The sequence below is a fragment of the Microbacterium sp. USTB-Y genome, assembly GCF_023703415.1.
In the GTDB taxonomy this organism is placed as follows: domain Bacteria; phylum Actinomycetota; class Actinomycetes; order Actinomycetales; family Microbacteriaceae; genus Microbacterium.
Genome location: NZ_JAGMTU010000001.1, coordinates 338,265 through 451,980, shown reverse-complemented (window position 1 = coordinate 451,980; position 113,716 = coordinate 338,265). Strand labels below are relative to the sequence as shown.

100 protein-coding genes and 3 tRNA genes (1 of these 103 running past the window's edge) are annotated in these 113,716 nt (G+C 71.8%); 68 read left to right on the top strand and 35 right to left on the bottom strand.

Going from position 1 to position 113,716, the window contains the following annotated elements; translation table 11 throughout:
- Positions 1–112, top strand: partial view of a DMT family transporter gene (locus tag J8G10_RS02015; RefSeq protein WP_251438811.1) — the 3' portion only. 821 nt of this gene lie to the left of the window's left edge; 112 of the gene's 933 nt are visible here — the last part of the coding sequence; its start codon lies off the left edge, out of view; it ends in the stop codon at positions 110–112.
- 61 nt (positions 113–173) lie between these two features.
- On the top strand, positions 174–1,217 hold the full coding sequence (locus J8G10_RS02010; RefSeq protein WP_251438810.1) for a nitronate monooxygenase family protein: 1,044 nt from the start codon (positions 174–176) through the stop codon (positions 1,215–1,217).
- A gap of 46 nt (positions 1,218–1,263) precedes the next feature.
- Here the strand turns inward: J8G10_RS02010 and purU are convergent, their stop codons facing one another.
- The 3 genes from purU to J8G10_RS01995 form a co-directional block, all read right to left on the bottom strand.
- On the bottom strand, positions 1,264–2,115 hold the full coding sequence (gene purU, locus J8G10_RS02005; RefSeq protein WP_251438809.1) for a formyltetrahydrofolate deformylase: 852 nt from the start codon (positions 2,113–2,115) through the stop codon (positions 1,264–1,266).
- Positions 2,116–2,241: 126 nt separating this feature from the next.
- Positions 2,242–4,863, bottom strand: coding sequence for a discoidin domain-containing protein (locus J8G10_RS02000; protein WP_251438804.1), 2,622 nt, complete (start codon positions 4,861–4,863; stop codon positions 2,242–2,244).
- A 338-nt stretch (positions 4,864–5,201) separates the two neighbouring features.
- Complete coding sequence (locus J8G10_RS01995; RefSeq protein ID WP_251438802.1) at positions 5,202–6,230, bottom strand: LacI family DNA-binding transcriptional regulator; 1,029 nt, start codon at positions 6,228–6,230, stop codon at positions 5,202–5,204.
- A 109-nt stretch (positions 6,231–6,339) separates the two neighbouring features.
- On the opposite strand from J8G10_RS01995, the gene J8G10_RS01990 reads away from it, so the two are divergent.
- A complete protein-coding gene (locus J8G10_RS01990) occupies positions 6,340–6,822 on the top strand; it encodes a glutaminase (RefSeq protein WP_251438801.1) in 483 nt (160 codons plus the stop codon).
- 208 nt (positions 6,823–7,030) lie between these two features.
- On the opposite strand, the gene J8G10_RS01985 is transcribed toward J8G10_RS01990, so the two are convergent.
- On the bottom strand, positions 7,031–7,771 hold the full coding sequence (locus J8G10_RS01985) for a GMP synthase (RefSeq protein ID WP_251438800.1): 741 nt from the start codon (positions 7,769–7,771) through the stop codon (positions 7,031–7,033).
- A 118-nt stretch (positions 7,772–7,889) separates the two neighbouring features.
- On the opposite strand from J8G10_RS01985, the gene J8G10_RS01980 reads away from it, so the two are divergent.
- Positions 7,890–10,436 carry an ATP-dependent Clp protease ATP-binding subunit gene (locus J8G10_RS01980; protein ID WP_251438799.1) on the top strand — a complete coding sequence of 849 codons (2,547 nt, stop codon included), beginning with the start codon at positions 7,890–7,892 and terminating at the stop codon, positions 10,434–10,436.
- A gap of 227 nt (positions 10,437–10,663) precedes the next feature.
- Here the strand turns inward: J8G10_RS01980 and J8G10_RS01975 are convergent, their stop codons facing one another.
- Complete coding sequence (locus J8G10_RS01975) at positions 10,664–11,440, bottom strand: LysR family substrate-binding domain-containing protein (RefSeq protein WP_251438798.1); 777 nt, start codon at positions 11,438–11,440, stop codon at positions 10,664–10,666.
- Between the two features lie 154 nt (positions 11,441–11,594).
- On the opposite strand from J8G10_RS01975, the gene J8G10_RS01970 reads away from it, so the two are divergent.
- Positions 11,595–12,002 carry a transferase gene (locus J8G10_RS01970; RefSeq protein WP_251438797.1) on the top strand — a complete coding sequence of 136 codons (408 nt, stop codon included), beginning with the start codon at positions 11,595–11,597 and terminating at the stop codon, positions 12,000–12,002.
- Between the two features lie 287 nt (positions 12,003–12,289).
- Here the strand turns inward: J8G10_RS01970 and J8G10_RS01965 are convergent, their stop codons facing one another.
- The 3 genes from J8G10_RS01965 to J8G10_RS01955 are packed head-to-tail and all read right to left on the bottom strand — an operon-like array spanning position 12,290 to position 18,652.
- Positions 12,290–13,063: a DNA-formamidopyrimidine glycosylase family protein gene (locus J8G10_RS01965; protein ID WP_251438796.1), complete on the bottom strand. Its 774-nt coding sequence runs from the start codon at positions 13,061–13,063 to the stop codon at positions 12,290–12,292.
- Positions 13,056–13,829, bottom strand: a complete 774-nt coding sequence (locus J8G10_RS01960; RefSeq protein ID WP_251438795.1) for an EI24 domain-containing protein — start codon at positions 13,827–13,829, stop codon at positions 13,056–13,058. The genes J8G10_RS01965 and J8G10_RS01960 overlap by 8 nt, the downstream gene beginning before the upstream one ends.
- 29 nt (positions 13,830–13,858) lie before the next feature.
- Positions 13,859–18,652 (bottom strand): ATP-dependent helicase, encoded by a 4,794-nt coding sequence (locus J8G10_RS01955; protein WP_251438794.1) that lies wholly within the window; start codon positions 18,650–18,652, stop codon positions 13,859–13,861.
- Positions 18,653–18,813: 161 nt separating this feature from the next.
- On the opposite strand from J8G10_RS01955, the gene J8G10_RS01950 reads away from it, so the two are divergent.
- Positions 18,814–19,242, top strand: a complete 429-nt coding sequence (locus J8G10_RS01950) for a DUF6157 family protein (protein WP_251438793.1) — start codon at positions 18,814–18,816, stop codon at positions 19,240–19,242.
- 13 nt (positions 19,243–19,255) lie between these two features.
- On the opposite strand, the gene J8G10_RS01945 is transcribed toward J8G10_RS01950, so the two are convergent.
- The 3 genes from J8G10_RS01945 to J8G10_RS01935 form a co-directional block, all read right to left on the bottom strand.
- Positions 19,256–19,438: a PspC domain-containing protein gene (locus tag J8G10_RS01945; protein WP_251438792.1), complete on the bottom strand. Its 183-nt coding sequence runs from the start codon at positions 19,436–19,438 to the stop codon at positions 19,256–19,258.
- A 38-nt stretch (positions 19,439–19,476) separates the two neighbouring features.
- Positions 19,477–20,118: an NADPH-dependent F420 reductase gene (locus tag J8G10_RS01940; RefSeq protein WP_251438791.1), complete on the bottom strand. Its 642-nt coding sequence runs from the start codon at positions 20,116–20,118 to the stop codon at positions 19,477–19,479.
- Between the two features lie 122 nt (positions 20,119–20,240).
- A complete protein-coding gene (locus J8G10_RS01935; RefSeq protein ID WP_251438790.1) occupies positions 20,241–22,004 on the bottom strand; it encodes an ABC-F family ATP-binding cassette domain-containing protein in 1,764 nt (587 codons plus the stop codon).
- 369 nt (positions 22,005–22,373) lie between these two features.
- Between J8G10_RS01935 and J8G10_RS01930 the strand changes: the two genes are divergently transcribed.
- Positions 22,374–22,664, top strand: coding sequence for a hypothetical protein (locus tag J8G10_RS01930; RefSeq protein ID WP_251438789.1), 291 nt, complete (start codon positions 22,374–22,376; stop codon positions 22,662–22,664).
- On the opposite strand, the gene J8G10_RS01925 is transcribed toward J8G10_RS01930, so the two are convergent.
- Positions 22,628–23,305 (bottom strand): alpha/beta hydrolase, encoded by a 678-nt coding sequence (locus J8G10_RS01925; RefSeq protein WP_251438788.1) that lies wholly within the window; start codon positions 23,303–23,305, stop codon positions 22,628–22,630. The two genes, J8G10_RS01930 and J8G10_RS01925, sit on opposite strands and share 37 nt — an antisense overlap.
- A 158-nt stretch (positions 23,306–23,463) precedes the next feature.
- Between J8G10_RS01925 and J8G10_RS01920 the strand changes: the two genes are divergently transcribed.
- A complete protein-coding gene (locus tag J8G10_RS01920; RefSeq protein ID WP_251438787.1) occupies positions 23,464–24,090 on the top strand; it encodes an NUDIX hydrolase family protein in 627 nt (208 codons plus the stop codon).
- Positions 24,091–24,192: 102 nt separating this feature from the next.
- Here the strand turns inward: J8G10_RS01920 and J8G10_RS01915 are convergent, their stop codons facing one another.
- Complete coding sequence (locus tag J8G10_RS01915) at positions 24,193–25,260, bottom strand: low specificity L-threonine aldolase (RefSeq protein WP_251438786.1); 1,068 nt, start codon at positions 25,258–25,260, stop codon at positions 24,193–24,195.
- A 114-nt stretch (positions 25,261–25,374) separates the two neighbouring features.
- On the opposite strand from J8G10_RS01915, the gene J8G10_RS01910 reads away from it, so the two are divergent.
- Together J8G10_RS01910 and J8G10_RS01905 are read left to right on the top strand one after the other, a co-directional pair.
- A complete protein-coding gene (locus J8G10_RS01910; protein WP_251438785.1) occupies positions 25,375–26,823 on the top strand; it encodes an MFS transporter in 1,449 nt (482 codons plus the stop codon).
- Positions 26,824–26,906: 83 nt separating this feature from the next.
- Positions 26,907–27,554, top strand: coding sequence for a TMEM175 family protein (locus tag J8G10_RS01905; RefSeq protein ID WP_251438784.1), 648 nt, complete (start codon positions 26,907–26,909; stop codon positions 27,552–27,554).
- A gap of 37 nt (positions 27,555–27,591) precedes the next feature.
- On the opposite strand, the gene J8G10_RS01900 is transcribed toward J8G10_RS01905, so the two are convergent.
- Positions 27,592–28,281 (bottom strand): SDR family oxidoreductase, encoded by a 690-nt coding sequence (locus J8G10_RS01900; protein ID WP_251438783.1) that lies wholly within the window; start codon positions 28,279–28,281, stop codon positions 27,592–27,594.
- Positions 28,282–28,391: 110 nt separating this feature from the next.
- A complete protein-coding gene (locus J8G10_RS01895; RefSeq protein WP_251438782.1) occupies positions 28,392–29,822 on the bottom strand; it encodes a DUF6421 family protein in 1,431 nt (476 codons plus the stop codon).
- A gap of 72 nt (positions 29,823–29,894) precedes the next feature.
- On the opposite strand from J8G10_RS01895, the gene J8G10_RS01890 reads away from it, so the two are divergent.
- The 11 genes from J8G10_RS01890 (at position 29,895) to J8G10_RS01840 (ending at position 42,457) form a co-directional block, all read left to right on the top strand.
- Positions 29,895–30,347 carry an Lrp/AsnC family transcriptional regulator gene (locus J8G10_RS01890; protein ID WP_285813935.1) on the top strand — a complete coding sequence of 151 codons (453 nt, stop codon included), beginning with the start codon at positions 29,895–29,897 and terminating at the stop codon, positions 30,345–30,347.
- Between the two features lie 241 nt (positions 30,348–30,588).
- On the top strand, positions 30,589–31,905 hold the full coding sequence (locus tag J8G10_RS01885; protein ID WP_251438781.1) for an aminotransferase class I/II-fold pyridoxal phosphate-dependent enzyme: 1,317 nt from the start codon (positions 30,589–30,591) through the stop codon (positions 31,903–31,905).
- A 770-nt stretch (positions 31,906–32,675) separates the two neighbouring features.
- Positions 32,676–33,659 carry a 1,4-dihydroxy-2-naphthoate polyprenyltransferase gene (locus J8G10_RS01880; protein ID WP_374208743.1) on the top strand — a complete coding sequence of 328 codons (984 nt, stop codon included), beginning with the start codon at positions 32,676–32,678 and terminating at the stop codon, positions 33,657–33,659.
- Between the two features lie 114 nt (positions 33,660–33,773).
- Positions 33,774–34,448 carry a TlpA disulfide reductase family protein gene (locus J8G10_RS01875; RefSeq protein WP_251438780.1) on the top strand — a complete coding sequence of 225 codons (675 nt, stop codon included), beginning with the start codon at positions 33,774–33,776 and terminating at the stop codon, positions 34,446–34,448.
- 24 nt (positions 34,449–34,472) lie between these two features.
- Positions 34,473–35,234, top strand: coding sequence for a cytochrome c biogenesis protein CcdA (locus J8G10_RS01870; protein ID WP_251438779.1), 762 nt, complete (start codon positions 34,473–34,475; stop codon positions 35,232–35,234).
- Between the two features lie 76 nt (positions 35,235–35,310).
- On the top strand, positions 35,311–37,119 hold the full coding sequence (locus tag J8G10_RS01865) for a cytochrome c biogenesis protein ResB (RefSeq protein WP_251438778.1): 1,809 nt from the start codon (positions 35,311–35,313) through the stop codon (positions 37,117–37,119).
- A gap of 19 nt (positions 37,120–37,138) precedes the next feature.
- On the top strand, positions 37,139–38,146 hold the full coding sequence (gene ccsB, locus J8G10_RS01860; RefSeq protein WP_251438777.1) for a c-type cytochrome biogenesis protein CcsB: 1,008 nt from the start codon (positions 37,139–37,141) through the stop codon (positions 38,144–38,146).
- Positions 38,147–38,258: 112 nt separating this feature from the next.
- Positions 38,259–39,452, top strand: a complete 1,194-nt coding sequence (locus J8G10_RS01855) for an SLC13 family permease (RefSeq protein WP_251438776.1) — start codon at positions 38,259–38,261, stop codon at positions 39,450–39,452.
- Positions 39,453–39,543: 91 nt separating this feature from the next.
- On the top strand, positions 39,544–40,176 hold the full coding sequence (locus J8G10_RS19520; RefSeq protein WP_251438775.1) for a response regulator transcription factor: 633 nt from the start codon (positions 39,544–39,546) through the stop codon (positions 40,174–40,176).
- Positions 40,173–41,441, top strand: coding sequence for a sensor histidine kinase (locus J8G10_RS01845; RefSeq protein ID WP_251438774.1), 1,269 nt, complete (start codon positions 40,173–40,175; stop codon positions 41,439–41,441). Before J8G10_RS19520 ends, J8G10_RS01845 begins: the two co-directional genes overlap by 4 nt.
- Positions 41,429–42,457 (top strand): hypothetical protein, encoded by a 1,029-nt coding sequence (locus J8G10_RS01840; RefSeq protein ID WP_251438773.1) that lies wholly within the window; start codon positions 41,429–41,431, stop codon positions 42,455–42,457. Before J8G10_RS01845 ends, J8G10_RS01840 begins: the two co-directional genes overlap by 13 nt.
- Here J8G10_RS01840 and J8G10_RS01835 read toward each other — a convergent pair.
- Entirely contained in the window at positions 42,424–43,992 is a 1,569-nt protein-coding gene (locus J8G10_RS01835; protein ID WP_251438772.1) for an SLC13 family permease, read from the bottom strand. The two genes, J8G10_RS01840 and J8G10_RS01835, sit on opposite strands and share 34 nt — an antisense overlap.
- 260 nt (positions 43,993–44,252) lie before the next feature.
- Between J8G10_RS01835 and J8G10_RS01830 the strand changes: the two genes are divergently transcribed.
- From J8G10_RS01830 to J8G10_RS01815, 4 genes are all read left to right on the top strand, one after another.
- Positions 44,253–45,911 carry an AbgT family transporter gene (locus J8G10_RS01830; RefSeq protein ID WP_251438771.1) on the top strand — a complete coding sequence of 553 codons (1,659 nt, stop codon included), beginning with the start codon at positions 44,253–44,255 and terminating at the stop codon, positions 45,909–45,911.
- A gap of 51 nt (positions 45,912–45,962) precedes the next feature.
- Positions 45,963–47,468 carry a leucyl aminopeptidase gene (locus J8G10_RS01825; RefSeq protein ID WP_251438770.1) on the top strand — a complete coding sequence of 502 codons (1,506 nt, stop codon included), beginning with the start codon at positions 45,963–45,965 and terminating at the stop codon, positions 47,466–47,468.
- A gap of 197 nt (positions 47,469–47,665) precedes the next feature.
- Positions 47,666–47,962 (top strand): DUF2277 domain-containing protein, encoded by a 297-nt coding sequence (locus J8G10_RS01820; RefSeq protein ID WP_251438769.1) that lies wholly within the window; start codon positions 47,666–47,668, stop codon positions 47,960–47,962.
- A 127-nt stretch (positions 47,963–48,089) separates the two neighbouring features.
- Positions 48,090–49,211, top strand: a complete 1,122-nt coding sequence (locus J8G10_RS01815) for an AI-2E family transporter (protein WP_251438768.1) — start codon at positions 48,090–48,092, stop codon at positions 49,209–49,211.
- Positions 49,212–49,321: 110 nt separating this feature from the next.
- Here the strand turns inward: J8G10_RS01815 and J8G10_RS01810 are convergent, their stop codons facing one another.
- Together J8G10_RS01810 and J8G10_RS01805 are read right to left on the bottom strand one after the other, a co-directional pair.
- Entirely contained in the window at positions 49,322–51,310 is a 1,989-nt protein-coding gene (locus tag J8G10_RS01810; RefSeq protein WP_251438767.1) for a YhgE/Pip domain-containing protein, read from the bottom strand.
- Positions 51,307–54,309: an efflux RND transporter permease subunit gene (locus tag J8G10_RS01805; RefSeq protein ID WP_251438766.1), complete on the bottom strand. Its 3,003-nt coding sequence runs from the start codon at positions 54,307–54,309 to the stop codon at positions 51,307–51,309. Before J8G10_RS01805 ends, J8G10_RS01810 begins: the two co-directional genes overlap by 4 nt.
- 137 nt (positions 54,310–54,446) lie before the next feature.
- Between J8G10_RS01805 and J8G10_RS01800 the strand changes: the two genes are divergently transcribed.
- On the top strand, positions 54,447–55,067 hold the full coding sequence (locus J8G10_RS01800) for a TetR/AcrR family transcriptional regulator (protein ID WP_251438765.1): 621 nt from the start codon (positions 54,447–54,449) through the stop codon (positions 55,065–55,067).
- A 19-nt stretch (positions 55,068–55,086) separates the two neighbouring features.
- On the opposite strand, the gene J8G10_RS01795 is transcribed toward J8G10_RS01800, so the two are convergent.
- A complete protein-coding gene (locus J8G10_RS01795) occupies positions 55,087–56,076 on the bottom strand; it encodes an o-succinylbenzoate synthase (protein ID WP_251438764.1) in 990 nt (329 codons plus the stop codon).
- Positions 56,077–56,308: 232 nt separating this feature from the next.
- The gene (locus tag J8G10_RS01790) at positions 56,309–57,322 is read right to left on the bottom strand and encodes a GNAT family N-acetyltransferase (protein ID WP_251438763.1); all 1,014 of its coding nucleotides are present in this window, start codon (positions 57,320–57,322) and stop codon (positions 56,309–56,311) included.
- A gap of 77 nt (positions 57,323–57,399) precedes the next feature.
- On the opposite strand from J8G10_RS01790, the gene J8G10_RS01785 reads away from it, so the two are divergent.
- The 6 genes from J8G10_RS01785 to J8G10_RS01760 all read left to right on the top strand — a co-directional run bounded on the left by J8G10_RS01785 (position 57,400) and on the right by J8G10_RS01760 (position 62,922).
- Entirely contained in the window at positions 57,400–57,723 is a 324-nt protein-coding gene (locus tag J8G10_RS01785) for a PadR family transcriptional regulator (RefSeq protein ID WP_251438762.1), read from the top strand.
- 19 nt (positions 57,724–57,742) lie between these two features.
- The gene (locus J8G10_RS01780; RefSeq protein ID WP_251438761.1) at positions 57,743–58,699 is read left to right on the top strand and encodes a permease prefix domain 1-containing protein; all 957 of its coding nucleotides are present in this window, start codon (positions 57,743–57,745) and stop codon (positions 58,697–58,699) included.
- Positions 58,700–58,738: 39 nt separating this feature from the next.
- Entirely contained in the window at positions 58,739–59,656 is a 918-nt protein-coding gene (locus J8G10_RS01775) for a 1,4-dihydroxy-2-naphthoyl-CoA synthase (RefSeq protein ID WP_251438760.1), read from the top strand.
- A gap of 120 nt (positions 59,657–59,776) precedes the next feature.
- Positions 59,777–60,952: an AMP-binding protein gene (locus J8G10_RS01770; protein WP_251438759.1), complete on the top strand. Its 1,176-nt coding sequence runs from the start codon at positions 59,777–59,779 to the stop codon at positions 60,950–60,952.
- A 32-nt stretch (positions 60,953–60,984) separates the two neighbouring features.
- Positions 60,985–62,181 carry a histidine kinase gene (locus tag J8G10_RS01765; RefSeq protein WP_251438758.1) on the top strand — a complete coding sequence of 399 codons (1,197 nt, stop codon included), beginning with the start codon at positions 60,985–60,987 and terminating at the stop codon, positions 62,179–62,181.
- A 102-nt stretch (positions 62,182–62,283) separates the two neighbouring features.
- Entirely contained in the window at positions 62,284–62,922 is a 639-nt protein-coding gene (locus tag J8G10_RS01760; protein ID WP_251438757.1) for a response regulator transcription factor, read from the top strand.
- Positions 62,923–62,940: 18 nt separating this feature from the next.
- Here J8G10_RS01760 and J8G10_RS01755 read toward each other — a convergent pair whose 3' ends face one another.
- Positions 62,941–63,810, bottom strand: a complete 870-nt coding sequence (locus J8G10_RS01755) for a LysR family transcriptional regulator (RefSeq protein WP_251438756.1) — start codon at positions 63,808–63,810, stop codon at positions 62,941–62,943.
- An 85-nt stretch (positions 63,811–63,895) separates the two neighbouring features.
- On the opposite strand from J8G10_RS01755, the gene J8G10_RS01750 reads away from it, so the two are divergent.
- The 3 genes from J8G10_RS01750 (at position 63,896) to J8G10_RS01740 (ending at position 66,767) form a co-directional block, all read left to right on the top strand.
- Complete coding sequence (locus J8G10_RS01750; protein ID WP_251438755.1) at positions 63,896–64,396, top strand: carboxymuconolactone decarboxylase family protein; 501 nt, start codon at positions 63,896–63,898, stop codon at positions 64,394–64,396.
- A gap of 125 nt (positions 64,397–64,521) precedes the next feature.
- Positions 64,522–65,310, top strand: a complete 789-nt coding sequence (locus J8G10_RS01745; RefSeq protein ID WP_251438754.1) for an ABC transporter ATP-binding protein — start codon at positions 64,522–64,524, stop codon at positions 65,308–65,310.
- Positions 65,307–66,767 (top strand): ABC transporter permease, encoded by a 1,461-nt coding sequence (locus tag J8G10_RS01740; RefSeq protein ID WP_251438753.1) that lies wholly within the window; start codon positions 65,307–65,309, stop codon positions 66,765–66,767. Before J8G10_RS01745 ends, J8G10_RS01740 begins: the two co-directional genes overlap by 4 nt.
- A 13-nt stretch (positions 66,768–66,780) precedes the next feature.
- Here J8G10_RS01740 and J8G10_RS01735 read toward each other — a convergent pair whose 3' ends face one another.
- The 4 genes from J8G10_RS01735 to J8G10_RS01720 form a co-directional block, all read right to left on the bottom strand.
- Complete coding sequence (locus J8G10_RS01735; protein WP_251438752.1) at positions 66,781–67,299, bottom strand: hypothetical protein; 519 nt, start codon at positions 67,297–67,299, stop codon at positions 66,781–66,783.
- Positions 67,296–67,784 (bottom strand): SprT-like domain-containing protein, encoded by a 489-nt coding sequence (locus J8G10_RS01730; protein WP_251438751.1) that lies wholly within the window; start codon positions 67,782–67,784, stop codon positions 67,296–67,298. The genes J8G10_RS01735 and J8G10_RS01730 overlap by 4 nt, the downstream gene beginning before the upstream one ends.
- Before the next feature lie 453 nt (positions 67,785–68,237).
- Positions 68,238–68,765, bottom strand: coding sequence for a hypothetical protein (locus J8G10_RS01725; protein ID WP_251438750.1), 528 nt, complete (start codon positions 68,763–68,765; stop codon positions 68,238–68,240).
- A gap of 137 nt (positions 68,766–68,902) precedes the next feature.
- Entirely contained in the window at positions 68,903–69,769 is an 867-nt protein-coding gene (locus J8G10_RS01720) for a spermidine synthase (protein WP_251438749.1), read from the bottom strand.
- Positions 69,770–69,873: 104 nt separating this feature from the next.
- Between J8G10_RS01720 and J8G10_RS01715 the strand changes: the two genes are divergently transcribed.
- The 3 genes from J8G10_RS01715 to rpoC all read left to right on the top strand — a co-directional run bounded on the left by J8G10_RS01715 (position 69,874) and on the right by rpoC (position 79,141).
- Entirely contained in the window at positions 69,874–71,388 is a 1,515-nt protein-coding gene (locus J8G10_RS01715; RefSeq protein ID WP_251438748.1) for a glycoside hydrolase family 3 N-terminal domain-containing protein, read from the top strand.
- Between the two features lie 270 nt (positions 71,389–71,658).
- Positions 71,659–75,159 (top strand): DNA-directed RNA polymerase subunit beta, encoded by a 3,501-nt coding sequence (locus tag J8G10_RS01710; protein WP_251438747.1) that lies wholly within the window; start codon positions 71,659–71,661, stop codon positions 75,157–75,159.
- Positions 75,160–75,274: 115 nt separating this feature from the next.
- Complete coding sequence (gene rpoC, locus J8G10_RS01705; protein ID WP_251438746.1) at positions 75,275–79,141, top strand: DNA-directed RNA polymerase subunit beta'; 3,867 nt, start codon at positions 75,275–75,277, stop codon at positions 79,139–79,141.
- A gap of 167 nt (positions 79,142–79,308) precedes the next feature.
- Here the strand turns inward: rpoC and J8G10_RS01700 are convergent, their stop codons facing one another.
- Positions 79,309–79,911, bottom strand: a complete 603-nt coding sequence (locus J8G10_RS01700; RefSeq protein WP_251438745.1) for a hypothetical protein — start codon at positions 79,909–79,911, stop codon at positions 79,309–79,311.
- 111 nt (positions 79,912–80,022) lie between these two features.
- On the opposite strand from J8G10_RS01700, the gene J8G10_RS01695 reads away from it, so the two are divergent.
- Positions 80,023–80,814, top strand: coding sequence for a hypothetical protein (locus tag J8G10_RS01695; protein WP_251438744.1), 792 nt, complete (start codon positions 80,023–80,025; stop codon positions 80,812–80,814).
- Positions 80,815–81,113: 299 nt separating this feature from the next.
- Positions 81,114–81,195 (top strand) — tRNA-Tyr (locus J8G10_RS01690).
- Between the two features lie 62 nt (positions 81,196–81,257).
- Here J8G10_RS01690 and J8G10_RS01685 read toward each other — a convergent pair.
- A complete protein-coding gene (locus tag J8G10_RS01685; RefSeq protein WP_251438743.1) occupies positions 81,258–81,638 on the bottom strand; it encodes a VOC family protein in 381 nt (126 codons plus the stop codon).
- A 99-nt stretch (positions 81,639–81,737) separates the two neighbouring features.
- Here J8G10_RS01685 and J8G10_RS01680 point away from each other — a divergent pair, with 99 nt between their 5' ends.
- From J8G10_RS01680 to J8G10_RS01655, 6 genes are all read left to right on the top strand, one after another.
- On the top strand, positions 81,738–82,229 hold the full coding sequence (locus J8G10_RS01680) for an FBP domain-containing protein (RefSeq protein ID WP_251438742.1): 492 nt from the start codon (positions 81,738–81,740) through the stop codon (positions 82,227–82,229).
- 108 nt (positions 82,230–82,337) lie between these two features.
- A complete protein-coding gene (locus J8G10_RS01675; RefSeq protein ID WP_251438741.1) occupies positions 82,338–83,129 on the top strand; it encodes an enoyl-CoA hydratase/isomerase family protein in 792 nt (263 codons plus the stop codon).
- Positions 83,130–83,241: 112 nt separating this feature from the next.
- Complete coding sequence (locus J8G10_RS01670) at positions 83,242–84,270, top strand: hypothetical protein (RefSeq protein ID WP_251438740.1); 1,029 nt, start codon at positions 83,242–83,244, stop codon at positions 84,268–84,270.
- Positions 84,264–85,061 carry an inositol monophosphatase family protein gene (locus J8G10_RS01665; RefSeq protein ID WP_251439365.1) on the top strand — a complete coding sequence of 266 codons (798 nt, stop codon included), beginning with the start codon at positions 84,264–84,266 and terminating at the stop codon, positions 85,059–85,061. The genes J8G10_RS01670 and J8G10_RS01665 overlap by 7 nt, the downstream gene beginning before the upstream one ends.
- A gap of 109 nt (positions 85,062–85,170) precedes the next feature.
- Positions 85,171–85,242: transfer RNA gene (locus J8G10_RS01660), tRNA-Thr, on the top strand.
- Positions 85,243–85,266: 24 nt separating this feature from the next.
- A tRNA-Met gene (locus J8G10_RS01655) sits at positions 85,267–85,340 on the top strand.
- A 104-nt stretch (positions 85,341–85,444) separates the two neighbouring features.
- On the opposite strand, the gene J8G10_RS01650 is transcribed toward J8G10_RS01655, so the two are convergent.
- On the bottom strand, positions 85,445–86,353 hold the full coding sequence (locus J8G10_RS01650; RefSeq protein ID WP_251438739.1) for a methyltransferase domain-containing protein: 909 nt from the start codon (positions 86,351–86,353) through the stop codon (positions 85,445–85,447).
- Positions 86,354–86,437: 84 nt separating this feature from the next.
- Here J8G10_RS01650 and J8G10_RS01645 point away from each other — a divergent pair, with 84 nt between their 5' ends.
- Complete coding sequence (locus J8G10_RS01645; protein ID WP_251438738.1) at positions 86,438–87,217, top strand: hypothetical protein; 780 nt, start codon at positions 86,438–86,440, stop codon at positions 87,215–87,217.
- A gap of 102 nt (positions 87,218–87,319) precedes the next feature.
- Here J8G10_RS01645 and J8G10_RS01640 read toward each other — a convergent pair whose 3' ends face one another.
- Positions 87,320–88,543 carry a DNA polymerase domain-containing protein gene (locus J8G10_RS01640; RefSeq protein ID WP_251438737.1) on the bottom strand — a complete coding sequence of 408 codons (1,224 nt, stop codon included), beginning with the start codon at positions 88,541–88,543 and terminating at the stop codon, positions 87,320–87,322.
- A 118-nt stretch (positions 88,544–88,661) separates the two neighbouring features.
- Between J8G10_RS01640 and J8G10_RS01635 the strand changes: the two genes are divergently transcribed.
- Positions 88,662–89,549: an alpha/beta fold hydrolase gene (locus tag J8G10_RS01635; protein ID WP_251438736.1), complete on the top strand. Its 888-nt coding sequence runs from the start codon at positions 88,662–88,664 to the stop codon at positions 89,547–89,549.
- Between the two features lie 55 nt (positions 89,550–89,604).
- Here J8G10_RS01635 and J8G10_RS01630 read toward each other — a convergent pair whose 3' ends face one another.
- Entirely contained in the window at positions 89,605–89,784 is a 180-nt protein-coding gene (locus J8G10_RS01630; RefSeq protein ID WP_251438735.1) for a hypothetical protein, read from the bottom strand.
- Between the two features lie 234 nt (positions 89,785–90,018).
- Here J8G10_RS01630 and J8G10_RS01625 point away from each other — a divergent pair, with 234 nt between their 5' ends.
- A complete protein-coding gene (locus J8G10_RS01625) occupies positions 90,019–90,660 on the top strand; it encodes an MIP/aquaporin family protein (protein WP_251438734.1) in 642 nt (213 codons plus the stop codon).
- Positions 90,661–90,875: 215 nt separating this feature from the next.
- Here the strand turns inward: J8G10_RS01625 and J8G10_RS01620 are convergent, their stop codons facing one another.
- A complete protein-coding gene (locus J8G10_RS01620) occupies positions 90,876–91,514 on the bottom strand; it encodes a TetR/AcrR family transcriptional regulator (protein WP_251438733.1) in 639 nt (212 codons plus the stop codon).
- Positions 91,515–91,655: 141 nt separating this feature from the next.
- On the opposite strand from J8G10_RS01620, the gene J8G10_RS01615 reads away from it, so the two are divergent.
- Genes J8G10_RS01615 through paaZ form a run of 4 tightly spaced genes read left to right on the top strand, consistent with a single transcriptional unit; the run spans position 91,656 to position 96,533 of the window.
- Positions 91,656–92,843: an acetyl-CoA C-acyltransferase gene (locus tag J8G10_RS01615; RefSeq protein ID WP_251438732.1), complete on the top strand. Its 1,188-nt coding sequence runs from the start codon at positions 91,656–91,658 to the stop codon at positions 92,841–92,843.
- The gene (locus J8G10_RS01610; protein ID WP_251438731.1) at positions 92,843–93,598 is read left to right on the top strand and encodes an enoyl-CoA hydratase/isomerase family protein; all 756 of its coding nucleotides are present in this window, start codon (positions 92,843–92,845) and stop codon (positions 93,596–93,598) included. The genes J8G10_RS01615 and J8G10_RS01610 overlap by 1 nt, the downstream gene beginning before the upstream one ends.
- A complete protein-coding gene (locus tag J8G10_RS01605) occupies positions 93,595–94,479 on the top strand; it encodes a 3-hydroxyacyl-CoA dehydrogenase family protein (protein WP_251438730.1) in 885 nt (294 codons plus the stop codon). The genes J8G10_RS01610 and J8G10_RS01605 overlap by 4 nt, the downstream gene beginning before the upstream one ends.
- Positions 94,479–96,533 (top strand): phenylacetic acid degradation bifunctional protein PaaZ, encoded by a 2,055-nt coding sequence (gene paaZ, locus J8G10_RS01600; RefSeq protein ID WP_251438729.1) that lies wholly within the window; start codon positions 94,479–94,481, stop codon positions 96,531–96,533. The genes J8G10_RS01605 and paaZ overlap by 1 nt, the downstream gene beginning before the upstream one ends.
- Before the next feature lie 287 nt (positions 96,534–96,820).
- On the opposite strand, the gene J8G10_RS01595 is transcribed toward paaZ, so the two are convergent.
- The 3 genes from J8G10_RS01595 to paaI are packed head-to-tail and all read right to left on the bottom strand — an operon-like array spanning position 96,821 to position 99,722.
- Positions 96,821–97,942: a S1C family serine protease gene (locus tag J8G10_RS01595; RefSeq protein WP_251438728.1), complete on the bottom strand. Its 1,122-nt coding sequence runs from the start codon at positions 97,940–97,942 to the stop codon at positions 96,821–96,823.
- Between the two features lie 41 nt (positions 97,943–97,983).
- Entirely contained in the window at positions 97,984–99,276 is a 1,293-nt protein-coding gene (gene paaK, locus J8G10_RS01590) for a phenylacetate--CoA ligase PaaK (protein WP_374208751.1), read from the bottom strand.
- Positions 99,277–99,281: 5 nt separating this feature from the next.
- Complete coding sequence (paaI, locus tag J8G10_RS01585) at positions 99,282–99,722, bottom strand: hydroxyphenylacetyl-CoA thioesterase PaaI (RefSeq protein WP_251438726.1); 441 nt, start codon at positions 99,720–99,722, stop codon at positions 99,282–99,284.
- A gap of 131 nt (positions 99,723–99,853) precedes the next feature.
- Here paaI and paaA point away from each other — a divergent pair, with 131 nt between their 5' ends.
- The 10 genes from paaA to J8G10_RS01535 all read left to right on the top strand — a co-directional run bounded on the left by paaA (position 99,854) and on the right by J8G10_RS01535 (position 107,802).
- Positions 99,854–100,843: a 1,2-phenylacetyl-CoA epoxidase subunit PaaA gene (paaA, locus tag J8G10_RS01580; protein WP_251438725.1), complete on the top strand. Its 990-nt coding sequence runs from the start codon at positions 99,854–99,856 to the stop codon at positions 100,841–100,843.
- Positions 100,840–101,145, top strand: coding sequence for a 1,2-phenylacetyl-CoA epoxidase subunit PaaB (paaB, locus tag J8G10_RS01575; RefSeq protein ID WP_251438724.1), 306 nt, complete (start codon positions 100,840–100,842; stop codon positions 101,143–101,145). The genes paaA and paaB overlap by 4 nt, the downstream gene beginning before the upstream one ends.
- Positions 101,142–101,993: a 1,2-phenylacetyl-CoA epoxidase subunit PaaC gene (gene paaC, locus J8G10_RS01570; RefSeq protein WP_251438723.1), complete on the top strand. Its 852-nt coding sequence runs from the start codon at positions 101,142–101,144 to the stop codon at positions 101,991–101,993. The genes paaB and paaC overlap by 4 nt, the downstream gene beginning before the upstream one ends.
- The gene (paaD, locus tag J8G10_RS01565; protein ID WP_251438722.1) at positions 101,990–102,502 is read left to right on the top strand and encodes a 1,2-phenylacetyl-CoA epoxidase subunit PaaD; all 513 of its coding nucleotides are present in this window, start codon (positions 101,990–101,992) and stop codon (positions 102,500–102,502) included. The genes paaC and paaD overlap by 4 nt, the downstream gene beginning before the upstream one ends.
- Positions 102,502–103,743, top strand: coding sequence for a 1,2-phenylacetyl-CoA epoxidase subunit PaaE (gene paaE / locus J8G10_RS01560; RefSeq protein ID WP_251438721.1), 1,242 nt, complete (start codon positions 102,502–102,504; stop codon positions 103,741–103,743). The genes paaD and paaE overlap by 1 nt, the downstream gene beginning before the upstream one ends.
- Positions 103,744–103,772: 29 nt before the next feature.
- Positions 103,773–104,558, top strand: coding sequence for an enoyl-CoA hydratase/isomerase family protein (locus tag J8G10_RS01555; RefSeq protein WP_251438720.1), 786 nt, complete (start codon positions 103,773–103,775; stop codon positions 104,556–104,558).
- 327 nt (positions 104,559–104,885) lie between these two features.
- Positions 104,886–105,668 (top strand): sulfite exporter TauE/SafE family protein, encoded by a 783-nt coding sequence (locus tag J8G10_RS01550; protein ID WP_251439363.1) that lies wholly within the window; start codon positions 104,886–104,888, stop codon positions 105,666–105,668.
- 127 nt (positions 105,669–105,795) lie between these two features.
- Positions 105,796–106,266: a MaoC family dehydratase N-terminal domain-containing protein gene (locus J8G10_RS01545; protein WP_251438719.1), complete on the top strand. Its 471-nt coding sequence runs from the start codon at positions 105,796–105,798 to the stop codon at positions 106,264–106,266.
- On the top strand, positions 106,263–106,664 hold the full coding sequence (locus tag J8G10_RS01540) for a MaoC/PaaZ C-terminal domain-containing protein (protein WP_251438718.1): 402 nt from the start codon (positions 106,263–106,265) through the stop codon (positions 106,662–106,664). The genes J8G10_RS01545 and J8G10_RS01540 overlap by 4 nt, the downstream gene beginning before the upstream one ends.
- Position 106,665: 1 nt before the next feature.
- Positions 106,666–107,802, top strand: a complete 1,137-nt coding sequence (locus J8G10_RS01535; RefSeq protein ID WP_251438717.1) for a UDP-N-acetylmuramate dehydrogenase — start codon at positions 106,666–106,668, stop codon at positions 107,800–107,802.
- 55 nt (positions 107,803–107,857) lie between these two features.
- Here J8G10_RS01535 and J8G10_RS01530 read toward each other — a convergent pair whose 3' ends face one another.
- Positions 107,858–108,535 carry a FadR/GntR family transcriptional regulator gene (locus J8G10_RS01530; RefSeq protein ID WP_285813934.1) on the bottom strand — a complete coding sequence of 226 codons (678 nt, stop codon included), beginning with the start codon at positions 108,533–108,535 and terminating at the stop codon, positions 107,858–107,860.
- Positions 108,536–108,712: 177 nt separating this feature from the next.
- Between J8G10_RS01530 and J8G10_RS01520 the strand changes: the two genes are divergently transcribed.
- The 5 genes from J8G10_RS01520 to J8G10_RS01500 are packed head-to-tail and all read left to right on the top strand — an operon-like array spanning position 108,713 to position 113,629.
- Positions 108,713–109,930 carry an aminotransferase class V-fold PLP-dependent enzyme gene (locus J8G10_RS01520; protein ID WP_251438716.1) on the top strand — a complete coding sequence of 406 codons (1,218 nt, stop codon included), beginning with the start codon at positions 108,713–108,715 and terminating at the stop codon, positions 109,928–109,930.
- 46 nt (positions 109,931–109,976) lie between these two features.
- On the top strand, positions 109,977–111,293 hold the full coding sequence (locus J8G10_RS01515) for a sugar ABC transporter substrate-binding protein (RefSeq protein WP_251438715.1): 1,317 nt from the start codon (positions 109,977–109,979) through the stop codon (positions 111,291–111,293).
- 4 nt (positions 111,294–111,297) lie between these two features.
- Positions 111,298–112,284 (top strand): carbohydrate ABC transporter permease, encoded by a 987-nt coding sequence (locus J8G10_RS01510; protein ID WP_251438714.1) that lies wholly within the window; start codon positions 111,298–111,300, stop codon positions 112,282–112,284.
- Positions 112,281–113,174, top strand: a complete 894-nt coding sequence (locus tag J8G10_RS01505; protein ID WP_251438713.1) for a carbohydrate ABC transporter permease — start codon at positions 112,281–112,283, stop codon at positions 113,172–113,174. Before J8G10_RS01510 ends, J8G10_RS01505 begins: the two co-directional genes overlap by 4 nt.
- A 56-nt stretch (positions 113,175–113,230) precedes the next feature.
- Positions 113,231–113,629 carry a VOC family protein gene (locus tag J8G10_RS01500; protein ID WP_251438712.1) on the top strand — a complete coding sequence of 133 codons (399 nt, stop codon included), beginning with the start codon at positions 113,231–113,233 and terminating at the stop codon, positions 113,627–113,629.
- The last annotated feature ends 87 nt before the right edge of the window (positions 113,630–113,716 follow it).

Here is a 113,716-nt window from a genome sequence, read left to right as displayed (position 1 = left end):
CGTGATCGCGAGCATCGGCGTCACCGCGGGAGCGCGGCGGCGGCGCGGCGCGGGCCCCGACGAGGAACCGCCCTCCCCGCTCACCGGATCCATCCCCGTGGTGCCGGACTGACCCCGGAGGCTCCTTCGTCACACGCGACGGGCGCGGGCGGGCCCGGCGTAGCCTCGGGAGCATGAGCGCGCTCACCGACCTCCTCGGCATCCGCATCCCCGTCGTCCTCGGCCCGTTCGGCGGACTCAGCTCGATCCCGCTCACCGCCGCGGTCAGCGCGGCCGGCGGGCTCGGCTCGTACGGGCTCTACGGGTACGACGGAGACCGGATCCGCTCCACGATCGCCGGGATCCGCGCGGCGACCTCGGCGCCGTTCGCGGTGAACATCTGGCTGCCCACCGGCGACGAGGTGGAACCGGGGGCGCAGCACGACGCCGACGCGGCCGCGCTCGCCCCCTTCTTCGCCGAGGTCGGGGTCGAGCCGCCCGCGCGTCCGGAGCGCTATCTGCCGCCGGTCGACGAGCAGGTGGAGGCGATTCTGGAGGCGGCTCCCGCCGTGCTCAGCGTCGTCTTCGGGGCGCCGTCGGCCGCGCTGGTCGCCGAGGCGCACCGCCGTGGAATCCGGGTGGTGGGCACGGCCACGACGGTCGCGGAGGCGGTCGCGCTCGCGGACGCCGGGGCGGACGCCGTCGTCGCGACGGGCGCCGAGGCCGCGGGGCATCGCGTGTCGTTCCTGCGTCCCGCGGAGGAGTCGCTCGTCGGGCTGTTCTCCCTGCTGCCCCAGGTCGTCGACGCCGTCGACGTGCCGGTGATCGCGGCCGGGGGGATCGCCGACCGGCGCGGGGTCGCCGCCGCGTTCGCCCTCGGCGCGCAGGGCGTGCAGGTCGGCACCGCCTTCCTCGCCGTCGCGGAGTCGGCCGCGAACGCGGCGCACCGGGCGGCGATCCGCTCGACGTCGGCGGAGGGGACCGTGCTCACCCGGGCGATGAGCGGGCGGCTCGCCCGCGGGGCGCGCAACCGCGCGGTCGCCGAGATCGAGGCGGCCGGATCCATCGCCCCGTTCCCGGCGCAGAACTGGATCACGGGACGCTTCCGCGCTCCGGCCGGGGAGCAGGGGAGGGGCGAGCTGCAGTCGCTCTGGATGGGCCAGTCGGCGCCGCTGGCCCGGTACGGCACGGCGGCGGAGGCGTTCGCCGAGCTCGCCGCGGGCGTGCCGAGCGCCTGACCTGCGCCGGGCGGCCGCGCGCAGAGGGCCCTGAGGCGACCGTGCCTCAGAGGATGACGGTCGAGCGGCCGTGCACGATCACCCGGTCGTCGGCGTGCCACTGCACCGCGCGCGCCAGCACCAGACGCTCCACGTCGGCGCCGCGGCTCTGCAGCTCGGCGGCGGACTCCGCGTGCGTGACGCGCGTGACGTCCTGCTCGATGATCGGGCCCTCGTCGAGGTCGGCCGTGGCGTAGTGCGCCGTGGCGCCGATGAGCTTCACGCCGCGCTCCTTGGCCCGGGCGTACGGGTTCGCGCCGATGAACGCCGGCAGGAAGGAGTGGTGGATGTTGATCACCGGAGCGCCGAGGGAACCGATGAACTCGTCGGTGAGGATCTGCATGTAGCGCGCGAGCACGACCAGATCCACGTTGCCCTGCAGCAGCTCGAGCTGGCGCCGCTCCATCTCCGCCTTGTCGCCCGAGGGGATGTGCACGAACGGCACGCCGAACGAGCGCACCGATTCCGCGAGATCCGGATGGTTCGAGACGACCATGGTGATGTCGATGTCGAGCTGTCCGCGCTGGGTGCGCCAGAGCAGCTCCATCAGGCAGTGGTCGTACTTGGAGACGAAGATCGCCACCCGCTTGCGCTTGGACGCGTCGTGCAGTGACCAGTCCATGCCGAAGCGCTCGGCCACGGCGCCCAGGTCGGCCTCGAGGGCCGGACGGGCGGCGGCGAGCCCGTCGCGGTGGATCACGGTGCGCTGGAAGAAGCGCCCGCCCTCGGCGTCGGTCGAGTGCTGATCGAGGGAGATGATGTTCACCTCGTGCGCGGCGAGGACGCCCGCGACGGCGGCGACGATGCCGGGCTGATCGGCGCACGCGATGAGCAGTCGTGCGGTGTCGGGCTGCGCCATGACGGGTCTCCTTGCAAGGGGGTGTGCGTCGATTCTGCCGTGCGGACGGACCCGAGGCGAATCGCCGGGCGGACGCGACGGCGGGGACCCGGGCACGAGGCCCGGATCCCCGCCGAGACTGATCCGTCAGGAGCGCGTGGTGCGGGCGCGTCGCCGGATCAGGGCGAGCGCGGCGCCGGCGAGGATCAGCAGTCCGGCCGCGATCGCCGGGACGACCGCGAGCGCGCCGCCCGTGCTGGCGAGGGATCCTGCTGCCGTTCCGGTGCCGTGCGACCCGCTGTCGGATCCGGTCGAGCCCGGGCCGGCCGACGGCGTCGGCGTGGGCGTCGGCGTGGGCGTGGTGCCGGGGTCGGGCGTCGAGTCGTCGAACACCGAAAGCGCGATGACCTGGTTCGAGGCCGCGCCGAACGGGGCCGACGACGCGGCCGCAGCCCGTGCCGTGGGGCTCGTCGCGTCCCAGGTGCGGCCCGGTGTCGTCGCCGCGGCTGTGTCGTCCAGGCCCAGCACGAGTCCGGAGTAGCGGTTCACGAGCCGGATCGATCCGGTGGCCTCACCGCTGGCGGGGTCGGTGTTCGGGACGACGAACCACTGCTGCCCGACACCGGCCGATGCCTGATCGGTGAGCGTGAGACCCGCGCCCCAGGCGCGCCCGGCGGTCGTGGACGCGTCGACGCCCAGCAGCGCGCCGCCCTGGGTCGCGACGGTGTACGCGCCGTCCCCCGTCGCCGCGAACGTCCACGCGCCGTGCCCGCGGTCCACGGTGTCCGCGGACGTCAGCGCCGTGCCGTCGCCGGAGACCGCGAGCTTGCGCCCGTCGGCGTTGGCGATCGTGTAGGCCTTCGTCGTGTCGACGGCGGCGGCCGGCGAGACCGAGGGCCCCGCGTCGATCGTGATGTTCGCGAGCTGCGCAGAGGCGTCGCCCATGCAGCCGAACGAGCAGTACGAGCGGAACGACTTGCCCACGATCGCCGAGCTCGTCTTGTTGGCCGGGTCGACGAACCAGCGGTACCAGGAGGCCGTCGTGTACGCGGATCCGCTGTCGCCCAGGCGGAACCACTTCTGCGTCGCGAGGTTCTTCGTGGCGTAGAACTCCTGCGGCGCGTTGCCCGACTGGTCGGGGTTCTGCGGCTGGCCGATGTACAGCCCGAGGTACGCGTCGTAGGTGACGTCCATCACGAACAGCGGCGACGTCGCGGGCATCTGCCCCTTCTTGATCTGCTGCTGCGCGGTGCCGGGGGTGTTCGGGTCGTACTCCTCGTCGGTGGGGGTGTAACCCGTCTCGCTGTCGTCGGCGACGGGGACCATGTTGCTCTCCTTGCCGGAGATGCCGGGCTGGGTCCAGGTGCCGTCGTACCACTTCTGCCAGGTGCCGGTCGCCATCTTCCCGGAGATCGGGGCGCGGGCGACGTGCTCGTAGAACGCGACCCAGCCGCCGGTCTTGTTCACGATGCGGGAGCCGTAGAACGCGTAGAAGTAGCCGGAGGCGTAGTCGACGTAGAGGCGGGGATCGCCGTCGCCGTAGGAGTAGGTCTGCTGCGGGAACGCCGTGGTGTCGCCGCGGGTGGTGCTGTACGGCGAGGTGATCGCGTGGCCGGGGATCGTCCAGGTCCTGCCCTGATCGGTCGAGACCGCGTAGTCGATGGCGTCGTAGTGCAGCCCGTCGCCGAAGGGCTGGGGGGTGAACTCGTTGTGCACGAGGCCGTACCAGTCGCCCGAGTCGGGGTCGACCCACATCTGCGTGATGTCGCAGTAGTTCGGCTGGGTGTAGCTGGATCCGGCGGGCGCCTTGGTCGAGTCCACGCCGGTGGGGCTCGCGTTGCAGAAGTCGGTGGTGTCGGGGTTGGTGCCGGCGGCGTTGAGCGCGTCGTCGGGCTTCGCGGTGTCGAAGTCCGTTCCGGTGTACCAGTTCCACTGCCGGATGTCGCCGTTGCTGCCGTCCGGCTCGTTGTAGTAGTTCGCGTGCGACTCGCCGAAGTGGAACGTGCCGTCCTTGTCGATGAACGGGCTCGCGGGGGTGTCGTCCGGATACTGCCAGGTGCTGTCGTCGACCGAGTCGGTGGTCACGGTCGCGGCGGCGGGCTTGGGCGTCGGTGTCGGCGTGGGAGTGGGGGTGGGCGTGGTGATCGGGTCGGTCGTGTAGACGACGATCTCCGAGGCCGAGGCGTTGTTCGACCCGTTCACCGCATCCAGGACCTTGAACTCGACGTAGCGCGCCGACACGGGCTGGGCGAACGCCACGTACTGGATCTGCGTGCCGCTGGTGGGCTGCGAGAAGGTCGCGGTGCCGGCGAGCGACCATCCGCTGTTCTTGCCGTCCTTCGCGACGTCGGCGTCGTTCGTGGTCAGCACCTGCACGTTCTTGACCGGGCCGTTGCCCTGCACCTTGACGGAGTAGCCGAGCCCGGTGAGCGCGTGCTGCGCGCCGATGTCGAACGTGAGGTAGTGCGGCATCGGGTCCGGCGTGCCGCCGTTGTAGTCCGAGGCCCACTGGGTCGAGTAGTCGCCGTCGAACGCCCCCTTCGCGGTGCCGTCGAGCGAGGGCGGGGCGGGGTAGGGCGCCGATTCGGAGTCGACGTCGAGGAGGGTGTACCCCGTGTCGGGGATCGCGGCGCCGGCGGGTGGGGCGGGGTCGGCGTGCGCCGGGGAGAGGGAGCCGAGGCCCAGCGCGGTCGCGGCGATCGCGAGGGCGACGCCGCCGGCGACGGCACCGCCTGATCGGCGCGGGAGGGACAGGATCTGTGGAGGCATCGGTCTTCCTTGCTGCATCGTCGAGGCGGGGAGAACAGGGGACACGGTACGCCCAAGTTATCGCTAACATCAAGTCCTTTCCGCTTATTTACCGGGCCTGTCTCATGCAATGGATATCGCAAACATGCGGATGAGGGATGTCAGGACGCCGGGTCCTCGCGGGGAGTGCTGGCGACGGGACCCCGGGCGCTCCAGCGCCCTGGCCGGACGCGACGCAGGCGGGGAGCTCCGCGAGGCGGGGCTCAGCGGCGCGGCGCGGCGGTCAGCGGCGCGGGGCGGCGGTCGACGGCGCGGGGCGACGGGCGGACGGTGCGGGGCTCAGTCGCGTGGGGCGACGGTCAACGGCGCGGGGCGGCGGTCGAGCGGCGCACCACGAGCTGCGGCGTGATCGACTCCGCCGGGGGCACCGCTCCCGGGTGGGCGATCGCGTGCAGCAGATGCTCGACGGCGATGCGCCCCACGTCGCCGAAGGGCTGGGCGACGGTCGTGAGCGCGGGGGAGCAGAACTCCGCGAGCGGGATGTCGTCCACCCCGACGATCGACACGTCGTCCGGGATCCGGCGGCCGAGCTCGGCGAACGCCCGCGCGAGGCCGAACGCCATCTCGTCGCTCGCCACGAACACCGCGGTGACCTCCGGGATGCGCGCCAGGATCTGCCCGGAACGGTGCCCAGAGGCGGGGGACCAGTCCCCGAGGATCTCGGGCGGGGCCTCCCGGCCGGCGTCTGCGAGGGCCTCCCGCCAGCCCTGGGTGCGGCTGGATGCATCGAGCCACTGCTGCGGCCCCGCGACGTGCCAGACGGTCTCGTGGCCGAGATCCAGCAGATGGCGGGTCGCGATCCGGCCGACTTCGCGCTGGTCGACCGCGACCACCTGGGTCGATGCGGTGCGCGACCCGTCGATGGTGATCGTCGGAACCGCGCGGGTGAGCTCGTCGATCGCCCGCGACGTCGCGATCAGGGGGAGCGCGAGCACGATCCCCTCCACGCCCTGGTCGGCGAGGCGCGACATGGCCAGCTCGATCTCGCCGGCATCGAGCGACGGCGTCGTGACCGAGTTCACGATGTACCCCGCCTCGGACGCGGTCGTCTCGATGCCGACCGTGACCGCGGTGCGCGAGTAGAAGCCGGTCCGCAGCGAGACGACGCCGATCGCCCTGCTCCGCCCGGAAGACAGCGCGCGGGCGGCGTTGTTGCGCCGATAGCCGAGCTGGTCCACGGCCGCGAGCACCTTGGCGCGGGTCTCGGGCTGCACGCTCGGATTGCCGCTCAGAGTGCGCGACACGGTCTGCGCCGACACCCCGGCCAGGCGCGCTACGTCGGCCATCCCGGGGGCGCGGCGGGGATCCGGCGTCGCTGGGGTCGTCATGAGATCCGATCGTGGGGCGGAGGCGCGGGCGTCGTCCCGGCACACGTGCATGATAGCGATCACTCGGACGGTCTCGGAGTGCCGCCATCGGCGGGCTTAGCCTGGTGGGGTGACCTCACCTGACTCCGGCTCCGGGCTCGGCGCGCTGCTCGGACGGGCGCGCGCTGCGCTCGCCGAGGTGCCGCGGGAATCTCTCGGACGCGAGAGGACGTCGCGCTGGCGGGCGCCGCGGATCGTCCGCGCCGGATCCGCCTGGCACATCGGCGTGCTGCTCCTCGGCGACGATGCGGTGTTCGCGACGGCGGAGGTGCTGCGCGCCGCCGCCCCGGTGCGCCGGGGGTATGCGGCGGAATCGGCCCGGGCCCGGGCGGAGCGCCGCGCGGAGGCCTCCCGCGGCGGATTCCGCGACGGCGAGACCGTGCACGTGGGCTGGACGGCGATCGATCTGGACGCGGTCGAAGCCGGGGGATCCTCCGGTCCGCTCGCCCTGCGGGACGGCGTGCCGTCGGTGCGCTGGTCGGCCGCCGGAGGCTACATGCCGCTGGAGGCATATCTGGACGAACGGATCGCCCTGCTGCGCGACGGCGCCTGACGCGGACCCCGCCGCGCTCTCGCGAGACGGCATCTCCGCGTCGAGACTGCGCGAATCAACTGCGGTCTCGCCACGGAGATTCGGTCTCGTCGCCCCGTTGCCGTCTCGTGGCCCGTCGGCGCGGCCGGTCGGACCCTCCGGTGGCACCGCCCATCGGGCCGGACCGTGGGGGTGGCCGGGGGATCGCTCGGGCGGCGCGGACAACGCGTCAGTGGCCTCGGCGGCGGTTCAGGGCTCGGGCGCCGAAGCGATGCAGGATCCGGGCGGGTTCGGTGACGACGGATTCGAGCACCGCCTCCTGGACGGTGTGGAACGCGTCGGGGTCGAAATAGCCCGTGGTGCGGTAGAAAACCATCCGGTCGGCGAAGTCCCGCGGCGAGGGCTCGGGGTGGAACTGCGTCGCGTACAGGTCGGCGCCCACGCGGTACGCCTGCACCGGGCAGGTGTCGTTGCCGGCGAGCAGCACGGCGCCGGGCGGCGGGGCGACGGAGCCCTCCTTGTGCGCGGTGAAGGCGTGGAACACGGGGCCGGCCGGCCCGAACAGCGGATCCGCCGCACCCTCGGACGTCGTGCGGATCTCCGCTGCGGCGGCCTCCTCCGGGGTGCCGTTGCCGACGGTCCCGCCGAGCAGCCGCGTCACCACGCCGATCCCGAAGCAGGTGAAGAACGCGGTCGTCCTCCCCTCGATCGCGCGCTCGGCGATCCGCTCGAGATCCGCCTCCACGCGCCGCTGCGTCGCCGACTTGCGGGCATCGGTGACGTTGAACGGGGATCCGCCGATCACGAAACCCGCGTAGCGGTCGAAGACGTCGTCGGGCAGCGCCGTCGTGGTGAGGTCGACGCGATCCAGTGTCTCGGCGTCGACGCCGAGGGCGACGCGGAAGGAGGCGCGCTCCGCCGTGGCCGCATCCAGCTCAGGGCGCACGCCGACGTACAGAAGCGAGGCCATCCCTGGATTCTAAGGGAGGGGGACGGGGCGTCGAAGTCCGGATGCAATGGTCGGGAATAGGATCCGCCACCGTGCGTTGAAGTTGACAGCACAACGCTCAAGTTTGAGAGGAAGCGAAATGCCCAACGACTTCACCGACGCGGGTTCGGGTTCGTTCGACGACTTCCTCGCCCGCTACCTGGCGGGCGAGCAGGCTCGTGAGACGCGCTCGATCGACCTCAGCCGGTTCCTCACCGTCCGCACCCAGCGCATCCTGCAGCGCGCCGGCCGATTCGCCCTCGGGCGCGGTCAGACCGAGCTCGACGCGCTGCACGTGCTGCGCACCGTCGTCGAGGACGACGCCGTGGCCGAGGCGATCCGCAACATCGGCGTGACCGCGCAGACGATCGTCGACGCCGTCGAGGCGCGACTGCCCGCGCCGGCCGGCGCCTCCGACGTGGACGCGGCGACCATCACCCCCAGTGCCAGCCGGGCGCTCTTCCACGCCTACCAGGTGGCGCGCTCGTCCGGCGCGACCTACATCGAGCCGGAGCACGTCTTCTTCGCCCTCGTGCTCGGACAGGACGCCCCCGCCGGGCAGATCCTGGCGCGCGCCGGGGTCACGGCGGAGGCGCTCACCCAGGGGATGCGCGAGACCGTCACCGCGGGAGCGGCCCCGGAGGCCGACGCCGCGGCGGACGCCTCCGAGACGCCGATGCTCGACCGCTTCGGCCTGGACCTCACGGCACGAGCCCGTGCCGGCGAGCTGGATCCCGTGATCGGGCGCGCCGCCGAGATCGAGCAGACCATCGAGATCCTCAGCCGCCGCACCAAGAACAACCCGGTGCTGATCGGCGAGGCGGGCGTCGGCAAGACCGCGATCGTCGAGGGGCTGGCGCGCGCGATCGTCGACGACGCCGTGCCGGCGCAGCTCAAGGACCGCCGCGTCGTGTCGCTCGACCTGCCCGCGATGCTCGCCGGCACCCGCTACCGGGGCGACTTCGAAGAGCGTCTCACCCAGACCATGGACGAGATCGCCGCGCACAAGGGCGAGATCATCGTCTTCATCGACGAGGTGCACACGGTCGTGGGCGCGGGCGGATCGGGGGAGGGCGGCGGCATGGACGCCGGCAACATCCTCAAGCCGCGCCTCGCCCGGGGCGACCTGCACCTGGTCGGCGCGACGACCCTCGCCGAGTACCGGCGCATCGAGAAGGATCCGGCTCTCGAGCGCCGCTTCCAGCCGGTGAAAGTCGCCGAGCCTTCGATCGAGGACGCCGTGCGGATCCTGGAGGGCCTCAAGCCCGCCTACGAGCAGCACCACGCCGTGACCTACACCGACGACGCGATCCGCGCCGCGGTCGAGCTCGGAGCCCGCTACCTGCCCGACCGCGTGCTGCCGGACAAGGCCATCGACCTGATCGACCAGGCCGGAGCGCGACTGCGACTGCGGCTCGGCCTCGTCACCGACGTCGCCGCGCTGTTCGCCGAGCTCGCCGACCTGGAGGCGCGCAAGAACGCGGCCGTCGGTGCCGAGCATTACGAGGAGGCCTCGCGCATCCGCGACGAGATCGCCGCGGTGCAGGCGCGGATCGACGACGCCGGTGCACCGGTGGCCGACGCTGCGGACGCGGTCGTCGACGAGGCGGAGATCGCCGCGGTGATCGCCCGCGCGACGGGGATCCCGGTGAGCCGGGTCTCGGAGAGCGAGCGCGAGCGGCTGGGCGACCTCGAGGCCGACCTGCACGCCCGCGTGATCGGGCAGGACGACGCGGTCACCGCCGTGGCGCGGGCCGTGCGCCGCAGCCGCACCGGCATGGGCGATGCCCGCCGGCCGGTCGGATCCTTCCTGTTCCTGGGCCCCACCGGTGTCGGCAAGACCGAGCTGGCCAAGGCGCTCGCCGATCGCCTCTTCGACGACGAGACCGCCGTGATCCGCTTCGACATGAGCGAGTTCGGCGAGCGGCACACCGTGTCGCGGCTCGTCGGTGCCCCTCCGGGATACGTCGGCTACGACGAGGCGGGACAGCTCACCGAGCGCGTGCGGCGCAACCCGTACTCGATCGTGCTGTTCGACGAGATCGAGAAGGCGCACCCCGACGTGTTCAACCTGCTGCTGCAGGTGCTCGACGACGGCCGTCTCACCGACGGCCAGGGACGCACGGTCGACTTCCGCAACACGGTGATCGTGATGACGTCGAACATCGGCTCGGAGTTCCTGGCTTCGCGCTCCGGCGCGCTCGGGTTCGTCGCATCGCAGGACGCGTCCGCCAACGGGTTCGCCTCGCAGGACGACCTGCGTGCGCGGGTCATGGGCAAGCTGCGCGAAGCCATGCGGCCGGAGTTCCTGAACCGCATCGACGAGATCGTGCTGTTCTCCAAGCTCGGACGCGAAGAGCTGGGGCGCATCGTCCGGCTGCTGCTGGAGGCGACCGCCCGCCGCCTCGGCGGCCGCGAGGTGGCGCTCGACGTCACCGACGCCGCGGTGGCCTGGCTCGGCGAGCACGGCTACGAGCCGGAGTACGGGGCGCGACCGCTGCGTCGCCTGATCCAGCGCGAGGTCGACGACCGCATCGCGGACCTGTTCGTCTCGGGCGAGCTGAGCGACGGCGGACGCGTGCAGGTGGACGCGGCCGGCGGCGATCTCCGGGTGACGTCCGAGACCGGGCTCGCGCGGGCGGCCTGATCCGCGTGACGAGGGCGCATAACGGCCGGGCTCCCGCGGATCCCGGCCGTTGTGCAGGGAGCACCCGCATTATGCAGGGAGGACACGACGGCGGGCGGGTAGCCTGCCCGGAAGACCGCGGAACGACGGGTCGCCGATGGCGAACCACGGCTGCCGGCCCTGCACAATGCGCGGGCTCCCTGCACAACGGCGCGGCGGACGGGCGGAGGCCGACGTCCGAGCGGGCGTCAGCGGGAGGAGTTCGCCGTCCGCCCGCGCACGACCCCGACGAACGCCTCGATGTCGGGAGTCGTCGCCCCCTTCGGCCAGGCGAGCAGCACCGGCGAGACGGGCGCGCCGCGCAGGATCCGGAAGTCCACGTCCTTGCGGTGGTGCAGCCGGGCCAGCGACATCGGGGCGACGAGGATCCCGACGCCGGCGGCGATGGTCTCGACCGCGTCCTGGATCGTCTCGAGCGGGGGGATCCGGGACGGGGACGTCGGGAGATCCAGATCCCCCAGCACGTCCTCGTGCGTGGTGAGCAGCGTCTCGCCCTCCAGGTCGGCGGGCGCGAGCTCGTCGGCGGCGAGCAGGTGCGATTCCGAGGAGGCGATCACGACCGGCAACTCCTCGTACAGCGGGATCGCGTGCATGTCCTCGTCGTCGAAGGGGGCGCGCACGAGGGCGAGGTCGACGATCCCGTCGGTGAGGGCCGCCCGCTGCGTCGGGAACGCGATCGGCACGAGCTCGAGCGCGACGTGCGGCATCCGGTCGTTCCAGGTGTCGATCCACCGTCCGGGCGTCGCCCCGGGCACGGCGCCGAGGCGCAGCGTGCGCGGTTCCTCGGGGGTCGGGGCGGGCGCGTCGAAGACGACCTTCTCGGCCTTCTTCGCCGGCCGCTGCGGGGCGCCCTTCGCGGTGCCGTTGCCGGCCTTCGCGGCGTTCCGGCCGCCGGCGGTACTGCGGGCGCCGCCCTTGGCGGAGCGCACCGCGGGTTTGCGTCCGGAAGCGCCTCGCCTGCTCATGCGTTCAGCGTACCGGCGACCGCGTCGCGCCGCCGCTGCGGGGCACGTCGGGGAATCGCGGCGCGACACGCGCGAAATGCGTGCACGGGAATAGATCCGGCACGCACGAGGTTGCAGATGTATCCGGGGAAAGTCCCGGGCACGGGAGGTTTTCGTGGGTAAGAACTACGTCGACATCGAGGACGGCCGTGGAGGCACGCTGCGCTACCGCAAGCACGCCAACGGCCGTGGTCTGATCGCGCACGGTGCCAAGGTGCACCCGCAGGCGATCGTGGAGGCCGGCGCCTATGTCGAACCGGGTGCGAAGGTCGGGGCCGGTGCGCACGTCGCACGCGGCGCCTGGATCGAGCCCGAGGCGATCGTGGGCGTCAACGCCCGGATCGAGGCCCACGCCCACATCGGGCAGGGGGCCGTGATTGGAGACGGCGCCACGATCGGCGTGCGCACCGAGGTCGGCACCGGCGCGCACATCGCGCGCGGTGCGAAGATCGGCGACGACGAGACGGTCGCCGCCGGCATGAATCTGAACACCGACCGCAAGGGCCTCTGGCTCGCGGCCTGATCATCACGGTCGGCCGCCGGGTCGGCCGCTGCGGACCTGTACGCGAAGACGCGCATCCCCGAGGGGTGCGCGTCTTCGCGTAGCGGCCTGTGACGATCAGCACACGCTGCGACGATCAGCACACGCTGCGACGATCAGCACACGCAGTGACGATCAGCACACGGATCCAGCCGGATCCTGTGCCGATCGTGACACTGCGTGCCGATCGTGACACTGCGTGCCGATCGTGACGGCACCGGCCCGAGCAGCAGCACCAGCGCCAGCGCCAGCACCAGGCCGGTGCGCGGTCAGCGCTGGCAGTTCGGGCACCAGAACGTGCGGCGCTCCTCCGTCGGATCGGCGCCCAGCTCGCCCGTGCGGATCGGCGTGCCGCAGCGCCGGCAGGGGCGGCGGGCGCGTCCGTACACCCATGTGGTGCGCCCGGGCAGCGCGACGCCCGTGAAGGTGCGGTCGGGGCGGTCGCGGTTGGCGCGGATCGTGCGCGCTCCCAGATCGAGCAGCGCTGCGGCGTCCACCTCCGTCGCGGGTCGCGTGGGCAGGACGCCCCGCAGGAACAGCAGCTCGGCGGCGTACTCGTTGCCGAACCCCGCGACGTTGCGCTGATCCAGCAGGGCGACGTGGACCGGCCTCGGATCCGCCCCCAGACGGCGCGCGGCCTCGGCCGGATCCCAGTCGTCGGCCAGCGGGTCGGGTCCCAGGTGCCCGACGAGCTCCTCCTCGCGGGCGGTGGGGACGAGCGCGAGCATCGACACCTCGAACCCCACGGCCTCGGCATCCGCCGTGCCGACGATCGCCCGCGCCGTGTGCGCCGGCGCCCGCCAGCGCTCGCCGGGCCGGTACAGGTGCCAGGCGCCGTCCATGCGCAGGTGCGAGCGGAGCGTCCGGTCGCCGATGCGCATGAGGATGTGCTTGCCGCGGGGCACCACGGCGTGCACCACCGATCCGGTGAGATCGGCGTCGGCGAGCTGCGGCACCCGCAGGTCGAACCGCGTGATCGTGCCGCCCCGCAGCGCGTGGTCGAGGCGCGCAGCCGCGCGGTAGACGGTGTCGCCCTCAGGCACCCTGCGCCGCCTCGATCGCGTCGGGATCCGCGGCCGCGGCGCGGTCGGTGAGCGCTCGGGCGAGCATGGTGGATCCGGCGACGGCCGCGGGCATCGTGACGACGGCGCCCAGCGGGACCATGAAGCAGAGCTGCGTGGCGACGCCGAAGCCGAGTACCCGCGCCCTGCCCGTCGCGAGGAGGCGTGCGCGATCGCCACGACTCAGGCCGCGGGCGTCGAAGGCGCGCGCGGTGAGCTCCCGGGCGAGCAGGCGCCCGGACAGCAGCACGCCGACGACCGTGGCGAGCACCCCGCCCACGACCGGGACGAACCCGAGGGCCAGGGTCAGCAGGGCGATCAGGACGCCGAGCACGACGAGGCGCAGCCCTTCGCCGACGGTCGACCAGAAACCCGTCTCGCCGGTCGGCTCGGCACCGCCGAGGCTGCGCTCCACCTCGCGCCAGATGCGCTGGTAGAACGGGTCGCCGATCGTCAGCGTGAGGGCGGTGAAGAGGAGCCCGGACAGCACGGCGCCGGCGACGAACAGCACGACGCCGAGGGCGATGCGCAGCGCATCCCGCCAGCCGGCGATCCAGCCTTCGGCGAACGGCGTCAGCCAGGCGGTGATCGGGCCGAGCGAGAAGCCGAGGGGGATCAGCAGGGCCGCGAGCAGGAGGGCGCTGATCGCCGCAGGGATGAGTCCGAGGGCGAGCAGTCGCGGCCGGGTGCGCCAGAGGGCGAATCCGCGCAGCAGGGTTCCGACGCCGGCGGCGAACTCGTGGATCATGCCCCCAGGGTAGGCGCGACCGGGCTCGGTCACAGCGCCTTGCGCAGGGTGACACCGCGCGGGGTGGCGACGAAGCCGGCCTCCTGCAGCAGCCGGCTGAGCCGTGCGCCGGTCCCCGGTCCGTCGGCCCCGCGCTCGTACAGCCCGACGCCGTTCGCCTTCTCGACCGTGAGGGTCTCCAGCCGTCTGGCACGGGCGGTCGCCGCGAGGTCGGCCGCCGCCGCGCGCAGGTCGTCCTCGTCGTCGGTGAAGACGAGGACCGTCTTCCCGCCGCGCTCGAGGTAGAGCACCAGGGCTCCGTCGACGAGGACCACGAGAGCCCCGGCCTTGCGTCCGGGACGGTGCGAGACGTCGTCCAGCCGCGGCCAGCCCAGGGCGGCGCCGTAGGGGCTCGCCGGATCCGTGGCCGCGAGCGTCCGCGCGGTGCGCGGCGGGGGATCGGCGAGGCCCGCGAAGGTGCGCAGCCGGTCGATCGTGGCGGAGGCGGCGAACTGCGCCGCGCCGAGCTTCTCGATCACGTAGCCGCGGCGGCAGTGCCCCGCCTCCTCGAACCCTGCGAGCACCCGGTACGCCTGCGCGAACCCTCCGGGCATCCCCTCCGCCTGCACCGACCCGCGGGTGACCACGCCGTAGCGGTCCAGCAGGAGTCCCGCCGAGACCGTGGCGCGCCGAGCCGGATCCGTCTCCGCCTCCGGCAGCAGCGACCAGCGTCCGCCCACCGACAGCGGACGCGGGGCGGCGGAAGGGCGGGCCAGCGACATCCCGCGGAACGTGCGCGTGCGCGGGGCGCGGCGGGCGACCTTGTGCGCCTGGCTCCCGCCGCTCACCAGCGTGCGGATCGGCGCGAAGGTGTCGTTCGTGACGTGGCCCGCCCACGCGAGGTTCCACAGCGCCTCCACGACGGAGGCCTCGTTCTCGGCCCCCGTGGACTCCCGCAGCTGTGCGGCGAAGTAGGCCCCGCCGGAGGAGAGCGAGGCCAGCAGCTGCGCCTCGAGGGATCCGGGCTCCGGCGTCTCCTCGGGGAACGGCACGGTGAAGGGGGCGAGGTCGGCGGGGTGCAGCGACACCCAGCCGTCGCGGCCGGGCAGGGCGCCGTGGCCCGCCCAGACGACCTCGCCGGCGCTGGTCAGCTCGTCGAGCATCGCCGGCGCGTAGTCGCGCACGCGCTGCGGCAGGATCAGCGACTCCCAGGCGCTCGCCGGGATCGACATGCCCGCGAGCTGCTCGATCACCGTCGCCACCCCGTCGATGCCCTCGAGCGGACGGGCCACGTGCTGCCACTCGGGCAGGAACCGCGCGAACGCGGTCGGCGGCACGGGCTCGACGCTGCCGCGGATCGCGGCGAGGGAGCGCATCCGCAGCCGGCGCAGCACCTCGGTGTCGCACCATTCGGTCTCGTCGGGGCCGGCGGACTCCTGCGGGCCGGAGGATCCGGGCGGCTCGGAGTCCCGGCCTGCGGCGGAAGGGTCGGGCAGGAAGTACCCGCTCGTGACGCGCCCGTCGGCCTCGAGCCGCTGCAGCGTCTGGCGCACGATCGCGGTGCCGAGGCCGAACCGCCGGGCGACGGCCGAGCCGAGGAACGGGCCGTGCGTGCGCGCGTGCCGGGCGACGAGGTCGCCCAGCGGATCGGCGACCGGCTCCAGGAACGCCACGGGGATCCCGACGGGCAGCGGCACGCCCAGCGCGTCGCGCAGACGCCCCGCATCCTCGATGGCGGCGACGCGCCGGATCCCGCCGACGGTCACCTCGATGGCGCGGCGGGCCTCGATCAGCGTCGCGAGGTGCGCCGCAGCCGCGGCATTCGTCGAAGCGCCCGGCGCGTCCGGGTCGGGTTCGAGCCGGTCTGCGACCTCCTCCGCGTCCAGCGGGCCGAGGAGGCGCAGCAGATCGGCCACGCCCTCGACCCCGCGTGCGCGACGGGACGGATCCAGGCGCTGCGCCTCGCGCTCGAACTGCGCGATCACGTCCGGATCCAGCAGCTCGCGCAGTTCGACGGTGCCGAGCAGCTCGCCCAGCAGCGCCGGATCCACCGACAGCGCCGCAGCCCGGCGCTCCGCCAGCGGAGAGTCGCCCTCGTACATGAACGCGCCGACGTAGCCGAAGAGCAGATCGCGGGCGAACGGCGACGGCTGCGCGGTCTGCACCTCGACGAGCCGGATGCGCCGCTCGGCGATGCCGGACGCGAGGCGCCGCAGCGAGGGGAGGTCGTAGACGTCCTGCAGCACCTCGCGCAGGGTCTCCAGGATGATCGGGAACGTCGGGTGCCTGCGGGCCACCTCGAGCAGCTGCGCGGCGCGCTGCCGCTGCTGCCAGAGCGGGCTGCGCCGGTTCGGGTTCATCCGGGGCATGAGCAGCGCCCGCGCGGCCGACTCGCGGAACCGGGAGGCGAAGAGGGCGGATCCGCCCACCTCGTCGGTCACGATCCGCTCGAGCTCGTCGGGCTCGAAGACGAACAATTCGGCTCCGGGCGGCTCGGCGTCGGCGTCGGGCACGCGCACGATGATGCCGTCGTCGCTCGCCACCGCAGAGCCCTCGACGCCCCGGCGCTCGCGGATCCGCGCGTTCACCGCGAGGGCCCACGGCGCGTGCACGGTCTGCCCGTAGGGGGAGTGCAGGATCACGCGCCAGTCGCCGATCTCATCGCGGCTGCGCTCGACGGTGAGCGCCCGGTCGGTGGGCAGCGTGCCCGTCGCCTCCTTCTGCTCATTGAGGTGCGCGAGCAGGTTGTCCTGCGCGTGCACGTCGAGCCCCGCGGCGGCGAGCCGCTCCCTGGCCTTCGCCTCCGGGGCGCCGTGCACCTCGCGGTTGAAGACGCCGAGGGCCTCGCCGAGCTCGAACGGGCGGCCGAGGCCGTCGCCGTGCCAGAACGGCACCTTGCCGGGCTGACCGTAGGCGGGGATGACGTTGACCCGGTCGTGCGTGATCTCGGCGATCCGCCAGCTCGTGGTGCCGAGCGTGAAGACGTCGCCCACGCGGGACTCGTAGACCATCTCCTCGTCGAGCTCGCCCACGCGCGCCCCCGTGGTCTCGCCGGCGACGAACACGCCGAAGAGTCCGCGGTCGGGGATCGTGCCGCCGCTCGTGACCGCGATCCGCTGCGCGCCGGGACGCCCGGTCAGGGTGCCCGCATCGCGGTCCCACACCAGGCGCGGACGCAGCTCGGCGAACTCGTCGGAGGGGAAGCGGCCGGCCAGCAGGTCGAGGGTCGCCTCGTACGCTGAACGGGGGAGCGCGGCGAACGGCGCGCTCCGGCGCACCGTGTCGAACCACTGCTCGACGTCCAGCGGTTCCAGCGCGCACGCGGCGACGGTCTGCTGGGCGAGGATGTCGAGGGGGTTCCGCGGCACGCTGATCGCCTCGATCTGCCCGGCGAGCATGCGCTCGGTGACGATCGCGGTGTGCAGCACGTCGCCCCGGTGCTTGGGGAACAGCGACGCCCGGCTGATCTCGCCGACCTGGTGCCCGGCGCGGCCCACACGCTGCAGGCCGGATGCGGCGGATGGGGGCGCCTCCACCTGGATCACGAGGTCGACGGCACCCATGTCGATCCCGAGCTCGAGGCTGCTCGTCGCCACGACGCAGCGCAGCACGCCCGCCTTGAGCTCCTCCTCGACGAGCGCACGCTGCTCCTTCGAGACGGATCCGTGGTGCGCCTTGGCGAGCACCGGGTCGGCTCCCGCCGTCGAGCCCGCCTGCGCCATCATCGCGGCGGGGACCATGGCCGCCGGCAGGTCGAGCCCGATCCGCTCGCTGTAGATCTCGTTCAGGCGTCCCGTGAGCCGTTCGGCGAGGCGCCTCGAGTTGGCGAACACGATCGTCGACCGGTTCTGCAGGATCCTGTCGACGATCGCCTCTTCGACGTGCGGCCAGACGGATCCCGTCATCTCCGTGTTCTCGCCGAACGCGTCGGCGCCGCCGGCCGACTGGTCGATCCGCTCCGCGCCGGACGGTCGCGGGGTCTCGTCGGCGCCCGGGGGCGGGGGCGGGTTGAGCATGTCCTCGATCGGCACGACGACCTGCAGGTCGAAGGTCTTGGACGCCGGGGGCGCCACGATCTCGACGGGCTGCGCTCCGCCGAGGAACCGGGCGACCTCGTCGATCGGGCGCACCGTCGCCGACAGGCCGATCCGCTGCACCGGGCGGTAGGGCACGCCGGCCTCGGCGTCGGCCGTCCGCCGCAGCTGGTCGAGCCGCTCCAGGCTCACCGCGAGGTGGGCGCCGCGCTTGGTCGCCGCGACCGCGTGCACCTCGTCGATGATGACCGTGTGCACGTCGCGCAGGGTGTCGCCGGCGCGGCTCGTGAGCATGAGGTAGAGAGATTCGGGCGTGGTGATGAGGATGTCCGGCGGATCCACGACGAGCCGACGCCGGTCCGACGAGGTCGTGTCGCCCGAGCGCACGCCCACCGTCACCGCGGGCGCGGGGACCCCGAGCCGACGCGCGGACTGCCCGATGCCGATGAGGGGCGAGCGCAGGTTGCGCTCCACGTCGACACCCAGGGCCTTGAGCGGCGAGATGTAGAGGATCCGGGTGCGGCCGGGCCTGTCGGCGTCGGCCTTCCGGCGCCCCTTGCCGGTCCTCGCCGCGGCGGGGGCGACGGACTCGGCCGCCGCGGCTTCGGCCGTGCGCTCGCGGAACACCCGGTCGATCGCCCAGAGGAACGCCGACAGCGTCTTACCGGATCCGGTCGGGGCGACCACGAGCGCGTTACGGCCGCTCGAGATCGCCTCCCATGCCCCGGCCTGCGCGGCGGTGGGCGCGGTGAACGCCCCGCGGAACCAGTCCTGGGTCGCGGGGGTGAAGCGGTCGAGCACATCGCTCATCCGTCCATCTTCGCCGGTGCCGCCGACATCGGGCGCGGAGAGGGGTGTCCGGGCAGCGAACTCCGCTCCGTCGCAGCGCCGTCCACGGCCGGCATCGCTCCGCGATCGGACTGTCGCGGATCGCCAAGCCCGAGGTCGGCGCACGGTGCGAGCATGGTTCCATGGCGGTGCACACAACGAACTACACGAGGACGTTCATCGAGGTGGCCGAGGACTGCCCGACCGATCACGCCCAGGAGCCGCCCGCGGGCCCTGCGACGACCGCGGCGAGCGTCCCCACGATCGCCGCGCTGCACTACCGCATGATCGCGGAGCACCCCTTCGAGCACACCTCGGACGACGTCGTCTTCTCCACCTGGGCGCTGCGCCGCGGGCTGGATCCGGCCGACGCCGAGGCCCGGGCGGCGTTCTTCGCGAAGGGTCAGGCATGCCTGCGCGCCTCTCCGCTGGGCAAGCGGTACGGCTGGGGCGTGCTCAGCGACGCCGAGGGGCGGGTCGCCCTGGTGCCGCGCGAGTCCGAGGAGTACGCCCTGCTCGCGGCGGATCCGGAGCTCGGGCACACCCGCGCGATGCGGTCCAAGCGCGCCTGATCGGCGGCCGCGCTCAGCGCTCGTTCGGGATGACGATCCACAGCACGAGGTAGACCCACAGCGGGAGCCCGGCGAAGATCATCGCGATGACCGCGATGATGCGCACGAGCGCGACGGGCATGCCGAAGCGGCGGGCGAGGCCGGCGCACACGCCGGCGATGAAACGGCCCTTGCGGGGGCGGACGAGGTCGCTCATGGCCCCATCCTGCCCCCGCCGCCTGGGCGGCTGCTGGATCAGGGCAGGCGGTTGGCGATGGCGAGGTTGGCGCGCAGCTCCTCGGCGTTCTGCCGCGTGACGTAGGCCGGGCGGTCTCGTTCGAGGCGCCACGACTCGCTCAGCGGGCCGGCGCTCACGGTGTCGAAGCCGAGGCGGTCGTAGAGATCGGTCACGAAGGCGACCGCGGCGTCGTCGTCGCCCGCGGTGCCGAGGGCGCGCCGGTCGGGCGTGCCCGCCGGGGATCCGGTGGTCAGGATCTCCTCGGCCCGGATCTGGTTGAACGCCTTCACGACGGTCGATTCGCGCAGGTGGGCCTGCACCAGCTGGGAGGTGGTGGTCTCGCCGCGGTCGAGGGCCTCGATGCGACCGTCCCGCTCGAAGTAGTAGTTGTTCGTGTCGAGCACGAGCTTCCCGGCGAGCGGAGCCGCGGGGACGTCCTTCAGGGCCTTGAGCGGAACCGTGACGACGGCGACGTCCGCGGCCTCGGCGGCCCCGGTCGCGGTGGACGCCGTCACGTGCGGGCCGAGCCGTGCGACGAGCCCGGCGAGCGTCTCCGGGCCGCGCGAGTTCGCGATCACGACGTCGTAGCCGAGGCCGGCGAAGGCCTCCGCGAGCGCGCTGCCGATGTGTCCTGCACCGATGATTCCGATCGTTGTCATGACGTCCGCAACAGCGCGCTCCCGCGGTCGCATTCCCGACGCGCCGGAACCGCGAGGCCGTGCGCCCGGCCGGACCAGGGAGAGGGCCGGGCCGGGCGCGCGCGGGGACCGCGGGGGCCGGGTCAGGTGCCGAGCGCCACCTCGGAGAGCACGCCCTCCGCATCGAGCTCGAGCGTCAGATCCAGGTCCAGCCGCCGCAGGAAGGCGTCGTCGTGGCTGACGATCAGCACGGCCCCGCGGTAGGCGCGCAGCGCCTGCACGACCTGGTCGACCGTGTCGAGGTCGAGGTTGTTGGTCGGCTCGTCCAGCACCACGAGGTGCGGGGCGGGATCCCCGAGCAGCAGCGCCGCGAGGGCGACCCGGAAGCGCTCGCCGCCGGAGAGCGCCCCGACCGGCCGGTCCATCGCCGCACCCCGGATGAGGAACCGCGCGAGCCGGTTCCGCAGCTCCTTGTCCGGGATCTCCGGGGCGCGGGCGGCGACGTTCTCGACGACCGTGGCCCGGTCGTCGAGGCCGTCGATCCGCTGCGGCAGGTATCCGATGCGGTCGGTGTGGCGTGCGCAATTCAGGCCAGAAGCCGCGGGAGTCCCGGAATCGGCCGTTTCGGCCGTCGTGTCGGAGAGCGAGCCTGAATTCGGTACGGCTCCGAGCGGTACTTTCGGCACGGCGCCAGGTTTCGGCGCGGGATTGTCGCCCGGTTCCGGCTCTGCTGAGAGCGGAGCCGGGGTCGTGGTGCCGGCGCCGTCGACCAGCCGGCGCAGCAGCGTCGTCTTGCCGACGCCGTTGCGGCCGATCAGTGCGACCCGCTCGGGGCCCTGGATCGTCCAGGACCGCTCGCCGTCGCCGATCGTGGCGATGCGCCGGGCCCGGGAGACCCCCGGATCCGGCAGCTCGATCTTCATCGCGGCGTCGTCGCGGATCCGCCGGCCGGCCTCGTCGAGCGCGGCGCGCGCCGCTCCCTCCTTCTCGGCGACCTCGGTGCGCAGGCGTCCCGCCGACACCTCGGCGGCCATCCTCCGGCCGTGCGCGACGATCTTCGGCACGCGCTTCTCATGCTCGGCCTTGTTCGCCATGCGGGCGCGCGTGGCGAGCTTGGTCTCGGCCTCGATGCGCTGCCTCTTCTCCTTCTTGAACGCCTGCTTGGCGTCCTTCTCGGCCTGCCGTGCCGCATCCTGCTCGGCGTCCAGCCAGGCGCGCCAGGCGGAGTAGGGGCCGCCGAAGACGCTGAGCTCGTGCCCGTACAGCTCGGCGGTGTCGTCCATGAGCTCGAGCAGCGCGACGTCGTGGCTGACGACGACGAGCGTGCCCCGCCACGATCGCACCATCTCGCCGAGCCGGGCCCGCGCGTCCCGGTCGAGGTTGTTCGTCGGCTCGTCGAGCAGCGTGATCGGCGCGCGGCGCGCCCGTATCCCGGCGATCGCGACCAGTACGGCCTCGCCACCGGAGAGCTCGCCCACGGTGCGGTCGAGGAACGACGGATCGAGCCCCGCCTCGGCCAGGGCGGCCGCGGCGCGGGCCTCGACGTCCCAGTCGTCGCCGACCTCGTCGAAGCGGGCGGGGTCGACGTCGCCCGCCGCGATGGCGCGGACCGCGTCGAGCGCCGCGGCCACGCCGAGCAGCTCGGCGACCCGGGCGTGCGTGTCGAGCGTGAGGCGCTGCGGCAGGTACGCCACGTCGCCGGTCGCGGCGATCCGCCCCGACGACGGGGCGAGCTCCCCGGCGATCAGCCGGAGCAGCGTGGACTTGCCGGATCCGTTGCGGCCGACGAGGCCGGTGCGGCCGGCTCCGAACGCGCCGGAGACGGCGTCGAGCGCGGTGGATCCGTCGGGCCAGCGGAACATGACGCGGTCGAGCACGACCGCGGAGGAAGGGGTGGGTGATGACATGGGGCGGCTCCCGGAAGATGTTCGGGTGCGCTGATGCCGGAGGATTCTGAGCCGGTCGCGGAGGGGACGTCGCGGAGAGCGGTCCCGGCTCTCGGGGGCAGGTCGCCGGAAGACCGGAGACGCCTGTGCCGAAGCGGCGTGGGCAGGAAGGAGTGTCGGATCAGCGCGTGGATGGAACGCGGAGGCGACGACTCAGATCAAGGGACTTCCTTACACGGCGGACAGGACCCGGACGACGATACCGGGCCCCCGAGGATCGTGCAACCCGGGCGTGTCGCGGCTCGGCGGCGCTACGTGCCGGCACGTTCCCGGATACGGATCCTCCGAGAGACGGATGCCGGGCGGCCCGGCCGGACCTAGCCTGGGGGGATGGTGGAGCAGAGGCCGGCCTCGGGCGAGACGTTGCGGCGGATGGGACTCGGCGTCGGGCTCGCGATCGGCATGGGCGTCGGGGTGGCGCTCGGATCCGCGCTGCACAACATGGGCACCGGCATCGCGCTCGGCCTCGTGGTCGGCGCCGCCGTCATGGTGCTGTTCACCTGGGCGGGCACGCGCATGCAGCGGGACGAGCAGCGCCGGCGCAGCGAGGCGGACGCCGCGGCCGGGGCGGACGAGGATCCGGATCAGCCGTCCGCGGGAGCGGGCTCGGCCGAAGACTGAAGGCTCTCCAGCCAGCCGTCGAGGAACCGGCGGACGTCGGCCAGCTCCTCCTCGGACACGCTGTGCGTGAGTCCCGGGTACACGCGTCCGGTCAGCTCGGCGTGATCCGGCAGCCACTGCGCGGTGTGCACGATGAGCGCGGGCGGGATGACGTCGTCGCGCGAGCCGCGTCCCCAGAACACCGGGATGCGCCTCTCGCGCAGCGCGGAGTCGCCGGGCAGCTCCCCAGGGGCCGCGTAGCCGCTGAGGTTCACGACCGCGGCGATGCGATCCGGATCCCGGCGGGCCGCCTGCAGCGCGACGGAGGCGCCCTGGGAGAACCCGAGCAGCGCGACGGACGGCGCGTCGGCGGCCTCGGCGTCGAGCCAGCGCAGCACGGCGTCGGCGGCGGCGGTCACGGAGGCCGGATCGCGGCGCTCCAGCTCGTCGATCGGATACCAGGAGCGCCCGGGCATCGGCCACGGCGCGGGGTGCGGGGCGGGGACCGAGGCCACGGCCGCGCCCTCGGGGAGGAACGGCACGAGCGAGAACAGGTCGCGCTCATCGGATCCGTAGCCGTGCAGCAGCACCAGCAGCGGGAGCGCCTCGCCCTGGCGGGCCCAGCGCATCGCGGTGCGATCGATCTCGACGGTTTCGGCCATGCGTCCATCCTGCCTCAGGGATCCGACCTCGCCCCGCGGGATCCGTGAGAGACCGGATTCTGTGTGACACACCATCCCCGCCGTGGTGTCTCACACAGAATCCGGTGTTTCGTCCATCGCGCTCACGGGTCCTCGTGACGCGCTGGTAGAAAGGGACCATGGCGGTACGCACACCCGACCCCGATCCGGCCGACGACGACGGCCTCCCCGACGCGCTCGCGGGAGGGCTCCCGTCGGGGCTCGACGGTCTGGGCGCCTCCGGCGGGGCGAACCCCGGCTGGCTGACCGACTTCGAGCTCGCCCAGGCCCGGCGCCGGCTGCCGATGCTCTACGTCGAGGCGGTGCCGGTGCGCACCGACGGATCCGGCATGGTGACCGACATCGGGATCCTCCTGCGTGCGACGCCGCTCGGCGAGATCACGCGCACGATCGTCTCCGGCCGCGTGCGCTACGGCGAGACCGTGCGGGACGCGCTGTTCCGGCACCTGGAGAACGACCTGGGCCCGATGGCGTTCCCGATGCTGCCGCCCTCGCCCGCGCCGTTCACGGTCGCCGAGTACTTCCCGCTCCCGGGTGTGAGCGCCTATCACGACGACCGCCAGCACGCCGTGTCACTGGCGTTCGTCGTGCCCGTGACGGGCACGTGCGAGCCGCGTCAGGATGCGCTCGAGGTGACCTGGTTCAGCCCCGAGGAGGCGGCGAGCGATGCGCTCGCCGCCGAGATGGAGGGCGGCCGGGGCACGCTCATCCGCCAGGCGCTCGCGCACCTCGGCCTGCTGCGCTGACCCGGGCCCGCTGTGCTGACCCGGGCCCGCTGTGCTGACCCGGGCCCGCTGCGCTGACCCGGGCCCGCTGTGCTGACCCGGGCCTGCGGCTGACCCCGGGCCTCAGCGGCTGGTCTCCTCGGCGACGAGGGCGACGAGGGCGTCGATGTCGGCCTCGGTCGTGTCGAAGCCGCACATCCAGCGCACCTCGTTGCGCGCCGCGTCCCAGTCGTAGAACCGGAAGGTCTCGCGCAACCGGTCGGCGACGCCGTCGGGCAGGGTCGCGAAGACCCCGTTCGACTGGGTCCGCTGCGTGAAGCCGACGCCCTGGATGGATCCGTCGGCGATCCCGGCCTCGAGCGCGGAGCGCAGCCGCTGCGCCATGGCGTTCGCGTGGCGGGCGTTGCGCAGGTACAGGTCGCCTTCGAGCAGCGCGATGAGCTGCGCCGACACGAAGCGCATCTTCGAGGCGAGCTGCATGTTGAACTTGCGGGAGTAGACGAGGCCGTCGGCGGCGCCCGGGGTGAGCACCACGATCGCCTCGCCGAGCATCGCGCCGTTCTTGGTGCCGCCGAAGCTCAGCACGTCCACGCCGGCATCGCGCGTGAAGGCGCGCAGCGGCAGGTCGAGCGCCGCGGCGGCGTTGGAGAGCCGGGCGCCGTCGAGGTGCAGCTTCATGCCGCGCTCGTGCGCGTGATCGGCGAGGGCGCGGATCTCCTCGGCGGTGTAGAGCGTGCCGACCTCGGTCGACTGGGTGATGGAGACGACCAGCGGCTGGGCGCGGTGCTCGTCGCCCCAGCCCCACGCCTCGCGGTCGACGAGCTCGGGGGTGAGCTTGCCGTCGTCGGTCGGCACGGCCAGGATCTTGAACCCGCCGATGCGCTCGGGGGCGCCGCCCTCGTCGACGTTGATGTGCGCGGTCGTGGCCGAGATCACGGCGCCCCAGCGCGGCAGCATGGCCTGCAGACCGGTGACGTTCGCGCCGGTGCCGTTGAAGACCGGGAAGGCCTCGACGCCCTCGCCGAAGTGGTGCCGGAAGACCTCCTGCAACCGCTCGGTGTACAGATCCTCGCCGTACGCGATCTGGTGGCCGCCGTTGGCCGCCGTGATCGCCGCGAGCACCTCGGGGTGGATGCCGGAGTAGTTGTCGGATGCGAAGCCCCGGATCGCGGGGTCGTGCTCGATGTTCACCGCACAAGTCTATTCGGCGGGGCCGCGCGCGATGGTCCGCCGGACCCGCGCCGGAGCCGCCCAGCGGCCGGGCTCGGGTTCCGCATGTCGGCGGTCCGTCCTACGCTCTGATCCATGAGGAGCACGGTCGCCTCCCGGGCGTTCGCCGGAGTGCTCGTCAACACGCTGATCGCCAACGTGACGACGAGCTTCCTCTGGTTCGCGCTCACGTTCTGGGTCTACATCGAGACGCGGTCCGTGCTCGCCACGGGCATCATCGGCGGCGCCTACATGCTCTTCATCGCGTTCTTCGCGATGGTCTTCGGCACGATCGTCGACCGGCACCGCAAGCACACCGTCATGCTGCTGTCGAGCGTGGTCTCGGCCGCGGCGTTCCTCGTCGCCGGGGGGATCTACCTCGCGCGGCCGGAGTCGTCGCTGCTGGATCTGGGCGGACCGTGGTTCTGGCTGTTCTCCGGGGTGATCCTGTTCGGCGGTGTGATCGAGCAGCTCCGCAACATCGCCCTGTCGACGACCGTGACCCTGCTCGTACCCGAGGAGAGGCACGCCAACGCCAACGGTCTCGTCGGCACGGTGCAGGGGGTCGCCTTCCTGGTGACCAGCGTGTTCTCCGGACTGTCGGTCGGATTCCTGGGCATGGGGTGGACCCTGGTGATCGCGATCGCCGCCATGGCGCTCACCCTCCTGCACCTGCTCTTCCTGCGGATCCCGGAGGAGCGCCCGCAGCCCGATCCCGGCGGCGCCGGGGCCCTCGATCTCCGCGGCAGCGCGCGGGCGATCCGGCAGGCGCCGGGGCTGTTCGCCCTCATCGTCTTCTCGACGTTCAACAACCTCATCGGCGGCGTCTACTTGGCGCTCATGGATCCGTACGGCCTCACCCTGTTCGACGCGCAGACGTGGGGCTTCGCCCTGGCGTTCTCCTCGACGGGATTCCTCATCGGCGGCGCCCTCGTGGCGAAGTTCGGGCTCGGGGCGAAGCCGATGCGCACTCTGCTGCTGCTGGTCATGGCGATGGGCCTGCTCGGCGCGGTCTTCATGCTGCGGGAGTGGTGGCCGCTGTACGTGGTCGGCATGTGGATCTACATGGCGCTGGTGCCGCCGGTGGAAGCGGCGGAGCAGACGGTGATCCAGAAGGTCGTGCCCTTCGAACGGCAGGGCAGGGTGTTCGGCGTCGCGGCGGCCATGGAGGCGGCTGCCGCGCCGATCACCGCCTTCCTCATCGCCCCGCTCGCGGAGTTCCTCGTCATCCCCTACATGGACGGGGATGCGGGCCGAGAGCAGTGGGGGTGGCTGCTCGGCGAGGGTCACGCGCGCGGCATCGCCCTCATCTGCCTCTGGGCCGGCCTGATCATGGTGGTGGTCGCCGGGCTCGCGTTCCTCACGCGGTCGTATCGCCGCCTCACCGCCCTCTATGCGCAGGCGCCCGCGCAGGTGCTCCCCGTTGCGGGCCCGGCCGACGAGGGCGAGGCGCCCGCACAGGCGCTCCCGGTTGCGGGCCCGGCTGAGGGTGCCGAGGCGCCCGGGTCCGTGGAGGCCGAGGAGCGCGGCCGGCACGGACCCTGAGCAGCGCGGCGCGGAAGCACGGGATCCGCAGACCCGGGCGCGGTGCCTTGACCGGATCCGCTCCGATACGGGAGCATGCCGGAGTGAGCCAGCCCGCCGACCCCATCCCCGAGGACTCGTCGCAACCGATCCTCTCGGCCGAGCGGCTCAAGGCGTTCGTGGACGCGGTCGTCGCGATCGCCATGACCCTGCTCATCCTGCCGCTCATGGAGAACGTCACGGAGCTGGGGCGGGAGGGGAAGACGACGCTGGAGTATCTGCAGGAGGAGCAGGCACCCCTGTGGAGCTTCGCCCTGAGCTTCCTCATCATCGCCCTGCTGTGGATCAACCATCATCGCGTCTTCGACCGGGTCGAACGGGTCCGGATCCCGCTCGTCTGGCTGCAGGTCGGGTGGATGTTCACCATCGTCTGCCTGCCGGTGAGCACGGCGATGCTCGGGGCGATGCCCACGGACAGCACGCAGAAGATCGTCTACATCGGCTCTCTGCTCATGTCGTCCCTGTTCATGGTCGCGACGCGCGTGTACCTCTGGAGGCATCCGGCGCTGCATCGGATCGCGCCCGGGTCGCTGCGACGAGGCATCGTCGCCGAGATCGTCACGGCGACGATGTTCGCGATCTCGTTGATCGTCTCCATCTGCGTCCCCGCGATCGGGTACTCGGCGCTGTTCCTGCTCGTGCTGTCGGGTCCGATCCAGGCGCTCGTCGCCCGGCGTCAGCGCTCGTCCTGAACCGTCCTCCGCGGGGCGCAGGACGAGCCGGCAGGCGTCAGGCCACGTCGATGATGCGGTCGTTCAGCGCGGCCGCATCCTCGTCCCAGAGGGCGACGATCCGTTGCGCGACGGCGTCGATCGCGTCGTCCAGGCCGCGCACGCGCAGCACCACCGCGGCCGCGTGCAGCGGCTGCTCGTCGTCTCTGGCGGCCTTCGCGAAGCCCTGGGCGACGGCGCGGGTCCACGACTCGCTCGCCGCCTTCACCGCGGCGTAGTTGGCGCCCCCGGCGAGCGGCCGGGCGACGGCGGTGGAGGAGATGATCGCGAACCGTCCGGCATCGGAGGCGCGGAGGTCGGCGTCGAACGCGCGGCTCGTGACCCGCACGGCGGTGAACGCCTGCTCGAGAGCGCGATAGTCCTCCTCGGTCTGCCCGGCGAGGCCGCCGCCGCCGCGCCAGCCGCCGACCAGCGGGACGAGCCCGTCGACGTGCTCGCCGTCGGCCGCCAGGCGCTCGGCGAGGGAGGCGACCTCCGCCTCGTTCGTCAGCGAGCAGCGCTCGATGCGGATCGAGCCGGGGCCGGCGGGGTCGCCCGAGTGCAGCGCCGCCGCGAGCGCGTCGAGCTTGACCTGATCCCGCCCGACGGCGACGACGCGCGCCCCGGCGCTCCGCAGGGCGCGGGCGATCGCGAGGCCGGACGGGCTCGTGGCGCCGGCGAGAAGTACGGTGCGTCCTGCAGCGGTCATGCGGTGCTCCTGGTGATCGGCTCGGCGTGCGGGAGGAAGACGGATGGCGGGGGCTCCCGGGTCGATTCTGCATCCCCGGGAGATCCCCCGCCATCCCTGCGGGACTCCGGTCAGTCGTCGGTGCCGCGGATCCCCACGGTCGACTCGATGACCGGCTTCATCTTCTTGTCGAGCGTCTCGAAGAACATCGACAGTGGGAACTCGTCGTCCAGCACCGCGTCGGTGTAGCCCTTGGGGGCGCCGGCGAGGATCTCGTCCGACAGGCCGCGGGCCCACTGCGAGGCCGGGTGCGGGGTGAGCGTGCCGCGGACCAGCTCGTAGGCGGCGAGCCAGTGCGCCGTCTTCGGGCGGTCGATCGAGTGCCAGTAGAGGTCGTCGATCGCGTCGCCCAGGGCCACGACCGCGTCCGGGACGTTCTCCCAGTCGAAGGCGAGGGCCGTGTCGGTCCAGTGCAGCACGCCGCGCTGGTGCAGCCACGCGAACAGCAGCTGACCGCCGACGGCGTCGTAGTTGCGCGTCCGGGTGCCCGTAATGGCGAACCGGAAGATGCGGTCGAAGATCACCGCGTACTGCACGAGGTGCGCGTAGTCGTGCATCTCCTGCTCGGTGGCGGTGAGCTGCTCACCGGCGGCGATGCGGGCGTCGAACGCGCGCTCGATCTTGACCGACTCGCGGAACGCGGTCATGTCGCAGCGCATCTCCTCGAGCGAGTAGAGGAAGAACGGCATCCGCTGCTTGATCATGAACGGGTCGAACGGCAGGTCGCCGCGCATGTGGGTGCGGTCGTGGATGATGTCCCACATCACGAACGTCTTCTCGGCGAGCTCCTGGTCGTCGAGCATCGCCGCGGCCCGCTCGGGCAGCTCCAGGTTCGTGATCTCGCTCGCGGCGCGCACGACGCGGCGGTAGCGGGCGGCTTCGCGGTCCTGGAAGATCGCGCCCCACGTGAAGGAGGGGATCTCGCGCATCGCGACGGTCTCGGGGAAGAGCACGGCCGAGTTCGTGTCGTAGCCGGGCGTGAAGTCGACCAGGCGCAGCGAGACGAAGAGCTTGTTGCCGTAATCGCCGGCCTCGAGGTCGGCGATGAACTCCGGCCAGATCGTCTCGACGATGAGTGCCTCGACGAGGCGGTCGCTGGAGCCGTTCTGCGTGTACATGGGGAACACGACGAGGTGGCGGATGCCGTCGACGCGGTGCTGCTGGGGCTGGAACGCCATGAGCGAGTCGAGGAAGTCCGGCACGCCGAAGCCCTCGGCGGCCCAGCGCTCGAAGTCCACGACGGACGCGCCGAGGTACTCGGCGTCGTGCGGGAACGCGGGGGCGAGGGCGCGGATGCCGGCGACGATCGCGGCGACGTGCGTGCGGGCGGCCTCGTGGTCGTCCGCGTTCGGGACGGAGCCGTCCTTGATCTGCAGCGGGCGGATCGCGATCGCCGCGTCCTTGAGGAGCTTCCAGGCGGCGGACCGCTCCGCGACCGAGGCGTCCTCGACGACCTCGGGCTCGCCGATGAGAGCGTTGCGGGACGTGGTGGTGAGGGACATCGGGACCTCCGATCGAGGACTCGCAGGAAATATTCCTGCAGAATTGACTGAACTCAGGATATTATTCCAGATATGGACGATCCTGTCGACCTCGCGATCCTCGCCGCCCTCTCCCGGGACGGGCGGGCCACGCTCGCCCAGCTCTCGGATGCCGCGGGACTCTCGGTGTCCGCCGTGCAGTCCCGGCTGAAGCGGCTGGAATCGCGGGGGGCGATCGCCGGCTACCGCCCCGTGATCGACGCGGAGTCCGTCGGCAAGCCGCTGTCGGCGTTCATCGAGATCACGCCCCTCGACCCCGCCCAGCCCGACAACGCGCCGGAGCTGCTCGAGCACCTCGACGCGATCGAGGCGTGCCACTCGATCGCCGGCGATGCGGCGTACATGCTGTTCGTCCGGGTCGCATCGCCGCGCGCTCTGGAGCAGCTCGTGCGCGACATCCGCCTTGCGGCGAACGTCAGCACGCGGACGACCGTCGTGCTGCAGACGTTTTACGAGCACCGTCCGATCGTGCCGGCCGCGGGCTGAGTCCGGCCCGGTCTCGCGTCGCCCGGTCACCTAATTCAGGCTGCACCCGCGCTGCGAAGCGGATCCGGGCCGATCTGACCCCTTCCGCAGAGGCCCGGCCTGATTTGTGCACGCCCGATCGCTGAGCGAGGACGCGGTGCCTCCTCGCGCCGGATCCGCGCCGGGCCGGATCCGGACCGCAGACGCCCACGGCCTGCCGAGGATCCGCGCCGGGCCGGATCCTCCCCATAGGCTGGGAGACGTGGGCGAAGCGAGGATCCAGGGCAGCACGGCGCATGAGATCGCCGACTCGATCCGCGCCCTGATCGGCGCCGGCCGACTCGCACCGGGGGAGGGCCTGCCGACGGTGCGCGCGCTGGCCGATGCGCTCGGCGTGAACCGGAACACGGTCGCCGCCGCCTATCGGGCGCTCGCGCGTGCGGGAGCCGTGGAGAGCCGCGGGCGCGGGGGCACCGTGGTGACCGAACTGCTGCGCACCGAGGAGGAGGGCTTCGCGGCCGAGACCGTGTTGCGCGACCTCGGCAGCGGCAACCCGGATCCCGATCTGCTGCCGCTGCCGGTGCTCGCCGAGGTCGACCTGCGCACCCCCGCGCTCTACGGCGACGCGCTCATCGACGAGGGGCTGCGCACCTGGGCGACGGCCTGGCTGGCCGAGGCGCGGCCCGGTCCGTTCGAGCTGTCCGTCACCTCGGGCGCCGTCGACGCGCTGGAGCGGCTGCTCGTCGCCTCCCTCGCGCACGGCGACGTGGTCGGCCTCGAGGATCCGTGCTTCCTCTCCAGCATCAACGTCGTCAAGCTCGGCGGCTACCGTCCGTTCGGGATCCCCCTCGACGAGGAGGGGATGACCGTCGCGGGTCTCCGCGCCGCGATCGACGCCGGAGCCCGCACCGTGGTGTGCACCCCCCGCGCGCACAACCCCACCGGGATCAGCCTCAGTGCGGCGCGCGCCGCGGAGCTGCGGGCCGTGTTCGCGGAGGCGCCGCACGTGCTCATCATCGAGGACGACCACTACTCGCTGCTCTCGCGACGGCCCTACCACTCCGTGATCCCCGAGGGGCATCCGCGCTGGGCGCTCGTGCGCTCGATGTCGAAGTTCCTCGGCCCTGACCTGCGCCTCGCGCTGCTGGCCAGCGACGCCGACACCGCGGCGCAGCTGCGCACGCGGCTCTCACCCGGAAAGACCTGGGTGAGCCGGATCCTGCAGCGCGTCGCCGTCGGCATGCTCGACCACCCGGAGACCCCGGCGGCGCTGGAGCGTGCCGGGGCCCACTACGCCGAGCGCGGCGACGCCCTGCGCGCCCTGCTGCGCGAGCGCGGCATCACGGTGCGCGGCGACGACGGGCTCAACGTCTGGGTCGAGTGCGGGGTGGACGCGCGCGCCGTGTCGGAGGCGATGATGCGCCGCGGCTGGCTGGTGCGCACGGGCGGCGGTTTCCTGCTCGAGCCGGACGAGGCCTCGCCGCAGATCCGGCTCACGGCGCACACGCTCGACGACGCCGAGCTGCGCGTGCTCGCCGACGACCTCCGCGCCGCGATCGCCGACGCCCGCCGGCGCTGACCGGATCCGGCTTCGCCTGCGAGGTTGCCCCCCCCCCCCCCCGCTGGCGTGACCGGACCCCCGCTGGCGAGCCCGGACCCATCCGCGAGGCGCCCCCCGCCGGCGAGGCCGGCCCCACCCGCGAGACCGAACGCGGGTCCCGAGACCGACGAGGGGAACTTCGGTCTCGAGACGAGGGTTCGGTCTCATGGTTTCGCGGGCCCGCCGTCTCGGGCGCGCGCGTGTGGGCGGACGGGCGGACGGGCGGGCGAGACCGAACGCGCGTGCCGAGACCGACGATGGGAACGTCGGTCTCGGCACGAGGGTTCGGTCTCGTGGTTTCACGGGCGCGCGGTCTCGGGTGGGCGGACGGGCAGGCGGCTGTGCGGACGGGCGGGCGAGACCGAACGCGGGTCTCGAGACCGACGATGGAAACGTCGGTCTCGAAACGAGGGTTCGGTCTCACGGTTTCGCGGGCGCGGACGAGCGTGCGCGCGCGTGCGGACGGTCGGGCGGACGGGCGCGCGTGCGGACGGGCGCGCGGTCACGTGCGGACGGTCGGGCGCGCGGTCTCGGGTGGGCGGACGGGCCGGCGGCTGTGCGGACGCGCCGGCGAGACCGAACGCGCGTGCCGAGACCGACGATGGGAACGTCGGTCTCGAGACGAGGGTTCGGTCTCACGGTTTCGCGGACGCGGAGGCGCGCGCGTGCGGACGGACGCGCGGTCGGGCGCGGGCGGACGGAGGTGCGGCCGGTGGGGGCGCCACAACCGCCGCCGCTAGGATTCCGGGGTGGCGAACCGCAAGACCAAGAAGACCGTGCCCGCCTCTGCGCGCCCGGCGACGCACTCCCGCTCCGGCAATCCGGCCAAGCGCCCGGTCGAGCAGCTGCGGCCGGTCACCCTCGGCGACTGGATCGGGGCGGCGCGTCCGCGCACCCTGCCGCTCGCGATCGCGCCCGTGCTCGTCGGCACGGGGGCCGCGCGGCTGGGCGATCCGCAGTTCCACTGGGTGATCGCGCTCGCCTGCCTCGCGGTGTCCGTGTGCCTGCAGATCGGCGTGAACTTCACGAACGACTACAGCGACGGGGTGCGCGGCACCGATGCGCACCGGGTCGGCCCGGCCCGGCTCACCGCCTCGGGTCGGGTGAGCGCGAAGAGCGTGCTGTACACCGGTCTCGCCTTCTTCGGGCTCGCGGCGATCGCGGGGCTCGGGATCGTGGTCCGCACGCAGCAGTGGTGGATGATCGCCGTCGGCGTCGTGTGCATCGTCGCCGCCTGGTTCTACACCGGCGGCAAGCGCCCCTACGGCTACAACGCGCTCGGCGAAGTGTTCGTCTTCGTCTTCTTCGGGCTCGTCGCGACGCTCGGCACCACCTGGGTGCAGTCGCTCAGGCTCCCCCAGGAGGCATGGATCGGAGCGGTGGCGGTCGGCCTGTTCGCCTGCGCGGTGCTGCTGGCCAACAACCTCCGCGACATCGACCAGGACCGCGTGGTCGGCAAGCGCACGTTGACCGTCGTGATCGGTCGACGCGCCACCCAGATCCTCTACACGCTGTTCGTGATCCTGCCATTCCTGGCGCTCGTGCTGCTCGCGCTGTTCTACCCCGTGGCGTGGATCGGCCTGCTCGCGCTGCTCGCGGTCCTGCCCGCGGTCGTGATCGTCTGGGCGTACCGGCAGCCCGCCGAGCTGGTGATCGCGCTCGCCCTCACCTCGCTCGGCACGCTGATCTACGCCGGTGCGCTGTTCTGGGCGTTCATCGCGACGGCGGTCTGAGCGCGGGGCGGAGCCCGGGAGGCGGCCTGCGCGCACCGGCGACCGCGCCGCGACGGGCGGCGCCCCCAGCCCGCGCCCACCAGGCGCATAGAGTCCTTTCGTAAGATTCCGAGCATGCCTCTGAGTTCGTCGCGCCCGTCCGCGCCCCTCGAGACTGCCGCCGATCGCCCCTGCGTCCGTCGCATCCGGCGCCCGCGGGTCCTGACGGCGGGCGCCCTGGTGCTCGGCGCCGCCCTCGTCGCCGGTCTCGCCGGCTGCGCGAGCGATCCCGTCGCCGACCAGTACCGCAACGGCGACAACAAGGGCTACATCGGATCCGACGGCATGCGCGTCGAGGAGATCAAGCCGGCCGACCGCAGCAAGCCGGTCGCGTTCGCGGGCACCCTCGAGAACGGCAAGAAGTTCCGCAGCGCGGACATCGCGGGCGACGTCGCGGTCGTCAACTTCTGGTACGCCGCGTGCGGACCGTGCCGGGTCGAGGCCAAGGACCTCGAGTCCGTCTGGCAGAAGTTCGACGGGAAGGGCGTCTCGTTCGTCGGCGTCAACACATACGACCAGCCCGGCACGGCGCAGTCCTTCAACGAGAAGTACGGCGTCACCTACCCGAGCATCATCGACGTCAACACCGGCGACGCGAAGTACGCCTTCGCCGAGGTCACGTCGATCCAGGCCACGCCCACGACCCTCGTCCTCGACAAGCAGGGCCGCGTCGCGGCACGCGTGATCGGCCCGATCGGATCCGCGTCGATCCTGGAGACCCTCGTGCAGGACGCCCTGAATGAGAAGTGACGCCCGGGAAGCGACCCCCCAGTCGTGAACATCGACGCCATCGTCGGGACCGGTGCGCTCTGGGCGGCGCTGCCCGTCGCCATGCTCGCGGGGCTCCTGTCGTTCCTCTCGCCCTGCGTGCTGCCGCTCGTGCCCGGCTACCTCGGCTTCGTCGGGGGAGCGGTGGGCGGTTCCGCCCCGCGGCAGGACGGCACGACGGCGGCGCCCACCCGGCGCCAGATGGTCCTCGGGGTGCTGCTGTTCATCCTCGGCTTCACGCTCGTCTTCGTGCTGTTCGCGGTCGTCGGCGGTGCGGCGAGCATGTTCTTCCTGCGCTGGGGCGACCTCATCACGCGGATCCTCGGCGCGGTCATCATCGCGATGGGCCTCGTCTTCATCGGCCTCTTCGGGTTCGCCCAGCGCACCATGCGGATGAACGTCTCCGGCCGCGCCGGGCTCATCGGCGCCCCGCTGCTCGGCATCGCGCTCGGCCTGGGCTGGAGCCCGTGCATGGGCCCGACCCTCTCGGCGATCGTGGCGCTCTCCTGGAGCGTGGGAGGCACGGGCCGGGCCGCCCTGCTCGGAGTCGCCTACTCGCTCGGCCTCGGGATCCCGTTCCTGCTCGTCGCCCTCGGATTCGGATGGGCGACGCGGTCGCTGTCGTTCCTGCGCCGGCACGTGCGCGCGGTCAACGTCGTCGGCGGCGCGCTGCTGATCGTGCTGGGCCTGCTCATGGTGACCGGCGTCTGGAAGGCGATCATGTCGAGCATCGGGGCGGTGATCGGCAGTGTCGAACTCCCGCTCTGACCTGACCGCCTCCGATGCCCCCGCAACGGCGGAGGAATCCGAGACCGTGCCCCTCCGCGAGCCTCAGGGACCGAGAGTGAAGAACCCGAAGAAGAAGCAGTCCGGCGCCGGCGGATCGACCGATCCGCTGCGCCCCAGCGACCACATCGACGGATCCGGAGACGCCGGCGGGGACGGCGTCGAGTCGCCGCGACTGAGCGTCGTGGGCTGGCTGCGCTGGGGCTGGCGGCAGCTGACGAGCATGCGCACCGCGCTCGTGCTGCTGCTCATCCTCGCCATCGCCGCGATCCCGGGCTCGATCTTCCCGCAGCGGATGGCGGATCCGAACGGCGTCACGCAGTACAAGGTCGACCATCCGGATCTGTTCCCGATCATGGACTCGATGCAGCTGTTCGACGTCTATCTGTCGGCGTGGTTCTCGGCGATCTACCTGCTGCTGTTCCTCTCCCTGGTCGGGTGCGTGATCCCGCGGATCAATCACCACCTGAAGGCGCTCCGCTCCCGCCCTCCCCGCACGCCCGCACGCCTGTCGCGACTGGACGACCACCGCGAGGCGACCCGCACCGTCGGCGGGACCGACGCGAAGGCCGCCGCGGCCGAGGCGATCACGATCGCGGAGAAGCAGCTGCGCGCACTGCGCTACCGCGTGCAGCGGTACGACGACGCACGCGGGTTCTCGGTGTCGGCCGAGCGCGGCTACGCCCGTGAGACCGGCAACCTGCTCTTCCACCTCGCCCTCGTCGGCGTGCTGGTCTCGGTCGGCGTGGGCGGCAGCTTCGCCTACACCGGTCAGCGCGTGGTCGTGCAGGGCACGAGCTTCGTGAACACGCTGCTCGACTACTCGTCCATGAACCGCGGCCGGTTCGTCTCCGACGACGCGCTCGCGCCCTACCGGATGCGGCTCGACTCGTTCGACGTCACCTACCAGCCCTTCGAGCAGGGCAAGCCCTCCTCGGGGCAGGCCGGCGACTTCTCCGCGAACGTCACCGTGTCGGAGCCGGGGCAGTCCTCGCACAAGGCCGCGGTGCAGGTGAACCATCCGCTCGGCATCGCGGGAGACCGCGTCTACCTGCTCGGCAACGGCTACGCCCCCACGATCACCGTCAAGAACGCGAAGGGCGAGGTCGTCTACCACGACTCGGTCCCCTTCCTGCCGCAGAACAACAGCACGATGATGTCGATCGGGATCGTCAAGGTCACCGACGGCCTGCCGGAGCAGCTCGGACTGCAGGGCTTCTTCTACCCGACCTCCGCGCAGCTGGCCAGCGGCGCGCTCACCTCGGTGTACCCGGCGCTCGTGAACCCCACCCTGACCCTCAACGTGTTCGCGGGGGACCTCGGCATCGACGACGGCACCCCGCGCTCGGTCTACGTGCTCGACACCGCGGGGATGACCCAGCTCACCGGCGGCAAGACCGGCGTGAAGTCGATCGAGCTGGGCCCGGGGGAGACCACCGACCTGCCGAACGGCATGGGCACGATCACCTTCGAGAACGAGGCGCCGCAGGGGGCGAAGGACTACGCGCAGTCGGTCAAGCGCTACGTCTCGCTGCAGATCCATCACGACCCGTCCGAGCAGTGGGTGCTCGGCTTCGCGGCGCTCGCCGTGCTCGGCCTGGTGCTGGCGCTGTTCGTGCCGCGCCGCCGGATGTGGGTCAAGGCCGTGGTCGTCGACGGCGCCGTGCGCCTGGAGTACGCCGGCCTCGCCCGGGGGGAGGATCCGACCCTGGCTGCCGCCGTGGAAGACCTCCGCGACGGGCACGCGCGCCTGCTCGACGCCGCGGGGACGACCGCGGCGAGCCCGGCGGTCGACGACGGGACGGACTCGGCGACCGCTTCCGAGCCCGATGACAGCGGACGCTCCGACCAGCTCGGCGACCGGTAGTGGAAAGTAGGCTGACACCATGAACTTCGACTCGATGTCGATCCTGACGATCTGGACCGCCGTCGCGATCTACGCCGCCGCCTTCATCGCGTACGCGTTCGACCTGGCCCGGCGCTCGCAGGTCGCGGCCGACGCGAAGGCCGTGGCGCCGGAGCGCGAGCTCGTCGGGGCGTCTGTGGGGGGACCCGCCGGCGGCGCGGGGAAGGCAGGCGCCGCGGCGTCTCCGACGGGGTCCGCCGGCGACGGCGGCACCGCCCCGACGCGTTTCGTGATGGCGCGCATCGGCACCGCCCTCACCACGCTGGGCTTCCTCTTCCACCTCGCCGGCGTCGTGCTGCGCGGCATCGCCGCCGGCCGGGTGCCGTGGTCGAACATGTACGAGTTCGCGATGACGGGCACGCTCCTGATCATCGCGGTCTACATCGCCGTGAACATCTGGTTCGACCTGAAGTACCTGGGCACGTTCATCGTCGGCCTCGTCGTGGTGCTGCTGGGCGGCGCCGCGACGGGCTTCTACACGCAGGTCGTGCCGCTGGCGGATCCGCTGAAGAGCGTCTGGCTCGTCATCCACGTCTTCGTCGCCTCGCTCGGCACGGCGTTCTTCGCGCTGGCCTTCGCGCTCAGCGTGTTCCAGCTCATGCAGGCGCGTCGCGAGTCGCGCATCCTCGCCGAGGTCGCGAAGCCAGGCCCGCGCTTCCTGGCGACGCTGCCGACGGCCGATCGGCTGGAGAGCCTCGCCTACCGCTTCGCGACCGTCGGCTTCATCCTGTGGACCTTCACGCTGATCGCCGGATCGATCTGGGCCAACGACGCCTGGGGCCGCTACTGGGGCTTCGACACCAAGGAGACCTGGACCTTCATCATCTGGGTGCTGTACGCCGGATACATTCACGCGCGCGCGACGCGCGGCTGGCGCGGCTCCCGTTCGGCGTGGCTCTCGATCGTCGGCTTCGCGGCGGTGCTGTTCAACTTCACCATCGTGAACCTGTTCTTCAAGGGGCTGCACGTCTACTCGGGCCTGAGCTGAGCCGCCCGGTCGGGCCCGCGAACCCCGTGATGGTCGTCCTCGTCCTTCGCCCGGCCCCCGCCGCGGATCCGCACCGCGGTCGGCGGGCGTGCCCGCCGGGGCGGAGACGACGGTGACCGCGCGACGGGCCCGCCTGCGACCCGGCGCCGTGGCGGTCGTCGCCCTGGTGATCCTCGCCGCGGCCATCGTGGCGACCGGGGTCCTGCCCGTCGCGGACGCCGAGGCGCTGGGCGCCCGCACGGCACCGGTGCTCGGCTTCGTGATCGCGATCACGATCGTCGCAGAGCTCGCGCGCCACGCCGCGGTGTTCGACGTCGTCGCGCAGCACCTCGCCCGATGGGGACGCGGCCGGGTGATCGCGCTCTGGGCCGCGGTGATCCTCCTCGCGGTGGTCAGCACGATCTTCCTGTCGCTGGACACGACCGCCGTGATCGTCACACCGGTCGTGGTGCTGCTCGCGCAGGGCGTCGGCGTCTCGCCCCTGCCCTTCGCGCTGGCCACCGTGTGGCTCGCGAACACGGCGTCGCTGCTGCTGCCCGTCTCGAACCTGACGAACCTGCTCGCGGCGCCGACGATCGGATCGGATCCGGCCGCCTTCCTGGCGCTGAGCTGGGCGCCGGCGCTCGCGGGGGTGCTCGTGCCCGTCGTGATCCTCACCGTCGCGAACCGGCGCGCGCTGTTCGGCACGTACCCGGCTCCGCCGCAGGCGCAGCCGGCGGACCGCGTGCTGCTCCTGGCATCGGCCGCCGTGCTCGTCGCGCTGCTGCCGCTGCTCGCGCTCGTGCGCGACGTCTGGATCCCCGCGACGGCGGCGGCGCTCATCCTCGTCGTCCTGTTCGCGTTCCGCCGGCGCAGGGCGCTGCGTCTCTCGCTGGTGCCGTGGCAGGCGCTCGGCCTCGCCGCCGCGCTCTTCGTGATCGTCGAGGCCGCGCACGTCCGCGGCCTGGCGGCGCTGCTCTCGCCGCTCGCCGCGACCGGGCACGGACCGCTCGAGCTGCTGCGCATGGCGGGCCTCGGCGCCCTCGCCGCGAACGGCATCGACAACCTTCCCGCCTATCTCGTGCTGGAGCCGATCGCCTCGCACGACCCCGTCGCGCTCATGGCGCTGCTCATCGGCGTCAACCTCGGCCCGCTGGTGACCCCCTGGGCCTCGCTCGCCATCCTGCTCTGGCACCATCGGATCACCGCGCTCGGACTGTCGGTGCCCTGGGGCCGCTTCGCCCTGTGGGGCCTCGGCGGCGCGACGGCCACGGTGATCGCGGCGACGCTCGCGCTCGCGGCCGTGTCGGGGACCGCCGGGTCGTGAACCGCCGGCCGGTCGGGCCCAGGATCCCCGCGCGCCGGCGTTCTCGCCGTCGATATGCTGTGACACAACCTCGGAGGACGGCGGCGCAGCGGTGACCATACGGATCGGGATCGTCGAGGACCACCCGGCGATGATGCTGGGCACGGTCGCGATCGTGAACGCCCAGTCCGGGATGAGGGTCGTCGCCGCAGCCGGGTCGGCGCGGGAGGTGCTCGCGCAGTCGCAGAACCTGCAGGTGGTGCTGCTCGATCTCGCGCTCGGCGACGGCTCCACGCCGGCCGCCAACACCCGCCGGCTCACGGAGGCGGGCGCGAGGGTCCTCGCCTACACGTCCGGCGATCGGCCGCAGCTGGTGCGCGAGGCCGCGCAGGCCGGCGCGGTGGGGATGATCCGCAAGACGGAGCCGGTGAAGGCGATCGTCGACGGCATCAGGGCGGCCTTCCGCGGCGAGGTGGTCGTCGGTGCGGACTGGGCGGCCGCGCTCGAAGGCGACCGGCTCCTGGTGGATGCGCGGCTCACCGCCCGCGAGGCGGAGGTCCTGGCGCTGTACGCGTCGGGCGCGACCGCCGATCAGGTCGCCGAGATGCTGTTCCTGTCGCGCGAGACCGTGACGGAGCACATCAGCAACATCCGCAAGAAATACCTCGCGGTCGACCGGCAGGCGCCCACCAAGGTCGACCTGTTCCGCCGCGCCGTCGAGGACGGACTGGTCGAGGCGCGGTGACCGTCCCGCCGTCTGCCGTCGGCATGGGGAGCAGATCCGCCGATCGGCGTCTCGGAGGAACCCGCTCCGCCGGTTCCGGCTCTCCGGGGAGCAGCACCGATCCCGACACCGCCGTCTCAGACGGGCGCGTCGCGCACATCGACCGGCTGCTGGGGTGGGTCCTCGCGCTCTGCGGGGTGGTGATCGTGCTCGCCGCGGGATCCCGGGTGCGGCTGACGCCGGCCCAGTTCGCGCCCTGGTGGGCGGCGCTGGCCTTCGGGACCGTCGGGATCCTGCTGGTGCTCGTGGTGACGGGCCGGATCCTGCCGAACCCGTGGCTGCGCGTGCTGTGGATCTCGGCCGTCGTGGCGACCGTGGCCGCCCAGGCGACGGTGTTCGCGGGGTACACGGGCGGCGATCCCGACACCCTTCGCCCCTGGGTGTGGGCGCTCGAGCCGATCATGATGTGCTTCGTCGCGCTGCTCGCTCGATGGCCGGTCGTGCTCGGCTACATCGTGCTGAGCCCCCTGCTGCCGGTGCTGTCCGGCGCGGTGTTCCTCGGGCGGATCCCGCACGAGGCGATGCTGCAGGCGCCGGTGCACCTCGGCAACGGCGCGTTCGTCGCGATCATCTACGGCATCCGCGCCGGACTCCTCGAGCGGGAGCGCGTGGCCGAGCGCAACCGGCGCATCTCCGAACGGCGGGCGCAGGCGCGGTCCGTGGCGGAACGGCAGCAGGTGCTGGCGCGGATCGTGCACGACGAGGTGCTGTCCACGCTGATCGCGGCGACCCGGCTGCCGGGCGAGCCCGTGCCGGAGCTGCGCGTCGCCGCACGCACGGCGCTGCAGGCGCTGGAGCGGGCCGCCGCGGGACCCGGAGCATCGGCCGAGATCGCGGTGCACGAGGCGGTCGAGCGCCTCGCGGCGGCGGCCCGGCGCTGCGCTCCGGGGGCCGAGGTGCGGATCGGCGCCGTGCGCGGCGCGGAGGCCGAGGCGGTGCCGGGTGCGATGCTCGACGCGGCCGCCTCCGCGATGTCGGAGGCTCTGCGCAACAGCGTGGTGCACGCCCCGGGGTCGCGGCTGCGCGTGCGCGGCCGGCTCGACGCCGCGAGGCTGCGCCTGACGATCGCCGACGACGGGCCCGGGTTCGACGAGGGCGCGATCCCCGAGGAGCGGCTCGGGGTGCGCGAGAGCATCCTCGGCCGGATGCGGGCGCTTCCCGGGGGGAGCGCCTCGGTGCGCGCCGACGCCGCAGGAACCGTCGTGGAGCTGGGGTGGCGGAGGTGAGCCCGGGGTCGGCGGCTCTGGGGCTCTCCACGCGGACGGCGCGGGTCGCCCTGGTCCTGGTCTGGGCGACAGGACTCGTCCAGGCGCTGCTGGCGGGACGGTTCTCGGTGCTCGGCGGGGCGATCGGCGTGCTCAGCTATGCGCTCCCGCTGCTGGGCGCGATCCTGGTGACCTCGCGCCGACCCGGGCCGCTGTCGCGGGGCGCGGCGCTGATGGTGCTGGGCGGCGTGCTGTTCGTCGCGCTGTCCGTGCTCGCCTTCCTCGGCGTCACGGACCGGGGGGCGAGCGAGATCTGGCTGTTCAGCGCCAACTCCTACCTGGCGGCGCTGCTCATCATCCGCCGCAACACGTTCGCCGGCGTGGCGGGCGCCGTCGGCGTCCTCGCCTTCGTCGTCGTCTGGGGCACCGCCACCGGCCAGCGTCCGGAGGACCTCGTCGAACTGGTCGCCCCCGGGATGAGCGCGGCGCTCATCGGCGCGCTGTGGGCGGGCGTGCTCGCTGTCGCGGTGCGCCGGGAGCGCGCGGCGGCGGTGCGGGCGGAACGGGAGCAGCGCGAGGCGCGGGCGGCCGAGGCGGTCGCGTCCGCGTCGCGCAGCGAGGTCGCGGGCATCCTGCGGCTCGCGGGGCCGCCACTCTCCGATCTCATCGCCGGCCGGACGATCGAGGCTGAGTTCCTGCGCGAGCTCACGGTCGTGGAGGGCGCGATCAGGGATCGCATCCGGGCCGCCGACCTGGCCCACCCGCGGCTGGAGCGCGCCATCGCCGGCGCGCGGGCGCGGGGCGCGCACGTCGTGCTGCTGGGCGCCGAGGGGGCGGGCGGTCGCCCCATGCCGGATGCACTGGCCGATGCCATCATCGATGTCGTCGAGGCGTCCGCCGGGATCACGATCCAGGCGCGCGGAGAGCGTCCGGGCGGGATCGTCTCGATCCTCGCGCGTCTCGGCGACGGCCCGAGCGTGCGGATCCTGCTCGACGAGCAGGGTCAGCGGGTGAACGGCCAGATCATCGGCACGTAGAAGACGGCGACGGCGAAGTACAGCAGCATCAGCGGCAGGCCGAAGCGGGCGTAGTCCCCGAAGCGGTATCCGCCGGGCTCCATGACCATGAGGTTCGCCGGTGTCGCGACCGGGGTCAGCAGCGCGGCGGCGCCGGCGACCGTGAGTCCCATCAGGAAGGGCAGGGGCGAGAGGTGCATGGTCGAGGCGAGCGCGACCGCGACCGGAGCAACGATCAGCACCGTGGCCGTGTTGCTGATGAGCTGGCCGAGCACGAGCGTGATGAGCACGATCACCGTGAGCGCCGCTGTCGGCCCTGCGCCGCTCAGCCAGGTCCCGAGACCGTCGGCGATGAGCGCGGCCGCTCCCGTGGTCTGGAACGCCGTGGACATCGGGATCATGCCGGCGACGAGCACCACCGTGGTCCAGGAGATGGAGCGGTAGGCGCGGGTGACGCTGACCACGCGGGTGAGCACGAGGGCGAGCGCGGCGAGCAGCCCCGCGACCGCGGCCGGCACGATCCCCGTCGCCAGCAGGACGATCATCGCCCCGAGGATCACCGCCGCCCGCTTGGCGCCCGCCCCGAGGGGCACGGCCCGACGCAGGGTCGCCGGGTCGTCCACGACGAGCACCTCGTCGCTGCCGGAGGTGTGCCGGTGCAGATCGTCCCAGGTGCCGTCGAGCAGCAGCGCGTCGCCCGCCTGCACGTCGGCCCCGTGGTCGGACAGCGTGTCCTCGCCGCGCTTGACGCCGAGGATCACGAGATCGCCGCTCGGCGTGCACATGCCGGGGAACACGTGCAGGCCGATCAGCGGTGAGCGCGGGGGGACGACGACCTCGGTGACGCCCCGGCCGGAGGTCATCAGCGCACGGTCGGCGTCGATCGCGTACTCGGCGCGCAGCGTGGCGGCCAGTTGCTCGAGATCCACCGGAACGGACTTCGGGGTGCGGTGCGGCAGCAGCCGTTTCCCCAGGAGCAGGATGATCGCCAGCGTTCCGATGACGAGGGGCAGCCCCGCCAGGGCGAACTCGAAGAACCCGAACCCGCGCCCGCCGGACTCCTCGGCCAGCTCGGAGACGATGATGTTCACCGGAGTCCCGGTGAGGGCCAGCATGGATCCGGCGTGCGCCGAGAACGCCAGCGGGATGAGCAGCTGCGACGGGCTGAGCCGTGCGCGGGCGGCCACCACCACGACGAGCGGGAGCAGGGCGGCGACCGCGCCGTTGACGCTGATCACCGCGGTCACGACGGCGACGAGCAGCCCGATCGTGAGCAGCAGGGACCTCTGCCGGGTGCCCGCCCGGCTGATCACCTGCTGCCCCGCCCAGGCGACGATGCCGGTCGATTCCAGCGACTCGCTGACCACGAACAGGGAGGCGATGAAGAGCACCGTCGGATCGCCGAAGCCGGCCAGCGCCTGCGGGAGGCTCAGCACGCCGGTGAGGTACAGCGCGAGGGACACCGCGATCGCGATGGCGCCGAGCGGGATCCGGTTGGAGACGAAGGCCACGACGGCCACGACCAGGATGATCAGGGTGACGATGATCGGATCCATTCGCCTCACCCTAGGTGCCCCGCCGAGCCGGACCAACCCCCAGGTCTGGGGGGCGGGGTTGCACCCGGCCCGGCGCCTCGGAATCATCGGTTCTGTGCCGAATGCCCGCCCCTCCTGCGGGGGACGCGGCACCGCAGGGTCGTCGCCGCGACCGGGCGGATCCGTCGGCCTCGAGAGCAGCTGAGAGAGGTGCGCGACGTGACTCTGCGCCGAGATCCCCGACCGCTCGTCCGTCACGGCCGGCCCCTGGACCGCCGATCATGAGCGCCGCCGACGCCGCGGCGCTGAAGAAGGCGAACTCGTCCAGCGGCTTCCTGAACTGGATCGAGAAGGTCGGCAACAAGGTGCCCGACCCGACGATCATGTTCCTGTACCTGATCGCCTTCATCGCGGTCCTCAGCTGGATCCTCAGCTGGGTCGGGGTCTCGGTGACGGATCAGGTGGCCACGCCGGTGTCGACCGGCGAGTTCGAGCAGCTGAACGATCAGTTCGGCAGCCACTGGATGATCTACGACACGTCCACCGGCGAGCCGGCGGTGATCCCGAAGTACATCGTCGAGACCCGCACCTTCGCGGTGCAGAACCTCCTCTCCATCGAGGGCCTGCGCTTCTTCTTCACCTCCTTCGTCGACAACTTCGCCGGCTTCAGCGTCGTCGCGACCGTGCTGATCGCGATGGCGGGCGTCGGCGTCGCCGAGCACGCCGGCCTCATGGGCGCTCTCATCCGCCGCGTCGTGAAAGTCGCCCCGCGCCGCTGGCTCGCGGTCATCCTGCTGTTCGTGGGCGTGCTCTCCTCGGTCGCCACCGATGCCGGCTACCTGATCCTCGTGCCCCTGGCCGCCGCGGCGTTCCTCACCGTCGGGCGCCATCCGCTCGCGGGTCTCGCGGGTGCGTTCGCCGCGGTCGGGGCCGCGTTCGGCGCGAACATCCTCATCACGCCGAGCGACAGCATGCTCACCGAGGTCACGAACGGCGTGCTGACGGCCGCCGGGATGAAGCCGATCGCGGTCACGCACAACCTGTACTTCGGCATCGTCTCCACCTTCCTGCTCACGATCGTCGCCCTGCTGGTGACGATGTTCGTGACCGAGAAGCGGCTGGGGACTTACGACCGGACCGAGATGACGATCGTCGACGACGCGGACGGCATCGACCACGACGCCGAGGCGCGCGGGCTGAAGTTCTCCGGTCTGGCACTGCTGGGGTTCGTGCTGGTGATCCTCGCCCTCACGCTCCCGCCGGGCGCGCCGCTGCGGGCACCGCAGACGGGCGACGTCGCCGGCACCAGTCCGTTCATGGCCAGTCTCGTGTTCATCATCTCCCTGGCGTTCCTCGTCTGCGGTGTCGCTTACGGTTACGGGGCGAAGACGCTGCGGGGCGGATCCGCCGCCGTCGGCGCGATCGCCAAGACGTTCGGCTCGCTCGGCGGGCTGCTCGTGATGTTCCTGATGATCGCCCAGTTCATCGCCCTGTTCAACTGGACGAACCTGCCCACCGTCGCGGCCATCGCCGCCGCGGAGGCGCTGCAGACCGCGCAGGTGCCGGCGATCGTGCTGCTGATCGCGTTCATCCTGGTGATCCTGATCCTGGACTTCATCCTCCCGGGCCTGGTGCCCAAGTGGGTGATCTTCGCGCCGGTGTTCATACCGATCTTCGCGTCCCTGAACGTCGCGCCGCAGACGCTGCTCGCGGCCTATCGCGTCGGCGACTCCCCGGTCAACGTGCTCACCCCGCTCATGGTCTATCTGCCGTTCATGGTGACGGTGGCGCAGCGCTACAAGAAGGACGCGGGCATCGGCACGATCATCGCGCTGATGATCCCGTACGCGCTGTGGATGCTCGTCTCGTGGGCGGCACTGTACATCGTCTGGTTCCTCCTCGGCATCCCGTGGGGACCGGGCTCACCCGTCCAGATGTGACCGCGTCGACCGCATGACCCCGATGGCCCGAAGGATGAAGGAGCAGAACCCATGACCCGAAGCCCGAACAAGCTCATCCCCGCCGGCTTCCGCACCGTCCCCGGGCTCGACGCGCTCGACGCGGCCGTGGTGACCGCGGGTCCGCCCGCCGCGGACGCGCAGGCGCTCGGCGTGGGCGTCACGAGCGACGGCGCCGTGCCGCCCGAGCTCGGCTTCGACCGTGCGGCGCTCGCCGATGCCGGCTTCGAGGCGAAGGCCGGATCCGTCCTCGTGCTGCCGCAGGCGGCCGGCCCCGACCTCATCGCCGTGGGACTCGGCCCGAGCGCGGAGCTGAGTGCGGCCGTGCTGCGCGATGCGGCGGCGGCTTTCGTGCGGGCCGCGGCGACCCGCGCCCGGCTCGCGCTGCGTCTCGCCGCGATCGGCCCCGTGGCCGCGGCCGACGCGGTGCGGGCCCTCGCCGAGGGCGCGCTGCTGGGCCGCTACCGCTACACGGAGCTGAGCGCGACGTCGAAGCACGTCGCGCTCGAGGCGCTGTCGCTCGAGGTGCCGGGGGCGGATGCCGCGGATCAGGCGCTCGCGGCCGCCGTGACCTCGGCGCGTGCGGCGATCGTCGCGCGCGATCTGGCGAACACCCCGCCCGGGCACCTGACCGCCACCGATCTGGGCGACATCGCGGTCGCCCTGGGCGAGCGCTTCGGGTTCGCCGTCGAGCTCTTCGACAAGCAGGCGCTCATCGAGCTCGGCTGCGGCGGGCTGCTCGGCGTCAACCAGGGCTCGGTGGAGGAGCCCCGGATGATCCGGCTGGAGTACGCGCCGGAAGGGGCGACGCGACACCTGGGCCTGGTCGGCAAAGGCATCATGTACGACTCCGGCGGTATCAGCCTCAAGCCGAGCGACCCGATGCACCTGCTCATGAAGATGGACATGGGCGGGGCCGCCGCCGTGCTGGGCGCGTTCACGGGCCTGCGCGACGCCGGGGTCGATGTGCGCGTGACGGGCTGGCTCATGTGCACCGACAACATGCCCTCGGGCACCGCGTACAAGCTGGGCGACGTGCTCACGGCGCGCGGCGGCACCACGGTCGAGGTGAAGAACACCGACGCCGAGGGGCGCCTGGTGATGATGGACGCGCTGGTGCTCGCGAACGAGGCCGAGGTCGACGCGATCGTCGACATCGCGACCCTCACGGGGGCGGCACTCGTCTCGCTCGGACCGGCGACCGCCCCGGTGTTCGGCAACGACCAGCGCATGATCGATGCGGTGCGCGACGCGGCCGCGGCGGTCGATGAGCCGGTGTGGCAGCTCCCGCTCGAGAAGAAGTACCGACCGCAGCTCGACTCGGCGATCGCCGACATCGCCAACCTGGGCGGCCCCTTCGCCGGCGCCACCACCGCCGCGCTGTTCCTCGCGCACTTCGCCGGCGACACCCCCTGGGCGCACCTGGACATCGCCGGGACCATGCAGACCGAGAAGGACGACTCCTGGCGCACCGCCGGCGCCACCGGCTTCGGTGCGCGGATCCTGCTCGAGACCGCCCGCGCGTTCGGCACGGAGTAGGGCGCATGACCCCTCCCGCAGCGCCGAGGCCGCCCGGATCCTGACTGGAGCGGGTCTGCTTCCCTCCCCAGGGCAGGCCCGCTCCGCCGATCCCGGATCCTGCAGCTGCAGGATCCGGCCCACGTGCCGCAGGGCGACCGTCGCGTGCCGCGGGGTGACCGTCGCGCGCAGCGGGGTGACGGGGTTATCGTCGCTGCATGTGCCGGAACATCCGCTGTCTCCACAACTTCGAGCCTCCGACCAGCGATGACGAGGTGCGGGAAGCCGCCCTCCAGTTCGTCCGGAAGGTGAGCGGCTCCACGCATCCGTCCCGGGCGAACACGCCGGCGTTCGAGCAGGCGATCGATGAGATCGCGCAGGCCACCCGGCGCATGCTGGATCAGCTCGTGACCACCGCGCCGCCCAAGAACCGCGAGGCCGAGGCGGTCAAGGGCAGGCAGCGTCACGAGAAGCGCATGGAGCGCGAGGTCAGGATCCGCACGGCGACGCCCTGAGGTCGCCGCTCAGGCCGTGCGTCCGCATGGCGAGACGCCGAGTCGGCCGGCAGCGATGCGCGCGCTCCTCGTGATCCGGGCCCTCCGTGACATACGCTCGACGCGGAGCACGACACGAGGGGGCACCATGCGCAGACGTCAGGTCACGATCATCACGGGGGAGCCGGGCGCGTCGGCCGGAGGGTGGAAGATCGAGCCGTTCACCTTCGGTCTCGTCGGCGCCCTGGGCGTCCTCGTCGCCCTGCTGATCGGCGCGATCGTCGGGCAGCTCTCGACCGTTCTGGTCTACATCGGGATCGCGCTGTTCCTCGCCCTCGGACTCGACCCGATCGTGCGGCTGATCGAGCGGAAGCTCCCGCGCGGTGCCGCGGTGGCGATCGTGGTGGTCGTGGTGGTGCTCCTGTTCGCGGGCGTCCTGCTGGCGATCGTGCCGATCGTGGTGCAGCAGATCGCGCACCTCATCGAGACCGGTCCGAAGATGATCGACGACCTGCTGAACAGCGCCTGGTACACGCAGCTCGCCGCCCAGTACGGCGACTCGTTCAGCCAGGCCGTGGACGGGATCGCCAACTTCTTCAAGGATCCGGGCAACCTCACCAAGATCGGCGGCGGCGTGCTCGCGGTCGGCGCGGGCATCGCCGGCGGGTTCACCGGCTTCACGATCGTGCTGATCCTGACCCTGTACTTCATGGCCTCGCTGCGCGGGATGAAGCGCACCGCGGCCCGGTTCGTCCCGGCCTACCGTCGTGCCCGGTTCACCGAGATCGTCGAGGACGTGTCCGGCGCGGTCGGCCGCTACGTGATCGGTCAGGCGAGCCTGGCGCTCATCAACGGCGTGCTGAGCCTGATCTTCCTCACGATCATCGGGGCGCCGCTGCCGGCGCTGCTCGCCCTGATCGCGTTCATCGGCTCGCTCATCCCGCTCGTGGGGACGCTGTCCGGATCCATCATCAACTCGCTCATCTGCCTGTTCGTCTCGCCCCTGACCGCGCTGATCGCGTTCGCGTACTACCTCGTCTACATGCAGATCGAGGCCTACGTCATCAGCCCGCGCATCATGAGCAGGGCGGTGGCGGTGCCGGGCGCGCTCGTCGTGATCGCGGCCGTCGGCGGCGGCGCGCTCGGCGGGATCCTCGGGGCGCTCGTCGCGATCCCGGTCGCCGCGAGCGCGATCATCATCATCCAGAAGGTGGTGTTCCCCGCGCAGGATGCGAAGGTCGTCCCGCCGGATGAGGCGCGCACGGCCTGAGCCGGAGTCACCGACCGCGAGACCGATCCTCCGTCCCGAGACCGCACGATTCTTGCGCGGTCTCGGGACGGAGGATCGGTCTCGCGGCTCAAGGCGGGGGCAGGCGACGGTCAGGCCGCGAGGGCGAGGACCGCCTTCGCGCTCGTGGTGCGCCGGGCCGTCACGGCCAGGGTCGTCGCGACCAGCGCCAGCACGGTCCAGACCAGGAGTGCTGCGATCGCCGAGCCCGTGCCGTCGCCGCCGAGCAGGCCCGTCGCCGCGGGCGATGTGGGCAGGAACCCGGCGATCGCGGCGAGCCAGCCGGGCAGCGTCGAGATGATCCCCGCGCCGAGCGCGGCCACGCCGATGATCGCCGCGAGCCATCGCCCGATCCCGCCGAGCACGGCGACGAGCGCCTGGTTCACCGCGGCGAAGGCCACGCCCGCCAGCACGGCGACGCCGGCGAAGCCCCACCAGCGCGACGGGTCGTACTTCGCCACGACCTCGACCACGAGCGCCACCAGCAGACCCTGGCCCGCACCGAGGGCGGCGGCCGGGGCGAACGCGCGCAGCGCGAGCAGGGCCGAAGGGCGGCGCGAGGTGAGCGCCCGCGCGGTGAAGGCGCGCATCACTAGGAACGACACGAGACCGCCGAACCACAGCACCACGGCCGCCAGCAGCGGGATCGCGGTGGGGCCGAACATGCCGCCCGAGGTGTCGGCCTTGACCGGATCCGCGACGACCTCGGCGAGCGAGGACGCCTGGCTGTCGGTGCGCTTCGGCAGCGAATCCGCCGCCTGGTGCAGACCCGAGGCGAGGCTCGATGTGCCGGTCGCGAGGGATCCGATGCCGGTGCTGAGCTGGGATGCGCCGTCGGCGAGCTGCGTCGCCCCGGACTGCAGCCCCGTGGCGCCGGTGGCGAGGTTCCCCGCACCGGTCGCGCTCTGAGAGGTGCCGTCGGCGAGCTGGCCGAGCCCTGCGGAGAGCTGGTTGATGCCGTCGGCTGCGGTGCGGAGCTGGCCGGCGACCTTCGAGGTGGCGGCGGTGTTGAACTGGGAGAGCGCGGTGACCGAGGCAGCGGCGTAGCCGCTGGCGGTGCCGGCGGACGTGGCCGCTGTGATCGCATCCTGCGCGGCGCCGCCCACCGACTTGCAGAAGTCTGCGGAGGCGAGCGAAGGAGTCTTGGCGCAGTCCTGTGCCAGCTGGCCGAGTTTCTCGGCAAGTGCCGCAGTCTGGTCCGCCGACGTCTTCGCGTTGCTCGCGGTCGCCGCCGCGACTCCGCTGACGTCGGCCGGCACGAGCCCCTGCGCCTGCAGTGCATCCGCCCCCTGCGCGAGCCCGGCGCCGACCTGGTTCGCACCGGTCTGCGCGGATGTGATGCCGTTCGCGATCGTGCCGAGGCCGTTCGAGAGCTGGGACGCGCCGTCGGCGAGCTGGCCCGCCCCGTCGGCGAGCTTGGTCGCGCCGTCGGGTAGTGCGGCGGCTCCGGTAGCGGCCGACTTCGCGCCGTTCGCGAGCTGGTCGGCGCCGTCGGCGGCCTGACCGATCTTGTCGCCCAGGGTGCTGAACCCGACGAGCACGTTCTGCAGGGTGCTCTTCGAGATCGTCGTGCCCATGGTCGCGGCGGCCGTGGCGGCGATCTGGTTCGCGATGAGGCCGTCTGCGGCGCGAGCCTGCGGCGCCGTCGTGACCGAGATGGTCGCCTGCTCCGCCGAGGCCCCCGGATCCTGGATCGCGCTGCCGCCCGAGACCGCGGCGGCGGAGAAGTCCTTGGGGATCCGCACGACGGCCTGGTAGGTGCCGTCCTTGAGCCCCGCGGCCGCGTCCTTCTCGTTGGAGACGACCCAGGTGAGGTTCTCGTCCTTCGCGCCGGTGCCCTTCACGAGACCCGCGGAGAGCTGACGGCCGAGCGGCGCGAGCTGCCCGTCGACCTTCACGGGCTCGTCGTCGTTCACGATCGCCGCCGTCATGGTGTCGAGATGCTGCGTCGGATCCTGGAGGGCGGCGACGAGCACTCCGCCCAGCACGGCGGGCAGCAGCAGCACGCCGATGAGGGTGAGCGCCGTGATCGGCTTGTGCGTGCGGGCGCGTTCGATCAGCGCGGACAGACGGGAGGTCATGCGGTCACCTCGTCGAGGTCGGTGGCGGGCGCGTCGGAGTCGGCGCGAGACGAGACGCGGTGCCTCGTCAGGGACGGCGTTTCGTCTCGGTCGCCTGCGGCGTCCTCGCTCAACGACCCCGGGTGAGGGGCGCCTGCGGCGTCCTCGCTCAACGTCCCCGGGTGAGGGTCGCCGGCGGCGTCCTCGCTCAACGACCCCGGGTGAGGGGCGCCTGCGGCATCCTCGCTCAACGACCCCGGGTGAGGGGCGCCTGCGGCATCCTCGCTCAACGACCGGCGGGCGATGTCCGTCCACCCGGCGTCGGTCAGCAGCCGGGTGGCCGCGGAGGCATCGGCGGCGGTCGCGACGACGGCGAGAGCCCCGCGTCCCGCCGCGTCCCGCAGCATGGCCGCGGCCTGCTCGCCCTGCGCGAGGGTGAGGCGATCGGCGCCGTCGATCACGACGAGCGAGGTGCGCCCGCGCAGCGCCTCGCGCAGCTCGTGCAGCGGATCCGGCGCATCGGCCGCGGCGTGCGTCGTGTCGTCGACGAGCACCAGGCCGACGTGTGCGCGCACCCAGGCGGCGCGTCCCGGCAGCAGGTGCCCGGCCACGCGCAGAAGGCCCTCGGAGGGGAGGCGTCCGGCGAGCGCCAGCGCCACGGTCCGGCGCACCGCGTCGTCCCGTCCGGTGAGCACGAGTGCCGAGCCCGCCGGCACGCGCAGGTCGAGCTTCTCGACCGCACCCGGGACGGTCACGCCGTCGGCGGCGATCACCGAGTCGTCCCCCGGCCAGTCGGCCAGGTGCCGTTCGCGCTCGACCGCCTCGCCCTCGATGTCGACGCTCGGCAGGATCCGCTCGAGCCATGCGGGGATCTCCCACGCGCGCTCGCCGAGGATCGCCATGAGCGCCGGGATCAGGGTCATCCGCACGAGGAAGGCGTCGATCGCGATGCCCGCGGCGAGGCCCAGCGCGATCGGCTTGAGCGAGGAGTCGCCCTCGGGCACGAAGGCCACGAACACGGCGAACATGATGAGCCCGGCGGCGGTGACGACCTTCGCGGAGCCGGTGAAGCCCCCGCGCACGGCGCGCAGCGCGGCGGCCCGGCGCTCGGCGCGGTCGGGGCTGCGGGATCCCGCGTCGTGCACATAGTCCTCCCGCATCCGCGAGACCAGGAACACCTGGTAGTCCATGGCCAGGCCGAACAGCACGCCCATGAGGATGATCGGCATGAAGCTGATGATCGGACCGACCCGGGCGACGTGCAGGGCGTCGGCGAACCAGCCCCACTCGAAGACCGCGGAGACCACGCCGAACGCGGCCACGATCGAGAGCAGGTAGCCGAGCGCCGCGGTGACGGGCACCCAGATCGAGCGGAACACGATCGTCAGCAGCACGAGCGACAGGCCGATCACGAAGATGCCGAACGGCAGGAGCGCCGCGCCGAGCTGGTCGGAGATGTCGATCGCGACCGCGGTGAACCCGGTCACCTTCACGTCGATGCCGAACTTCTTGAGCCATTCGTCGTGGTGCGAGCGCAGCTCGCGCACGAGGTCGGCGGTCGCGGGGGCGTCCGGCGCGGTGGTGGGGATCACCTGGACGATGCCGGTGTCGGCGGTCTCGTTCGGGGTCGCGAGGGCGATCTCGGCGACGCCCGGGAGCTTGCCGACCGCGTCGCCGAGATCGTTCATCAGCCCGACCGGATCGTTCGAGGTGACGATCGTGCCGGTGAGGATGAGCGGGCCGTTGAAGCCGGGGCCGAAGTGCTCGGCGGTGAGGTCGTAGTTCTCGCGGGCCTCGGATCCCTTCGGCTGCACGCCGGAGTTCGGCAGGGCCAGGGCGAGACTCGCGGCGGGCACGGCGACGACGCCGAGTCCGAGCACGATCGCGATCGCGACGAGCACGGGGTGCTTCGTGACGCCGCCCACCCAGCGCTCCGAGAAGCGGCGGCGCGGGGTCGCGTCCTGCTGGCCCTTGCGCGGGCGACGCGGCCGGACGGGGCGGCCCACGACGCGCCCCTTCAGGAAGCCGAGGATGGCCGGGGTGAGGGTCACCGCGATCAGCACCGCGATCAGCACCGCCACGGCGGCGGCGATCCCCATCGTGGTGAGGAACGGGATGCCGGCGAAGCCGAGCCCGATCAGCGCGATGAGCACGGTGATCCCGGCGAACACCACCGCGGATCCGGCCGTGCCCGTGGCCCGCGAGGCCGACTCCTCCGGATCCACGCCGGCGCGCACCTGATCCTGATGTCGCGCCATGATGAACAGGGCGTAGTCGATCCCGACGGCGAGTCCGAGCATGAGGGCGAGCAGCGGCGTCGTCGAGGACACCGGGGCGAAGGCGGTGGCGGCGAAGATCGCGGCCATCGAGACGCCGACGCCGAGCATCGCGGTGAGCAGCGGCATGCCCGCGACCACGAAGGAGCGGAACGCGACGATCAGCACGAGGAGGGCGACGACCAGCCCGACGCCCTCGGTGATCGAGATCGCCGGGATCGACATCGAGAACAGGTCGCCGCCGATGACCGCCCTGGATCCCTTCGGCAGCTCCTTCTCGAGGTCGCTCACGGCCGTGCGCAGCGTGTCCTTGGTGGCTGCGGACACGTCGGAGGCCTGGCCGTCGAACTGCAGGCGCACGATCGCGGCCGAGCTGTCGTCGCTCACCATCCCGGTGACGTGCGTGTCGTAGGGGCTCGTCGCGGCGAGGACGCCGTGGACCTTTCCGAGGTCGGTGACCGTCTGCTCGATCGGATCCCGGTAGTCGGCGGCGGTGACCCGGTCGCCGGGTGCGGCCACGACGATGAACTGGGCGCTCGTGCCGCTTACCTGGGGGAAGGTGCGCTCGAGCTGCTCGAGACCGGCCTGGGATTCGGTGCCAGGGATCGTGAAGGAGTTGTCGGTGCCCTTGCCGAGCGCCAGGGCGGCGCCGCCGGCGATGCCCAGCACCAGCAGCCAGGCGACGAGCACGCGCCAGGGGTGGCGGAACGACCAGCGTCCGAGCGAGGAGAGCAGAGTCGACACGGTTCCTCCGGAGGGAGTTCAGGCGGGTTCGATACACTGATGTATTCGATACGTGAATGTATCGTAGAACGACGGCACCGGGATAATCTGTGCGCGGGATGTGAATCGCGCACAGCGGCGCGACGACGGAGGTGCAGATGACCGGCAATGCGACCAGGAGCCGAGAGAACACGCGGGCGCGGCTGCTCGAGGCAGCGGCGCTGGTGTTCGCCGAAGAGGGACTGGACGGGGCGACCGTCGAGGCGGTGTGCGAACGCGCCGGCTTCACGCGCGGTGCGTTCTACTCGAACTTCGAGTCGAAGGACGAGCTGTTCCTCGAGCTGGCCGGATCCGTGTCGGCCGAACGGCTCACCGCCGTGCGCGCGCGGGTGAACGAGCTGAACGAGGCCGGCGCGCTCGCCCAGGACTGCGACGCCACCACGCTCGTGCAGCAGGTCATGGACACCGGCAGCGACGACCGCCTGGGTGTGATGCTGCTCAGCGAGATCCGGCTGAGGGCGCTCCGCGACCACGCCTGGGGCCGGGCCTATCTCAAGCAGGAGCAGGAGATGGTCGACGGCATCGCGCGGATCATCGACGACATCGTCGCGACCGGCACGATGTCGCTGCGGGTCGAGCCGGAGGTCGCGGCCCGCATGCTGCTCGTCGTCTGGGAGGGCATGACCGTGCGGGGGGCGATGGCGGGCCAGGACGACGCCCAGCTGCGCCGCACCGGGAGCGTCGAGCTCGGACGGCTGGTGTCCCTGCTGCTCGGCTGAGACCCGGGTCCGGGGCGGCTCAGCGCGGATCCGCGTCCAGCAGCGCGTGGCAGCGGGTGAGCCGCGCGAGCCACCAGTCCCGGCGGGCGGCCGGAGCCTCCAGGCGGGCCAGGGCGGTCGCATCGGGCGTCACCCGGGCGGCGGACACGACCCCGCCGTGCGGGCGGGCATCGGCGACGTCGTCGGCGAAGAGCGACGCCGTGCCGAGGCCGCAGTCGTAGTCGAGCGCCGGCAGCGCCGCGGCCAGTGCCGCCCCGAGGGACAGGCCGACCGCCGTGTCCAGCGCGCTCGAGACGACGACGGGCAGCCCGGCCTCCGCGACGATGCCGAGCGCCCGGCGGATGCCGCCGAGCGGCTGCGCCTTGATCACCAGCAGATCCGCCGCCCCCGCGCGGGCGACCGCGAGGGGGTCCTCCGCCCTGCGCACGCTCTCGTCCGCGGCGATCGGGATGTCGAGATAGCGGATCCGCTCGCGCAGCTCGACGAGCTCGTCGACGCCCGCGCACGGCTGCTCGGCGTACTCCAGGTCGAACGGGGCCAGGGCGTGGATCGCGCGCTCGGCCTCGTCGACGTTCCAGCCGGCGTTCGCATCGATCCGGATCCGCCCCTCCGGCCCCATCTCCGCCCGCACGGCGCGCACGCGGGCGACGTCGTCGGAGAGCCCCTGCCCCGCCTCGGCCACCTTGACCTTCGCGGTGCGGCAGCCGTCGAAGCGCGCGAGCACGTCGGGCACCCGTTCCGCGGGCACGGCGGGGATCGTGGCGTTCACGCGGATCTCGTCGCGCACGGCGTCGGGGCGGGGGTGCCAGGCGTCCGCGATCGCGGCGGCCAGCCAGGTGGACGCCTCGGCGTCGTCGTACTCGGCGAAGGGCGAGAACTCGGCCCAGCCCTGCGGCCCCTCGAACAGCAGCGCCTCGCGGACGTCCACCCCGCGGAAGCGCGTGTGCATCGGGAGCGCGACCACCCGTGCGGTCTCGAGGATCTCGGCGAGCGGGGGGACGTCGGTCATGCCCCCATCATGCACCCGCCGGTATCGCCGGCGCGGGTGCGGCAGCTCGACGGCGCGGGCTCCGCCGCTCCGTCCGTGACGATCGGCACACCATGTGACGATCAGCACACGAATCGCCCGGATCCCTGTGCTGATCGTCACCGCGTGTGCCGATCGTGGCGGCCCCCGTCGGTCGCGGAGGAGGTCGGCCCGCGGATCCGGCCAGCGGGCTCGGGCCGTCGCCCGGCGCGGCTCAGCCGAGCCGCTTCTGCAGCTCGGCCATGCGCGCCGTCAGGGTGAATCCGAGGCGCGCGTTGACCGCGAGCATGTGCGCGTTCGACTCCGCGTTGAACGTGTAGACGCGAGGCGTCTGCGGGGAGTGCTGCTGCAGGGCGCGCAGGTTCTCGAGCTTGATGCGCAGGCCGATCCCGTGTCCGCGGTCCTCGCGACGCACCAGGGTGCCCCATTGATAGGCGTTCCCGTCATCCTCCGAGACGACGAGCTGCGTGTACCCGGCGACCCGACCGTCCGGTGCGATCGCGATCGTGCCGAACGAGGTGCGGTGCTGCGCCGCCTGCAGCGCCTCGTCCGCGCGGAAGTCCTGCACGTCGGCGGATGCGGCGTCGATGTCGAGATCACCCGTGGGCGCCTCGGTGTCCAGGCTGGCGTCCAGGGCCGCCCACTCGGCCACGAACTCCTCCGGGACCGGTCCGACCCAGCCTCGGATCCGGTACCCCTCCGCCGGGGCCTCGGCGACCAGTGCCGCGATGGCCTCGTCCGCGATCGGCAGGTCGAGCCGGTTCTGCAGGTCGCCGAGCGCGACGTCGTATCCGTGGCGGCGGGCGAACTCCCGATTCGCCGCGCCGGTGCCATCCGCGGGCAGGGACGCCGGCCAGAAGATGTCGGCGCGCATCGTGGTGCGACCCGCTCGTCCCGCCTCGTCCTCGAGCGCGGCGAGGAGCGCGGATCCGATGCCGCGGCGGCGGTGCTGCGGCGGGACGTTCACGCCCACGGCGGCGACGTGCCGATTGTCCTTGAGCGTCAGGGCGAGCGAGGCGGATCCGACGACGACGCCCTCTTCCGCCGCGACGTACGCCCGGCGGCTGAACCGGGCGGACTCCTGCTGCAGCTCGGCGCGGCTCTCCTCGCGGGACCAGACCGTCGCGTCCTCGCCGAGATCGGCCCGGCGGGCTACCGCATACGCGTCCCACCAGGCGTCCACCGCCGCGTGGTCGTAGGGGTCGACGGGGCGGATCTCGATCGTCATGCCTCCACGCTACGGGAGTGCGACAGGCAGGATCGTGCGATTGACAATAGTGTGTGAGACACAATATGGTGTTGACCATGAACGACGAGGAGTTCGACGGGCACCTGCAGGAGCTGCGGCGCGGCACGATCGTGCTCGCGAGCCTGCGGCTGCTGCGCGAGCCCGGATACGGCTACGGCCTGCTCGAGCAGCTGAGCGCCGCCGGATTCCCCACCGACTCGAACACGCTCTACCCCCTGCTGCGCCGCCTCGAGAAGCAGGGATACCTCGTGAGCGAGTGGAACACCGAGGAGGCGCGCCCGCGCAAGTTCTACCGCACCTCCGACGCCGGGCTGCGCCTGGCCGACACTCTCAGCCGCGACGTGCAGGCGATCGCCGCCGCCGCGAAGAAGCTTCCCTGACCTCCTGGAGGAGAACATCATGGACACCGACACGTCGCTCGTCGAGCGATACGTGACCGCGGTCGCGCGGTCCGTCCCCGCCGCCGATCGGGCGGAGGTCTCCGCCGAGCTGCGCGCGTCGATCGCCGACGAGGTCGAGGGCCGCATCGCCGCCGGCGAGGAGCCCGCCGCGGCCGAGTACGCCGTGATCGCCGAGCTCGGGGATCCGATCGCCTACGCCGCGTCGCTCTCCGGCCGCCCGCTCGTGCTGATCGGCCCGCGCTACTACGCCGCGTGGCTGCGGCTGCTGCGCCTGCTGCTCATCATCGTCGTGCCCGTCGCCGCGCTCATCGCGGGGCTCGTCCGGGCGATCGGGGAAGGCGACGTGGGCGCGGTGATCGGATCCATGATCCCGGCGATCATCATGTCCGGCGTGCAGGTCGCGTTCTGGACGACCCTGGTCTTCGCCGTGCTGGAGCGGGTGGGATCCACCGGCGACACGGTGCTCGACTGGACGCCCGACAAGCTGCCGCGCACGGTGATCCCCACCGCGCGGCTCTCGGATCTGATCGGCATCGCCGTCATGACCGTACTGCTCGTCGGCTCCGTCGTCTGGGACCGGACCATCGGCTGGGGCGACCAGCACGTCCACGTCCTGGCGCCGGGACTGTGGCCGTGGGTGATGACCGCGTGGTTCGGGCTGCTCGCGATCGGGCTGGTCGTCGAGGCGATCGTCGCCGTGCGGGGGCGCTGGAGCGCACCGCTCGCGGCGGTGAGCATCGCGGCGAGCCTGGTCGCGATGATCGGCGCGATCATGCTGGTCTGGCGCGGTGCGGTGATCGCCCCCGACCTGATGGCGCGGATGCAGGCCGCGAGCACCCCGACGGCGGACATCGTGCAGATCGTGAACATCTCGATCACGGCGGTGCTGGGCGGGATCCTCATCGGCCTGCTGTTCGATGCCTACCGCAAGCTCGGTCTCGCCCGGGAGGTATGAGCGGTCCGCTGCGGGCGACAGCCGGAATAGGCTGGATCCGTGACTGACAAGCTCGTCTCCGACCTGTTCGATCCGGCTGAGTGGACGCTCGCCCCGGGCGCGGGGGAGTACACCGACATCACGGCGCACGTCTCGAACGACGGGCGGATCGCCCGCATCGCCTTCGACCGGCCCGAGGTGCGCAACGCCTTCCGCCCGCACACGGTGGACGAGCTCTACCGCGCGCTGGACGAGGCGCGGCAGGACCCCCGGATCGGCGTCGTGCTGCTCACCGGCAACGGACCGAGCCCGAAGGACGGCGGCTGGGCGTTCTGCTCGGGCGGCGACCAGCGGATCCGCGGGCGCGACGGCTACAAGTACTCCGAGGACGAGACCGCGGTGCCGGCCGAGCAGCAGGCTCGGGCCGGTCGCCTGCACATCCTCGAGGTGCAGCGGCTCATCCGGTTCATGCCCAAGGTCGTCATCGCGGTCGTGCCCGGCTGGGCGGCCGGGGGCGGGCACTCGCTGCACGTGGTCTGCGACCTGACGATCGCGAGCGCCGAGCACGGCCGGTTCAAGCAGACCGATGCGGATGTCGGATCCTTCGACGCCGGCTACGGATCCGCGTACATGGCGCGTCAGACCGGCCAGAAGTTCGCCCGCGAGGTGTTCTTCCTCGCCGAGGAGTACTCCGCCGAGCGGGCGATGCAGGCGGGGGCCGTGAACCGCGTCGTGCCGCACGCCGAGCTCGAGCGCGAGGCGATCGCGATGGCCCGCACGATCCTCACCAAGTCGCCCACGGCGATCCGCATGCTGAAGTTCGCCTTCAACGCCGTCGACGACGGACTGGTCGGGCAGCAGGTCTTCGCCGGCGAGGCCACCCGCCTCGCATACGGCACCGACGAGGCCGTCGAAGGACGCGACTCCTTCCTCGAGAAGCGCGAACCGGACTGGTCGCCGTATCCCTGGCACTTCTGATTCGCCGCGAGAAACCACGTCCCGCACGAGACGTCACGCGGGGACGGGATTCTCACGCGGGATCCGGTTTCTCGAAGATCGAATCGTAGGCCCTCGCACGGATCCGGGAAGGCGGTGCGCATGAGACTCGAGGCTCTCGACGGCGGGGACGCCGGTGCGGTGAGCGCCGCCCTCGCGGCGGCGCTCGACGGCACCCGGCCGCTGGCGCTCGGCTTCACGCCCGGAGCCGGCGACGTGGTACCGGAGGGAACGGCGGCGGTCATCGCCACCTCGGGTTCCACCGGGGTGCCCAAGCGCGTCGTGCTGTCCGCGGCGGCCCTGCGGGCGAGCGCCGCGGCGACAGCGCAGCGGATCGGATCCGGGCAGTGGCTGCTCGCCCTCTCGGCGGGATACGTCGCCGGCCTCCAGGTGCTCGTGCGGGCGCACCTCGCCGGCACCGAGCCGGCGCTGCTGGAGGGACGGTTCACCCCCGCGTCGTTCGTCGCCGCCGGCGACGGCCTCGGGCCGGGTCCCCGGTACACCTCGCTGGTGCCCGCGCAGCTCGCGACGCTCCTGGACGCGGCGGGGGATCCCGACGTGCGCCGCGTCCTCCGCTCCTTCGAGGCGGTGCTCATCGGCGGCCAGGCGCTCCCGCCCGCGCTCCGCGAACGCGTGGCGGATCTCGGTGTGCGCATCGTGCGCACCTATGGATCGAGCGAGACCGCGGGCGGTTGCGTCTACGACGGGGTGCCGCTGGACGGCGTGCGCGTCGCGGCGGTCGACGGCGAGATCCGCCTGAGCGGGCCGACCCTCGCGGACGGCTACCTGCGGGACGACGAGCTCACGGCGCGCACGTTCGTCGCCGATGCGACCGGCGCGCGCTGGTACCGCACCGGTGACGCGGGGACCATCGCCGACGGCCGCGTCGCCGTCACCGGCAGGATCGACAACGTCATCGTCTCGGGCGGCGTCAACGTCTCGCTGGACCGGGTCGAACGGGCGGTCCGCACGGTGCCCGGTCTCGAGGGTGCGGTCGTCATCGCGGTGGACGACGCCCGGTGGGGGCAGGGTTCCGCCATCGTCGCCGCCCGCGCCGCCGACCCCGCCGGGCCGGCCGCTTCCGGCCCGGTCGCGCAGGGAGCCCTCCTCGCCGCCGCCCGGGACCGGGTGGCGGACGAGGTCGGGGCCGCCGCGCGCCCCGGCCGGCTCCTGCTCCTGGACGAGCTCCCGCTGCTCTCCTCGGGCAAGCCCGACCGGCGCGCGATCGCCGCGCTCGCCGCAGCGCACGCCGTGGCGGATACATCTCCCGGCGGATGACCGCGCCGGATCCGGTCGCGTACCGTGAGGGGGTGTTCCGCAGCATCCCGCGTTTCTGGCTCGTGTTCGACATCGTCGGCAGCGCCATCGGCCTGCTGCTCACCCTGCCGCTGACGTACACGTTCGAAGCGGGCACGATGAGCCGCTGGATCCCGGACGGCCCGGCATCGCTGCTGCTGGTGCTTCTGGTGGCGGTGATCCTGTGGGGCGCGGCGGCGATCAGCCGGCTCTCCCCGGTGCTGGCGCTGATCGTCGCGTGGGCCGGCGCCGTGCTGCAGATGGCGTGCGGCTTCTCGCCGGGGGCGTACAACCTCGCGATCCTCGCCGTGGTGTTCGCGACTTCGGCGTGGGGCTCGGTGCGACTGCTGTGGATCGGCGGGGCCTCCGCCCTGGGCGGCGGGCTCCTCGCGGGCGGCTACATGTCGCTCATCAACGAGCAGTCCCTCGTCCAGGACCCCCAGACCGGCCTGCGCGTGGCGCTGGTCGCCGTGCTGCTCGGCACCGTGTCCGTGCTCACCCTGGTGATGGCGTGGGGCGCGGGTCTGCTGTGGCGGGTCGTGCTGCGGGGCCGGAGCACCCGAGACGCGCAGGTGCGCGCCGAGGCGGTCGCGGCGGCTGAGCAGGAGCGGGTGCGGATCGCCCGCGACATGCACGATGTGGTCGCCCACTCGCTCGCGGTCGTGATCGCGCAGTCCGACGGCGCGCGGTACGCCGCGGCGGCCGACCCGGCGCAGGCGACCGCCGCGCTGACCACGATCGGGCAGACCGCGCGGGCCGCCCTCTCCGACGTGCGACTGCTGCTCGCGCAGCTGCGGCACAGCGAGGGGCAGGGGCCGCAGCCCACCCTCGCCGACCTCGAGACGCTGTACGCGCAGGTGCGCGCGGCGGGCATCGAGCCGCGTGTCACCGTCGACCCGATGCCGCCCGGGGAACCTCCGGCCGGCATCCAGCTCGCCGTCTACCGCATCCTGCAGGAGGCGCTGACGAACGCGATCCGGCACGGCTCGGGCGACGTCGACGTCTGGCTCGGCTGGCACGCCGACGGCGTGCGGATCACGGTCCGCAACGGCGTGCCCGCGACGCCGCGGCAGGCGCACGCGGAGCGCGGCCACGGCCTCATCGGCATGCGCGAGCGCGCGCAGCTCGTCGGCGGAACGCTCACCGCGGAGCACGAGGCGGCGGGCTTCGTGGTCCGTGCGGCGCTGCCGATCGGATCCGCGCCGGCGTGACCGCAGGATCGGGCCGCCCCGGCCCTGGCGCGAGGAGCCGGGGGCAACGATGACAGACTCTTGTCAGAGGCGCGGCGACTCCGCGCGGAACGAGGAGGCAGGATGATCCGGGTCGTGCTGGTCGACGACCAGGCGCTGTTCCGCGCCGGAATACGCATGCTCGTCGCGTCCCAGCCCGATCTCGAGGTGGTCGGGGAGGCGGGCGACGGCCAGGAGGCGATCCAGGTCGTCCGCGAGACGCGTCCGGACGTGGTCATGATGGACATCCGGATGCCCGTGATGGACGGACTGACCGCGACGGCGCACATCCTGGAGCAGGCGGATCCGCCCCGCATCGTGATGCTCACGACGTTCGACCTCGACGAGGCCGCGGCGCGCGCGATCCGTCAGGGCGCGAGCGGGTTCCTCCTCAAGGACGCGGATCCGGAGTTCCTGCTGGCCGCGATCCGCACCGTGCACTCCGGCTCCAGCGTGATCGCCGCCTCGGCCACCCGCGACCTGTTCGCGCACTTCGCCGCCCCCGCGCAGGCGCCGGTGCCGCCCAGCTACGACGACCTCACCGAGCGGGAGAAGGAGATCTTCGCGCTCGCCGCCCGCGGGTTGTCCAACGCGGAGATCGCCGCGCGCGAGTTCCTGTCCGAGGCGACGGTGAAGACGCACATCAGCCGCATCCTCACCAAGCTGGCGCTGCGCGATCGCGTGCAGCTCGTGGTGTTCGCGTTCGAGCACGGCCTGAACTGACGCCGCGTGCGCCGCGCGTCACTCCTCGGGGTGCAGCAGCTCCCGCAGGGCGCGGGCCGCGCGGGTCGGGTTCGCCCGCCACACCACGCCCAGGCGCGAGCGCACATCGGCGGCATCGATCGGGATCGCGCGGATGCCCTCCCAGCGCCGGCATGTCGCGGCGCTGACGACGCCGACCCCGAGCCCGCGCACGGCGAGCTTCTCCACGGCGGAAGGCGTGGACACCTCCCAGTGCGGCGCTCCCGCTCCGGGGCGCCCGGACAGCAGCGCGTCGAGCGCGGCACGGTCGCCGGTGCCCTCGGGCAGTGCGATGAGGTCCATGCCGACGAGCTCCGCGGGGCGGATCGCGCGCCGCGCGGCCCAAGGGTGGGACGGGGAGACCACGGCGACCATCGGATCGTCGAACACCACCGCGGAGCCCAGATCCGCTGGCGGCTGCTCGGCCCAGGCCGCCAGCGCGAGGTCGATCTCGCCGCGCCGGACCGCGTCGATCAGCCGCGCCGAGGTGTCCTCGCGCAGTCGCAGCTCGAGGCCGGGGTGCGCGGCGCTGATCTCGGCGAGGGCGTCGTAGAACCGCGGCCAGGTGAGGCCGAACACCGTGCCGACGCGCAGGGATCCGAGCAGCAGCCCGCGCAGGTCGGCCGCCGTCGCGCCGATCTCGCCGATCGCCTCGAGCGCCGCGCGGATCGCGGGCATCAGGCGCTCGCCTTCCTGGGTGAGGGCGACACGGCGGGAGGTGCGGTCGAACAGCGCGACGCCGAGCTCGCGTTCGAGCTTCTGCACCTGCGTGCTCACGCCGGACTGACTGACCCGTACGCGCTCCGCGGCCGCGGTGAAGGAACCCGTCTCGACGACGGCCAGGACGTAGCGCAGCTGATGAAGTTCCATCTCTGAGACAGATGATAGCGATGGGAATCAGCTGTTGGACGGATGAATTCCGATCGCCCAGGCTGAAGAGGACGAAAGGAAGACCATGACCCTCACCGACAGCATGACCCCGGCCGAGCCGACCGTCCCCGTCCCCGTCCGTCTCGACATCGACACGGTCGCGCCGCGCTTCTCCCGCGCGCTCGCGGGCCTCGACGCCGCGATGGTGCGCGAGCTCGACGCGGCGGGCATCGACGCCCGGCTGCGCGAGCTGGTGCGCCTGCGGGCTTCGCAGATCAACGGCTGCAGCTACTGCGTCGACCTGCACGCCGGCGACGCCGCGAAGGCCGGAGACACCGCCGCCCGCATCGCCGCGGTCGCCGTGTGGCAGGAGTCGCCGTTCTTCACCGCCCGCGAGCGCGCCGCGTTCGCGCTCACCGAGAGCATCACCCGGCTCTCCGAGACCCACGTGCCGGATGCGGACTGGGCCGCCGCGGCCACGCGCTTCTCGCCGGAGGAGCTCGGCGCGCTCCTCTCGCTCATCGTCGTGATCAACGCCTGGAACGCCGTCGGGGTCTCGACCCACGCCTGGACGGGGTCGATGTAGGCGAAGGGCGGGCGCCGCTGGGCGCCTGCTCGCGGAGCCGCAGGGCGCGGATCATCCTTGCGATGTACGGGGATGGATCCGCAGAGCGACGCGACGGGAGGGGCCGGATCCCTAGCGTCGAAGACATGGAGATCACGACCAGCGACCTGGGACTCGCAGCCCGCGTCCAGCACCTCACCAAGACCTACGGATCCGGCGAGGGCGCGGTGCGTGCCCTCGACGATGTCAGCGTCGGCATCCGCCGCGGCCAGTTCACCGCGATCATGGGTGCCTCCGGCTCGGGCAAGTCCACGCTGATGCACATCATGGCGGGCCTGGACACGCCGACCCGAGGGCGCGCCTGGATCGGCGACACGGAGATCAGCGGACTCGGCGACCTGGACCTCACGATCCTGCGCCGCAGGCGCGTCGGCTTCATCTTCCAGGCGTTCAACCTCGTGCCCACCCTGGATGCGCTCGGCAACATCCTGCTGCCGTTCGAGCTCGACGGACGTCGCCCCTCCGCGATCGAGCGGGCGCGGATCGACTCCCTCGTCGAGATCCTCGGCATCGGGCCGCGGCTCCGGCACCGCCCGCACCAGCTCTCCGGGGGCCAGCAGCAGCGCGTTGCCATCGCGCGGGCCCTGGCGACGGCGCCCGATCTCGTCTTCGCCGACGAGCCCACGGGCAACCTCGACTCCGCGTCGGGGCGCGAGGTGCTGCAGCTGCTGTCGACCGCGAGCCGCGAGCAGGGCCAGTCGATCGCGATGGTCACGCACGACGCGGTCGCCGCGAGCTACGCCGACCGGGTGCTGTTCCTCGGCGACGGCCGCATCGTCGCCGACCACCCGCGCCGCAGCGCCGACGAGATCGCGGGGCTCATGCTCTCCGGCGGCGCACCGGTCGCCGCGGCACGCACGGAGGTGCCGGCATGACCGCCGTCGCTCCGACCCTGCTGGAGACGCCGCTGAGCCCCTCGCGGATCGCGTTCCTGCGCGAGCGCGGGATGGGTTCGAGCGTGTTCGTCGCGGCGCTCACCGCGGCGTTCGGCGTCATCCTCGTCGACACCACGGGATTCCTCGGCGCACTGCTGCAGAGCGACCCGACGATCGGGGACAGCAAGACCCTCGCGTACGTCGTGCAGATCCTGTCGGTGCTGCTCACCGCGGTCGCCATGTACGTGGCCGCGATCGTCACCGCCAACACGTTCTCGACGATCGTCGCCGGGCGCACCCGCCGCATCGCGCTGCTGCGCCTCATCGGCGCCTCGGCCCGGGCGCAGCGCACGGAGGTCGCGGGGCAGGGGCTCGCGGTCGGGATACTCGGGGCGATCCTCGGACTGATCGGCGGGGTGCTACTGAGCTGGGCCGGGATCGCGATCGGGTCCTCCTTCTTCGCCCATGCGCCGGTCGGGTTCTCGCCCCTGCAGCCGACCGTGCTGATCCCGGCCGTCGGCGTCGCGCTGACCACGTGGCTCGCCGCCTGGGCGGGCTCCCGCCGGGTGCTCACGGTGACCCCGCTGCAGGCGCTCGCGGGATCGGCTGAGCGCAGCGTCGAGGAGACCGGCACGGTCTCCTCCCGCCACCTGGGCGCCATCACGATGTTCGTGCTGGGAGGCGCCCTGCTCGCGGGCGGCGTCGTGTACGGACTGACCTCGCCGCTCGGCGTGGTGGTCGCGTTCTTCGGCGGCGTGTTCTCGTTCACGGGGCTCGCCATCGGCGCGGTGCTCATCATGCCGCCCGTGCTGCGGCTCGTGGGGCGCCTGTTCGGACGCAGCGCCACCGCGCGCCTCGCCGCGGAGAACGCCCTGCGTCACCCCGAGCGCTCCAGCCGGATGGCGATCGGGGTGGTGATGGGCGTGACCCTCGTCACGATGTTCGCCGTGGCGATGGAGTCGGCCAAGGCACTGGTGGTGCGCTCGAGCGCGGAGAAGCTGCCGCCCGAGTACTTCGCCCCGTTCGACGTGTTCGGCACGGTGATGATGGTGCTCGTCGCAGTGTCGGCGGTGATCGCCGCTGTCGGGCTGGTCAACCTGCTGACGATCGGGGTGGTGCAGCGGCGGCGCGAGCTCGGCCTGCTGCGGGCGATCGGGCTGAGCAGCCGTCAGGTGCGCCGGATGGTGCTGCTGGAGGCGGCGCACGTGACGATCGCGGCGACCGCGACAGGTCTCGTGCTGGGCGTCGCCTACGGCTGGATCGCGGCCCAGTCGCTGCTCGGATCCGTGCCCTCGATGCCCGACTTCCATCCGGCGGGGCTCATCCCGCCCGTGATCCCGTGGGTGCCGGTGGTCGCGATCGTCGTGGCGACGGCCGTACTCACGCTCGTGGCGTCGGTCGCGCCTACCCGGCTCGCGACCCGCGTCGCGCCGGTCGAGGCCCTCGCCGCCGATTGAAGCGCGGCAAGGATCAGGCAGGGCTGCGGGTGCTCCCCGCGGCCCTGTCCCAGCCCCGCGCGAGACGGCGGATCCGCCATCCGCGCCACTGCCACGCCGCCCACAGCACGGGCAGCAGGACGAGCGACCCCGGACCGCCGAAGACGAGCCGGTCGCGCCAGAGTGCGCGCCCGCCGGGCAGAGCCGAGACGGCCATGCGGTGGTCCCAGACGTCGAGCGAGGAGAGCGGCCCGGTGAGCGGGATCCCGCTGTCGCGCAGGATGCGCACGGTCTCGCCTCGGTGCTCGCGGACCTCGTCGTAGGCGCTGATGAGCTGCGTGCCGACCGGGATCAGGCCGAACAGCCGCAGCCGCACCGCGGTGTGCAGCAGGGAGCCCTCGTCGGCGTGCGTGAGCGGCTCGACCACGATCACGGGGGCATAGAGGGCCGTGAGCACGGCGGGCGAGTGGAGGCAGGCCCAGGCGGCGTCCGCACTCGCCCGGATCCGGAACTTCAGCTGCACCTGCCGCAGCTTCGGGCTCGCCGTCGTCATCGCGGTGCCACCGCCGCCCGGCGATCCGCGGCCGTGATCTCGCGGCGGGTCCAGACCAGCAGGAACCGCTCGTCGTAGCGGCGCGAGCAGCGCGCGCACGACGACGCCCGGGTGGGGCGCCGATGCCGGTACGTCGTGTGCCCGGTCGGGCAGCGACCGATCCAGGGGGCCAGATCGGTCGCGGTCTCGCCGTGGTGCGTGGTCCCGCCCACGTAGCCCAGCGCGCGCGCCGTCCGCTTCCAGGCGACCCCGTGCGCGGCCTGATGGCCGGCGAGGGCGTGCGCCACCTCATGCAGGAGCACCTGGTGGATCTCGTCGTCGTCGAACCGTGCCGCCAGATAGCGGGAGACGGTGATCCGCTTGTCGCGGTAGTTGCAGGCGCCCGCGCGGCGCTTGGCGTTGTCGAAGCCGAACGACCAGGTCGGATCCAGATGCAGCCGGATCAGGGCCTCGCCCCAGATCCGCACTCGTTCCAACTCGGCCATGCACTCACGTTAGGCGATGCCGCCGACATCCGGGCGCGCTCCCCGGCGCGGTGCAGCGAACGGCAGGGGTGGGCCGTTGTGCAGGGAGGCCGGGCCGTTGTGCAGGGACGCCGGGCTGTTGTGCAGGGAGGGCGGGCCGTTGTGCAGGGGGACCGGGCTGTTGTGCAGGGAGGCCGGGCCGTTGTGCAGGGACGCCGGCCTCACTCCCCGCAGCGGCGGGCGGAAGTCCGCGGCGGACCGGGTGGCGTGACGAGCGCCGACGGGTCGTGACCCTGCAGAATGCCGGACGCTCCCTGCGGAACGCACGGTGGTCCCTGCGGAATGCCGGACGCTCCCTGCAGAATGCCGGACGCTCCCTGCGGAACGCACGGTGGTCCCTGCGGAATGCCGGACGCTCCCTGCGGAACGCGCGGTGGTCCCTGCAGAACGGCCGTGGCGCGCGGCCGACGAGGATCAGCCGTTGACGGCCACCGGATCCTGATGCCGCTCGACGGTCTCGATCGCGAGCAGCGCGGCCTCGAGTTCGGCGTCGGCGGCCCCGGCCTCGCGGCGGAGGAACAGGGTGCGCTTGAAGCTCTCCCTCGCCTGCTCGAACTCGCCGGCCTCGAAGGCGTTGCGTCCGCGGTGCTGATGCGCGAACGCCGCGATCGGCACCCACCCCTGCCCCTCCGCCTCGGCCACGCAGGTCGCGAGCTCATGGTCGGCCGCGCCGTGCATGCGGCGGTACTGCAGCACAGTCGCATGCAGGACGCGAGCGCGCAGGAGGTCCTTCCGGGTGCCCGCCATGCGCGCCTGCCGCACGGTCTCCGCGGCGAGGACGAGCGCGTCGTCGAGGCGGCCCAGCACCTTGAGCAGCCACACCCGCTCGAGCATCGAGGGGAGGCTGCGCTGATCCCCGAGCTCGTCGAGACGCTCCTCGCACTCGGACGGATCCACGAGCTCGCGCAGTGAGTCCGGGTCGTATCCCTTGATGTAGCCCACGCGCCGCCCTCCTGTACCGCTCGCCGTGCCTTCCAGTCTGCCTGCGGATCGCGAGCATCCGCGAAGGCCCCGGGGCGTGCCGTGAGAAACCGGTCGGCGACGTGCGCGACGGACCCGGTCCGGTCGCATCGGCCGGGTCAGCGCAGGAAGAGGCCGGCGTCGGGCCGGGGCGAGGCGACCGCCGTCGCGTCGGTGACGATCGCCGCGTCCTTCGCGAACGCCGTGACCTCGGAGCCGTGCGCGAGCTTGGCCGGATGGGGGCCTGCGGCGAGGATGCGCGGCAGTGCGTCGGCGGGCAGGGGAGCGGCCGATGCCGCGAGCACGAGGTTGCCGAACCGGCGGCCCTTCAGGATCTGCGCGTCGGCGAGGATCGCGACCTCGGGCAGGACCGTGCGGATCGTGGCGACCTGGCGGCGCGCGAAGGCGAGCCCCGGACCGTCGGCGACGTTCACGAGGAGCACGCCGGCGGGCGCGAGCAGAGCCGCCAGCTCGGCGTAGAACTCGACGCTGGTGAGGTGCGCGGGCGTCTGCGCGCCGGAGTACACGTCGGCGACCACGAGGTCGACGGTCCCGACGAGCGCGGGCGGCAGCCGCCGCACGCCCTCGCGGGCGTCGCCGATGCGGATCCGGATCGCGGCCCCGCGCGGCAGCGGGAGATGCTCGCGCACGAGCTCGACGAGCGGGGCCTCCAGCTCGATGACCTGCTGCCGCGAGCCGGGGCGCGTGGCGGCGATGTAGCGGGGGATGGTCAGCGCCCCCGCACCCAGGTGCACGGCCGTGATGGCCTCCCCCGGAGAGCCGAGCTGGTCGATCAGCGCTCCCATCCGCACGATGTACTCGAAGTGCAGGTGCGTCGGATCCGCGGGATCCACGTGCGACTGCGGCGTCTCGTCGATGAGCAGCTCGTACCCGCCGCCGAACTCCGCCGGCACCACCTGCGCGATCCCGCCGGAGCCGAGCCGGGCCGACGGATGCTCGGTGTCCTTCGCGCGCGCTCTGCCCATGCCACGAGGGTATTCCGTGCCGGCCATCGCTTGCACCGGGTTTGTTAGTAGTGGATGCTTAAATGCGGCGCGCCGGCGCCGACGGATTCGACGAGGAGACCTCCATGACCACCGAGCACGACCCCGCCGGAGCCGACGAGCTCGCCCGCCTCGCCAACGGGGTGCTGTGGCCGGGTTTCCTCGGCGCCGAGCTGCCGGATTGGCTGGCCGCGGAGCTGCGGGACGGCCTCGCGGGCGTCGTCTACTTCGCGCAGAACCTCTCACCGCACCTCGAGCGGCTGAGCGCCGCGATCCACGAGGCCAATCCGCGCGCGCTCATCGGCGTCGACGAGGAGGGCGGCAGCGTCACCCGGCTCGAAACGCTCGCCGGGTCGACGGCGCCGGGGGCCGCGCAGCTCGGCGCGCTCGACGACCTCGCCGCCACCCGGGCGACCGGAGCGGAGCTCGCCCGCCGGGTCCGCGAGGCCGGCGCCGACGTGCTGATCGGGCCGGTCGCGGACGTCAACACGGATCCGCGCAACCCGGTCATCGGCGTGCGCGCGTTCGGCGCGCAGACCGCACTCGTGTCCCGCCATGCCGCCGCCGAGGTCGAGGGCATCCAGGGCACCGGGGTCGCGGCGTGCGTCAAGCACTTCCCCGGGCACGGCGACACGGCGCTCGACTCGCACCACGACCTTCCCCGGATCACCGGGGATCCCGTCGAGTTCGACCGGGTGCACATCGAGCCGTTCCGCGCCGCGATCGCCGCCGGGGCGCGTTCGGTGATGACCGCCCACCTCGTGGTCCCGGCGTGGGGCGAGGAGCCGGCCACCCTCAACCCGCGCGTGCTGGGGATGCTCCGGGCCGAGGGGTTCGACGGCGTGATCGTGACCGACGCGCTCGACATGGCCGCGATCCGGGAGTCGGTGGGGATCGGCGGGGGAGCGGTCCGCGCGCTCGCCGCCGGGGCGGACCTGCTCTGCGTCGGCAACCCGACGAACCCCGGCGACGCCGCCGCGCCCGACCAGGACCAGCGCGACTTCCACGCCGCGAGGGACGCGATCGTGCAGGCGCTCGCCGACGGCACGCTGAGCGTGCAGCGCGTCGCCGAGGCGGCCGCGCGCGTCGCCCGCCTCGCCGACGAGCTCGCCGCCGAGCGCACGGGCTCGTCCGCGGCCGAGCCCGTCGACCTGGGCGGGATCGTGGCCCGCTCGCTCACGGTGCAGGGCGACCTCGGCTCCCCGGCCGCGGGGCTCGTGGTCCTGGACGCCCGCCGCAGGGCCACCCTCGCGGTCGACAGCGCCGCGTCGTACGTCGTCGAGGCGCTGGCGGAGGGGGAGTGGTCGCGGCGGATCGACACCGAGCGCGCGACCGCCGACGAGGTCGCCGCCGCGATCGCCGGGGCCCGGTCGGCCGCCGCGGGCGGCGGATCCCGGATCGTCGTGCTCGTCGACCGCATCGACACCGACCCGTCGCAGCGCGGGTTCGTGGCCGCGGTCGGCGAGGCGGCGCCGGACGCGGTCGTCGTGAACGTGGGGCTGCCCGGGACCGGATCCGGTCTCGCGGTGATCGACGTGCGGGCCAGCAGCAGCCTCGGCGCCCAGGCCGCTCGCGCCCTGCTCGTCGGCCGGGCGGACTGAGTCCCGAACGCGACTCTGAACCCGGGCGCGCTCGCGGTTATACCCTCGTTGAGGCGGAAGGTCAAGAATCGCGCTGGACATGTTGCGATTTCGGGCCTATAGTGGATATTTGCGCCTCGCTCCCTCCTGCCCTCATATGGTGGTCGGCAGAAACTCCGTACGTCCTCGCTCCTCTCGGAGCGCTTTCGCGTGCGGTGATCGCGAGAGCGGCGCACTCCACCTGACGACGAGGAATCGAGACGCCCTTCGGGGCTCACGGAGGTTATTCCCTTGGCTGCTGCTCGCAACGCATCCACTCCCACCACCATCAAGAACGGACGCGGCGCATCCCGCCTCTCGTTCGCCAAGATCTCCGACACGCTGACGGTCCCCGACCTGCTCGCCCTGCAGACCGAGTCCTTCGACTGGCTCGTGGGCAACGAGGCCTGGCGCACGCGCGTCGCGGAGGCCACCAAGGCCGGCCGCAAGGACATCGCCACCGCCAGCGGCCTCGAGGAGATCTTCGAGGAGATCTCCCCGATCGAGGACCTGAGCGAGACCATGCAGCTCTCGTTCACGAACCCGTACCTCGAGCCCGAGAAGTACTCCATCGAGGAGTGCAAGGAGCGCGGCAAGACGTACGCGGCCCCGCTCTACGTCGAGGCCGAGTTCATGAACCACCAGACCGGTGAGATCAAGACCCAGACGGTCTTCATGGGCGACTTCCCGCTGCAGACCGCCAAGGGCACGTTCATCATCAACGGCACCGAGCGCGTCGTCGTGTCGCAGCTCGTCCGCTCCCCGGGCGTCTACTTCGACAAGACCGCCGACAAGACGAGCGACAAGGACATCGTGTCCGCCCGCGTCATCCCGTCCCGCGGCGCCTGGCTCGAGTTCGAGATCGACAAGCGCGACCAGGTCGGCGTGCGCATCGACCGCAAGCGCAAGCAGTCCGTCACCGTCTTCCTCAAGGCGCTGGGCATGACCAGCGAGGAGATCCTCGCCGAGTTCGCCGGCTTCGCCTCGATCGAGGAGACGCTCGCGAAGGACACGATCCTCACCAAGGAGGACGCGCTCCGCGACATCTACCGCAAGCTGCGTCCGGGCGAGCAGGTGGCCGCCGAGGCCGCCCGCGCGCTGCTCGACAACTTCTACTTCAACGCGAAGCGCTACGACCTCGCCAAGGTCGGTCGCTACAAGATCAACCAGAAGCTGGGTCTCGACCTGCCGCTGGACGAGTCCGTCCTCACGGTCAAGGACGTCGTCGAGACGATCAAGTACCTGGTGCGCATCCACGCCGGCGTCGAGACCTTCGAGGGGATCCGCGGCGGCAAGAAGGCCGAGATCCGTCTCGCGACCGACGACATCGACAACTTCGGCAACCGCCGGATCCGCGCCGTCGGCGAGCTCATCCAGAACCAGGTCCGCACCGGTCTGTCCCGCATGGAGCGCGTCGTCCGCGAGCGCATGACCACGCAGGACATCGAGGCGATCACCCCGCAGACCCTGATCAACGTGCGTCCCGTCGTGGCCGCGATCAAGGAGTTCTTCGGCACCTCGCAGCTGTCGCAGTTCATGGATCAGAACAACCCGCTCGCGGGCCTGACCCACAAGCGCCGCCTCTCGGCCCTCGGCCCCGGTGGCCTCAGCCGCGACCGCGCCGGCGTCGAGGTGCGCGACGTGCACCCCTCGCACTACGGCCGCATGTGCCCGATCGAGACCCCGGAAGGCCCGAACATCGGTCTGATCGGCTCGCTCGCCACGTTCGCGCGGATCAACTCGTTCGGCTTCATCGAGACGCCGTACCGCAAGGTCGAGGGTGGCAAGGTCACCGAGCACATCGACTACCTGACCGCCGCCGAGGAGGTCGACTTCAACATCGCGCAGGCGAACGCCCCGCTCGATGCGGACGGCCGCTTCACCGAGGCGCACGTCCTGGCCCGTCCCAAGGGCGGATCCGGTGAGGTCGACATGTTCCTCCCCGAGGAGATCGGCTACATCGACGTCTCCCCGCGCCAGATGGTGTCGGTCGCGACCTCGCTCGTGCCGTTCCTCGAGCACGACGACGCGCAGCGCGCGCTCATGGGCGCCAACATGCAGCGCCAGGCCGTGCCGCTGCTCCGTTCCGAGTCGCCGTTCGTCGGCACCGGTATGGAGGGCTACGCCGCCATCGACGCCGGTGACGTGATCACCGCCGACAAGGCCGGCGTGGTCTCCGAGGTCTCCGCGGACCGCGTCGTGGTCATGCTCGACGAGGGCGGCACGCAGGAGTACTACCTGCGCAAGTTCGACCGCTCGAACCACGGCACCTCGTACAACCAGAAGGTCGTCGTCTCGGCCGGTGAGCGCGTCGAGGTCGGCGAGGTCATCGCCGACGGCCCCGCCACGGAGAACGGCGAGCTCGCGCTCGGCAAGAACCTCCTCGTCGCGTTCATGACCTGGGAGGGTCACAACTTCGAGGACGCGATCATCCTCAGCCAGGACCTGGTGAAGGACGACACCCTCTCCTCGATCCACATCGAGGAGTACGAGGTCGACTCGCGCGACACGAAGCTCGGCAAGGAGGAGATCACCCGTGACCTCCCCAACGTCAGCCCGGAGCTCCTGAAGGACCTCGACGAGCGCGGCATCATCCGCATCGGCGCCGAGGTCCGCCCCGGCGACATCCTCGTCGGAAAGGTCACCCCGAAGGGCGAGACCGAGCTGTCGGCCGAGGAGCGCCTGCTCCGCGCGATCTTCAACGAGAAGAGCCGCGAGGTGCGCGACACCTCCCTGAAGGTGCCGCACGGCGAGCAGGGAACGGTCATCGCGGTCAAGGAGTTCAACGCCGAGGACGGCGACGACGAGCTCGGCTCCGGCGTCAACCGCCGCGTCGTGGTCTTCATCGCCCAGAAGCGCAAGATCACCGAGGGCGACAAGCTCGCCGGCCGCCACGGCAACAAGGGTGTCATCGCGAAGATCCTGCCGGTCGAGGACATGCCGTTCCTCGCCGACGGCACGCCGGTCGACGTCATCCTGAACCCGCTCGGCATCCCGGGCCGCATGAACTTCGGCCAGGTGCTGGAGACCCACCTCGGGTGGATCTCGAAGCAGGGCTGGAAGATCGAGGGCAACCCGGAGTGGGCGGCGCAGCTGCCCGAGGACGCGTTCGACGTGGCCCCCGGCACCAAGGTCGCGACCCCGGTGTTCGACGGCGCCCACCAGGAGGAGATCGAGGGTCTCCTCGACTCGACGCTGCCGACCCGTGACGGCGTGCGCCTGATCGACTCGTCCGGCAAGACCACCCTGTTCGACGGCCGCTCCGGCGAGCCGTTCCCGGGGCAGATCTCCGTGGGCTACATGTACATCCTGAAGCTCCACCACCTGGTCGACGACAAGATCCACGCGCGTTCGACGGGCCCCTACTCGATGATCACCCAGCAGCCGCTCGGCGGTAAGGCCCAGTTCGGCGGCCAGCGCTTCGGTGAGATGGAGGTGTGGGCGCTCGAGGCCTACGGCGCCGCGTACGCGCTGCAGGAGCTCCTCACGATCAAGTCCGACGACATCCTCGGCCGCGTCAAGGTCTACGAGGCGATCGTCAAGGGCGAGAACATCCAGGAGCCGGGTATCCCGGAGTCGTTCAAGGTGCTCATGAAGGAGATGCAGTCGCTCTGCCTGAACGTCGAGGTCCTCTCGGCCGACGGCACCGCGGTCAACCTCCGCGACACCGACGACGAGGCCTTCCGCGCCGCCGAGGAGCTGGGGATCAACATCTCCAGCCGCTTCGAGTCCGCATCCATCGACGAGATCTGAGCCCTCGGGGGATCCGGATCCGCTCCGGGTCCCCCGAGGCCCTGACTTTTTGATTTCGGCAGTTCGGCTCCGCCGACCTGCTCAATCATCAGTTTTCATTGACACAGGAGAACTAGTGCTCGACGCAACAACCTTCGATGAGCTTCGCATCGGCCTCGCCACCGCAGACGACATCCGCAAGTGGTCGTACGGTGAGGTCAAGAAGCCCGAGACCATCAACTACCGCACGCTGAAGCCGGAGAAGGACGGCCTCTTCGGCGAGCAGATCTTCGGCCCCTCCCGCGACTGGGAGTGCGCCTGCGGCAAGTACAAGCGCGTCCGCTTCAAGGGCATCGTCTGCGAGCGCTGCGGCGTGGAGGTCACCAAGAGCTCCGTCCGCCGCGAGCGCATGGGCCACATCGAGCTCGCCGCGCCCGTCACCCACATCTGGTACTTCAAGGGCGTGCCCTCGCGCCTCGGCTACCTGCTGGACATGGCGCCGAAGGACCTCGAGAAGGTCATCTACTTCGCCGCGTACATGGTCATCTCGGTCGACGAGGACGCGCGCCACCGCGACCTGGCGACCCAGGAGAACAACATCCGCCTCGAGCTGAAGACGCTCGGCGACCGCCGCGACGCCAAGATCGCGGAGCGCCTGGCCAAGCTGGAGACCGAGCTCGCGGCCCTCGAGGCCGAGGGCGCCAAGGCCGACGCCAAGAAGAAGGTGAAGGACGCCGCCGAGAAGGAGATGTCCCTCATCCGCAAGGGCGCCGACGAGGCGATCGTCAAGCTCGAGCGCGTGTGGGAGGACTTCCGCACCCTCGAGGTCGGGGCCCTGCGTCCCGAGGACGACGTGTTCCACGAGCTGCAGGACCGGTTCGGCCAGTACTTCGAGGCGCACATGGGCGCCGAGGCGATCCAGCGCCGCCTCGCGGCCTTCGACCTCGCCGCCGAGTCGGAGAAGCTGCACCTGCAGATCTCCGAGGGCAAGGGTCAGCGCAAGATCCGCGCGATCAAGCGCCTCAAGGTCGTCAACTCGTTCCTGGAGACCGGCATGAGCCCGGCCGCCATGGTGCTCGACGTCGTGCCGGTGATCCCGCCGGAGCTGCGCCCGATGGTGCAGCTGGACGGTGGCCGCTTCGCGACCAGCGACCTGAACGACCTGTACCGCCGCGTGATCAATCGCAACAACCGTCTTCGTCGTCTGATCGACCTCGGCGCCCCCGAGATCATCGTGAACAACGAGAAGCGCATGCTGCAGGAGGCCGTCGACGCGCTGTTCGACAACGGCCGCCGCGGTCGTCCCGTCACGGGCACCGGCAACCGCGCCCTGAAGTCCCTCAGCGACATGCTGAAGGGCAAGCAGGGTCGCTTCCGTCAGAACCTGCTCGGCAAGCGCGTGGACTACTCGGGCCGTTCGGTCATCATCGTCGGCCCGCAGCTCAAGCTGCACCAGTGCGGTCTGCCGAAGACGATGGCGATCGAGCTGTTCAAGCCGTTCGTGATCAAGCGCCTGATCGACCTGGGCCACTCGCAGAACATCAAGGCCGCCAAGCGCGCCGTCGAGCGCATGCGTCCCGAGGTCTGGGACGTGCTCGAGGAGATCATCCGCGAGCGCCCCGTGCTGCTGAACCGCGCCCCCACCCTGCACCGCCTGGGCATCCAGGCCTTCGAGCCTCAGCTCGTCGAGGGCAAGGCCATCCAGCTGCACCCGCTCGTGTGCGCGGCGTTCAACGCCGACTTCGACGGTGACCAGATGGCCGTGCACCTGCCGCTGTCGGTCGAGGCCCAGGCCGAGGCCCGCGTGCTGATGCTCGCCTCGAACAACATCCTCAAGCCGTCCGACGGCCGCCCGGTCACCCTGCCCTCGCAGGACATGATCATCGGTCTGCACCACCTGACCACGGTCAAGTCCGGTGCGCTCGGCGAGGGTCGTGCGTTCGGCTCGGTGGGCGAGGCGATCCTCGCGAAGGACGAGGGCACCCTCGATCTGCAGGCGAAGGTCCGCATCCGCATCCCGGGTCTCACGTTCCTCGAGGGCGAGGCCCCCGAGGGCTACGACGCCCACGGTCTCGTGGACGCGTCGCTCGGCCAGGCGATCTTCAACGACACCCTGCCGAAGGGCTACCCGTTCGTGCGCGAGGTCGCCGACAAGGGCAAGCTGTCGCAGATCGTCAACAAGCTCGCCGAGGAGTACCCCAAGGTCGAGACCGCCGCGTCGCTGGACCGCATCAAGGACGCCGGCTTCTACTGGGCCACGCGTTCGGGTGTGACCGTCGCGCTCAGCGACGTCATCACCCCGCCGAACAAGGCGGAGATCGTCGCGGGCTACGAGAAGCAGGCCGAGAAGATCCAGGCGCAGTACGACAAGGGTCTGACCACCGACGCCGAGCGTCGTCAGGAGCTCGTCGAGCTCTGGACGAAGGCGACCAACGAGGTCCAGGCCGAGATGCAGGCGAACTTCCCGGAGGACAACACCATCAACCGCATGGTGTCCTCGGGAGCGCGTGGTAACTGGCTGCAGATCCGTAACATCGCCGGTATGCGCGGTCTGGTGAACAACACCAAGGGTGAGTTCATCCCGCGTCCGATCATCTCCTCGTACCGCGAGGGCCTGTCGGTGGCGGAGTACTTCATCGCCACGCACGGTACCCGTAAGGGTCTCGCCGACACCGCTCTGCGTACGGCCGACTCGGGCTACCTGACCCGTCGTCTGGTCGACGTCTCGCAGGACGTCATCATCCGTGAGGACGACTGCGGCACCTCGAAGGGCCTGGAGCTGCCGATCGCCGCGCCGAACAGCGCCGGCGAGCTGGTGCGCGACGCGAACGTGGAGAACTCCGTGTTCGCCCGTACGCTCGCGTCCGACGTGGTGAACGCGGCCGGAGAGGTCGTCGCGACCGCCGGTGAGGACGTCGGCGACGTGCTCATCGACAAGCTGGTCGCGGCCGGCGTGGAGTCGATCAAGGTCCGCTCCGTGCTGACCTGCGACTCGGCCGTCGGCGTCTGCGCGCAGTGCTACGGCCGCTCGCTGGCCACCGGCAAGACGGTGGACATCGGCGAGGCCGTCGGCATCATCGCGGCCCAGTCGATCGGTGAGCCCGGTACCCAGCTGACGATGCGTACCTTCCACCTTGCCTCCGCGGGTGACATCACGCAGGGTCTGCCCCGTGTGCAGGAGCTCTTCGAGGCCCGTACCCCGAAGGGCGCCACCCCGATCGCCGAGGCCGACGGCCGCATCACGATCGAGGAGACCGACAAGTCGAAGAAGGTCATCCTCACGCCCGACAACGGCGACGAGGAAGTGGTCTACCCTGTGCTGAAGCGTGCGACGCTCCTCGTCGAGGACGGCCAGCACGTCTCGGTCGGCGACCCCCTGCAGGTCGGCACGCTCGACCCCAAGGAGGTCATGCGCGTCATGGGCGCCCGCGAGGTGCAGCGCTACCTCGTCAGCGGCGTGCAGGACGTGTACCGCTCCCAGGGTGTGCCGATCCACGACAAGCACATCGAGGTCATCGTGCGCCAGATGCTGCGCAAGGTCACCGTCGTCGACCACGGCGACACGACCCTGCTGCCCGGTGAGATGCTCGACGCCCGTCGTTACCAGGACGTCAACCGCGAGGCCGTCGCGGCGGGCAAGCGCCCCGCGTCCGGTCGCCCGGAGCTGATGGGTATCACGAAGGCGTCGCTCGCGACCGAGTCGTGGCTGTCGGCCGCGTCCTTCCAGGAGACGACCCGCGTGCTCACGCAGGCCGCCATGGAGGGCAAGAGCGACCCGCTGGTCGGCCTCAAGGAGAACGTCATCATCGGAAAGCTGATCCCCGCGGGGACCGGCCTGCGCCGTTACCGCGACATCACGGTGGAGGCGACCGAGGAGGCCAAGAGCGAGCGCTACCCGAACCGGATCTTCGCATCCGACGGCGCGTACGCCGAGGGCGACTTCGGCTACGTCGACTTCGACGCGTTCTCGACCGACGACATCACTCCCGGCACCTACAACTGATTGAGGCGAGAGCCTGATCGCTTGACGAAGACCCCCGGATCCGCACGGATCCGGGGGTCTTCGCGTATCCGGGTCCGGGCTTCCGTTCCTCGCTCCGGTCGCAGAAGATGTCGTTCCGACCGCGTCTCAGCGACATCTTCCGCGACCGGAGCGAGACGGCGGGCGGGTCAGGATCCGAAGATGCTCGCCACGATGCTCGAGGTGTACCCGGTGGGTGCGAGGTTCGAGTACCGGGTGTCGATCAGGACGTCGTCGCGCCAGAACAGGGTGCGTCCGTCGGTGACCGGATAGGTCGGATCCGCCCACTCCTTCTCGCAGCGCGTGCCCTGGGACGGGGTGTAGCAGCGGAAGCCCTCGGTCTTCACGAGTCCGTTCAGCATATCGAGCGCCTCGCCGCGGTACTTCCGGGAGATCGTCGTCGTGATGCTCGTCGTGTCGGCCTTCGGATCCGCCCAGATGCAGATGAGGCTGCCGTCGGACTGCACGCCGCTCGGCCCGAACACGGGCGAGTTCAGCGGAGTGTCGCCCAGCTGCGAGAGCACATCCGCGGAGAGGAGCGCCTTGCAGTCGGCGGGAAGCGCCGCGGACGTCGCCGACGGGCTCGGCGACGGGGACGTCTTCTGCGGCGTCGGCGTGCTCGAGCCCGAGGTCGAGCCGCTCGTCGCGCCGCCGCCCGAGGGCGAGCTCCCCGGGGCGGTCGGGGAACAGGCGGTGAGCGCTGCGGCAAGGCTGAGGGCGGCGAGTACGACCGCGACGCTGCGAGTCTCCATGGCGCAAGGATAGGCCTCGCGATGCCGGCGACGCCGCAGCGACGGAACGGCGGCGGGCGTGTGCCGCGCGCCGGAGTAGCCTTGGGGGGATTTACCGGGAGAGGGGGCGGCATGACCGAGCACCGGGTGGTGATCCTGGGGGAGGCCCGGATCGACGAGATCCGCGACCCCGGCGGAATGCGCGAGGGCGTGGGCGGGGACGCGATCGACCTCGCGAGCGCCCTGCTCGGGCACGGGCTTTCCCTCACCGTCGTCGCGCCCGTCGGCGAGGACGCCGATGGCGAGCGCATCCGTGACGTGCTGAACGATCGCGGAGTGCGGCTCGTCGCGGTGCCGGCGCCGGAGGGCACGCTGCGGCGTGCGCTGGTGCGCGACCGCAGCGGCGCCGAGATCGAGGTGCGCCGCGAGGAGCGCGCCTTCGCCGACACGCGGCGCTCGCTCGCGGCCGAGGCCGAGGCCGACGTGGTCGTCGATCTCCGTCAGGGCATCGCGAGCACGGTCGTCGAGGAGCGGGACGAGGTGCTGCGCGCTCTGGGGCTGACCGATCCCGGGGCGCACGCCGACGCGGGTGCTCCCGCCGGCGCGTCGACCGACGCGGACGCCCATGCCCCGGTCGACACGACGCACCTGCCGGAACCCGAAGAGGGAGCCTCCGCCGTGCCCGATTCCGAGGACTCGGCGGAGCGGGTCGAGGCGGAGGCCGCGGGGACGCACTCTCCGGCCGGAGAGGCGGACGGGATCCTCGCCTCGCCGCCGCCATCCGTGCCGCTGCTTCCGGCGCCGATCGTGGCAGGCACCGCGCGCCATGCGCCCGTGCGGCTGCTTCCGGACCCTCCCGCGGCGCACGCACCCGCGCCCGACTGGCACGGACTCGAAGCGCGCATCTCCCGCATCGCCACCTGACGGCGGCGCAGTGGCGGGCTTCCCGCACCGAGTGCACGGGAAGCCGTCGAGTGCACGACGTGTTCGCGCGAATTCCCGGTGCACTCGGCACGAAGCCGCGCACTCGGCGAGCTGGGCGCGTCCTCAGATCGCGGAACGGGTGCCCCACCGCCCGGAACTGGCCGCGCGCGCGTCCATCCGGGGTGCGTGAGCCGACGCGTCGGCACCCGGTGATCCCTCGATTTCTCCCGGACGGATCCGCCGGGTATGCTTGATCTTCGCGCCCCCGGTCGGCTGAAGAAGCGGGGCGGGCGTGCATTGGCAAGTTGCCCGAGCGGCCAAAGGGAGCTGACTGTAAATCAGCCGCGTTATGCTTCGGGGGTTCGAATCCCTCACTTGCCACCCATGACGGAAGGCCCTCGCGATGCGAGGGCCTTCCGTCGTTTCCGCGGGGCGGACGGCGGTCAGGAGCCCGGTGCGGGGCGGCTGAAGAGATTGACCAGGTTCCCGTCCGGGTCGCGGAAGAGGACGGACCGGTTTCCCCATGGCATCGTGGTCGGCTCGAGCACGACGTCGTCGAGCACGTCCCGCAGTCGTGCGAACTCCTGGTCGACATCATCGACGAGGAACTCGACGATGACCGAGTCGTTGCGGCCTGGATGAGGGGCGCGGTCGCCCAGCATGGCGACCGTCGCGGTGCTTCCGATCGCCAGGGTTCCGCTCGTGGTGCGCAACTCCGCGAAGACCGGCGCGGGCCGCGCCGCGGTCGCCCCGGTCACCTCCTGGTAGAAGGCCGCGAGCCGGTCGACGTCGTCAGTGATGATGCGGATCGATGCGAGATCCAAGGCTGTCCTTTCCGTCGCGCCCGTGCAGCCCGACGAATCGATCCTGCAGGGGGCCACCGACATCGCCGTCCGAGCCCCGGCCTTCCTACACTGGTCTTCATGCGTGCCCTCACCGAAGACCAGATCCGGGCCTCGTTCCGCAACGCCGAGCCCGACGAGGTCGCCGAGATCGCGATGCCGCACGACCTGCTCCTCGCGGAATGGGACTACCTCGACTTCTTCGCCTGGCGGGACCCGATCGCGTCCCGCAGCGGCTACATCCTGATCGAGCAGGACGGCGAGGCCGTCGGGATCGTCCTGCGCGCGGCGGATCCGTCGCGTGTGCGCTCCGGCATGTGCAACCTCTGCCACACGATGCAGCCGGGCAACCAGGTCGCCCTGTTCGCCGCGCGCCGGGCCGGGGCGGAGGGGCGGAAGGGATCCGTCGTGGGCACGTACATCTGCGCCGACCTCTCCTGCCACGAGAGCGTGCGGCTCGCTCCGCCGCTCGCACCGAACGAGATCCGCGCGGAGCGGCTCGCCGACCGGCGTCTGGACGGCACGCATCGACGCGTCTACTCCTTCGTCGCATCGGTCCTCGGCGACAGCTGATCCTGAGACTCATGCATTCTGATACTCAGTGCCACGCTTCGGCCTCGCGCAGGTAGGCTGATCGGGCGGCCAGCGCCGCACGATCGCCGCCGATCCCGAGGGAGTCCGATGTCCGAGCCGCTGCTCTACCGTGTCGAGGACGGGCTCGCCCGGATCACCCTGAACCGCCCCCAGCGGCTCAACGCCTTCAACGCCGATCTCGCGCACGCCTGGGCTGAGGCGACCGCCGCGGCCGTGCGCGACAGCGCCGTGGGAGCGATCCTGATCGAGGGGGAAGGGCGCGCGTTCTGCGCGGGCGGCGACGTCATCGACATGGCTACCGGCATCGGCGGTTCCGCCGACATCCAGCGCCTCGCCGACGTGATCCACTCCGGTATCTCCTCCCTGGTCTCCTCATCGGTGCCGGTCGTGGCCGCGGCGCACGGCACGACCGCGGGCGGCGGCCTGGGGATCCTGCTCGCGAGCGACTACGCGGTCGTCGGATCCGACTCGCGCTTCGGCAGCCTCTACGCCAACATCGGACTCACACCCGATCTCTCGGTCAGTGCGCAGCTGGCCGCCGCGGTCGGCGAACGGCGCGCGCTGCAGCTCCTGCTCACCGATCGCATGCTGACCGCCGCAGAGGCCGTGGAGTGGGGCATCGCGGCGGAAGCGGTGGGGGAGGGCGATGCGGCGGCGATCGCCGCGGCGGTCCGCTCCCGCGCCGAGGAGATCGCGCGCTTCTGGCTCGCCGGGGCGTTCGGCGCGTACGGGCAGGCCAAGCGTCTCGTGCGCTCCCGCCCCGAGCGCACCTTCGCCGGGCAGTTGGACGAGGAGGCGCGCAGCATCGCCGCCGCTTTCGACGGTGCCGAGGCGCAGGGCCTGATCGCTGCGTTCGCGAGTCGCTCGGCCGCACGCTGACGCCTCGCTCCGCACAACAGCCGCGAGCGAGCAGTTCTCCACCGTCTCCGCCTCGTCCCCGGTCACCTCCGCCCGGCATGCGAGGATGAAGGCACGACAGACGGGGGATCCCATGGCGAACACGACGACGCCGGCGAAGTCCGGCCCGAACACGTCCCTGCTCATCCGCGGGGCCATCTGGATCGCGATCGGCGCGCTCATCGCGGCTGCGCTGGTGTGCGTGGTCTGGGTGCTGATCGGCGACCAGCAGGGCCTCATCGGCCGGGCCTTCCTGACGATCCTGCTGCTCGCGGGATTCGCGGCGATCGCGATCCTCGAGGCCAGCCTCGCCCCGAACCGCGAGGACTGGCTCGCCCTGCTGAGCATGATCTCGTGGATCCTCGCCCTGCTCGTCGGCGCGGTCAAGATCTGGCTGCCCGACGACGACATCCCGTTCGCCTACTTCACCGGGCTGGAGCGCTTCTTCCAGCTCGTGCTCGTGGTCGGCATCCTGCAGCTCGCCCTGCTGCATGTGCGCCTGTTCCAGAAGGCGGCGGCCCGTCATGAGACCGCGTTCACCCGGGCGATCGTCTGGGTCACCTACGCCTTCCTCGCGGGCCTGGTGGCGATGCTGGTGTTCTACCTGACGTTCCCGCACACGTTCCACTACGACGAGCTGTACTGGCGGATCGTCGTCGCGCTCACGATCCTCACCGCCGTCGGGACGATGCTGATCCCGCTGCTGAACGCCCTGTTCGCTCCGAAGCGGCCCGCTCCCGCTACGGCGGTCGGCGGGGGCTACGGGACGCCCGCCGCGGTCGCCCCGCTCGCGGGCCAGCCGCAGCCGTGGCCGACGTTCGCCGACGGTCGTACCCCGCTGCCGATGCTTCCCGACGGCGCTCCCGACTGGAACGCCTACTACACGGGCGTGCCGTCTCCGGGTGCGACGATCCCCGGGCAGCTCCCGCAGCCCCCGGCGTCCGCGGCTGCTCCCGCCGGATTCCCGGCGATCGCCACCGTCGCCTCGCCCCCGACGGACCCGCTGTCCGGCGGGCACGGCCTGAACGACGCCAGGCCGTCGGGCGTGGATCACCCGAGCGAGATGACCGGGTTCCCGCAGGCTCCGCCGGCGCCGCCGTCCGCACCCTCGTCGGCATCGTGAGCGCCGTCGAACTCCGCGAGCTCGCGGTCGACATCGCCCGGGAGGCGGGAGAGCTCGCGCGCCGACGACGCGACGAGGGCGTGTCGATCGCCGCAAGCAAGTCGACGCTCGCCGACATCGTCACCGAGGCCGACCGCGAGGTGGAGTCGCTGATCCGCGCCCGTCTCGCGGCGGAGCGTCCCGGCGACGGATTCCTCGGTGAGGAGTCCGGAGCAGGCGAGGGCACCACCGGCATCATCTGGGTCGTGGATCCGATCGACGGCACGGTCAACTACGCGTCCGGCATCCCGCTGTGGGCCGTGAGCATCGCCGCGGTCGAGGGCGGAAGCGACCCCGACACCTGGACCGCGCTCGCCGGCGTGGTGCAGTCGCCTGTGGTCGGCGAGACGTTCTCTGCGGCGCGCGGCGAGGGTGCGCACGTGAACGGGGCGCGGCTGCGCGTCGCTGAGCCCGGCCCGGCCGGCGCGCTGCTGGCGACGGGCTTCGGGTACGACCCGAGCACGCATGCCGGCGACCTCGCCGTCGTCGGGCGGGTGATGCCGATCGCGCGCGATCTGCGCCGAGGCGGAAGTGCGGCCACCGACCTCGCCTACGTCGCCGCCGGTCGTCTCGACGGCTACTTCGAGCGCGGACTCTCGCCGTGGGACTACGCGGCCGGTGCCCTGCTGGTGCAGGAGGCGGGCGGGGTGTTCCGTCGTCCCGAGGGGCGTGATGTGGCTCGCCGGCTGAATCTCGCGGGCGGCGCCGGTGTCGTCGAGCAGCTGCGGCGCCGGATCCTCGAGACCGCCTGACCGGCCGGCATTGGCGCGGGACACGCCCGTGTGACGCGGGAGCCGCGCCGATTCGGTAGCGCGCGGATTCTTTGGTATTCTCGTCTGGTTGCCCGCTCGCGGGCGGCACGCCCCGATAGCTCAGTGGCAGAGCACTTCCATGGTAAGGAAGGGGTCGTCAGTTCAATCCTGACTCGGGGCTCGCAGTATCCATCGGATGCCGTGCGGCAGGGTAGCTCAGTTGGTGAGAGCGCACGACTCATAATCGTGAGGTCGCGGGTTCAAGCCCCGCTCCTGCTACCGAATGAGACCCCCGGAATTCCGGGGGTTTTCTCGTATCCGCGGACTCGTGCCCCTCGGTGTCGTCGGACCTGCGGCGATGGAGCAACCGAGCCGCCCCGGGTTCAGCGGTGCGCCGTGACCACGAACGCCCGGATCGGCGTGCGGACCGGGCCGGTGCCGAAGCGCTGCTCGAGAAGCTCGGCCGTGATCGCCTCGATCCGATCGCTGACTTCGGGCCCGTACGGCTCGAGCTCGGCACGCAGGGGAGTGCCGTGGGGAATCGCGGCGGCTGCGGCCGCCGCCGATTCCGCCTCCCCGATCAGCTCCACCTCGTCGAGGGCGACGACGACGAGTCCGCCGGCTTCGGCGTCCGCGCGGATGGTCTCGGGATCGTGGTAGCCGTGGGCGACGCGCGTGATCACGTTCGGCGGTGCGTCAGGGAGCACCCGGCGATACGCCTCGTCGACGGCGAGCGCGACGGCGTTGGTCGCGATCGAGTCCCAGACCGAGAACAGGGAGATGCCGCTGGGGCGCAGCACGCGCCGCACCTGCGCGTGGGCGGCCGGTCGGTCCGGGAAGAACATGACGCCGAACTGGCAGACGACCAGGTCGAAGGACTCCGCGTCGAAGGGCAGTGCCTGGGCATCGGCGGCCTGCCAGGCGACGGGGCGGGCGCCCGCGGGGCGGGGCGCGCCGCGCCTTTCGGCGGCGGCGAGCATCCCGTCGTTGAGATCCGTCGCAATGAGTGTGCTCTCCGGCGGCAGCGCGGCGGCGAGCCCGCGGGTCACCACGCCGGTGCCCGCCGCGAGTTCCAGCACCGCGGACGGGGTGTGCGAGACCGCTCGCGCGACCAGGTCGTCGGCATAGGGCTGGAACACCAGGGGCACCATGAGCCGCTCGTAGGCATCGGGCACCCCGCCCCGGAACAGCCTCGCTGCGGCGTCGTCGGCCATGTGCACGCCCCCGTTCTGAGCACTGTTGTACGCCGCCGGCCTCGTGGTGTCCAGTGTGCGGGCGCCCCGGTTCGTCACCTTTTCTCGAGGGGCGACTCCTTCTGCGTGATGGCGGAGACACCCCGGTCCCCGCCACCTTCGGGGGAGAGAAGGAAGCACAGCATGGAAAAGCTCGTTTCAGAGCACAGCCCGTCCCAGGGCCTCTCGCGCCGTACGCTCGTCAAGAGCGCGGCGTGGTCGGTGCCCGTCCTGGCGTCGGCGGTCGCGGCGCCCATCTCGGCGGCCTCGACCGCCTGCACCAAGACGATCAGCACGACGACCGCGACGTACTCCCGGGCCAGCGCCACGGCGTCGCAGTTCACCTGGGCCAACCTCTTCGGCGACGGCAAGGACTTCACGCTGAGTCTCGCCGCCGCGCCGCACGGTGCCGCCAACATGACCATCAACCAGCCGAACAACCTGACGCTGTACACCCAGCAGCAGGGCGGCGACTCGCTGCCGAGCGTGCGTCTCTCCCTGGACACGGTCACCCTCGCCAATGCGAACGGGGGCGAGCAGGTCACGTTCTCCTTCGCGCTGGACGGGGACCCCTACACCGTTACGGACCTGTCGTACAAGATCAAGGACATCGACGGCGTCATGGCGAAGGACGGCCTCGGCGGCGCGGAACGGGTCTCCCTCTCCGTCGGCTCCGGGACGTACAACGCGGCATGGGTGCAGGGCAGCGGAACGAGTGCCAGCCCGTGGCGGCTCTCCACGAGCGCGCCGAGCGCCGAGGTCACCCCGGACAGCACCGCGGGGAACGTCGCGGTCACCACGGCGCTCCTGAGCTCCTTCACCCTCACCTACGACGCCAACAACTCGGGGCGCGTCGATCCGGCGAACCAGAACATCTGGATCGGACCGCTCACGTTCACCGTGTCGGGCACCTGCGTGCCGTGACATCGCTGTGTGCGGCTCGCGGATCGCGGGCCGCACACGGGCGCCCCCTGATCTGCACCTCCACCGCCGCACCGTCGCGCCGACCTGTGCGCGGAGACCGTGTCAGCCCGACCAGCTCTTCCCAGCCCAGGGGTCGTACTCGGCGAGCAGGGGCTCCTGCGGCGGTCGCCGCTCCTCGGGCACGTGCTGCAGGTTGACGCGCACGCGATACCAGAGCGAGCTCGATCCGCGCATGCCGTCGACCAGGACGTCCGCGGGATGCAGCAGCGCCGCTATCTCCGGGTGCGCCTCGCTCCAGCGCTCGAGTGCAGCGAGCGCCTCGGGCTTCGTCTTCGTGCGCGCGATCTCGATGAGCGGCATCGCGGAGACGCGTCGCCCGGATCCATCCGCGCCCCGGGGCGGCTTGTCGGCAGGCCCCAGCTCGTCGGCCAGCGCGAGCAGCGCAGTCAGCGAGCCGGCCGTCCGGTCGATGCCCTCGTGCGGGTCGCCGATCTCCGCGAACCGGGCGCGCACGGTCGGCACGGTGAACTCCTCCGGCCGGCGCAGTCGCACCTCGTCCCAGGCGAGCGGCGCGGACACGCGTGCGTCGGGCAGCGGACGCACCGAGTACGCCGAGGCGACGGTGCGGTCCTTCGCGTTCTGGTTGAAGTCGACGAAGACGCTCTCTCCGCGCTCCTCTTTCCACCAGCGCGCGGTCGCGAGGCCGGGCGCGCGGGCCTCGACCTCGCGCGCCAGCGTCTCGGCGGCGTGGCGCACCGTGGCGAAGTCCGACTCGGGCCGGATGCGGACGAGGATGTGCATGCCCCGGGAGCCGCTGGTCTTCGGCCAGCCGACGAGCCCGCAGTCGCCGAGCACCTCGCGCACGACCAACGCGGTGTCGACGATCTGCGACCATTCGACGCCGGGCATCGGATCCAGGTCGACGCGCAGCTCATCCGGATGGTCGAGGTCGTCCGCGCGCACCCCATGCGGATTGAGGTCGAGGCAGCCGAGGTTGACCACCCAGGCGAGTCCTGCGGCGTCTCTGAGGACGGCCTCCTCGGCGGATCCGCCCGACGCGTAGCGCAGCACCGCGGTGCCGATGTAGTCGGGGTGGGCGGGGACCCGCTTCTGGAAGAAGGGCTCGGCGGCGATCCCCTTCACGAACCGCTTGAGCACCATGGGGCGTCCGCCCGCACCGCGCAGCGCCCCCTCCGCGACTGCGAGGTAGTACTCGACGATGTCGAGCTTGGTGAGTCCGGCCTGCGGAAAGACCAGCTTGTCGGGATGCGACACGCGCACCTCGGCGCCGTCGACCTCGATGAACGTCTCGGCTCGCGCTGCCATGGGTCCACGGTAGTTCCTGCGGCGCGGTGCAGCGAGGGGAGCCGCGCACTCTTGCGACGGCACCCGGAGACCCGTAATGTACAACCAGTCAGTTGTATTTCATCTCCAGGAGGACCGCATGTCGGACAGCAGTGCAGCACGGACCGTCGTCACCCGCACCGTCGGAGAAGGGGATGACGCGATCACGTATGACGTCCACGGCGATCTGGCCGCGGCGACGGCGGAGCGTCCCGCGCTGTTCCTGTTCGGGGCGCCGATGGACGCGACGGGGTTCCAGATCCTGGCCGGGCACTTCGGCGATCGCCCGGTCGTGACCTATGACCCGCGTGGCGCTGGACGCAACCCGGTGGGCACCGCGGACATCACCGTCCAGCAGCACGCGGATGATCTGCACCGCGTCATCGCGGCGCTCGGCGTCGGTGCGGTCGACGCGTTCGGCACCAGCGGCGGAGGTGTGAACCTGCTGGCGCTGATCGCGGCGCACCCGGAAGACGTGCGCCTCGCGGTCGTGCACGAGCCGCCGGTTGCGGAGTTCCTGCCCGACCGCGACGCGGTGCTCGCGGTGACGGCCGACCTTAAGCGCACCTTCGCCGACCAGGGCACCGGTCCGGCGCTGGCGAAGTTCATCCAGTTCGTGATGCTCGACGGAGCCGTGCCGGACGGCTACCTGGACGGCCCCGCCCCGGACCCGGCGATGTTCGGCCTGCCGACGGAGGACGACGGCAGCCGGACGGATCCGCTCTTCCGCAACATGCCGGCGATCCTCTCGTACGTCCCCGAGGCGGAGGCCCTCCGGGCCCGGGGTGAGCGCCTCGTGATCGCCGCGGGTGTGGAATCGGGTGAGACGATGCCCGCGCGTGCGGCGCGTGCCGTCGCCGCGGTCGTCGGGATCCCGGCGGCGGAGTTCCCGAGCAACCACGGCGGGTTCACGGAGCAGCCGGGCTTCCCGAGCGATCCGGACGGCTTCGCCGCGCGCCTGCGGGACGTGCTGGACCCCCGGGCCTGACGGTCGACGCGGCGCGAGCGATCTGTGCGGCCGCACGCGCCGCGCGGGCGATCCGTCAGGATGCCTGGGGCAGGATCCGCAAGGCGACCAGCATCCGCGTCAGCGCGCCTTCGCGCCGGGCGGGGAGATGGAAATCCGGGTCGACGTCGATGAGCGGGTAGATCGCGGCACGGCGCTGAGTGGCGTCGCCGTGTGCCGGGCGGTGGTCCTGGGTGTCGGGGGTCTGCGGCATCATCGCCTCTTCTCTCGCGCTATATTCCGAATAGTGGAATTGATCTACCGGATAATGAAATCGTAGGATGATCTCGCCTCGGGGTCAAGAGTTTCCCGCCTTGATCCCACGGAATGCAGCGTCGGTTCCCAGCAGATTGACAGGAACCCGGTATTCTGGGCCGGCAATCCAGGGTGCGCCGGCCGGCGTGCGGGAATCTCCGCCCCCACCCTCGACCTGACAGAAAAGGCATTCGAAATGACTGGTATTGCTGGAAAGGCGCTCACGGAAGCGATCTCCACGTTCCTGTTCGTGTTCAGCATCATCGGCGCCGTCAACAGCGGCAGCCCGCTCACCCCCCTGGCGATCGGCCTCACGCTGATGGTGCTCGTGTACGCCGCGGGCCACATCTCCGGCGCGCACCTCAACCCCGCCGTCTCGTTCGGCGCCCTGATCCGCGGCGCCATCGGCGTCGGCGACTTCGTGGCCTACGTGGTCGCCCAGTTCGTCGGCGGCGCGCTCGCCGCCCTGGTGAGCTTCGCGGTTTGGCCGCACGCCGAGAAGGCAGTCAAGATCGAGCTCGGCGCCGCCTTCCTCGTCGAGGCGCTGGTCACCCTCGCGCTCGTCTGGGTCGTCCTGAACGTCGCGACCTCCAAGGACAACGAGAACAACTCCTTCTACGGCCTGGCCATCGGTGGAACGGTCTTCGTGGGCGCCACCGCGGTCGGCGGCATCTCGGGCGGCGGCTTCAACCCCGCCGTCGCGCTGGGTCTGTCCATCAGCGGCCAGTTCGACTGGGCGAACCTGTGGCTGTACATCGTGGCTCCGCTGGTCGGTGCCGCGGTCGCGGCCGTGCTGTTCCGCGTGCTGAGCAGCAACGACGCGAAGGCTGCGGCCTGACAGCTCCTCTTCCGGAACGCCCCGTGCTCGCTCGAGCACGGGGCGTTCCGTCGTTCCGGGCAGTCGTCATGCCGGATCCGGGGCTCGACCAGGCAGGATCCTTCCAACTCCAGAGGACGGATCCGCGGATGACGTCCTCTGAAAGTGCAGACATCCTGCGGAGGTGAGGGATTCGGGCTGGTGGACGGCAGGCGGCATGCGCCCGGTGGCCCCGCTCAGTGCGCGCGCAGGCCGTCGAAGATCACGCGCGTCACGTCGTCCACGAGCTCGTCGGGGGTCAGTGACGTGTGCGCGGGGCGGTACCACTCGATGATCGAGTTGATCATCCCGAACATGAGCCTCGTGGTCACCGAGGGGCGGATGTCGCTGCGCAGCTCGCCCTCGCGCTGTGCCTGCGCGACCAGGTGCGCGACGCGCTGATCGAACACGCGTCGGCGCTCGAGGGCGGCCCGCTCGATCTCGCTGTTGCCGTGCACGCGCAGCAGCAGCGTGACCTGCGGCAGTCTGCTGGTGAGCACGCGCACGGCGCCTTCGATCACGGCGACGAGCCGCGCCGCCGTGGTCTGCTCGCCCGAGAGGGCCTCTTCGAGCACGGCCTCCAGTCCGCCGAGAGCGTCGTCGAGCGCGATCTCGAGGATCTGCTCCTTGGAGGCGAAGTGGTGGTACAGCGCCGCCTTGCTCAGGCCCAGTTCCGCGGCCAGTGCGGAGACGCTGGTCGCGTCGTAGCCCTGTTCGTTGAACAGCCGCACCGCGATCTCCAGCACCTGGGCGCGGTCGTAGCCGGGGCGTCCACGGCGCGAGCGCGGAGCGGCGGCGTCGGCTGCCTCGGTGGTGCTCGCGGGCGGGTTGCTCATCGGGATCATTCTCTCCCATTCCTGCAGGGCCGCGGACTTGCCCGCGAGGGATCCGTCTGTCATTCTTTTACTGAACGATCGGTCGGGAAAGAACCCACGCCCCGACCCTGCACCCCGTCGATGACGACCCGGAGGACCAGCATGTCGGAGGCCTATCTCATCGACGGAGCGCGCACGCCGGTCGGCCGTTACGGAGGCGCTCTCGCGGGCGTCCGTCCCGACGATCTGGCCGCGCTCGTCGTCCGCGAGGCCGTCCGCCGCGCCGGCATCCCCGATGACGCGATCGACGAGGTGATCCTCGGATCCGCGAACCAGGCCGGCGAGGACAACCGCAACGTCGCGCGCATGGCCGTGCTGCTCGCCGGGCTGCCCGACACCCTCCCCGCGATCACCGTGAACCGGCTGTGCGCCTCCGGGATGTCCGCGGTGGCCCTCGCCGCACAGGCCATCCGCGCGGGTGACGCCGATCTGATGCTCGCCGGCGGCGTGGAGTCGATGACGCGCGCGCCGTGGGTGCAGGCCAAGCCCGAGCGTCCGTGGGCGAAGCCGGGGGAGGCGTTCGACACCTCGATCGGCTGGCGGTTCACGAACCCGCTCCTCGCCGCGCGTGACAAGGCCACCTTCTCCATGCCGGAGACCGCCGAGGAGGTCGCGCGCCTCGACGGCATCACCCGCGAAGACGCCGATGCCTTCGCACTGCGCAGCCATCAGCGGGCGATCGCCGCGATCGACGCCGGACGCCTCGCCGCCGAGATCGTGGCCGTCCCCACGCCCCGGGGCGGCAGCGTCGACACCGACGAAGGTCCGCGCCGCGACACCACGCTCGACGTGCTCGCCGGGCTGCGTCCGGTCGTGGCCGGCGGCAGCGTCGTGACCGCGGGCAATGCCTCGTCCCTCAACGACGGCGCCTCGGCGCTGGTGGTCGCCGGTTCCGCCGCGGTCGAGCGGCATGGGCTGACGCCCCGAGCCCGCATCGTCGCCTCGGCGTCGGCCGCGCTCGCCCCCGAGATCATGGGGCTCGGACCCGTGCCCGCGACCGAGAAGGCGCTCGCGAAGGCGGGGCTCACGGCGGCGGACCTCGGCGCGGTCGAGCTGAACGAGGCCTTCGCCACGCAGTCGCTCGCTTCGATGCGCCGCCTCGGACTCGACCCCGAGATCGTGAACGCGGACGGCGGTGCGATCGCGCTCGGCCACCCGCTGGGCTCCAGCGGCAGCCGGATCCTGCTCACGCTGCTCGGGCGGATGGAGCGCGAGGGCGCCCGGTACGGCCTGGCGACCATGTGCGTCGGCGTCGGGCAGGGCACCGCGATGATCGTGGAGCGGATGTGATGTCCGAAACGGCGGCAGGTCGGCGCCTGCGCATCGACCGCACGGCGGACCGGGTCACGGCGACCCTGGACCGGCCGGAGACCCGCAACGCGATCGACCAGACCATGATCGACGAGCTCCACGCCCTGTGCGCCGAGCTGGAACAGGAGCCGCGGATCCTGATCCTCATCGGATCGGGCGGGATCTTCGCCTCCGGGGCCGACATCGCGCAGTTGCGCGACCGTCGCGCGCAGGACGCGCGGGCCGGCATCAACACGACGGCGTTCCAGCGCATCCGGCGGCTGCCGATGCCGGTGATCGCCGCGGTCGACGGCTACGCCCTCGGCGGGGGCGCCGAGCTCGCCTATGCGGCGGACATCCGCATCGGCACCCCGGCCACGCGCATCGGCAATCCGGAGGCCGGGCTCGGCATCATCGCGGCGGCCGGCGCGACCTGGCGCCTTCCGCAGATCGTGGGCGAGGCGCGAGCGGCCGAGCTGCTGCTGACCGGACGACAGCTGAGCGCCACGGAGGCGCTCGCCTGGGGGCTGCTGTCGTCGCTGCACGAACCCGACGACCTCCTGGCCGCGGCGCACGCGATCGCGGATCGCATCGCCGCGAACGACCCGCTCGCCACCCGGCACACCAAGACGGCGCTGCTCGCCGCCCCGGACGCGCATCCGGCCATCGAGCTGGAGCTGCAGGCCGAGCTCTTCGAGAGCCCCGAGAAGCACCGGCGGATGACCGCCTTCCTGGAACGGAGGAGCCGCCGATGAGCGGACAGGATCCCACGACGACGGCCGGGGCCGTCGTGCCCGAGCGCGTCGGCGTCCTCGGCGGCGGGCGGATGGGCGCCGGCATCGCGCACGCCTTCCTCCTCGCCGGATCCCAGGTGGTCGTGGTCGAACGGGACGAGACGGCAGCGGGCGCGGCGGGGGAGCGGATCCGCACCAGCCTGCGGCGCTCCGTGGAGCGCGGCAGCACCGAGCGCCCGATCGCCGCGCTGGAGGGTGCCCTGGAGACGAGCACCGATGCGGGCGTGTTCGCCGACGCCGGGCTCGTCATCGAGGCGGTGCCCGAAGACAGGGCTCTCAAGGTCGAGAGCCTGCACCGGATCGAGGCCGTGGTGGCGCGCACCGCCGCGATCGCCTCGAACACGTCCTCGATCTCGATCGACGACCTCGGCGCGGAGCTCGCGCATCCCGAGCGTTTCCTCGGCCTGCACTTCTTCAACCCCGTCCCCGCCTCGGCGCTCGTCGAGGTGGTCGTCGGCGGCTCCACCGATCAGGAGCTCGTCGACGACGCCCGCGGCTGGGTCGCGGCGCTCGGCAAGACGGCGGTCGTGGTGGCCGACGCACCGGGCTTCGCATCGAGCCGGCTCGGCGTCGCGATCGCGCTGGAGGCGATCCGGATGCTCGAGGAGGGCGTCGCCACCGCGACGGACATCGATGCGGCGATGGAGCTCGGCTACCGGCATCCCACCGGTCCGCTGCGCACGACCGACATCGTCGGGCTCGACGTGCGCCTCGGGATCGCCGAGGAGCTGGAGGCCAAGCTCGGCGCGCGGTTCGCGCCGCCGCAGCTGCTGCGCGACCTGGTCGCCGACGGACACCTGGGCCGCAAGACCGGCCGCGGATTCTACGAATGGAGCGAGTGATGACCGAGCTGCTGCCCAGCTACCTGCAGGGATCCTGGTGGACCTCCGCCTCGGAGGGCGGGACGGTCGTGCGCGACGCCTCGACGGGCGAGGAGATCGTCCGGGTCGACTCCACGGGCATCGACCTCGCCGGCGCGGTGGACTACGCGCGCACCGTCGGCCAGGCGAGCCTCGGCGCGCTCACCTTCCACCAGCGCGCGATGCTGCTCAAGCAGATGGCCATGGTGCTCACGGAGCACAAGGAGGAGCTGTACGAGCTCTCCAAGCGCAGCGGATCCACGGTCCGCGACTCCTACGCCGATGTCGACGGGGGCATCGGCGTGCTGTTCACCTATTCGTCGAAGGGGCGTCGTGAGCTTCCGAACGCGAAGGTGCTCCTGGACGGGCCTGTCGAGCCGCTCTCGAAGGACGGATCCTTCCTGGGTCGCCACGTCTACACCCGCCTGCCCGGCGTCGCCGTGCAGATCAACGCCTTCAACTTCCCGATGTGGGGCGCGCTGGAGAAGTTCGCCCCGGCATTCCTCGCCGGAGTGCCCTCGATCGTGAAGCCCGCGACGCCGACCGGCTACGTCGCGGAGGCGTGGGTGCGGATCCTCGTCGATTCCGGGCTGCTGCCGGACGGATCCCTGCAGCTCGTCAGCGGATCCCTCCCGGGGATCTTCGAGCTGCTCCGCCTCGGCGACCTCGTCGCCTTCACCGGCAGCGCCTCGACCGCGGCGGGGCTGCGCGCCCAGACCGCCGACGGCGTGCGCTTCACGAGCGAGACCGACTCGATCAACGCCTCGGTGCTCGGCCCCGACGCGACGCCCGACACCCCGGAGTTCGACGCCTACGTGAAGCAGCTCATGATCGAGCTCACGACGAAGGCGGGCCAGAAGTGCACCGCGATCCGCCGGGCGATCGTGCCGGCGCCGCTCGTGGAACCGCTCGTCGCGGCCCTGCAGGCGAAGATCGCCGAGCGCGTCGTGATCGGCGACCCGCACGCGGAGTCCGTCACGATGGGCCCGCTCGTCTCGACCGCGCAGCGCGACGAGGTGCTGCGCCAGGTCGCCGCCCTGCAGGCCGCCGGCGGCGAGCTGCTGATGGGGTCGACGGACGCGCCGTCCGTGGTGCACGCCGACAGCAGCACCGGGCCCGCGCCCGAGGGAGCCTTCGTGGCTCCGATGCTCGTCGGCTTCGCGGACACGACCGCCCCCGCCGTGCACGAGGTCGAGGCGTTCGGCCCGGTCTCGAGCGTGCTCGGGTACTCGACCGTCGCCGAGGCCGCCGAACTCGTCGGGCGCGGCGGGGGATCGCTCGTCACCTCGGTCGCGACGAAGGATCCCGCTGTCGCGACCGAGCTGCTCACCCGCATCGCGGCGTACAACGGCCGCGTGCTCTTCCTGAACCGCGACGACGCGCGCACCTCGACCGGGCACGGCTCGCCCGTACCGCACCTCGTGCACGGCGGTCCGGGGCGGGCCGGCGGCGGCGAGGAACTCGGCGGCATGCGCGCGGTCCGGCACTTCATGCAGCGCACCGCGATCCAGGGCACCCCGGAGATCCTCACCGCGATCACGGGCGTCTGGCACACCGGCGCCGGCACCGACCGCGCCGTGCATCCGTTCCGCAAGTCGCTGGCCGAGTTGCGGCTCGGCGACCAGGTGGAGTCGGGGCTGCGCGCACTTTCACTCGAGGACATCGAGGCGTTCGCGTACTCGACCGGTGACACGTTCTACGCGCACATGGACGAGGAGGCCGCCGAGGCGAACCCGTTCTTCGGCGGGAGAGTCGCGCACGGATACCTGCTGGTGTCGTGGGCGGCCGGGCTCTTCGTCTCGCCCGAGCCGGGGCCCGTGCTCGCGAACTACGGCCTGGAGAACCTGCGGTTCGTCACTCCGGTGAAGCCCGGCGACGCGATCCGGGTGACGCTCACGGCCAAGCAGATCACCCCGCGCGAGACGGACGAGTACGGCGAGGTGCGCTGGGACGCGGTGATCCACAACCAGCGCGACGAGGTCGTGGCGACCTACGACGTGCTGACCCTCGTCGAGAAGGAGCTGACTCCCGCCTGACGGGCGGGCGCTGCTCCCTGGGGTCGTTGAGCGAGGACGGCGGAGCCGCCCGTTCTCTTCCCGGGGCCGTTGAGCGAGGACGGCGGAGCCGCCTGTTCTCTTCCTGGGGTCGTTGAGCGAGGACGGCGGAGCCGCCCGAGACGAAACGCGGTGCCTTTGCGAGTGACCGCGTTTCGTCTCGCTCCTCGCTGCGCTCGGTGCTCGCTCAACGACCCCTGGCGGGCGCTCGCTGCGCTCGCTGCGCTCGGTGCTCGCGCGAAGTCCCCCGAGGCGCCGTGCGGGCGGGGCTACAGCGTGACGGACGCGGTGGCCGTCGTGCCGTCGCGCAGGTAGGTGATCTGCACGGTGTCGCCGGTGCGCGCGGTGCGGGCGAACATGTACAGCGCGTCGGGCTGGACGGCGGGGGAGCCGTTGATGCGGGTGATGACGTCGCCCGGCTGGAGTCCGGCGCGCGCGGCCGCGCCACCCTCGGTCACCTGGTTCACGTAGAGGCCGGCGGTGCCGCCCAGCGCCTGTGCGACGGGGGCGGGGATCGGCGTGGTGACGAGGCCGAAGTCGGGGTGCTGCACGGTGCCGTGCTCGATGAGGTCGTTCGCGATCGACATCGCGCGGTTGCTGGGCACCGCGAAGCCGATGCCCACGGAGCCTCCGCCCGCCGTGCCTTCGGCGTTCGGCACGGTCGCGATCGCCGTGTTCACCCCGATCATGCGTCCCCGGCAGTCCACGAGCGCGCCGCCGGAGTTGCCCGGGTTGATCGCCGCATCGGTCTGGATCCCGCCGATGATCAGCGCGGGATGCTCGGCATCGGCGGGGACCATCGACGTGCGTCCGAGCGCGCTCACGATGCCCGCGGTGACGGTGCTCGAGAGCCCGAGGGGTGCGCCGAGCGCCACCACCGGCTGGCCGACGGCGACCGCATCGCTGTCGGCGGTGGCGATCACGGGCAGGCCGGAGGCGTCGATCTTCAGCACGGAGATGTCGCTCGCGATGTCGCGGCCGACGACCGTCGCCGGGTGCTGCTCTCCGTTCGAGAACGTCACGACGATCCGGCCGCCCTCGCCGGCGCCGGCCGAGATCACGTGGTCGTTGGTGACGATGTACCCGTCCTTGCGGACGATCTCGCCGCTGCCGACGCCGGAGGAGGATCCGGTGACATTGATGGTCACGATGGCCGGCAGCACCCGGGAGGCGACCGCGACGGCGTCGCAGGAGCCCTCGGCGCCGGCCCGCACGCTGAATCCGCCGCCCGCGGGCGCACCCAGACGGGCGCCCAGCCAGCCTCCGCCGAGTCCGAGCACAAGAGCGAGGACGCCCGCGACGGTCCAGATGAGCCACGGCTTCACGGCGGACCGGCGAGGCGGCTCCCCGGGCGAACGGGTCGGCTCGGCGGGGGTGATCGCGGCGTTCATGCCGCTCACTCTAGGGGAGCGGGACCCCGGGGCCGAGGCCCTCAGCGCAGGTCGTAGAGCCGCTTGTACTTGCCTTCGCTGCGGGGGAGGGAGCTGGGCTCCTCGACCTGCACGTCCACCGACGTGCCGATCGACGTCTTGATCCGCAGCTTCAGCACCTCGGCCGCCGCCAGGCACGTCGCGAGATCGACATCCGGGTGCCGCTCGATCCGCACCTTCAGCGAGTCGAGGTGCCCCTGGCGGGTGAGCTCCAGGATGAAATGCGGTGTCAGCGTCTCGATCCCCAGCGCGATCTCCTCGATCTGCGTGGGGAAGAGGTTCACGCCGCGCAGGATGATCATGTCGTCGTCGCGTCCGGTGATCTTCTCCATCCGGCGCATCGCGGGATAGGCGGATCCGGGCAGGAGGCGGGTGAGGTCCCGGGTGCGGTAGCGGATCACCGGGAACGCCTGCTTGGTGAGCGAGGTGAACACGAGCTCGCCGGGCTCGCCGTCGGGCACGGGCTCGCCGGTGGAGGGGTCGATGATCTCGGGAAGGAAGTGGTCCTCCCAGATGTGCGGGCCGTCCTTGGTGGCCGCGGCCTCCATCGCGACGCCGGGACCCATGACCTCGCTGAGGCCGTAGATGTCGACGGCGTCGATGTCCAGCCGCTGCTCGATCTGATGGCGCATCTCGTTCGTCCACGGCTCCGCACCGAGGATGCCGACCTTGAGCGACGTGGAGCGCGGATCGATCCCGGCCTCCTCCATCGCGTCGGCGATCGTGAGCAGGTAGGTCGGCGTGCACATGATCGCGTCGGGCTCGAAGTCGTGGATGAGCTGCACCTGCTTGGCGGTCTGGCCGCCGGACATGGGGATGACGGTCGCGCCCAGGCGCTCGATGCCCGCGTGCGCCCCGAGGCCGCCGGTGAACAGGCCGTAGCCGTATGCGTTGTGCACCCTCCAGCCGGGCTTGACGCCGGCGGCGCTCAGTGACCGTGCGACGAGGTCGGCCCAGTTGTCGAGGTCGGTCTGCGTGTAGCCGACCACGGTGGGACGGCCCGTGGTGCCGGAGGAGGCGTGGATCCGCCGCACGTCGGACATCGGCACGGCGAACATGCCGAACGGGTAGTACTCGCGCAGGTCGTTCTTCGTGGTGAAGGGCAGCTTCGCGAGGTCGGAGAGCGAGCGGATGTCGTCGGGGAGGATCCCCGCGCTCTCGAAGGCCTGCCGGTAGAACGGCACGTTCTCGAAGGCATGGCGCACCGACCAGCGCAGCCGCTCGAGCTGCAGGGCCCGCAGCTGCTCCGGATCCAGCCCCACCGCGTCGGCGTTCGAGGTCCGATCCGTCGCCATCCCGGTCATGCTTCCTCCTCGGTCTCCGAGCCCGCCTGCGGGAAGGGGCGGTTCGTGGTGAGCGAGCGTCCGCGGAACTCGGCGACGACATCGCCGGTCTCATCGGTCACCGTGATGTCGTAGAGGCCGGTGCGCCCGTTGCGCGCGCGGCGTGCGCCGGTGGCGGTGAGGACCTGGCCCTCGTGCGTGGACTTGAGGAACGTGATGTCGGCGCCGGCCGCGACCGTCACCTGCTCGTCCTCGTTGCAGACGATCGCGAAGGCCGTGTCGGCGAGGGCGAAGACGAGCCCGCCGTGGGTGATGTCGAAGCCGTTGAGCATGTCGTCGCGCACGGTCATCGAGACCACGGCGCGTCCGGGCTCGTCCACCTCCACGCGCATGCCGAGCGCGCTCGACGCCCGGTCCCGCCGCATCATCGGCCGCAGCACGGCTGTGGGTTCGGTCATCGGTTCTCCTTCGAACGGGACGGGCCGGAACCCGGGGCGAAACAGGATCCGGAAGCTCGTCCTTCTGCGATCGATACGAGTGTGCCATAATTACTGTACGAACGGTAGGTAATTCATTCAGGGAGTCGACGATGACTGTTCCACCCGTGGGGCTGGCCGGGGATCCGGGCGCCCAGGCCTTCGATGCCGACGCTCAGGCGCTCTTCGACGAACTCGTCGAGAACGAGCAGCGCATCGAGCCGCGCGACTGGATGCCCGAGGCGTACCGCAAGACGCTGATCCGGCAGATCTCCCAGCACGCCCACTCCGAGATCATCGGAATGCAGCCGGAGGGCAACTGGATCACGCGCGCCCCGAGCCTCAAGCGCAAGGCGATCCTCATGGCGAAGGTGCAGGACGAGGCCGGGCACGGGCTCTACCTCTACTCCGCCGCGCAGACGCTCGGCATCACGCGCGACGAGATGATGCAGCAGCTCATCGACGGCAAGGCGAAGTACTCCTCGATCTTCAACTACCCGACGCCGACCTGGGCGGACATGGGCGCGATCGGCTGGCTGGTCGACGGCGCCGCGATCTGCAACCAGGTGCCCCTGTGCCGCGCCTCCTACGGTCCGTACGGACGCGCGATGGTGCGCATCTGCAAGGAGGAGTCGTTCCATCAGCGTCAGGGCTTCGAGATCCTGCTCACGCTCATGCAGGGCTCCGAGGAGCAGCGCGCCATGGCGCAGGACGCCGTGAACCGCTGGTACTGGCCCGCCCTGGCGATGTTCGGCCCGCCGGACGACCAGTCGCCGAACTCGGCGCAGTCGATGCAGTGGAAGATCAAGCGCTTCTCGAACGACGACCTGCGCCAGCGCTTCGTCGGGATGCTCGTCCCGCAGGCGGAGATCCTCGGCGTGACGCTGCCGGATCCCGAGCTCCGCTTCGACGAGGAGACCGGGCAGTACGCGATGGGCGAGATCGACTGGGACGAGTTCTTCGAGGTCGTCCGCGGCAACGGCCCGTGCAACGCGGAGCGGCTGCAGCGTCGCCGCGACGCGCACGAGGAGGGCGCCTGGGTGCGCGAGGCCGCGGCGGAGTACGCCCGCAAGCAGGCGCTTCGGCAGGAGGAGGCGGCATGACCACCCCCGGAGCATCCCCCGAGGAGAGCTGGCCCCTGTTCGAGGTGTTCGTGCGGGCGAACCGCGGGCTCAGCCATGTGCACGTCGGATCCCTGCACGCCCCCGACGCCGAGATGGCGCTGCGCAATGCCCGGGACCTCTACACCCGCCGCAACGAGGGCACCTCCGTCTGGGTGGTGCCCGCCGACGCGATCAGCACGAGCGATCCGGGTGACAAGGGCGCCTTCTTCGAGAGCCCCGCCGGCAAGAACTACCGGCACGCCGTGTACTACACGGCATCCGAGGGGGTGCCGCACCTGTGAGCGCGCACGATGAGTTCGACCCGCACGGCGACGTCTCGGTGGACGAGCTCGCGCTCGCCGCAGAGCTCTCGGGCGGCGGCGAGCGCGCCGCCTCGGCAGACATCGCCGAGTATGCGCTGTGGCTCGGCGACGACGCGCTGATCCTGTCCCAGCAGCTCGGCGCATGGATCACCTACGCCCCCGAGCTCGAGGAGGACGTGGCCCTGGGCAACATCGCGCTCGACCTGCTCGGGCACGCCCGTTCCTTCCTCCGCTACGCCGGATCCTGGGACGGACGCAGCGAGGACGACCTCGCCTACTTCCGTGACGAAGCCGGGTTCCGCAGCTGCTGGCTCGTGGAGCAGCCCAACGGCGACTTCGCGCAGACCATCGCACGCCAGCTGCTCGTGAGCACCTACATGCTCGAGCTCTACTCCGCCCTGCGGTCGAGCACGGATGCGACCTTCGCCGCGATCGCCGAGAAGGCCGTCAAGGAGGTCGACTACCACCGCGACCACGCCGTGCAGTGGACCCTGCGCCTCGCCGGAGGCACCGAGGAGTCGCGCCGGCGCATCGTCCGCGCGTTCGGCGACGTGTGGCCGTACGCCGCCGAGCTGTTCCGGGACGACGCGCTCATCGACCGCCTCGGCGACGCGGCCGTGCGCCCGTCATCGCTGCGCGCCGGCTTCGACACCGTGATCGACGCGGTCTTCGCCGAGGCCGACCTGGACGAGGAGCTGCGCGCGCTGCGGCGCGCGACGAGCACGTCGTCCGGCGGCGGACGGCACGGATCCCACGCGACCCCGCTCGGGCACGTGCTGTCCGAGATGCAGGTGCTCGCCCGCCGGCACCCGGGAGCGACCTGGTGACCGGGCCCGTGCCGGAGGGCGGGATCAGGGAGCGCGCCTGGGCCGTGGCCGCGGCGGTGAAGGATCCGGAGGTTCCGGTGCTGACCATCGAGGACCTCGGGGTGCTGCGCGACGTCGCCGTCTCGGGCGACCGCGTCCGGGTCGACATCACCCCGACGTACAGCGGCTGCCCCGCGATGGACACGATTCGCGACGACGTCGAGCTCGCGCTCACCCGCGCCGGCTTCGGCAGCGTCGAGGTGCGCCTCGTGCTCGCGCCCGCATGGACCACGGACTGGATGAGCGACGAGGGCAAGCGCAAGCTCACCGAGTACGGCATCGCCCCGCCGACGGGGCACGCCGCCCTCGGGCGGGCGCAGGGACCGGTGCGCATCGCTCTCGGCGTGCGGTGCCCGCGCTGCGGGTCGCTCGACACCCGCGAACTCTCCCGTTTCGGCTCCACGTCGTGCAAGGCGCTCTACGAGTGCCGCGCCTGCCTCGAGCCCTTCGACCACTTCAAGGTGATCTGATGACGCTCTGGCACCTCGCCGCCCGCACCGACGCCCCCGCGACGGGCTCGGAGGCGGAGCGGATCGCCGGCGCACTGCTGAACAGCGTCGTGGGAGGATCCTCGGAAGGCTCCGCGACGTCGCGCCGGCGCGCGCGCTTCCACACGCTCACCGTGCAGGACGTGCGTCCGCTCACGGCCGATGCGATCGAGGTCACCTTCGCGGTGCCCGACGACCTCGCCGGGGAGTTCGACTACCTCGCCGGGCAGCACGTGGCGCTGCGCACCGAGCTCGACGGTCACGAGGTGCGGCGGTCGTACTCGCTGTGCCGTCCGCCCCGGCGCTCCTCGGGAGCCGCATCGGGCCCCTCCGGGGCCACCGTCAGCGTGGCGATCAAGCGCGATCAGGGTGGGCGCTTCTCGACCTGGGCGCAGAGCGGACTGCACGCGGGGGACCGCCTCGACGTGATGAGCCCCCAGGGCACGTTCACCTCCGCGCTCGCCGCGCTCGACGAGGCGCATGTGGCGGGCATCGCCGCGGGGTCGGGCATCACGCCGCTGATGGCGCTCGCCGCGACCGTGCTGTCGCGCTCGGAGAGCAGCCGGTTCACCCTGGTCTACACGAATCGCCGGGCCACGGACGTGATGTTCCTCGACGACCTGGCCGATCTCAAGGACCGCTATCCCACGCGTTTCGCCGTGCACCACGTGCTCACCCGCGAGCAGCGGTCCGCGCCGCTGCTGTCGGGGCGGATCGACGAGCAGCGCCTGCGCGGCATCCTCGACGCCCTGGTCCTGCCGGCCACCGTGGACGAATGGTTCCTGTGCGGGCCGTTCGACCTCGTGCAGCTGTGCCGCGACACCCTCGCCGACATCGGCGTCGAGGCCGGGCATGTGCGCTACGAGCTGTTCACCACCGGGGAGCCGGGGCAGGAGCGGCCGGAGGCGGGACGTCCGGTCGAGGTGCGCGAGGACGAGCCGGTTCGCACGATCGAGTTCACGCTGGACGGCCAGTCCGGCTCGGTGGAGACCCCGATCTCGGCGAACGAGTCGATCCTGAACGCGGCCCTGCGCGTGCGGCCGGATGTGCCGTTCGCCTGCGCCGGCGGCGTGTGCGGCACCTGTCGTGCGCGCCTCGTCGACGGATCCGTGACGATGACGGAGAACTACGCGCTCGAGCAGGAGGAGCTCGACCGCGGGTATGTGCTCACCTGCCAGTCCCATCCCACGTCGGAGCGCGTCGTCGTCGACTACGACGTCTGACCCGCACCGCCGAACGAACGGAGCAGCCTGTGATCGACCTCGACATCGACACGACGTCCGGCGGCGCCGCCGTCGCGCACATCGTGCTCAACAACCCCGCCAAGCTCAACGCGCTCGACGAGCAGGCGGTGCGCGACCTCGGCGACGCGTATGCCGAGGCGGAGCGCGCCGGGGTGCGCGCCCTCGTGCTGCGCGGCGAGGGGCGGGCGTTCTGCGCGGGGCGAGACATCTCCGGCGTGGATCCGCGCGACGACGACGTGATGGGGTATCTCGACGGGCTGGTCACCCCGGTGCTGCAGCGCATGGCGGCGTTCCCCGCCCCGACGTTCGCCGCGGCGCAGGGGGCCTGCCTCGGGGTGGGGCTGGGGCTGCTCATCGCGACGGACGTCGTCTATGTCGCCGACAGCGCGAAGGTCGGATCCCCGTTCGCGGCCCTCGGCGCCACCCTCGACTCCGGCGGCCACGCCCTGTTCGTGGAGCGCCTCGGTGCGCACCGCACGCTCGACCTCATCTACACAGGGCGCCTGATGAGCGGATCCGAGGCCGTCGCCGCGGGACTGTTCTCGCAGGCGCTGCCGGGCGAGGCACTGCTCGAGACGACGCTCGCCGCGGCCGCACGCGCCGCCGAGGGGGCCACCGCGGCGTTCGTCGCCAGCAAGCGACTCGTCGCTGCTCTCCGCGACCAGCGCCTGGGGCTGTGGGAGTCGGTGGCGCAGGAGAACGCCGCCCAGGCGGCGCTCTGCGACACCGACGACTACCGCGAGGGGTTCGCGGCGTTCCAGGAGAAGCGCCCGCCGCGGTTCCAGGGCCGCTGACGCGCGACGCCCGGGCCCCGCACCCCGCGACGATCAGCACACCCTGTCACGATCAGCACACGTGTTGACGTGGATCCGTGGGCGGATCGTCGCACCCTGTGCTGATCGTGACGGCGCCTGCTCGGAGCGCCGGCCTGCACATCGTCGCGTCCGGGGGTCGGAGGCCGCAATCCGAGGCGGGGGCAGCAGGGGCCCTGTGGCTCTGCACGATGAGGGATCCCAGTGCGCGCCGCTCTCGGGGAGCGGCGGGTGAGTAGGCTGATCCGTGCTCTGCGTGGGATGCGCGGGCGGACGGGAGTGGACGTGGGCGACGGCACCGTCGAGCGCATGCGGGGACCGCGGGCCATCGCGGCGTTCATCGGGATCGGCCTCGCCGCGGGCCTCCTCTCCGGCCTCTTCGGCGTCGGCGGAGGCACGGTGATCGTGCCGCTCCTCGTGCTCCTGCTCGGTTTCGACCAGCGTCTCAGCGCCGGCACCTCGCTCGCGGCGATCGTGCCCACCGCGGCCGTCGGGGTGATCTCCTACGCCGTGCACGACGCGGTCGCGTGGATCCCGGCTCTCCTGCTCGCGATCGGATCCGTGGTCGGCGCGCAGATCGGCACCAGGCTGCTGACCCGGATCTCGCAGACGGCCCTGCGCTGGTGCTTCGTCGGCTTCCTCGCGATCGTGATCGTGATGCTGTTCGTCGTCATCCCCTCGAGGGACGCGGTGTTCGAGGTGACCTGGCTGACCGCGGCGCTGCTGCTGGTCGTCGGACTCGGCACCGGGATCCTGGCCGGGCTCATCGGCGTGGGCGGCGGGATCGTGGTCGTGCCGGTGCTCATGCTCGCCTTCGGCACGAGCGATCTGGTGGCCAAGGGGACGTCGCTGCTCATGATGATCCCGACCGCGATCTCCGGCACGATCGGGAACCTCCGGCACCGCAACGTCGACCTGACGGCCGCCGCGTTCGTGGGGCTCTCCGCGTGCACCACCACGGCGCTCGGAGCGTGGCTCGCCACGATCGTGGATCCGCTCGTCGGCAACATCCTGTTCGCCGCGTACCTGACCTTCATCGCCGTGCAGATGGCGCTCAAGGCGATCCGCGGCCGCAGGCCGCGCACCGCCTGACGCCGCGTTCCGGGCGGCGACTGCTCGTTCCCGTCGCAAAAGGTGTCGCTCGGAGGACCTCGGAACGACAACTTCTGCGACGGGAACCAGGAGGACCGCGCTCCGGGCGGGTCGGTAGGATCGGGGGGTGCCCGTGAATCCTGAACTGGTCGGACGTGTGTTCCCGCCGACGCCCGCGTATCTGGTCGGCCGCGAGAAGGTGCGCGAGTTCGCCCGCGCCGTGTTCGCCGATGCTCCCCAGCACACCGACGTGGCCGCGGCCCAGGCGCTCGGCTTCGCCGACGTCGTGGCGCCGCCCACGTTCGCGATGGTCATCCAGGACCTCACGCTGCAGCAGCTGCTGGGCCTGGAGGACTCCGGGATCGTGCTGTCGCGCACGATCCACGCGGAGCAGCGCTTCACCTACACCCGCCCGATCGTCGCCGGCGACGAGCTCACCGCGCAGCTGACGGTCACCGCGATCCGTGCGATGGGCCCCGCCGCCATGATCACGAGCGACGCCGAGATCCGCGACGCCGCGGGCGCGCACGTCGTCACCGCCACGTCTGTGCTGCTCGTCAGCGACGCGCCGGCCGAGACCGAGGAGGCCGCCGCGTGAACGTCGGAGACGTCATCGCCGAGCGCACCGTGCACCTCACGCGCGAGTCGCTCGTCCGCTATGCCGGAGCATCCGGCGACTTCAACCCGATCCACTACCGCGACGACGTCGCCGCCGAGGTGGGACTGCCCGGCGTGCTCGCGCACGGCATGCTCACGATGGGCATCGCGTCCTCCGTCGCGATCGTCGCGCTCTCCGGCACCGCCCGCGTGCTCGACTACGGCGTGCGCTTCGCCCGCCCGGTCGTGGTCGACCCGCAGGCCGGCGCCGACGTCGCGATCACGGCCAAGGTCGGCGCCGTCGACGAGACCGCGGTGCGGATCGACCTGGTGGTCAAGCACGCCGACACCACCGTGCTCGTCAAGTCGCAGCTGCGCGTCGCGGCGGACTCCCTCTGACATGGCGGAGATCGCACCGATCCGCCTCGCCGAGCTCACCACGCTGCAGACCGGCGCGGCGCCGGCCCGCATGATCGACGCGAGCACGACGGACGAGCTGGTCGCGTCCCTCCGCGACGTGTGGGCCTCCGGTGACGAATGGTTCGTGCTCGGCGGGGGATCCAACCTCCTCGCGGGCGACACCGCCTTCGACGGCACCGTGATCCGGATCCGCACCGGCGGCATCGAGGAGCTGCCCTCGCCGCACCCCGGCCGGATCCGACTGCGCGCGCAGGCCGGCCACGACTGGGACGCCCTGGTCGCCTACGCGGTCGAGCGCGGCTACGCCGGGATCGAGGCGATGTCGGGCATCCCGGGCACGGTCGGTGCCGCACCCGTGCAGAACGTGGGCGCGTACGGGCAGGAGATCCAGGAGACCCTCGTCGAGGTCGAGCTCATCGACGAGCACACGGGCGAGGTCGTCACGACCCCGGCCGCGGATCTCGGCCTCGGCTTCCGCACCTCCGTGCTCAAGCACCACTACGGCTCCGTCGCCGAGCGCCGCGCGGTGATCCTGTCGGTCACGCTCGATCTCGCCGTGACGGGCGATGCGGGGCGGGTCGTGCGCGGCGAGCAGCTGCGTCGCGCCCTCCAGCTCACCGGCGACGAGCCGGTGCCGCTGACCTGGTTGCGTGAGCGGATCCTCGCCACGCGTGCCGCGAAGGGCATGCTCTTCGATCCGGCGGATCCGGACACGCACGGGGCCGGATCCTTCTTCCAGAACGCGATCGTCCCCGAGGCGGTGGCGCGCACGCTGCCGCCCGAATGCCCGCGCTGGCCCGTGGCGCCCGACCTCGACACCGTCACCGTGATCCCGCTGGACTCCTACTACGGTCTCGCGCCGAAGCCCGAGGCGCCCCCGAGCGACGTGAAGGTGAGCGCCGCCTGGCTCATCGAGCACGCCGGCATCGGCAAGGGCTTCCGGCTGCCCCGGTCGCGCGCCGGCGTCTCCACCAAGCACGCCCTCGCGCTCACGAACCGCGGCGGGGCGACGGCGGGGGAGATCGCCGAGCTCGCGCGGTTCATCCAGAGCAGGGTGCACGCCGAGTTCGGGCTGGTACTGCAGCCGGAGCCCGTGCTCGTCGACGTCGAGCTGTAGCGGGCTGCGGCCCGTCGCGACGGCGCTCCGCCGCCGCATCGGCTCGGGGCAGCCGCTACTCCGCCATCTGCTTGCGGAGCCAGTACTCGGTCTGGGCAACGTGCGCGGCGGCCGCCGCGGAGGCCTCCGCGGGATCGCGGGCGATGAGGCCGCGCACGATGGCGCGGTGACCCGCATCCGAGAGCACCTTCAGCTGCACGGCGTCGTCGGGATCGAGGATCCGATACTGCCGGGTGCGGGAGCGAAGCGCTCCCAGCAGGCTCGTGAGCGCCTCGTTGCCGGCGACGGCCGCGATCCCCAGATGGAACTCGTGATCCAGCCGGGACTCCTCTTCGTGCTCCGTGCAGGCGGCGATCCGCTCGACCAGCGCCTCGAGCTCCGCGAGCGCCGCGGCGTCGGCGCGCGCGGCCGCCGCGGCGGCAGCATGGGCCTCCAGCGGGCGGCGGATCTCGACGAGTTCGAGGATCGCGTCGAGCGGGAGCACGTCCACCGTGAGCGAGAGCACCTGGATGAGGTCGGCGGGACGCAGCGCGGTGACGTAGCTGCCGGACCCGTGCCGGGTCTCGAGCACGCCGAGGGCCGCGAGCATCCGGATCGCCTCCCTCACCGATCCGCGGGACACGCCGAGCTGCTCGCAGAGCTCGCCCTCGCTGGGCAGCTTGTCGCCGGGACGCAGGCTCCCGTCGGCGACGAGCGCCCGCAGTCCGTGCAGGGCGGTCTCGAGTGCGCTCATGGTCCTCCTCGGTGTGCGGCTTCTCTCTTGAGTGTGGGCCAACCTCAGAATCAAGGATAGTTGTCTAACGACATAGGGGATTTTCGGCCGAGATTTGAAGATTCTCGCGAGTATGTGCAAAAGTTGTGCGACAAGTTGACCCCGCAGCTTTCTTCGCCCCTCAAGGATGAGACCCGCATGCCCGACCTCCGTACGGACTCCCGCATTGCCCCTGTGCGCCTCGCCTCCTATGACCGCGCCCGCGACGCATGGCCGCTCGACCCCCGGGTCGTGCACCTCAACCACGGATCGTTCGGCGCGGTGCCGACCGAGGTCGTCGCCCAGCAGGACGCCTGGCGCCACGAGGCCGATCTCAACCCGGTCGGCTGGTTCCCCCGGCTCGGGGAGAAGGTCGCCGCCGCCCGGCAGGCCACCGCCCCCTTCGTCGGCGCGGATCCGGACGATCTCGTCTTCGTTCCCAATGCGTCGGCCGCGGCGACCGTCGTGTTCAACGCGCTTCGCCTGGAGCAGGGCGATGAGATCCTCGTGACCGACCACGGCTACGGCGCCGTGACGATGGGAGCCGCGCGGCTCGCGCGACGGTTCGGCGCCCGGGTGCGCACGGTCGGGATCGGCCTCCTGGACGACGCCGAGACCGTGCTCGCGCGGTTCGCCGAGGAGATCGGGCCCCGCACCCGGCTCATCGTCGTCGACCAGATCACCTCGCCGACCGGGCGCGGCCTGCCCACGGCGGAGATCACGGCGCTCGCGCACGAGCGCGGAGCGCGCGTGCTCGTGGACGGCGCGCACGCGCCGGGCCTGATCGCGGACGCGGCCGTCGCCGGAGGCGGCGACTGGTGGTTCGGCAACCTGCACAAGTGGCCGTGCGCGCCGCGCGGATCCGCGGTGCTCGTCACGCAGGCGGCGGACCGGGACGAGCTGTGGCCCCTCATCGACTCGTGGGCGGCGACCGACCCCTATCCCTCCCGCTTCGACACGCAGGGCACGATCGACGCGACGACCTACCTCGCCGCGCCTGCCGCGATCGACTTCGTCGAGCGCGAGTTCGGCTGGCAGCGCGCGCGCGAGGCGATGACCGAGCTCGCCGACGAAGGCGAGCGGATCATCGCCGAGTCGCTCCAGCACGGCGTCGACGACGCGGTGCGGGTCGAGCTGCCGATGCCGGCGCCCTCCCTGCGCCTGCTGCGGCTGCCGCGCGGGATCGGCCGCACGCGCGAGGAGGCCGACGACCTGCGCCTGCGCCTGTTCGACGAGGTCGGCGTGGAGACGGCGTTCACGAGCTTCGCCGGCATCGGCTACTTCCGGCTCTCCGTGCACCTGTACACCGAGGCATCCGACTTCGAGGCGTTCGTCGAGCGCTGCGTCCCGCGGATCCTCGCCCTCGCTCGGTCGTGACCCGACCGGGGACCTGCAACACCCACACGAACGAAAGGACGCCTCAATGGTGAAGCACACCCGACTGACCGCGATCGCGGGGCTGGGCATCGCGGCCCTGCTCTCGCTCACGGCCTGCTCCGGCGCAGGATCCGCCTCCGGCGGCGGATCGGCCGACGGCAAGGTCACCCTGCAGATGGTGGAGAGCCTGACCAACCCCGACCGCACCAAGCTGATCCGCAGCCTCCTCGACGACTTCCAGAAGGAGAACCCGGACATCACGGTCAAGCTCGTCTCCCCGCCGACGGAGCAGGCCGACACGACGATCCAGCAGATGCTGCAGTCCGGCAAGGGCATCGACGTGCTCGAGGTCCGCGATCTGACCGTCGGCCCGTTCGCCAACAACAAGTGGCTGTACGACATGACCGGCGACCTGAAGAACTGGGACGGGTGGTCGGCACTCACCGACAACGCGCGCAACGCCGCGAAGACCGACGGCAAGACCTGGTTCGTGCCCTACGGGTTCTACGGGCTGTCGCTGTTCTACCGCACCGACCTCGTCTCCCAGGCCGGCTTCGACACGCCCCCGCACTCCTGGGACGACCTGCTCGAGCAGGCCTCGAAGATCCAGGATCCGGGGAACAACGTGTACGGCTACGCGTTCCGCGGCGGGAAGAACGCCAACTCGAACGTGGTCGCCGCGATCAACTCGTACACGATCGACGATCTCGACCCGACCAACGCCTTCCTCCTCAAGAGCGGGAAGACCGTCTTCTCCTCGCCCGATGCGCAGAAGGCCGTGGACACCTACTTCGATCTGTTCAAGAAGGCGTCCCCGCCGTCCGCCGTGTCCTGGGGATACCCGGAGATGGTCGCCGGATTCACGAACGGCACGACCGGGTTCCTGCTGCAGGACCCCGAGGTCATCGCGACCGTCTCGGCGTCGAACCTCGGCAAGGACCAGTGGTCCACCGCGCCGCTGCTCGTCGGCCCGAGCGGCAAGGCGGCGCAGCCCTTCGCGACCGCGGGCTGGGGCATCGCCCAGGGCAGCAAGAACAAGGCGGCGGCCGTGAAGCTCGTCGAGTTCCTCTCCTCGGAGAAGCCCGCCACGACGTTCGCGCAGAAGAACAGCCTGGTTCCCATCGTCACCTCGGCCACGAAGGATCCGTTCTTCGCGACGGGCCCCTGGGCCTCTTACGTCACGATGACGAAGGATCCCGACACCTACGTCACGGTGCACCAGCCCCGCGGCGTGGCCTGGTGGAGCGAGTGGAGCCAGAAGGCCGATCAGGACGTGCAGAGCGTGCTGCTCGGGAACATGAGCACCAAGCAGCTGCTCGCCTCGTGGGACGAGTACTGGACCGCGAAGTACAAGAAGGGCTGATGTCGTGACCTCGACCTCTGCTTCGGGTGGTCCGGCGGGCTCCGCCGGCCGGACCACCCGGTCGCGGCCGGGCGCCGGTCCCGCGCCGCGGGGCGCCGCAGGCGCGCGCCGCCCCGCGTTCCGCTCCCGGCACGCCCTCACGATCCTCGCCTTCCTGGCTCCCGCGATCGTGTTCGTGTGCTGGTTCACCTACCTGCCCATGCTGCAGGGCGCCCGGATGGCGTTCCTCGACTACAACCTGTGGGACCTCACCTCGACGCCGTTCGTCGGCTTCGACAACTTCGCGAAGGTCCTCGCCGACCCGGTCTTCCCGACCGTCGCGGGGAACACCGTGCTGTGGGTCGTCGGATCCCTCGTCCCGCAGTTCGTGATCGGATTCCTCATCGCGCTGGCCCTGCGGCAGCGGTTCCGCTTCCGCGGCGTCTACCAGGCGCTCGTGTTCTTCCCCTGGGCCGTCTCCGGATTCCTCATCGGCATGCTGTTCCGCTGGATGTTCAACGCGGAGTTCGGCGTCGTCAACGACCTGCTCATGAAGGCGGGACTGATCCACGCACCGCTTCCGTGGCTGGCCGACCCGCGCCTCGCGATGATCGCGGTGATCATCGCGAACGTCTGGTACGGCGTGACGTTCTTCGCGATCATGATCCTCGCGGCCCTCCAATCGGTGCCCGACGAGGTGCTGGAGGCCGCGAGCCTCGACGGCGCAGGCAAGGCGCGTCAGCTGTTCTCGATCGTCATCCCGTACATCTCCACGACGCTGCTGCTCACGGTGCTGCTGCGCGTGATCTGGATCTTCAACTTCCCCGACATCATCTGGGCGATGACCGGCGGCGGGCCCGCCGGGCGCACGCACATCATCACCACCTGGATGATCACCTTCACCCAGCAGGGCAACTACGGCACGGCGAGCGCGATCGGACTGATCGTCATGGCGCTGCTGTTCGTGTTCTGCGGCTTCTACCTGTTCGCGATGCGGAAGGTCACCCGATGAGCGTCACGATGACCATCACCGCGCCGGGCACGGGGGTCTCGCGTCCTGCGCGCGCGTCGCGCCGGCGGATCACCGCGGGCGGAGTCGCCAAGGCCGTGGGGCTGGGGCTCTGGCTGCTGATCACGCTGTTCCCGCTGTACTGGATCGTCCTCACGTCGTTCAAGTCTCCGCAGACCGTGAACAAGTTCCCGATCGAGTACTGGCCGTCGCAGCCCTCCGTGCAGAACTACGCGAAGCTGTTCTCGGACGCGAACTTCGGCGTCTTCCTGGGCAACTCCGCGCTGGTCTCGCTCGTCGCGGGGGCGACCTCCACCCTCATCGCCCTGCTCAGCTCGTACGTGATCGCGCGCTTCGAGTTCCGCGGCAAGGGCACGGTGCTCATCGTGTTCCTGCTCACGCAGATGATCCCGGCGTTCATCGCCCTCGGTCCGCTGTACACGATGATGACGGACCTGGGACTGGTGGACAGCAAGTTCGGCCTGATCCTCGTCTACGTCGCCGTCTGCATCCCGTTCTCCACGGTCATGCTGCGCGGCTTCTTCGAGAACGTGCCCGATGCGCTCGAGGAGTCGGCCATGATCGACGGCTGCTCGCGGCTGGGCGCGCTGTTCCGGATCCTTGTTCCCGTGATGACGCCCGGCATCATCGCCGCGTTCATCTTCAACTTCGTGAACTGCTGGAACGAGCTGTTCCTCTCCGTCGTGCTCATGCAGTCGGAGGAGAACCGCACGGTGCCCGCCGCGCTGAACAGCTTCATCTCGACGTTCAACGTGGACTGGGGATCCATGTCCGCGGCGGCCGTGCTCACGATCCTGCCGACGATGGTGCTCTTCGCCGTCGCGAGCCGCTGGATCGTCGCGGGCCTGACCGCCGGCTCCGTCAAGGAGTAGCGGCGGAGCCGGATCCTCGCTCGTGGCGGGGATCCGGCCCGCGTAGGATCGCGCACATGACCGGACTCGTTCCCTACCTGCTCTTCCCCGGCACCGCCGCCGATGCGCTGCCGTTCTATCAGACGATCTTCGGCGGCGAGGCGGTGCTGCACACCTACGCCGAGTTCGGGCGTGCCGACGGCCCGGGCGATGCGATCGCGCACGGCATGCTCCTCGGCGGCCCGGTCGAGCTCGCCGCGGCGGACGCCGCGCCGGACGAGGACGCCGTGCACATGAACGGGATGTACTTCTCCCTGCTCGGCACGGCCGACGCGGCCACCCTCACGCACTGGTTCGCGCAGCTGGGAGACGGCGGCCGGGTGATCGACCCGCTGCAGGAGCGTCCGTGGGGCGCCCACGACGGCACCCTGGTGGACCGCTTCGGTGTGCGCTGGCTCGTCGGCTACGAGGACTGACCGCGGCCCGTGCGCGTCGGGTGCCGGCCGGATACGTCGACGCCCCCTCCCGCTGCCGAGGCCCCCTCTGAGTTGCGGATCTCAGGA

Excerpts from the sequence above, each read along its gene's own strand:
- J8G10_RS01715 (WP_251438748.1), top strand. The coding sequence starts at position 69,874 with ATGACCACCGAGCACGACCCCGCCGGAGCCGACGAGCTCGCCCGCCTC.
- J8G10_RS01615 (WP_251438732.1), top strand. The coding sequence starts at position 91,656 with ATGTCGGAGGCCTATCTCATCGACGGAGCGCGCACGCCGGTCGGCCGT.
- J8G10_RS01795 (WP_251438764.1), bottom strand. The coding sequence starts at position 56,076 with ATGACCGACGTCCCCCCGCTCGCCGAGATCCTCGAGACCGCACGGGTG.
- J8G10_RS01785 (WP_251438762.1), top strand. The coding sequence starts at position 57,400 with ATGAACGACGAGGAGTTCGACGGGCACCTGCAGGAGCTGCGGCGCGGC.
- J8G10_RS01935 (WP_251438790.1), bottom strand. The coding sequence starts at position 22,004 with ATGTCATCACCCACCCCTTCCTCCGCGGTCGTGCTCGACCGCGTCATG.
- J8G10_RS01645 (WP_251438738.1), top strand. The coding sequence starts at position 86,438 with ATGGAAAAGCTCGTTTCAGAGCACAGCCCGTCCCAGGGCCTCTCGCGC.
- J8G10_RS01975 (WP_251438798.1), bottom strand. The coding sequence starts at position 11,440 with ATGAGCAGGCGAGGCGCTTCCGGACGCAAACCCGCGGTGCGCTCCGCC.
- J8G10_RS02000 (WP_251438804.1), bottom strand. The coding sequence starts at position 4,863 with ATGCCTCCACAGATCCTGTCCCTCCCGCGCCGATCAGGCGGTGCCGTC.
- J8G10_RS01770 (WP_251438759.1), top strand. The coding sequence starts at position 59,777 with ATGAGACTCGAGGCTCTCGACGGCGGGGACGCCGGTGCGGTGAGCGCC.
- J8G10_RS01755 (WP_251438756.1), bottom strand. The coding sequence starts at position 63,810 with ATGGAACTTCATCAGCTGCGCTACGTCCTGGCCGTCGTCGAGACGGGT.
- J8G10_RS01930 (WP_251438789.1), top strand. The coding sequence starts at position 22,374 with ATGGTGGAGCAGAGGCCGGCCTCGGGCGAGACGTTGCGGCGGATGGGA.
- J8G10_RS01535 (WP_251438717.1), top strand. The coding sequence starts at position 106,666 with ATGGCGGAGATCGCACCGATCCGCCTCGCCGAGCTCACCACGCTGCAG.
- J8G10_RS01700 (WP_251438745.1), bottom strand. The coding sequence starts at position 79,911 with ATGGAGACTCGCAGCGTCGCGGTCGTACTCGCCGCCCTCAGCCTTGCC.
- J8G10_RS01740 (WP_251438753.1), top strand. The coding sequence starts at position 65,307 with ATGACCGCCGTCGCTCCGACCCTGCTGGAGACGCCGCTGAGCCCCTCG.
- J8G10_RS01695 (WP_251438744.1), top strand. The coding sequence starts at position 80,023 with ATGACCGAGCACCGGGTGGTGATCCTGGGGGAGGCCCGGATCGACGAG.
- J8G10_RS01810 (WP_251438767.1), bottom strand. The coding sequence starts at position 51,310 with ATGACCTCCCGTCTGTCCGCGCTGATCGAACGCGCCCGCACGCACAAG.
- J8G10_RS01520 (WP_251438716.1), top strand. The coding sequence starts at position 108,713 with ATGCCCGACCTCCGTACGGACTCCCGCATTGCCCCTGTGCGCCTCGCC.
- J8G10_RS01995 (WP_251438802.1), bottom strand. The coding sequence starts at position 6,230 with ATGACGACCCCAGCGACGCCGGATCCCCGCCGCGCCCCCGGGATGGCC.
- J8G10_RS01910 (WP_251438785.1), top strand. The coding sequence starts at position 25,375 with ATGAGGAGCACGGTCGCCTCCCGGGCGTTCGCCGGAGTGCTCGTCAAC.
- J8G10_RS01875 (WP_251438780.1), top strand. The coding sequence starts at position 33,774 with ATGCCTCTGAGTTCGTCGCGCCCGTCCGCGCCCCTCGAGACTGCCGCC.
- J8G10_RS01640 (WP_251438737.1), bottom strand. The coding sequence starts at position 88,543 with ATGGCAGCGCGAGCCGAGACGTTCATCGAGGTCGACGGCGCCGAGGTG.
- J8G10_RS01835 (WP_251438772.1), bottom strand. The coding sequence starts at position 43,992 with ATGGATCCGATCATCGTCACCCTGATCATCCTGGTCGTGGCCGTCGTG.
- J8G10_RS02010 (WP_251438810.1), top strand. The coding sequence starts at position 174 with ATGAGCGCGCTCACCGACCTCCTCGGCATCCGCATCCCCGTCGTCCTC.
- J8G10_RS01610 (WP_251438731.1), top strand. The coding sequence starts at position 92,843 with ATGTCCGAAACGGCGGCAGGTCGGCGCCTGCGCATCGACCGCACGGCG.
- J8G10_RS01940 (WP_251438791.1), bottom strand. The coding sequence starts at position 20,118 with ATGACAACGATCGGAATCATCGGTGCAGGACACATCGGCAGCGCGCTC.
- J8G10_RS01760 (WP_251438757.1), top strand. The coding sequence starts at position 62,284 with ATGATCCGGGTCGTGCTGGTCGACGACCAGGCGCTGTTCCGCGCCGGA.
- J8G10_RS01800 (WP_251438765.1), top strand. The coding sequence starts at position 54,447 with ATGACCGGCAATGCGACCAGGAGCCGAGAGAACACGCGGGCGCGGCTG.
- J8G10_RS01670 (WP_251438740.1), top strand. The coding sequence starts at position 83,242 with ATGGCGAACACGACGACGCCGGCGAAGTCCGGCCCGAACACGTCCCTG.
- J8G10_RS01625 (WP_251438734.1), top strand. The coding sequence starts at position 90,019 with ATGACTGGTATTGCTGGAAAGGCGCTCACGGAAGCGATCTCCACGTTC.
- J8G10_RS01675 (WP_251438741.1), top strand. The coding sequence starts at position 82,338 with ATGTCCGAGCCGCTGCTCTACCGTGTCGAGGACGGGCTCGCCCGGATC.
- J8G10_RS01750 (WP_251438755.1), top strand. The coding sequence starts at position 63,896 with ATGACCCTCACCGACAGCATGACCCCGGCCGAGCCGACCGTCCCCGTC.
- J8G10_RS01745 (WP_251438754.1), top strand. The coding sequence starts at position 64,522 with ATGGAGATCACGACCAGCGACCTGGGACTCGCAGCCCGCGTCCAGCAC.
- paaA (WP_251438725.1), top strand. The coding sequence starts at position 99,854 with ATGACTGTTCCACCCGTGGGGCTGGCCGGGGATCCGGGCGCCCAGGCC.
- ccsB (WP_251438777.1), top strand. The coding sequence starts at position 37,139 with ATGAACTTCGACTCGATGTCGATCCTGACGATCTGGACCGCCGTCGCG.
- J8G10_RS01635 (WP_251438736.1), top strand. The coding sequence starts at position 88,662 with ATGTCGGACAGCAGTGCAGCACGGACCGTCGTCACCCGCACCGTCGGA.
- J8G10_RS01595 (WP_251438728.1), bottom strand. The coding sequence starts at position 97,942 with ATGAACGCCGCGATCACCCCCGCCGAGCCGACCCGTTCGCCCGGGGAG.
- J8G10_RS01505 (WP_251438713.1), top strand. The coding sequence starts at position 112,281 with ATGAGCGTCACGATGACCATCACCGCGCCGGGCACGGGGGTCTCGCGT.
- J8G10_RS01830 (WP_251438771.1), top strand. The coding sequence starts at position 44,253 with ATGAGCGCCGCCGACGCCGCGGCGCTGAAGAAGGCGAACTCGTCCAGC.
- paaE (WP_251438721.1), top strand. The coding sequence starts at position 102,502 with ATGACGCTCTGGCACCTCGCCGCCCGCACCGACGCCCCCGCGACGGGC.
- J8G10_RS01630 (WP_251438735.1), bottom strand. The coding sequence starts at position 89,784 with ATGATGCCGCAGACCCCCGACACCCAGGACCACCGCCCGGCACACGGC.
- J8G10_RS01720 (WP_251438749.1), bottom strand. The coding sequence starts at position 69,769 with ATGGGCAGAGCGCGCGCGAAGGACACCGAGCATCCGTCGGCCCGGCTC.
- paaK (WP_374208751.1), bottom strand. The coding sequence starts at position 99,276 with ATGGCGACGGATCGGACCTCGAACGCCGACGCGGTGGGGCTGGATCCG.
- J8G10_RS01985 (WP_251438800.1), bottom strand. The coding sequence starts at position 7,771 with ATGGCCTCGCTTCTGTACGTCGGCGTGCGCCCTGAGCTGGATGCGGCC.
- J8G10_RS01825 (WP_251438770.1), top strand. The coding sequence starts at position 45,963 with ATGACCCGAAGCCCGAACAAGCTCATCCCCGCCGGCTTCCGCACCGTC.
- J8G10_RS01920 (WP_251438787.1), top strand. The coding sequence starts at position 23,464 with ATGGCGGTACGCACACCCGACCCCGATCCGGCCGACGACGACGGCCTC.
- J8G10_RS01620 (WP_251438733.1), bottom strand. The coding sequence starts at position 91,514 with ATGAGCAACCCGCCCGCGAGCACCACCGAGGCAGCCGACGCCGCCGCT.
- J8G10_RS01735 (WP_251438752.1), bottom strand. The coding sequence starts at position 67,299 with ATGACGACGGCGAGCCCGAAGCTGCGGCAGGTGCAGCTGAAGTTCCGG.
- J8G10_RS01900 (WP_251438783.1), bottom strand. The coding sequence starts at position 28,281 with ATGACCGCTGCAGGACGCACCGTACTTCTCGCCGGCGCCACGAGCCCG.
- J8G10_RS01945 (WP_251438792.1), bottom strand. The coding sequence starts at position 19,438 with ATGAGCGACCTCGTCCGCCCCCGCAAGGGCCGTTTCATCGCCGGCGTG.
- J8G10_RS01980 (WP_251438799.1), top strand. The coding sequence starts at position 7,890 with ATGCCCAACGACTTCACCGACGCGGGTTCGGGTTCGTTCGACGACTTC.
- paaI (WP_251438726.1), bottom strand. The coding sequence starts at position 99,722 with ATGACCGAACCCACAGCCGTGCTGCGGCCGATGATGCGGCGGGACCGG.
- J8G10_RS01890 (WP_285813935.1), top strand. The coding sequence starts at position 29,895 with ATGGACGATCCTGTCGACCTCGCGATCCTCGCCGCCCTCTCCCGGGAC.
- J8G10_RS01815 (WP_251438768.1), top strand. The coding sequence starts at position 48,090 with ATGCGCAGACGTCAGGTCACGATCATCACGGGGGAGCCGGGCGCGTCG.
- J8G10_RS01780 (WP_251438761.1), top strand. The coding sequence starts at position 57,743 with ATGGACACCGACACGTCGCTCGTCGAGCGATACGTGACCGCGGTCGCG.
- J8G10_RS01955 (WP_251438794.1), bottom strand. The coding sequence starts at position 18,652 with ATGAGCGATGTGCTCGACCGCTTCACCCCCGCGACCCAGGACTGGTTC.
- J8G10_RS01515 (WP_251438715.1), top strand. The coding sequence starts at position 109,977 with ATGGTGAAGCACACCCGACTGACCGCGATCGCGGGGCTGGGCATCGCG.
- J8G10_RS01680 (WP_251438742.1), top strand. The coding sequence starts at position 81,738 with ATGCGTGCCCTCACCGAAGACCAGATCCGGGCCTCGTTCCGCAACGCC.
- J8G10_RS01605 (WP_251438730.1), top strand. The coding sequence starts at position 93,595 with ATGAGCGGACAGGATCCCACGACGACGGCCGGGGCCGTCGTGCCCGAG.
- J8G10_RS01950 (WP_251438793.1), top strand. The coding sequence starts at position 18,814 with ATGGCGGTGCACACAACGAACTACACGAGGACGTTCATCGAGGTGGCC.
- J8G10_RS01895 (WP_251438782.1), bottom strand. The coding sequence starts at position 29,822 with ATGTCCCTCACCACCACGTCCCGCAACGCTCTCATCGGCGAGCCCGAG.
- J8G10_RS01730 (WP_251438751.1), bottom strand. The coding sequence starts at position 67,784 with ATGGCCGAGTTGGAACGAGTGCGGATCTGGGGCGAGGCCCTGATCCGG.
- J8G10_RS01790 (WP_251438763.1), bottom strand. The coding sequence starts at position 57,322 with ATGACGATCGAGATCCGCCCCGTCGACCCCTACGACCACGCGGCGGTG.
- J8G10_RS01925 (WP_251438788.1), bottom strand. The coding sequence starts at position 23,305 with ATGGCCGAAACCGTCGAGATCGATCGCACCGCGATGCGCTGGGCCCGC.
- J8G10_RS01530 (WP_285813934.1), bottom strand. The coding sequence starts at position 108,535 with ATGAGCGCACTCGAGACCGCCCTGCACGGACTGCGGGCGCTCGTCGCC.
- paaZ (WP_251438729.1), top strand. The coding sequence starts at position 94,479 with ATGACCGAGCTGCTGCCCAGCTACCTGCAGGGATCCTGGTGGACCTCC.
- J8G10_RS01820 (WP_251438769.1), top strand. The coding sequence starts at position 47,666 with ATGTGCCGGAACATCCGCTGTCTCCACAACTTCGAGCCTCCGACCAGC.
- J8G10_RS01960 (WP_251438795.1), bottom strand. The coding sequence starts at position 13,829 with ATGATCCACGAGTTCGCCGCCGGCGTCGGAACCCTGCTGCGCGGATTC.
- J8G10_RS01500 (WP_251438712.1), top strand. The coding sequence starts at position 113,231 with ATGACCGGACTCGTTCCCTACCTGCTCTTCCCCGGCACCGCCGCCGAT.
- paaB (WP_251438724.1), top strand. The coding sequence starts at position 100,840 with ATGACCACCCCCGGAGCATCCCCCGAGGAGAGCTGGCCCCTGTTCGAG.
- purU (WP_251438809.1), bottom strand. The coding sequence starts at position 2,115 with ATGGCGCAGCCCGACACCGCACGACTGCTCATCGCGTGCGCCGATCAG.
- J8G10_RS01550 (WP_251439363.1), top strand. The coding sequence starts at position 104,886 with ATGCGGGGACCGCGGGCCATCGCGGCGTTCATCGGGATCGGCCTCGCC.